Below are 109,900 nucleotides of genomic sequence, written 5' to 3'. Positions count from 1 at the left end.
TGACGCCGTCGATCGGCACCGGAGGCATGTAGCCCCGCAGCTCGCTCATCCAGATGCGGTTCGTCGGATCGACCGAGAGGCTGAGCGTGCGGACGAGGGCCTGCCCCTCGTCGATCTCGCCGATCGGCTCGGAGACGAGCTCGAGGTCGGCCGCCGTGACGAGCCCGTCGGGGCGTCGGCGAAGGCGGTAGCAGCGGTTCGTGCGGTCGCTCATGGGCCGACCGTAACCGCGCCCGCGGCGTCGTCGTCGGCCTCGCAGCCCATGTCCCGACCCGCGTCTTGTCCGCGCGCGACATCCTGCGGCGGGCGCTGCGCGCGCGGACGCCGCACGACGCGGGACGGGTCGAACCCGGGCGGGAGCAGCAGGTCGTGGCGGGCGAGGAGCGAGGCGTCGGCGAGGACGTCGTCGCACGGCGCATCGGCGACGATGCGGCCCCGGTCGATGACGACGGCGCGCTCGCACAGCTCGGCGGCGAGCGGCAGGTCGTGCGTCGCGACGAGGAGCGTGCGCGGGATCGCCGCGAGGACGTCGACGAGGTCGGCGCGGCTGCGGGGGTCGAGGTTGGCGGTCGGCTCGTCGAGCGCGAGGAGCGAGGGGCGCGAGGCGAGGACCGTCGCGATCGCGACGCGCCGGCGCTCGCCCATCGAGAGGTGGTGCGGCGGGCGGCCGGCCGCCTCCTCCATCCGCACGGCGGCGAGGGCCTCGGCGACGCGCCGCGGGATCTCGTCGCGCGGGACGCCCAGGTTGAGGGGTCCGAAGGCGACGTCCTCGCCGACCGTCGGCATGAAGAGCTGGTCGTCGGGGTCCTGGAAGACGAGGCCGACGCGCGCCCGCAGCTCCCGGAGCGAGCGGTCCTCCACCCGGAGCCCTGCGACCTCGGCCTCGCCGGCGCCGCGCAGGAGGCCGTTGAGGTGGTGGAGGAGCGTCGTCTTCCCGGCCCCGTTCGGCCCGAGGAGCGCGACGCGCTCACCCTCCTCGACGCTGAGCTCCACCCCGTCCAGCGCGGGACGGCCGTCGGGATAGCGGTACGAGAGGCCGGTGAGGGAGATCGCTCTCACGGGGTGCCGAGCAGGACGCGCAGCGGGACGAGGGCGATGGCGATCGCCGCGACGAACGCGAGGTCGGCGCCGCCGACCGCGAGCGGCTCGGCCCGGGGCAGCGTGCCGGCGTACCCCCGCGCGAGCATGGCCCGGTGGACGCGCTCGCCGCGGCCGAAGCTGCGCAGGAACACCGTCGCGACGAGCCGGCCGAGGATCCCGGAGCGCAGGAGGGACCGGGGACGCCCCGCCCGGGCGGCGAGGGCGACGGACGTGCGGCGGACCTCGTCGGCGACGACGAAGAGGTAGCGGTGCATGAGCGTCGCGACGACGACGAGGAGCCGCGGAGTCCGCAGCGCCTCGAGCCCGCGCACGAGCTCGGGGAACGCGGTCGTCGCCGTGAGCAGCACGGCGGCCCCGACGCCGATCGTCGTCTTCGCCGTCACCGCCCCGAGCGTCGCGAGGCCCGCCTCGTGGACGGTGAGCGGCCCGAGCGCCCACGCGGCGCCGCCGGAGCGCACGAACGGCACGACCGCCGCGACGGGGAGGACGAGGACGAGCGCGGCGGCGCCCCGGCCCCAGAGCGCGGAGACGGGGACGCGCGCCGTCGCCCCGATCGCGACGAGGACGGCGAGGCACGCGAGGTACACCGGCCAGGCGGAGAGGGGCGTCGTGAGCGCGACGGCGGTCACCGCGAGGAGCCCGACGAGCTTCGCGCGCGGGTCGAGGCCGTGCACGGCGCTGCCGGCGTCACCGGCGACGCCGGTCAGCTCGAGGCGGTGTGCGGCGAGCGCGCCCATCGGCGACGGCGGATGAGGAGTCCGAGTCCCGCTGCCACGGCGAAGACGCCGACGACGCCGGCGAGTCCCGCGAGGCCGGTCGTCGCCTTCTCGTCCTCGACCCCGGGGATCGCGTAGCCGGCCGCCGGCGCCCTCTCCTGGACGCCCGGCGTGACCGCGCGGTCCGCGAACCCCTTCTCCTCGGCGACCTTCTCGAGGCCGTCGGGCGACGAGGACGCCAGCGGGGCGACCGCGACCCCGAGCCCGACGGCGACGACGAGGCCGACGACGACGAGGAGCCGGGTGGAGACGCGGGGCGTCACGGCGCGCCTCCCGCCATGCGCGGCGCCGGGAGGGCGGCCGGGCGCGTCACCGCGAGCCGCTCCCCGCCGATCGCGACGAGATCCGGCCGCGTCGCGAGCACCGCGCTCACCGCCGTCGCCGTGATGAGCGCCTCGCCGATGCCGATGAGGGCGTGGACCCCGAGCATCGCCGGGAGCACCGTCCCGAGCGGCACGGTGTCCGAGAGCCCGAGCTGGAGGCTCGTCGCGGCGGCCGCCGCCATCACCGCCGTCCACGCGGCGGCGCCGACGAGCACGAGGTAGGCGGTGCGCCCCGGCCGCAGGAGACGGACGCCGCCGGCGACGAGCAGGCCGGCGAGGAGCGCGCCGAGGACGCCCATGTCGAGCACGTTCGCGCCGAACGCGCCGAGCCCGCCGTCCGCGAACGCGAGGGCCTGCACGCCGAGGACGACCGTCATGACGACGCAGGCGAGCCACGGCCCGAGCAGGACGGCGGCGAGCGTCGCTCCGAGGAAGTGCCCGCTCGTCCCGCCGGCGACGGGGAAGTTGACCATCTGCGCGGCGAAGACGAACGCGGCGACGACGCCGAGGAGCGGGACCTGGTGCTCCTGGATCGTGCGCTCGGCGATCCGCAGCGAGACCCCGACCGCGACGATCGCCACGAGCGCGCAGACGACCGCGACCTCGGCGCTGAGGAAGCCGTCGGGGATGTGGAGGCCGAGCGGCATCAGGCACCGGGCTTCGCTTCGCCGTCGTCGCGGGCCGCACGACAGCTCGCGCAGGTCCCCACGATCGGGAAGTGGCCGAACCGCGCCTCGAGGCCGAAGCGGTCGCGGATGAGCGCGCGCACCTTGTCGAGCTGGACGGGAACGACCTCGCGGACGCTGCCGCACGACTCGCACAGGAGGTACTCGCGCGGCTCGGGGGATGCGAGGGCGTAGAGCGCCGGCGCATGGCCGAGGTGGAAGTGCCGGACGAGCCCGGCGCGCTCGAGGACCTCGAGGTTGCGGTAGACGGACGCGAGGTCGGAGACCGGGAAGCGTCCCCCGAGCCCCGAGGCGATGCGGTCGGCCGTGAGCGGCCCGGCTGCGGCGAAGAGGACCTCGAGGAGGAGCCGGCGGGCCGCGGAGACCCGGAGGCCACGCTCGCGCATGATCGCGGCGGCCGACTCGACGTCCCGTGTCGGGACGGCGGCTCCCGGGTGCGCGATCGTCACGGGACCTCCTCCTCCCCGCCGCCGGAGCGACAGCGTTCGCAGGTGCGAGGACTTGCAGGAGTACCAGCGCGCCGCCGCGCCGGCAACATTTCAGCCGGATCAGTGCGAGCGCTCGATGAGCGCGCCGAGGTGCAGCCAGTTCTCGCGCGTCGCCGAGACGGCGCCGCCGACGTCGCCCGCCGCCGCGCGGGCGATGATCGCCTCGTGCTGGGCCGCCGAGCGCCGGCCGGGGAGCGCGCCGTCGCGCAGCCGCTCGAGCCGCCGGACCCGCGCGGTGAACCGCGTGAGGACCTTCGTGAGGTCGCCGTTGCCCGCCACGCGGACGAAGACGCCGTGGAAGGCCTCGTCCGCGTCGTAGGTCTCCTTCACCTTCGCGGCGTCCATGGCGGCGACGAAGGAGACGTTCGCCTTGCGGAGCTCGTCGACGTCGTCGTGGGTGAGGAGGGGCACCGCGAGCTCGACGGCGAGCGCGTGGAGCGCGGCGAGCACGGGGAAGGTGTCGTGCGCGTGGGCGGGCTCGAGCGGCGCGACGCGCGTGTAGCGCTGGGGGACGGTCTCGACGAGCCCCTCGTCCTCGAGGCGCGCGAGCGCCTCCCGGACCGGCGTGCGGCTGAGGCTCAGCCAGGTGCAGAGCTCGGCGTCGTGCAGACGCTCGCCCGGCGCGAGCGTGCCCGACACGATCGCGTCGCGGATCTGCTCGTAGGCCGTGTCCCGCAAGAGATGTCGCGCAACCGCCTGCCGATCGGACGGCACTGGCATATCGCATATGAGTAGACCAGTCGCCGCGAAAGCGCGCAAGACCGGACCCCGGGTGGTACGGATGGTGCGAAGGGGGACGCGGCGGACCTCACCCCCGCCGCGTCCTTTTCAGCCGACAGTGGGGAGCGCTGCATGTGCCTCGCGATCCCAGGACGGATCATCGAACTCGTCGACGAGGAGAAGCGGCTCGCCCGCGTCGACGTCGCGGGCGTCCACCGCACGATCAACGTCGGGCTCACCGACGAGGACGACCGCCCGACCGCCGTCGGCGACTGGGTGCTCATCCACGTCGGCTTCGCGCTCTCGCGCGTCGACGAGGAGGAGGCCCGGGCCACCCTCGAGCTCCTCCAGGGGATGGGCGAGGACTACGAGGCCGAGCTCGAGGAGCTGAGGGGGAGCGTGATCGAATGAGTGACGTCGAGCCGAGGGGCGAGCTTGCGAGCCCGGAGGGTCGAAACCTCGGTCACCACTGCATCACCTGCTCCGACGAAGGCCTCGAGATGCGGGTCCTGAAGCTCGACCCCGACCGCGCGATGGCCCTCTGCGAGGACGAGGCCGGTCGCCGCGAGTCCGTCGAGGTCGCGCTGGTGGACTGCGGGATCGGCGACACGCTCCTCGTCCACGCGGGGACCGCGCTCATGCTCCTCGCCGGCCGGGAGGAAGCACGGGCATGAGGTTCGTCGACGAGTTCCGCGACCCCGGGCTCGGCCGGACGCTCGCGCGCGAGATCGCCGAGGCGGTCGAGCCGGACCGCCGCTACAAGGTCATGGAGGTCTGCGGCGGCCACACCCACTCGATCTACAAGTACGGCCTCGACGACCTCCTGCCGTCGAACGTCGAGCTCGTCCACGGGCCGGGGTGCCCGGTCTGCGTCATCCCGATGGGACGCGTCGACGACGCGATCGCGATGGCCCACGAACCGGGCGTCATCTTCACGTGCTTCGGGGACATGATGCGCGTCCCGGGCTCGGACTCGACGCTCCAGGACGCGAAGGCGCGCGGGGCCGACATCCGCATGGTCTACTCGCCGCTCGACGCCCTGCGGATCGCCAAGCAGAACCCGGACCGCGAGGTCGTCTTCTTCGCGATCGGCTTCGAGACGACCGCGCCGTCGACCGCGCTCACGCTCATGCGCGCCCGCGCCGAGGGCATCGGCAACTTCACGTGCTTCTGCAACCACGTGACGATCGTCCCGCCGCTGCGGGCGCTCCTCGAGTCGCCCGACCTGCGGCTCGACGGCTTCATCGGCCCCGGCCACGTCTCGACCGTGGTCGGCGCGCGCCCGTTCGAGTTCCTCCCGCGCGACTACGACAAGCCGGTCGTCGTCTCGGGCTTCGAGCCCGTCGACATCCTGCAGTCGGTCCTCATGGTCCTCCGCCAGCTCGCCGACGGCCGGCGAGAGGTCGAGAACCAGTACAAGCGCGTCGTCCCCTACGAGGGCAACCTCAAGGCGCTCGAGGTCCTCGCCGACGTGTTCGAGCTGCGGCCGCACTTCGAGTGGCGCGGGCTCGGCTTCATCAGCCAGAGCGGCCTGCGGCTGTCGGAGCGCTACGCCGACCTCGACGCCGAGAAGCGGTTCGCCGTGCCCGGGGTCCGCGTCGCCGATCCGAAGGCGTGTCAGTGCGGCGAGGTCCTCAAGGGCGTCATCAAGCCGTTCGAGTGCAAGGTCTTCGGGACCGCCTGCACGCCCGAGCGGCCGATCGGGACGTGCATGGTCTCCTCGGAGGGGGCCTGCGCGGCCTACTACAACTACGGACGGTTCAGCCGCGACAAGGAGGCCGTCGCATGACGCTCTCGACGAACGGAGCGGCGGGGCGCGACGAGGTCGTCTCCCGCGAGGAGCGCGTCCTCGGCATCATCGAGACCGCCCGCGCGAAGCGCCCGAAGTTCCGCGACGAGCAGATCACGATGGCCCACGGCGCGGGCGGCAAGGCGACGGCCGCGCTCATCGAGGGGCTCCTCGTCCCGGCGTTCTCCTCACCGGCGCTCGACGTGCTCGCCGATGCCGGCACGGTGACCGCAGGCGGCGCGGGGATCGCGATGACGACCGACAGCTTCGTCGTCAAGCCGATCACCTTCCCGGGCGGCACGATCGGCGAGCTCGCGGTCAACGGGACGGTGAACGACGTCGCGATGGCCGGGGCCCGACCCCTCGCCCTCAGCCTCTCGCTCATCCTCGAGGAGGGCCTGCCGGCCGGCGTGCTGCGCACGCAGGTCGAGGCGATCGCCGAGGCGGCGCGCGTCGCGGGCGTCGAGATCATCACCGGCGACACGAAGGTCGTCGAGCGCGGCGCCTGCGACCAGATGTACGTCTGCACGACCGGCATCGGCCTCGTCGATCCCCGCGCGCGGCTCTCCCCCGATGCGCTGCGCCCCGGCGACCGGGTGCTCCTCAGCGGGCCGATCGGGGAGCACGGCACCGCGATCATGCTCGCGCGCGACGAGTTCGAGCTCGGCGCGGTCGTCGAGTCCGACACGCGGTCGCTGTGGCCGGCGGTCGATGCGCTCCTCGGGGCGGCCGGAGGCGAGCTGCGCTGCCTGCGGGATGCCACGCGCGGCGGGGTCGCCTCCGTCCTCAACGAGCTCGCCCGCGCCTCCGGCGTCGGGCTGACGGTCCGCGAGGCGGCCGTCCCCGTCGACCCGGCCGTCGTCGGCGCGTCGGAGCTGCTCGGCATCGATCCGATGCACGTCGCGAACGAGGGGGTCCTCGTCGCGATCGTCGACCCCGAGGGGGTGGACGCCGCGCTCGCGGCTCTCAGATCGGTCGACGGCTGCGGCGACGCGGTCGTGATCGGTGAGGTCACCGAGGAGCAGGGAGGGATGGTCCTCGTCGAGACCGCCTTCGGAGGAAGGCGGGTGATGGATCAACTCGTGGGAGATCCCCTCCCACGCATCTGCTGAGCGAAGGACGGAAGGGAGACGGACCATGGCGACCCAGACGGAGTTCGCCCCGAACCAGTCGACGACGGAGGCCGTCACGGCCCATGTCCTCTGGATGACCGTCGGCCTGTCCTGCGAGGGGGATTCCGTCGCGATGACATCGGCGACGAACCCGAGCCTCGAGGACATCATCACCGGCGCGATCCCCGGCATGCCGAAGGTGGTGGTCCACAACCAGGTCATCGCCTACGAGTACGGCGACGACTACTCGAAGGCGTGGTACGACGCGCAGAACGGGGCGCTCGACCCGTTCGTCCTCGTCATCGAGGGCTCCCTGGGGAACGAGAAGATCAGCGGCGAGGGCTACTGGACGGGCTTCGGCTACGACAAGACGACCAACCAGCCCATCACGACGAACGAGTGGATCGACCGGCTGAAGGACAAGGCCGCGGCGATCGTCGCCGTCGGGACCTGCGCCACCTACGGCGGCATCCCGGCGATGCGCAACAACCCGACGGGCGCGATGGGCGTCCGCGACTACCTCGGCTGGGACTGGAAGAGCAAGGCCGGCATCCCCATCGTGAACATCCCGGGCTGCCCGGCGCAGCCGGACAACATGACCGAGATGCTCGTGCACCTCGTCTTCGCGCTCGCGGGGATGGGACCGGTGCCCGAGCTCGACGAGGCGGGCCGGCCGACGTCGCTCTTCGGGCGCACCGCGCACGAGAGCTGCAACCGCGCCGCGTTCTACGAGCAGGGCAACTTCGCGACCGAGTACGGGTCCGACCACCGCTGCCTCGTGAAGCTCGGCTGCAAGGGCCCCGTCGTGAAGTGCAACGTCCCGCTGCGCGGCTGGCAGAGCGGGATGGGCGGATGCCCGAACGTCGGCGGCATCTGCATGGCCTGCACGATGCCGGGGTTCCCCGACAAGTACATGCCGTTCATGGACGAGACGAAGTCCGGCCGGGCGTCGTCCACGCTCGCGCGGTTCACGTACGGGCCGATCCTGCGCTGGGGCCGCAAGCAGTCGATGAAGCGCAACTACGACGTCGAGCCCGAGTGGCGGCACAACCGCGCCGAGCTCACGACCGGCTACGCGAAGAACTGGTGAGGGGGAGCGACACATGAGCACGCTCGAAGAGGCACCGACCGGCCAGAAGGTCGACGTCCGGCAGATGTCGTGGGACCCGATCACCCGCATCGTCGGGTCGCTCGGGATCCACACGGAGATCGACTTCACGAACCAGAAGGTGAACAAGTGCTACTCGACGTCGATGATCTTCCGGGGCTTCGACATCTTCATGAAGGGCATCGACCCGCGGGACGCGCACTTCATCACGAGTCGCATCTGCGGCATCTGCGGTGACAACCACTGCACCTGCAGCTGCCTCAACCAGAACATGGCCTACGGGGTGAAGCCGCCGAAGCTCGGCGACTACGCGTTCAACCTCGCGGAGAGCGCCGACTTCATGTTCGACCATGCGATCTACAACGACTGCATGGCGAACGTCGACTACTCCGAGCAGATGGTGAAGGAGACGAACCCGTCGGTTCTCGCGAAGGCGGAGAACACGCCGGCGCCGCACTCCGACATCCACGGCTACAAGACGATCGCCGACATCATGCGGGCGCTCAACGCGTTCACCGGCGAGTTCTACCTCGAGACCCTCCAGGTCGCCCGGTACACCCGCGAGATGTACTGCCTCTTCGGGGGCAGGCACACCCACCCGTCGACGATCCTCCCGGGCGGCTGCAGCGCCGACATCACGCAGCAGACGCTCACGGAGTACTACGTGCGCCTCATGAAGTACGTCGACTACTGCAAGCGCACGGTCCCGATGCACGACGACCTCTACGACTTCTTCTACGAGGCGCTGCCGGGCTACGAGCAGGTCGGCTACCGCGACACCGACATCATCTGCTGGGGCGCCTTCGACGACCCCGAGCACGTCGACTACTCCTACCGCGGCATGACCGACTGGGGCCGGCGCCGGTTCGTGACGCCCGGCCTCGTGTTCAAGGGCGAGCTCGTCACGACGGACCTCGTCGAGATCAACCTCGCGATCCGGATCCTCCTCGGGTCGTCGTACTTCGACGACTGGGCGGGGAAGACCGAGCAGTTCGTCACGAAGGACCCGCTCGGCAACCCGGTGGACCCGCGGCACCCGTGGAACAAGCAGACGCTCCCCAAGCCGCAGGCGCGCGACTTCGCCGACAAGTACTCGTGGGTCGCCTCGCCGCGGATGTACGACGCGCGCAACGACCGCTTCGTCGCCAGCGACACCGGCGGCGGGCCGTTCGCCCGCCAGTGGGTGACGGCGAAGGCGGGGCTCCTCGATCTCGGCTTCCTCAAGGCGACGGGCGAGTCGCTGCAGATGGTGCTCCCGAAGACGGGCTTCATGCCGGAGATGGAGCTCGAGTGGAAGATCCCGCAGTGGTCGAACGCGATCGAGCGTCAGCGCGCGCGGACCTACCACCAGGCCTACTCGGCGCTCGTCGCGCTGTACTGCCTCGAGCGCGCCTACGAGGAGGTCCGGGCGGGCCGGACGAAGAGCTGGCAGGAGTTCAAGGTCCCCGACGAGGCGGTGAGCGTGGGCTTCCACGAGGCGGCGCGTGGCGTCCTCTCGCACCACATGGTCATCCGGGACGGCAAGATCGCGAACTACCAGCCCTACCCGCCGACGCCTTGGAACGCGAACCCGCGCGACACGCACGGGACGCCAGGGCCCTACGAGGACGCGGTGCAGAACACGCCGATCTTCGAGGAGAACGGCCCTGAGAACTTCAAGGGCATCGACATCATGCGGGCGGTCCACAGCTTCGACCCGTGCCTGCCCTGCGGGGTGCACATGTACGGGAAGGGCAAGGTCCGCAAGGTCGTCCACACCCCGACGGGAATGGCCTAGGACCGAGGAGGACGCGGATGACCGATCTCGCCCGACCCACGGAGGAGGAGCTGGTCGAGCGGGTCCAGGGCCTCACAGCGCGCCTCGAGGAGATCGAGGATCCCGAGGCGCGCGCGGTGGGCGACGAGCTGGCCTCAGCGATCGTCCAGCTCTACGGAGAAGGCCTCGTGCGCATCCTCGACGCGCTCGCCGACGACGCGGCGGCGGTCGCGGACGTGCGCGAGCGCCTCGTCGCCGACGGGGTCGTCGGCAGCCTCCTGCTCATGCACGGCCTGCACCCCGTCGGGCTCGAGACCCGGGTGCAGGAGGCGCTCGACGGCGTCCGGCCCTACCTCGCGTCGCACGGCGGCGACGTCGAGCTCCTCGGCGTCGAGGACGACGTCGCGCGCCTGCGGCTCGTGGGGAGCTGCGACGGCTGCAACGCGTCGGCGGCGACCCTCGAGCACGCCATCGAGGAGGCGCTGCGCGAGCACGCGCCGGACCTCGCCGGCATCTCCGTCGAGGGGGTCGTCGAGGCCGTGCACGTCACCCCCGGCCAGGCGGCAGCGAGCGAGAAGACGTGGGTGGCGCTCGAGGGGGCCGACGCGATCGAGCGCGGCCACATGGTGACCGCCTCGCAGAACCTCCTCGTCGCGAACGTCGCCGGGACCCTGCTCGCCTACCGCGACGCGTGCGCCGGCTGCCCGGCGCCGCTCTCCCACGGGGTGCTCCTCGGCGGGACGCTCACGTGCGCCGCCTGCGGACGCTCCTACGACCTGCCTCGCGCCGGGCGCTGCCGCACCGAGGAGGGCCTCCAGCTGGAGCCCGTCCCGCTCCTGCGCGGCGCCGGCGGGGTGCGCGTCGCCGTCGAGCCCCCGGAGGAGGACGTCTCGGCGCACGGCCGCGACGGGACGTGCGACCTCTGCCCGTCGGGTCTGTCGGTCGACCACCGCCATCTCCTGCACCTCGACGAGCGCCGGATCCTCTGCGTCTGCGAGACCTGCTGGTCCTCGCGCTCCGGCGACCCGGAGCTGCGCCCGACCGGCGTCCGCACGCTGTGGCTCGACGACGCGACGGTGCCCGACGACCTGTGGGCGTCGCTCCAGATCCCGATCGGGCTCGCGTTCGTCATGCGCTCGGGCGCGACCGGCGGGGTCGCCGCCCTCTACCCGAGCCCGGCGGGTGCGACCGAGTGCGAGCTCGACCTCTCGGCGTGGGAGCGGCTCGTCGCGCTCAACCCCGTCCTCGGCCGGCTCGAGCCGGACGCCGAGGCGTTCATCGTCAACCGGCTCGCGCAGCCGCCGCAGTACGTCCTCGCGCCGATCGACCAGGCCTACGGGCTCGTCGGGCGCATCAAGGAGGCCTGGCAGGGGATCTCCGGCGGCAGCGGCGTCGAGGACGCGGTCGCGGCGTTCTTCGCCGAGATGCGGGCGCGCGCGGTGGTCGGATGACCGAGCCCGCCGTCACCGTCGGCGCGCGCACCGGCAGACCGGCTTCGCCGCCGCAGGAGGAGCCCGTCTTCACCGTGCTCGGCGTCGAGCCCGTGCGCGCCGCGCTCGCGCCGACGCTCCGCTTCCTGCTCCACGTCGATGACCCCTCCGGCTGCGAGACGCTCACGATCGCGCTCTCGACGCAGATCCAGGTCGAGCCCGCACGCCGCGCCTACGACGACGAGACGCGCCGCCGGCTCTCCGACCTCTTCGGGGCGCCCGAGCGCTGGGGCGCGACGACCCACGCCTTCCAGTGGGCGCGCGTCGAGGCGCTCGTGCCCGGATTCACCGGCGCGACGTCCTTCTCCGTCGAGGTCCCGTGCACCTACGACATGGAGGTCGCGGCGACGAAGTACTTCAGCGCCCTCCCGGACGGCGAGATCCCGCTCACCTTCCACTTCAGCGGCATGGCGCTCTATCGCGGCGAGGCCGACCGGCTCCAGGTCCGTCCCGTCCCCTGGAGCTGCCACGCCGAGTGGCGGATGCCGGTCGCGGCCTGGCGGCGGCTCATCGCCGAGGCCTATCCGGGCGGGGGCTGGATCGCGCTCGACGAGGAGACGCTCGCCGCGCTGCGGGACCGCGCGCTCCGCGACGGCGACCGGAGCCTCGGGGCGTGCGTCGCACGCCTCGTCGCCGCGGGGGAGGACGGGCGGTGACGCGCCTCGAGGAGCTCGTGCGCACCCTCCTCTTCGAGGGCTACGCGCTGTACCCGTACACGCCGGGCGCGACGAAGAACGCGACCCCGACGCCCTTCGGCATCGCCTATCCGCCCGCCTACGCCGCGGACAGCCCCACGACCTTCGACCACGCGCGCCTCCAGATCGTCGTCGAGACCGACCGGTCCGACGTCCTCGCGGCCGTCACCGCGAGCGCCCGCTTCCTCGAGCCGTCCGGCGACCGCCACGAGGCGGCGGAGAGGCGCGTCGACATCCCGCCGACGGCGCTCGGCGACCTCTCCGCAGGGCCCGTCGAGGCGCCGTTCACGGGGGACCGCGTCCGCGGTCGCCTGCGCCTCGCGGTGCAGCCGCTGCACGCCGGCCTCCACCGGCTCACCCTGAGCGTGCACAACGAGACCGAGGTCCCCGCCGGGCTCGGGCGTGCGGAGGCCCTGAGGTCGAGCCTCCTCTCGACGCACCTCGTCGCGACGCTCGAGAGCGACCCGCTCGGCGCCGCGCGGTTCATCTCGACGATCGACCCGCCCGAGCACGCCTCGACGGCGAACATGACGTGCACGAGCGTCAACACGTTCCCGGTGCTCGCGTCGCCCGCCGACGACGCCGTCCTCGGCGCGGCGATCGTCCTCCCCGACCATCCGCAGCTCGCGCCGGAGAGCAAGGGCGACCTCTTCGACGGCACGGAGATCGAGGAGGCGCTCCTCCTCCACGTGCTCGCGCTCTCCGACGGCGAGGTCGACGAGATCGCCCGGCAGGACCCGGCCATCCGCGAGATGGTCCGCCGCGCGGCGGCGACGACGCCCGAGGACTTCGAGCGACTCCGGGGGAGGGTGACGATCGGCGGGGCGGGTGGGGATCCCCTCTCCGGCATGCCGACCTACGGCGAGGAGCTCAAGGGCGAGCGCGAGCTCGCGGTCGGCGGCGTCCTCTACCGGCTCGGCGACCGGGTGCGCCTCCGCGTCGGGACGGGCGGGGCGGGCGGGGCCTCTCACGCGCAGGACCACCTGCTCGACGGGCGCACGGCGACGATCGAGCGCATCTACGTCGACTACGCGGACGAGGTCCACCTCTGCGTCACGGTCGACGACGACCCCGGCCAGGCGCTCATGCGCGACATCGGCCGCTATCTGTACTTCAAGCCCGCCGAGGTGGAGGTGCTCGCATGAACCACGAGGAGATGTTCGCCGGCGCGTCGCTGCGCGACCTCGAGCCCGATCCCGCGCCCCAGCGCCAGATCCTCGTCGCCGGGGTCGGCAACGCCTGGCTGCAGGACGACGCGTTCGGCGGAGAGGTGGCCCGGCGGCTCGAGGCGGCCGGGGTCCCCGACGGCGTCACGGTGCTCGACTTCGGGACGAGCGGGCTCGATCTCGCCTACGAGGTGATGCGCGGCTACGACGCGCTCGTCCTCATCGACGCCAGCCGGCAGGGCGGCGAGCCCGGGACGCTCTACGTCATCGAGCCCGACCGGTCGGAGTTCGCGTCCTCGATCGAGGACGGCGAGATGATCGACCCGCACCACATGGACCCGATGACCGTCCTGCGGTTCGTCGGGGCGACCGGCGGGTGGCCGGGCAAGGTGCTCGTCGTCGCGTGCGAGCCGGGCGCCGTCGACGACGTCGGCTACGGCCTCACCCCGGCCGTCGAGGCGGCGGTCGAGCGGGCGGTCGCGCTCGTCCTCGGCACGCTCGCCGAGCTGCAGACCGACGCGGCGTACCGCGAGGCCGCGGGATGAGGCCGCGATGCACGAGCTGAGCATCGCGAGCGCCGTCGCGGCGACCGCGGAGCGCCACGCGCGCGGGCGCCGGGTGCTGCGCGTCGACGTGCGGGTCGGGCACCTGCGCCAGGTCGTCGTCGAGTCGCTGCGCTTCTCCTTCGACCTCGTCGCGCGGGGCACCCTCTGCGAGGGGGCCGCGCTGCACGTCGAGGTCGTCCCCGCCAGGCTGCGCTGCCGCGGCTGCGGGAACGAGTGGGTCGCCGCGGTCCCGGCGTTCCGCTGCCCGTCCTGCGTCACGGGTGTCGTCGAGGTGCGCAGCGGGGAGGAGCTCGAGGTGGAGTCGATCGAGATCGAGGAGGAAGAGGAGCCGGCATGCACCGCGTGAAGGTGAAGGTCGTCGAGGACGCCCTCGATGCCAACAACACGATCGCCCGGGCCAACCGGGACGACTTCGACCGGCACGGCGTCACCGTCGTCAACCTCATGAGCGCCCCGGGGTCGGGGAAGACGTCGCTCCTCGAGCGCATCCTCGCCGACGGGCTCGGCGACCTCCGCCCCGGCGTCCTCGAGGGGGACGTCCAGGGGAGCCTCGACGCGGATCGGCTCGCGCACCTCCACGTGCCGGTGACCCAGCTCAACACCGACGAGGGCTTCGGCGGGGAGTGCCACCTCGACGCGAACATGGTGCGGTCGGCGATCCCGTCGCTCCCGCTCGCCGACATCGACCTCCTCATCGTCGAGAACGTCGGCAACCTCGTCTGCCCGGCCGAGTTCCGGATCGGGGAGGACGCCCGCATCATGGTCTCCTCGGTCGCGGAGGGCGCCGACAAGCCGCTCAAGTACCCGCTCATGTTCCGGGCGTGCGAGCTCGTCATCCTCAACAAGATCGATCTCCTCCCGCACGTCGACTTCGACGTCGAGGCGTTCCGTCACCACGTCGAGTCCGTCCACCCCGGTGCGACGGTGCTCGAGACGAGCGCGCGGACCGGGGAGGGCGTCGCGGAGGTCGGGGCATGGCTCGCCCGGCTGCCGGAGCGCACCGCGCTGCCGACGTGAGCGCAGCGCCGAGCGGCGCCGACGCCCCCACGCGGGAGTTCCTCGCCGCGCGCACGGACGCGGCCGAGCGCACCTTCCCGCCGCAGGCCGACCGCCTCGCGCGGCTGTGCCACGCGATGGCCGAGCGCTTCGCGCGCGGGGGGAGGCTCGTGAGCCTCGGCGCGAGCGACGTCGACCGCACCGACGTCGCGCACATCGTGGTCGAGTTCGTCCACCCGGTCATCGTCGGCAAGCGGGCTCTCCCCGCCCTCGCGACCGTGCCGCGCGACGCGCCGCTCCTCGTCGGCCCGGACGACATCCTCGTCGCCTTCGGCCCGGCGGATGCCGCCGACGTCCGCGAGGCCGTCGCCGGGGCGCGGGAGACGGGCGCGCTCACCCTCGCGTTCACCGGGCTCGGGGCCGAGCACGAGATCGAGGTCGCGACGGACGACCCGCTCGTCGCCCAGGAGATCACCGAGACCGCGTACCACGTGCTCTGGGAGCTCGTCCACGTCTTCTTCGAGCATCGCGGGCTGCTCGAGGGCCGGGACCGCGGCTCCGCGCACGACTCGGGGGCCTCGAGCTTCCTCTACCCGTTCCTCGGCGAGCGGGAGACCGACCTCGACGGCGTCCTGCGCGACGTCGCCGCGACGGTCGTCGCGAAGGCGCGCGAAGCCGACGGGCTGCGCGGGCAGACGGTGACCGACGGCGCGGGCGTGCTCGCGGAGGCCGCCGCGGCGGCGCGTGCGTCGTTCGACGCCGGCGGCCGGCTCCTCGCGCTCGGCAACGGCGGGTCGGCGACCGACGCCATGGACCTCGTCGCGGACCTCCTCGATCCGCCCGTCCTGCCGGCGGGCCCGCCTCTGCTCAGGCGCCCTGCGATCGACCTGACGGCGCAGTCGGCCGTCCTCACCGCGCTCGCGAACGACGTCGGCGTCGAGCCGATCTTCCAGCGTCAGGTCATCGCGGACGGCCGCGCGGGCGACGTCCTCGTCGCGCTCTCGACGAGCGGCGGGTCGGAGAACGTCCTCTCGGCGCTCCGCGCCGCGCGGACGGCGGGGCTCGTGACGGTCGCCTTCGTCGGCTACGACGGCGGCCGGATCGCCGCGGAGGGGCTCGCGGACCACGTCGTCGTCACGCGCTCGGAGCACGTCCCGCGGATCCAGGAGGCGCAGGCCTCCGCGCTGCACCGCCTGCGGATCCTCGTGGAGGAGGTGGGGCCGGCGTGAGCGCGGCCGAGGCACCGGAGGACGCGGGACCGGCGCGGCGGGTCGCGCTGCGGATCGACGGCGTCGTCCAGGGCGTCGGGTTCCGCCCGTTCGTCTTCCGCCTCGCCGAGGAGCACGGGCTGGCCGGCCACGTGCTCAACGACAGCCGCGGCGTCCTCTGCGAGGCCGAGGGGCCGGCGGACGTCGTGGAGACGTTCGTCGAGGAGCTGGCGACGCGCGCGCCGCCGCTCGCGCACGTCGAGGAGGTCCGGGTGCAGGAGCGCCCGCCGACCGGCGAGGAGGGCTTCGCGATCGTCGCGAGCGACAGGGTCGGCTCGCCCGACGCGCTCGTGAGCGCGGACAGCGCGACGTGCGAGGAGTGCCTGGCGGAGCTGCGCGACCCGGCCGATCGCCGCCACCGCTATCCGTTCATCAACTGCACGAACTGCGGGCCGCGCTTCACGATCGTGCGGGCGGTCCCCTACGACCGGCCGCTCACGACGATGGCCGGGTTCGAGATGTGCGACAGCTGCCGGGCCGAGTACGACGACCCTCGCGACCGCCGCTTCCATGCGCAGCCCAACGCGTGTCCCGAGTGCGGCCCGCGGGCGCGGCTCGTCGGCGCGCAGGAGGACGGCGATGCGGTCGCCGCCGCGGCGCGGCTGCTCCGCGACGGGGCGATCGTCGCCGTGAAGGGGCTCGGCGGCTACCACCTCGCGTGCCGCGCCGACGCGGAGGACGCCGTCGCCGCGCTGCGCTCCCGCAAGCGTCGTGAGGAGCGGCCGTTCGCGCTCATGGTCGAGGACCTCGCCGCCGCGCGGCGGCTCGTCGTGCTCGCCGAGGCCGAGGAGCGGCTCCTCGGCTCGCCGGTCCGCCCGATCGTCCTCGCGCCCCGCCGCGACGGCGCGGAGGAGCGCGTCGCCCCGTCGGTCGCGCCGCGTGCCCCCGACCTCGGCGTCCTCCTCCCGTACTCGCCGCTGCACCACCTCCTCCTCGACGACGCGGGGCTGCCGCTCGTCATGACGAGCGGCAACGTCTCGGACGAGCCGATCGCCCACGAGGACGACGACGCCGCCCGGCGGCTGAAGGGCATCGCCGACGCCCTCCTCGTCCACGACCGTCCCATCCACATGCGCACCGACGACTCGGTCGTGCGCAGCCGCAGAGGCGCGCCGGTCCTCCTGCGGCGCTCGCGCGGGCACGTGCCCGACGGCCTCACGCTGCCCGTCCCCGCCACCCGGGACGTCCTCGGCGTCGGCGCGGAGCTGAAGAGCACGTTCACCGTCGCGCGGGGCACGCGCGCCTGGGTCTCGCACCACATCGGCGACCTCTCGAACGTCGAGACGCTCGCGTCCTTCACCTCGGGCATCGCGCACTTCGAGCGGCTGTTCGCGGTCCGCCCGCGGATCGTCGCCCACGACCTCCACCCCGACTACCTCTCCACCCGCGAGGCCCTCGCCCTCGCCGATGTCGAGGCGATCGCGGTCCAGCACCACCACGCTCACCTCGCGGCGTGCCTCGCCGAGCACGGCGAGACGGGGCCCGCGGTGGGGGCGATCTACGACGGGACGGGGCTGGGGACCGACGAGACGGTGTGGGGCGGCGAGATCCTCGTGGGCGGGCTCGTCGCGTTCACGCGGATGGGCTCGCTCACGCCGGTCCGCCTGCCCGGCGGCGACCGGGCGGTGCAGGAGCCGTGGCGGATGGCCTGCGCCTGGCTCGCCGCTGCCGCGGAGGACGACGCCGACGTCCCCCGGCCCGCCGCGCTCGCCGACGCCGTCGAGGAGCCCGCCTGGCGCAACGTCCTGCGGCTCGCGCGCTCCGGCGTCGCCGCGCCGGTGACGACGAGCATGGGCCGCCTCTTCGACGCGGTCGCCGCCCTCTGCGGCCTGCGCACGCACGTCACCTACGAGGGTCAGGCGGCCGCGGAGCTGGAGGGGCTCGCGACGCGCGCCGGGCCGTCGGGCGCCTACGAGCTCCCGGTCACCGAGGACGGGACGCTCGACGCCCGGCCGCTCGTCCGCCGCGTCGAGGCGGACGTCGCGGACGGGGAGCCGGTCGCGGTGGTCGCGGCGCGGACGCACGCGGGGATCGCCGCGGCGACGGCGGAGGCCTGCGCGCGGGCCGCGAGCGACGCCGGGACCGATCGCGTCGTCCTCGCGGGCGGCGTCTTCCAGAACCGCCTCCTCCTCGACCTCGCCGTCGAGGCGCTCGAGGGGGCCGGGCTGCGCCCTCTCGTCCCCGAGCGCCTGCCGCCCAACGACGGGGCGATCAGCTTCGGTCAGGCGGCGGTCGCGGCGGCGCGGACGGCTGCGACGTGAGGCTCGAGGCGCGGGCACGTGGCGCGCTGTTGGGGGGCGACCGCAGAGCGCCCCAGGGTGCCGCCGGGATTTCCCGGATGCCGCCGGCGCGTCGCTGCGCGAGGATGTGCCCATGAGCGAGACGCCGCACGTCCTCGTCGTCTACAGCAGTCGCCACGGCGCGACCGCGGGCGTCGCCGAGCGGATCGCGGGTCGTCTGCGCGCCGCGGGCGAGCACGTCGACCTCCGGCACGTCGACGACGCCGGCGCGGTGCTCGGCGACTGCGACGCGGTCGTCATGGGCCACCCGGTCTACGACCAGCGCTGGCCGCCGGAGGCCGAGGAGTTCGTCCGCGACCGGGCGGAGGCGCTCGCCTCGCGGCCGCTCTGGCTCTTCAGCGTCGGCTCGTTCGGCGACACCGCCCACGTCCTCGGGCGACTCGCGACGAAGGAGCCGGCCGACATCGAGGAGGTCCGCGCGAGGATCCGGCCGCGGCAGTACCGCGTCTTCGCCGGCGTCGTCGACGGACGTCACTGGCCGCGGCTCGCGCGGATCTTCTTCCGGCTCGCGCGCTTCCGCTTCGGCGACAACCGGGACTGGCCCGAGATCGAGCGGTGGGCCGACGAGATCGCGACGGCGATGCGCGACCCCACCGCGGCGCCGGTGTCGGGCCGCGCCTGAGGTGCGTCGCGGCGCGCCCTCGCGCGGCGCGTCGGGCCTCGGCTACGCTCGGGGCATGTGCCGCAACATCCGGACGCTCCACAACTTCGAGCCGCCGGCGACGGAGGACGAGATCCGCGCGGCCGCGCTCCAGTACGTGCGCAAGCTGAGCGGGACGACGCAGCCGTCGCAGGCGAACGCCGACGTCTTCGAGCGGGCGGTCGACGAGGTCGCCGAGGCGTCGAGGCGCCTCCTCGACGGCCTCGTGACGAGCGCGCCGCCGAAGGACCGCGAGACCGAGGCCGCGAAGGCCCGCGAGCGCAGTGCGCGGCGGTTCGGCGGAGCCGCGGCGACCGCGGGCTGACCGCTCAGCGCCGCTTCGCCTCGAGCCGCGCCGCGCTCGGGCGCTTCACGTCCCACGCGAGGCCGGTCTTCTCGAGCGCCCGGATGACCAGGGCGGAGACGTCCACCTCACGGCGGCGCAGGCCGTGGAAGGCCGACGTCGGGAACGCGTGGTGGTTGTTGTGCCAGGACTCGCCGAAGGAGAGCAGCGAGAGCCACGACACGTTGCCGGACATGTCGCCGGTCTCGTAGTCGCGCCGGCCGAAGACGTGGCAGATCGAGTTGATCGAGTACGTCACGTGGTGCATGAGGAACATCCGCACCGCGCCGCCCCAGAGGAGGCCGGTGAGCGCCGTCTCGAGCGAGCCTCCGAGGAGCCAGCCGAGCGCGAACGCGAGGCCCAGCCCGCCGAGCGCCCAGACGATGAACGTGCGGTGGACCCACGCCATGACGGGATCGGCCTGGAGGTCGGGGGCGTAGCGGTCGTGGGCGGCCCGCTGGTCGTGCTTGAAGATCCAGCCGATGTGGGCGTGCACGAGGCCCGAGAGGAGGCCGCGCAGGCCCTCGCCGTGACCGTGGGGCGAGTGCGGATCGCCCTCCGCATCGGAGAAGGCGTGGTGCTTGCGGTGGTCGGCGACCCACGAGATGACGGGGCCCTCGATCGCCATCGATCCGAGGATGCCGAAGGTCCGGCGGACGCCGGGCGTCGTCTCGAAGCTGCGGTGCGTGAACAGGCGGTGGAAGCCGACCGTGATCCCGAGCACCGTGAGCGAGTACATGATCGCGAGGACGACGAGGTCGCTCGGATGCAGCAGCGAGTTCCAGAGCTGCCACCCCGCGATGCCGAGGCCGGCGATCGGCGCGGCCGTGACGACCGCGGTGATGATGCGGTCGCGCGTCTCGTGCTCGCAGTGCTGGACGTCCCCGGGGTCCGGCTCGTCGATCGAGCTGGAGGCAGGCGGGACGGGAAGCGTCGCGGACACGCCTCGAATCCTCGACGACCGAGCGCCCGATGGCAGTGGGGGGCGCCACCGAGCATGGTGGGGTCTACCCCCGGATCAGAGTGGTGACGCGCCATTCTGCGTCACGCCGCGCAGCCACGCGAGGACCGCGAGCACGCGGCGGTGCCCGTCCTCGGCGGAGGCGAGGTCGAGCTTCGAGAAGATGCTCGTCACGTGCTTCTCGATCGCGCCCGGCGTGACGACGAGCTCGCGCGCGATCGCCGCGTTCGACCGCCCCTCCGCCATGAGCGCGAGGACGTCGCGCTCACGGGGCGTCAGCACGGCCAGCCGTCCCTCCGCCGTCGACTCGGACGGGCGCACGAGGCGGGCGACGACCTCGCGGTCCAGGGCCGTCCCGCCCTCGGCGACGCGGTGGACCGCGTCGAGGAACTCGGCGACCTCGCCGACGCGCTCCTTGAGCAGGTAGCCGACGCCCGCCTCCCCGGCGGCCAGGAGGTCGGACGTGTAGACCTCCTCGACGGCCTGCGAGACGACGAGCACCCCCAGCTCCGGCCAGCGCCTGCGGGCCTCGATCGCGGCGCGCACGCCCTCGTCCGTGAACGTCGGCGGGAGCCGGACGTCGACGATCGCGAGGTCGGGGCGGTGGCCGGCGATGACGCGGAGCAGTCCCTCCGCGTCCTCGACCTGCGCGACGACGTCGATGTCGTGCTCGCGGAGGAGCGCGACGAGGCCTTCGCGGAGGAGGACGTGGTCCTCGGCGATCACGACGCGCACGGCAGCTCCGCGCGGATCGTCGTGCCGCGCTCCCCGGTCTCGACCGCGAGCGCGCCGTCGATCGCCTCGACGCGCGACCGGAGGCCGAGGAGGCCGGGGCCCGTGGGGTCGGCGCCTCCGGGCCCGTCGTCCGCGATCTCGAGGGTGAGCGTGCCGTCGGCCGCGACGACGGTCACCGTCGCGTGCGCGTGCGGCGCGTGCTTCGCGACGTTCGTGAGGGCCTCGGCGACGACGAAGTAGGCGGCCCGCTCGAGCAGCGGCGAGAGGCGCTCGGGCACGTCGGCGCGCACGGTGACGGGGACCGCCGCCCGGGTCGCGAGCGCCTCCACGGCGGCGGCGAGACCGCGCTCGATGAGGAGCGGCGGCGCGAGACCGCGGGCGAGGTCTCGGAGCTCCGCGATCGCCTCGCCCGCCTCCGCCCGGGCGGCGCGGACGAGGTCGCGAGCTGCCGGGTCGCCCGCGAGGCGCTGCTCGGCCCGGCCGAGCTGGAGGCTGAGCGCGACGAGCCGCGCCTGCGCGCCGTCGTGCAGGTCGCGCTCGAGGCGGCGCAGCTCGGAGGCCTCGACGTCGAGCGCGCCGCGGCGCGTCCGCACGAGCTCGTCGACGCGGGCCGAGAGGGCCTCCTCGCTGGGCCGGGGCGGGAGGCGGTCGGCGAAGGCGAGGAGCGCGTGGATCGCGAACGCGGTCCCGAGCCCGACGAGCACCCAGGCGAGCCAGTCGCCCTGGTCGGTGCGGAGCCAGACGACGGCGAGGAAGGCGGCGGCGACGAACGCGAGGACGGCGTGGACGGTCGCCCAGCGCGCCGGGCCGGCCGGGACCCGCCACGTGAGCCGCAGGAGCGCCGCGGTCGCGACGGGCGCACCCGCTCCGAGCCACACCCACGAGGGCCAGTAGCTCCCGGCGCCGGCGAGCCACCACACCGCGGTGGTGACGAGGCCGGCGACGAGCCAGGCCGCCGCGCTCGTCGTGATGAGCGACGCGATGGTCGCGTCGCGGATCGCGGTGAGGCGGACGCGACGCCGGCGCATGCGCGCGCGCGGCGGCGGAGGCGGCCCGGCGAGCTCTCCGGTGGCGCTCGACATCGTCCCCCGATCCTAGCCCGCCGTCGATGGGACCCTCGCGCGCCGGGGCTCGTACGATGCCCTGCGATGGCCGCCGTCCTCCCGGTCCGCGCCGCTGCGATCGGCAGCGCGGCGTTCTTCCTCGTCGGGCCGGGCCTCGAGGCGGGCCTCGGGCCCTACCTGCTCACGGGCGGGTGGGAACGCGGCGACGACCTTCCCGTCCAGCCCGTCGCGACGGCGCTGGGCGTCGCGCTCGTCGCCGCCGGGCTCGCCGTCGTCGTCGCGGCGTTCGTCCGCTTCGCGCGGGAGGGGCGCGGCACGCCGACGCCGGCGGCGCCGACCGGACGGCTCGTCGTCCACGGCCCGTACCGCCACGTCCGCAACCCGATGTACGTCGCGACCGCGGCGGTCATCGTCGGCGAGGGGCTCGTCCTCGCCCGCCCGGTCCTCTTCGCGGCGGCCGCCGCCTACGTCGCGACGCTCGTCGTCGTCACCCGGCGGTGGGAGGAGCCGGGGCTGCGGCGGCGGTTCGGCCCCGCCTTCGACGAGTACCGCGCGGCGGTCCCGGCGTGGTGGCCGCGCCTGCGGCCCTGGCGCGGCTGAGGCTCAGGCGGGGACGCGCCGCCCGGCGCGGCCGGCGACGACGCGGGGCGCGCGCTCACGCAGCTCGGTGAGGAGCCGGCCGGCGAACTCTCCGGGGCTCTCGCCCGACTGGAGGCCGCCGCCGGCGGGCTCGAAGAAGTCGACGGTGACGCGCGGTCGACGCGGGGGGCGGGGGAGGTCGACCGTTCCCGTGACCGTCGCGCAGACGACCCGCGCCTCGGGGACCTCCTGGGCGAGCCGGCCGATGCCGCTGCGCGCGCGCAGCTCGCGACCGAGCGAGCGCGTCCCCTCGGGGAAGACGCCGATGCACGCCCCGGCCTGCAGCTCCTCGATCGCGCGCCGGAGAGCCGCGAGGTCGCCGGCGCCGCGGTCGATCGGGATCTGGCCCATGCGGTCGAGCATCGGGCCCATGCCCGGCTTCCACAGCGACGACTTCGCGAGCGCGCGGATCTGCCGGTGCGGCAGGCCGGCGATCCCGATGGCGAGCGGGTCCCAGTAGCTGTCGTGGTTGGCGGCGACGAGCAGCGGGCCGTCGGTGAGGAGGTCGCGGCCGCTCACCTCGAGGCGGCCCCAGAGCCGGACCCACGGGGAGGCGGCGGCGAGCGTCGCGCGGTAGGTCTTCGGGATCCGCTCGGGCGTCGCGTGCATCGGCGGGCATCTTGCCACCGCGGCGGCCGGCGCGCGAACCCGCGCCGGCCGCGACGCCGTCACTTCTTGCGCGAGCGTGCGGCCTCCGCGTAGCGGCTCACCACGCGCTCGCAGCGCTTCGTCCTCGGACGCTTGCGCCCGATGTAGACCGTGTCCTTGCCGGACCCGCAGTCGATCGTCATGCGCCCGGAGCCGAACGCGTAGACGATGTCGTTCCCGGACCCCGCCTTCACGGTGTTGCGGCCCTTGCCGCGCAGCCGGATCTCGTCGTCGCCGGACCTGCCGTGGATGATGTTGCGACGGGCGCCGCCCTGGAGGTAGTCGTCGCCGCGGCCGCCGTCGATGCGGTTCTTGCCGCGGCCGCCGTAGATCGTGTCGTTGCCGTCGCCGCCCTTGAGACGGTCGTAGGAGCGCTTGCCGCGCTCGGCGGGGAGGCGGTCGCCCCAGATGACGTCGTCACCGGCGCCGGCGCTGATGCGGTCGGGGCCGTGGCCGCCGAGGAGGTTGTCGTCCTTGTCCGAGCCGGTGATGCGCTGGCCCCTCGTCTCGTGCGCGAGGCGCTTCACGCCGGCGTTCGGGTCCTTCACGACGGGTGCCGCGATGACCTGCTCGCAGTTCCGGATCGCGCCGCGCCGCAGCGCCTGGGCGTTGGAGACCCCGCCGGAGGCCCGGTAGGGGTTGATGACGATCGTGTCGTTGCCGGCGCCGCAGTCGACGCTCTTCACGGCAGTTCCGTTGTTGACGTAGACGATGTCGTCGCCGTTCCCGGCGTCGATGACGTCGGGCCCGGAGTCGGCGTAGATGACGTCGTTGCCATCGCCGCCGTGGACCTCATCACCGCCGGAGCCCGCGTGGATGAGGTCGTCGCCGGCGCCGCCGCGGACGTCGTCGGGCGCCGCGCCGCCGAAGAGCGCGTCGTTCCCGTCGCCGCCGCGGAGCGTGTCGTGGCCGAAGCCCCCGTAGAGCCAGTCATTGCCCCAGGCGCCGCTGAGGCGGTCGTCGCCGCTGCCGCCCTCGAGCACGTCGTCGCCGCTCTTGCCGTAGAGGCGATCCGGGCCGGTGCCGCCGAGGAGGTGGTCGTTCCCGGTGGCGCCGACGAGCTTGTCCTTGCCCTCGAGGCCGCGGAGCGTCATGCCCTTCGAGGTCCGGACCCGGAGCTTGTCGGACCCGGGGACCCCGAGGCGCGTGCCCCCGCGAGGCTTCTCGGGGGCGGTGAGGGCGGGGAAGGGCGGCAGGACCGGGACGGAGACCGGGTGCGACGTGACGGGGAGGCCGGGGACCTCGGGAAGGCTCTGGAGCGTCGGCTGGACGTTGTCGGTCACCTGGAGGACCTGCTGATGGACGCCCGGGATGCTCACGTTGCGCAGCAGGTCGAGCGCGTGTGCGGACGGGGCCGCGGCGGCGAGTCCTGCGGCGGCGAGGAGCGCGGCTCGGCGGGCGGAGCGGGGGGGAACGCGAAGGAGCGGCATACCCAGGCCGTCGGCAGGCCCGGCGAGACGCTGAGCTTCCCCCCGCCCGACCCTGGACGTTCGTCCCACTCGCCGTCCACGAAACCGCCGAACCGGATTCCTGCGGCGCCAGGGCGCCGCAGGAATCCGGTTCGGCGGTCAGGGGGTGCGCAGTGCCGCGGCGATCCGGGACCAGGAATCGAGGTCCGGGCGCTCGCCGACGAAGGCGACGCGGTCGGCGACGTCGCCCACCCTCGCGCGGATCTCGTCCGCGACGCCGGTCGGGTCCGTCCCGCGGACGGCGAAGAGCGCGAGGACGTCGTCGTCGACGAGGTCGGTCATCTGCGCCCAGTCACCGGACCGCGAGAGCGCGTGGAGACGCTCGAAGAGGTCCGAGAGCCCGTGGTGGTCGAGGACGTGCCGGTACGCCGGCGTCGATCCGTAGAACGCGACGCGCCGGCGGGTCGCCTCCCACTCGTCGTCGGAGGTCGCCACGAAGAGCCCGGCGGTCACCTCGACGTCCTCGCGGCCGCGTCCCGAGCGCTCGAGGCCGCGCTCGAGGGCCGGGATCGTGATGGCGCGCAGCGTCTCCGGTGTCTGGAACGCGTGACCGAGGAGCCCGTCGGCCACCTCGCCGCAGACCTCGAGCATGCGCTCGCGCACCGCGGCGAGGAGGACGGGTGGCGGGCCGGCGTCGAGAGGGGCCGGCCGGAAGTTCGGCGGCATGAGCGTGTGCGACGTGAACTCGCCCTCGAACCGCAGCTCGGTCCCCTCCTGCCAGGCGGCGAAGATCGCGCGCAAGGCGAGGACGTGCTCGCGCATCCGCGCGGCCGGGCGCTCCCAGGCCGCGCCGAAGCGCCGCTCGACGTGCGCGCGGACCTGGGAGCCGAGCCCGAGCGCGAAGCGCCCTGTGCTCAAGGCCTGGAGGTCCCACGCCGTGTAGGCGACGTCCATCGGGCTTCGCGGCAGCGCGAGCGCGATCGCCGTCGCGACGCGGACCTCGCGCGTCGCCGTCGCGGCGAGCGTCGCCGCGACGAAGGGGCTGCCCGTCGACTCGGTGAGGCCGACGCCGTCGAAGCCGAGGCGCTCGACCTCGGCGGCGGCCGCCGCGACCTCCGTGACGGGGAGCGCCCGCAGGGTGAGATCGACGTGCACGGCGGGGTCAGCCGTACTCGCGCCGCAGCGCTCGCCGGACCTGCGCGCGAACGAGGCTCGGCGCCCGGCGGCGCGAGCCCTCGAGCGCGTCGCGCAGCGCGGCGCGCGCCTCCTCGCCGTGGAGCGCCGGACCGTGGCCGAGGAGGAGGTGCTCGACCTCCCCGGTGAAGCGCCGCAGCGCCGTCGGCGGCACGAGTCGGCGCATGGGGTGGACGCCCGCGGTCTCCCCCGGAGCGGCGAAGAGCGGCGCGGCGACGATCGCCTCGGGCACCACGAGGACGCGCTCGGCGGGGAACCAGAGGGCGTCCTCCTTCCACACGGGGAGGTGCCAGAGGGGGACGACCTCGAACGGGACGCTCGGGTCGTGGCCGAGCGGCACGACGTGGAGCGGGACGCCGAGCTCGTCGGCGACCCGCGCGCAGTCGCGCGGGTGCCGGTCGAGGAGCTGCAGGACGGCGCGCGGCTCGCCGAGCCCGCGGATCCAGTCGAGGAGCCCCTCGCCGTGCGGCGGGTCGATCACCCAGACGCCGCCTCCCGAGAGGACCGCGTGCCCGGCGCGCTGCATCCACGCCGGTCGCGGGTGGATCCAGCTCATCGTCACCTCGGAGGGCGCGCTCAGCGTGATCTCGTCCACGGCGCGAGACGCTACCTCACCGCCGACGGGCGACCGGCGGAGCGCCAAGTCGAAGGAAGCGCGACCGCATCGACGTTCCTCCCCTACGGTTCGCAGGTCATGGGTCGAAATTTCCCCCGCGCGACGGTCGCGCTTCTCACCCTCCTCGCGGTCGCGGGGGGCATCACCTTCAGCGGCGTCCCGAGCGCGGTCGCCAAGTCGATCACCGGCGACAACCTCGCGGACACGCTGAGGGGGACGTCCGGCGATGACGTGATCCGCGGTCGGGGCTCCCGGGACGAGCTCCACGGGCGCGGCGGCGACGATCTGCTGTCCGGCGGCTCGGCGGCCGACAAGCTCTACGGCGGCGACGGCGACGACGATCTCGACGGCGGCTCGGGCAACGACCGGCTCGAAGGCGGCCCCGGGGACGACGAGCTCTACGGCTACACCGGCAACGACGTCCTCGAGGGCGGGCCGGGCAACGACGAGCTCGACGGCTTCGACGGCGACGACATCCTCCGAGGCGGCGAGGGCAACGACTTCCTCGGCGAGTCCCGCTTCGGCGACGACAAGCTCCTCGACGGCGGCTCCGGCGACGACGTCCTCATCGGGCTCGCGGGCAAGGACCGCGACATGCGCGGCGGCGAGGGCAACGACCTCCTCATGGGCGGGACGGGCAACGACGGGCTCGACGGCGGCCCTGGCAACGACGTCCTCTTCCCCGGCTCGGGGCAGTTCAAGGGCCGCCCGGCCGACGGCGGTCCGGGGAACGACATCATCGTCGACGAGGGCTCCGGCACGATCCGGGGCGGCGACGGCGACGACCGTCTCTGGTCGGCGGAGGACCGGCTCTCCACGACGATGGAGGCCGGGCCCGGCGACGACGTCCTCTACGTCGGCGAGTCACTCGTGAAGGCCGACTGCGGGGCGGGGAACGACACCGTCCTCCTCAGCCCGGCGGCGATGCGTCAGGGCACGCGGATGATTCCGCGTTTCCTCGGCTGCGAGACGTTCCTTCCGGCTCCCGGCGACGTGAAGATCCCTCAGCTCAGCGACTTCAAGGAGCTCTGGGTCGCGGTCGGCGTGCCGTGGAACGACGTCACCGTCGACAAGGCGATCGCCTACGAGGATCTCCCGAACTGCCAGCTCGAGAAGAAGAAGTGCCCGGGTCGCCGCGCGAGCGAGCGCATCATCGGGACCAACGGGGCGAACACGCTCCGCGGCCGCGGCGGCGACGACTTCCTCGAGGGCGCGGGCGGCGACGACAAGCTCTACGGCGGCTCGGGCAGCGACTCGATCTTCGGCCGCAAGGGGGACGACCGCCTCGTCGGCGGCGACGGCGACGACGAGATCGAGGGCGGCCGCGGGAAGGACACGATCTACGGCGGCCGCGGCGACGACCAGATCAACGGCGGCTTCGACCGCGACCGCATCTTCGCCGGACCCGGCGACGACACGATCCGCGCCGTCGGCGGGGGCCGCGACGTCATCGACTGCGGTCCCGGCCGCGACCGCATCGAGAAGGACTCGCGCGACCGCGTGAAGAACTGCGAGATCATCCTGTAGGCCGGGCGCGACGCCGCCCGGCCCTGCGGCGCCCGCGGCCTAGGCGGGCGCCGCCGCCGCGTCGGCGACGAGCGCGCGCAGCGCGCCGGTCACGTCGTCGGCGCGCTCGACCGGCCCCATGTGGCCGCCCGGGAGGACGAGGAGCTCGCGGCAGTCGGGCAGCTCGCGCGCGAGCCGCTCGGCGTGCTCGGGCGGCGTGAGCTTGTCGTCGCGGCCCGCGATGACCACGGTCGGGACGCGGAGCCTCTCGACGGCGGCGTGGAGGTCGAGCCGGGTGAGCGCCTTCCCGACGGCCCCGCGGACGTCCGGGCGGCAGTCGATGACGATGTCCTCGCAGAACCCCACCTGCGCCGGGGAGGCCGACGGCGACAGCGCGACGTAGCGGACGGCGCGGTGCGCGAGCGGCGTCGACCCCTTCGGGAGCGGGGCCGGGGCGCTGAGGATCGCCTGGCCGACGAGCTGCTCGAGCTTCTCGACGGGGGTCTTCACCGGGAGGACGAGCGCCTTCTGGATGAGGTCGCCCATGCCCGTGTTGACGAGCGCGGCCGCGCTCACCCGGTCCCCGATCTCCCCCGCGTGGAGGCCGGCGAACGACACGATGCTCATGCCCCCGAGCGAGTGGCCGGCGACGACGGCGCGCTCACCCTCGGGGACGCACGCCTCGAGCACGGCGGCGAGGTCGTGACCGAAGCGCTCGACGCGGTAGTCGCCCACCGCCCGGCCGCTGCGGCCGTGCCCGCGCTGGTCGTAGGCGATGACGCGATGGTCGCGCGAGAGGTCGTGGATCTGCCGCGTCCAGAAGCGGATCTGGCACGTCCAGCCGTGGGCGAGGACGATCGCCGGGCCGTCGGCGGGCCCGAACTCCTCGACGTGGATCTCGGTCCCGTCGCCGCTCGTCACCGTCCGCGAGCGGCCGCGGAGAGGGCGCTGCAGGAGCGCGTGCTCCGGGTCGGCCTCGATCGCGCGCTGATCGCGGCGGCGCTGCAGCTCCCACGCACCGGCCCCGGCGAGGGCGGTCGTGGCGGCGGCGAGTGCGGTGTGTCGGCGTCCCATGGGACGACGGTACACCGCGCCACCGCGAAGTTACAAGAGCGTAGGAATACGCTCAGGCGAGCTGGTCGATCTTCGCGAGGCCCTTGCCCACGTCGCGCTTCAGGGCCTTCGCGACGACGACGTCGAGCCCCGGGACGACCGCCCCGAACGCGATCTCGTAGCGGAGGTGCGAGCCGCCGCCGTCGCGCGAGGAGAACTCCATGCGGCCGATGTGACCGCGGAGGGGGCTGCCCTTCGTGATCCGGTACTCGATGAGCTCGTTCGGGACGACCTTCATGTTCGTCTCCTCGAACGCCGGGAGGGGCCCGATCTTCAGGGCGCGCACGGATCCCTCGCCGTTGCGCGTCCCGTCGGTGCCGTCCTTCACGCGGGTCACCTTCGCGGGGAAGAGGTGGTTGAGGTTCTCGTGCTCGGCGAGGAACGCGAAGACGCGCTCGACCGGAAGGGCGAAGTCCTGCTCCATGACGATCCGCTGCATGCCGCGCAACCTATCCGGTCTCTGCGTCCGGACGCCGTGAGGCGCGACCGGCGTCGCGACGGCGACCCCCGCGAGATGCAGGATCGTGACCCTGGGGGTGACGATCCTGCATCTCGCGGGGCGGACGGGCTACTCGGCCCGGTGGACCGGCTCGCCCTTCGCGTCGACGGCCTCCGCGGAGGGACGCTCGCGCAGCGCCGCGAACCACGCCGAGGCGGCGGGGAGGGCGTCGATGCGGTCGACGAGGTGCGGCGTCCACTGGGGGACGCGGACGGCGAGGGCGATCGCGCTGAGGTCGGCGTAGGTGAAGGTCTCGCCGCAGACGTACGGGCCGCCGCGCTCGGCGAGCGTCGGCTCGAACTTCTCGAGGCGCCGCAGGAACTTCTCGTGGAGCTGCTCGGTGATGTCCTCGGGGTCGCCGGGGTCCTTGCCGAACGCGAGCTTGCGCATCCCGAGGAAGTAGTTGCCGGTGAGGTGGTCGTCGATCCACTTCGACCACGCGCGGGCCCACGCGCGCTCGGTCGGGTCGGCGGGCCACAGCGGCGGCTCGGGGTAGGTCTCCTCGATCCACTCGCAGATGACCGACGACTCGAAGATGGGGCCGTTCTCGGTCTCGAGGATCGGGACGCGCCCGATCGGCGAGAGGTCCTTGATCTCGGGCGGGCGCTTCGCCGGGTGGATCTCGTGGAGCGTCATCTCGACGCCCTTCTCGGCGAACGCGGCGCGGGCCTTGCCGGCGAACGGCGAGGTCTGGAAGGTCCACAGGCGCGGCAGGGTCGTGGTCATGCCGACGATCGTATGCGAGCGCGGTCAGCCGTCGCGCGACACCGACACCGTCCACGGCTCGATGCGCCAGGAGGTGACGACCTGCGCGCCCATGTACGGGTCGCCGTTCACCCACGCCTCGACCTCGGGGCGGCCGCAGCGGAAGACGAACAGGGCGCCGTGCACGGGATCGCCGAGAGCGCCGCCGTAGAGCATCTGCCCGTGGGCGACGGCCTCGCGCGCGTGCATGAGGTGATCCTCGCGGAAGGGCTTGCGACGCTCGAGGACGTCGTGGGAGTACTCGTAGATGAGGGCGTGCAGGACGGGCGGGTCGTCGGCCATGGGCCCTGACGCTACCCGGCCTCGGGGAGGAGCTGCTGCGGCAGCGGCGAGCCGATCGCCCGCGCCGCGTCGGCCAGCTCGGCGTGCGGGACGAGCGGCACGTCGAGCCGCGCGGCGATCGTCTCGACCGCGGCCCGGCGCTCGGGTTCGTTGCGCGGGGGATGGGAGAGCAGCTCGATGCGGGCGTGCTCGGCCCGGAGGCCGTCGCGGTGCGCCTCGAGGCGCCCCCAGAGCGAGACGACGCCCTCGACCCACAGCCACTCGCCGTAGTAGCCCTGCGCCCCGGGCCGGTGGTAGGCGTACACGCCGCACTGGCAGTCCGGGTGCGGCGAGTCGTGCGACCCGGCGACCCAGCCCTCGCCGAGGAGGATCCGCTTGTAGGCCGGCCAGCACGTCGCGTGCATGACGCGGCCCTCCCAGGTGCAGGGGATGAAGGGGGAGAGGAGGCGCTCGCCGACGATGCGCCAGGCCCGGTAGCCGACGACCGCCTCGGCGAGGTCGGGGGCGGCGCTCACGCCGTGGCGGGCTCGCGGGGCTCTCGGGCGGGCTCGGCCGGGCCGGGCTCCCGCGGCGCGGGCGGGTCGGCGGCGGGACGCTCGCGCGGGGCCGGCCCGCGCTCCGGCGCGCGGAGCGGCTCGACGACGATCGTGCGGGAGGGTCCATCGAGCGACACGGTCCTTCGATGGTAGCCGCCGCCCGGGCCCGGCCCGCCGGGGGCGATGCGGTGTGGGCGCGTCAGAGCCAGGGGTTCTCGCGCGCGTACCGCTCGACGGCCTCCTTCGCCTCCTTGAGGCCGGCGCCGGTGCGCTCGCGGTAGGCCTTGATCGCCTCGATCTTCTTGCCGTCGCGGAGGGCGTCCACGGCCGCGGGCGGGAAGCCGTCGTCGGGCGAGGACGCCGCCGCGCCGGGGCGGAGGTCGAGCTCGCGGTAGAGGTCGTCGACGAGGCGCTCGAGTCGCCGGACGTCGGCGGTGAGCCGGCGGATCCGCTCGTCGTCGGGCGCGGCTGCGCGGCGGCGGCCGAACATCAGCGCCGGCCGTCCTTCCCGAGCTTCTCGACGACCCGCTCGGCGGCGCGGTCGACGGCGACCGTCATCGCCGGCTCGAACATGCCGAGAAGGGCCTCGCCCGCCATCGGGCGCAGGCGCTCGACGGCGTCGCGGACGCGCGGCCAGTCCTCGGGCGGCATCCCCTCGTCCTGGAAGGGCTTCCACACCTCGTCGAGGAAGAGGTCGACGAAGAGCTTCGCGATCGCGCGCCCGTGCCGGTCGAGCTTCTCGAGGAGGTCGAGGGCGACGTCCGGCGCGATCCCGAGGGCGCGGGCCTCCGCGGCGGCCGCGAGGAGCCGCGGGCTCATCTCGTAGCGCCCGTCGCCGACCGGCCGCACGACGCCCAGCTTCTCCGCGCGCGCGACCTGCTCGGCGTCGACGTCGACGCCGATGAGCGCGGCGACCTCGTCCGCGGTGACGATCTGCGCGCCGCCGGTCTCGAACGGCGTCGCGAGCGCGCGGCGGAAGCCGGCGAACTCCTCGCCGCCCGTCCCGACGAGCTTCGCGATCGCGGCGAGGTTGAGGCCGTCCGCCTGCAGCTCGCGGATGAGCTTGAGCCGCTCGACGTGCGCCGCGCCGTAGTAGCCGGTGCGCCCGCGGACGACCGGCCCCGGGACGAGGCCGCGCGACTGGTGCGCGCGGATGTTGCGGACGGTCATGCCCGTCTCGGCGGCGAGCTCCTCGATCGTGAGGTCGGCGGAGTCCGTGACGTCGCTCACAGGGCGAGGCTAGCAGCGCCTCATGTGACATAGATCGATGTAACATCAGCTCATGTCACTGCTTCAGACGACGCTGGCCGCCGCCGAGCCGGCCGGGGGAGCGGCCCTCGGCGAGGTGGCGATCGCCACCGGCGGCGCGACCGTCGCGACCCTCGCGCTCGGCGGCCTCGGCCTCGCCCACCGCCGCGGCCGCACGCAGGTCCTCGCCCGCGTCGCCGGCTTCGCGGAGAGGGTCGGCGGGCTGCCCGGCTGGGCCGCGCTTCCGGCGGGCCTCTCCGGCGGCGCCCTGCTCGTCGCGCTCCTCGGCATGTACTGGGACATCGCGCTCCACATCGACGACGGGCGCGACGCGGGGCCGCTCGCGAACCCCGCCCACTACCTCATCCTCGCGGGGCTCTTCGGCATCTTCGCCGCCGGCTTCCTCGCGATCGTCCTCGCTCCGCAGGGGCGGCGGCCGAGCCCCGCCGCCGTCCGCATCTCGCGCGGCTGGCACGCACCCCTCGGCGGCGTCCTCATCGTCGCCTGCGCGGCGTTCTCGCTCGTCGGCTTCCCGCTCGACGACGTCTGGCACAGGCTCTTCGGGCAGGACGTCACCCTCTGGGGCCCGACGCACCTCATGCTCATCGGCGGCGCCGGCATGACGCTCGTGGGCATGGGCGTCCTCCTCGTCGAGGGCATGCGCGCGGCCGAGCGGGAGGGCGACGGCGCGGCACCCCGCGGCCTCGCCGCCGCGGCGATGCGCCTCCGGCTCCTCGGCATCTCGGGCGGCTTCCTCATCGGCCTCTCGACGTTCCAGGCCGAGTTCGACTTCGGCGTCCCGCAGTTCGCCCTCATCCTCCAGCCCGCCCTCATCACCGTGGCGGCGACCGTCGCGCTCGTGAGCGCCCGCGTGTTCCTCGGGCCGGGGGCGGCGCTCGGCGCCGTCGCGTTCTTCCTCGCCGTCCGCGGCGGCCTCGCCGTCGTCGTGGGCCCGGTGCTCGGGGAGACGACGCCGCACTTCCCGATCTACCTCGCCTCCGCGCTTCTCGTCGAGGGGATCGCGCTCCTCGCCGTCACCCGGCGGGACCCGCGGCGGCTCGGCGCGATCGCGGGCGCCGCGGTCGGCACGGTCGGGCTCCTCGCCGAGCACGGCTGGACGCAGGTGTGGATGCCGATCCCGTGGCCGGGGGAGATGCTCCCCGAGGCGCTCGCGGTCGGTCTCGTCACCGGCGTCGCCGGCGGTCTGCTCGGCGCGTGGGTGGGCACGGCGCTGCGGGCGCCGCGTGACCGCGTCCTCGGGCGCCCCGTGCGCGGCATCGCCCCTGCGACCGCCACGTGGCCGCGCCGGCTCGCGCTCCCGTCCCTCGCCGCCGTCGCGATCGCGGCCGTCGTCGCCTCCGGCCTCGCGACGAGCGCCCCCGCGGACGTGCGCGCCGACGTGCGCCTCACGGACGTGGCCGGCGGGGAGGGCCGTCACGTCGCCGCCGAGATCAGCGTCTCGCCGGCCGCCGCTGTGCAGGACGCGCGGTGGCTCACCGTCACCGCCTGGCAGGGCGGCGACGAGCTCGTCGTCGACCACCTCGAGGAGGTGCGCCCCGGCGTCTACCGCACGACGGAGCCGATCCCCGTCCACGGCGAGTGGAAGGCGATCCTCCGCTACCACGGCGCCGGCGAGCTCGCGAGCGTGCCGATCTTCCTCCCGCTCGACGAGGCGATCCCGGCGCCCGAGGTCCCGGCGGCCTCGACCTTCTCCCGGCCTTTCGTCTCCGACAAGGAGGTCCTCCAGCGCGAGGCGAAGCCGGATGTCGCGGGCTGGCTCGTCGGCGCCGGGTACGCGGTCGTCCTCGCGATCGCGGCCGCGCTGCTCCTCACGCTCGCGTGGGGCCTCGCCCGGCTCGCCGCCCCGCCCGGCCGCACGCCTCGCGGCCCGCGCGACCGCTCGCCGCGCGCGGGCGAGCGCATCGACGACGGCGCGCTCACCCCGGCCTGATCCGCCACCCCGCCTGACGTTCCTCACGCTCGGCGTGAGGAACGTCAGGGCGGTCGCGTGGAGGTGGCGGTCGATACGGTGGAGGACATGAGCACCGACGCCTCCGCCGCGGCCGCCTCGACCCGCTGGGCGCCCGACCCGGCGCTGCTCGAGCGGTTCGCCGACCTCGTCGTCGGCTTCGGGGCGAACGTGCAGCCGGGCCAGATCGTCGGCATCGGCTCGGAGATCGGGAAGGAGGAGCTCACGCGGGCGCTCGCCGCGAGCGCGTACCGCCACGGCGCGAAGTTCGTCGACGTCACGTACTTCGACCTCCACGTGAAGCGCGCCCGCATCCTCCACGCCGACGAGGAGACCCTCGGCTTCGTGCCCGACTGGTACGGCGAGCGCATCCTCGCCCTCGGCGAGGCGCGCGCCGCCCGCATCGGGCTCACGGGGCCCGTCGCGCCCGGCCTCCTCGACGACCTCGATCCCGCGAGGGTCGGGCGCGACCCGCTCCCGTTCATCAAGGAGTCGGGCCAGGTCGTCAACGAGCGCACGACGAACTGGACCGCCACCCCCTGCCCGTCGCGGCCGTGGGCGCAGCTCGTCCACCCCGACCTCGACCCCGACGAGGCCCACGCGCGCCTGTGGGAGCAGATCGCCCACGTCTGCCGCCTCGACGCCGACGACCCCGTCGCCGCGTGGAAGGAGCGCGCGGACGTCCTCGTCTCCACCGCATCGCGGATGAGCGACGCGCGGTTCGACTCCCTCCACTTCGAGGGCCCCGGCACGGACCTCACGGTCGGCCTGCTGCCGACCTCGACGTGGATGGCGGCCCGCTTCGAGACCGTCGACGGGATCGTCCACATGCCGAACCTCCCGAGCGAGGAGATCTTCACGGCGCCGGATCCCGCGCGGGTCGAGGGCGTCGTGCGCTCGACGAAGCCGCTCGTCGTCGGCGGGGCCATCATCCGCGGCCTCGAGGTCGAGTTCCGCGACGGGAAGGCGGTGCGCATCGACGCCGACGAGGGCGCCGACGTGCTGCGCGGCTACGCGGAGCGCGACGAGGGCGCGAGCCGCCTCGGCGAGGTCGCGCTCGTCGACGGCGACGGCCGCATCGGCGCGCTCGACACCGTCTTCTTCGACACGCTCCTCGACGAGAACGCGGCGAGCCACATCGCGATCGGCTCGGCGTACCGCTTCACCGCCGGCGAGGAGGACCACGACCGCCTCAACGAGTCGCAGATCCACATCGACTTCATGATCGGCGGCCCCGGCGTCGACGTCCACGCGACGCCGCGCGGGGGAGGCGACCGCGTCCCGGTCCTCGTCGACGGGCGCTGGAAGGTGTGAGCGCGCGCCGCGCCGACCCGGCCGCGGTCGAGATCTGGGACGCCCACGCCGGGCGCTACGCCCGGCAGGAGCCGCTCGAGGCCGCTGCCGTCGCGGCCCTCGTGCGCCTCGCCGACCCCGGCCCGCGGGACGTCGTCGTCGACGTCGGGACGGGGACGGGCGTCGTGCCCGCCGCCCTCGCCGCGCTCGACGGGTCGCGGCGCCCCTCGCACGTCCTCGCGCTCGACCGCTCGGAGCGGATGCTCGCCTGCGTCCCCCCGCTCCCCGACGGCTACGAGGTCGAGCGTGCGGAGGCGACCGCGCTGCCGGTGCGCACCGGCTCGGCCGACATCGTCACGTGCGCCTACGTCCTCCAGCTCCTCGACCCGGCCGCACGCGCCGCCGCGCTCGCCGAGGTGCGGCGGGCGCTCGTGCCCGGAGGCCGCGCCGTCGTCTGCACGCCGTGGTCGCCGCGCGCACCGGTCCGCCGCGTGCTCGACGCGCTCGCCCGCGCGCACTCCGGGCGGCTCGGAGGGCTCCGCACGCTCGACCCCGAGCCGGACCTCCACGCCGCGGGCCTCGTCCCGCGACGCCGGGCCCTCGTGCGCCGGGGGTATCCGAGCGTCGTCGTCGAGGCGGTGGCGGAGGACCCCGCGGCGTCCATCGCGTAGCCTCGAAGGCGCGCATGTCCACGCCGACGACCACTTCGACGGCCGCGGTCCGCGAGGCCGCGCGCCGCCGCACCTTCGCGATCATCTCCCACCCCGACGCGGGCAAGACGACGCTCACCGAGAAGCTCCTCCTCTACGGCGGGGCGCTCCGGCAGGCCGGCCAGGTCCAGGCGCGCGGCGGTCGCAAGGCGGCGGTGTCGGACTGGATGGAGATGGAGAAGACCCGCGGCATCTCCGTCACCTCGACCGCGCTGCGCTTCGAGCACGCGGGGACGGTCCTCAACCTCCTCGACACCCCCGGGCACCGCGACTTCAGCGAGGACACGCTCCGCGTCCTCGCCGCCGCCGACAGCGTCGTCGTCCTGCTCGACGCGGCGCGCGGCGTGCAGGAGCAGACCCGCATGCTCTTCGACGTCGCGCGAGCGCGCCGGCTCCCGATGTTCACCTTCGTCAACAAGTTCGACCGGCCCGGCATGGAGCCGCTCGAGATGCTCGACCACATCGAGACCGAGCTCGGCATCACCCCCAGCGCGCTCACGTGGCCGGTCGGGATGGGGCAGGAGTTCGCGGGCATCATCGACCGCTCGGCGGACCGCTTCCTGCGCCTCGACCGCACGCCTCGAGGCGCCCACGAGGTCCCGGAGATCGAGGTCGACCCGGCGACCGCCGCCGAGGAGGAGGGCGAGGCCTGGGCGACCGCGACCGACGAGCTCGAGCTCCTCGAGGGGGCGGGCGCGGCGTTCGACGCCGACGCCTTCCTCTCCGGCGACCTCACGCCCGTCCTCTTCGGGTCGGCGATGTGGAACTTCGGCGTGCGCCAGCTCCTGGAGGCGGTCGTCGGCCGGGCCCCGGCGCCCTCGCCGCGGGCGGACCTCGACGGCGCGCCCGTCCCGCTGGACGGCCCGATGAGCGCGCAGGTCTTCAAGGTCCAGGCGAACACCGACCCCCGCCACCGCGACCGTCTCGCGTTCCTGCGCATCTGCGCGGGCACGTTCGAGCGCGGGATGAAGGTGACGAACCTGCGCAGCGGCCGGCCGCTGCAGCTCAACTTCGCCCACGACGTCTTCGGGCGCGAGCGCGACCAGCTCGACGAGGCGTTCCCCGGGGACGTCATCGGCATCTCCGGCGCGCAGGACGTCCGCGTCGGCGACACGCTGAGCGCCCAGACCGCCGGGACGCCGCTGCCGCCGATCCCGACGCTCGTCCCCGCGCGCTTCGTCACCGCGCGCCCGGTCGACACCGGCAAGCACAAGCAGTTCCGCCGTGGTCTCGACCAGCTCGACGAGGAGGGCGTCGTCCACCTCCTCTCGCGGCGCGGGGACCCCTCGCCGAGCCCCGTCCTCGGGGCGGTCGGCGACCTCCAGTTCGAGGTCTTCGCCCACCGCATGGACGCCGAGTTCGGCTCGCCCGTCCGCCTCGAGCCGCTCGATCTCACGGTCGCGCGGCGCGTCGACGCCGCCGGCGCGGACGCCGTCGTCGACTCGGGCCTGGGGTCGGTCCTCGAGCGCGGTGACGGCACCCTCCTCGCCGCCTTCCCGACGACGTTCCGCCTCGAGCGCTTCGCGCGGGAGCACCCCGACGTGCGCCTCGACAGCGTGCTCGCCGGCGACGTGCCGACGACGTGACGAGGGTCGCGCCGCCGTCGCCGTATCCTCCGAGCACGTGATTTCCATGAACTTCTCGCGCCGAGGCCCCGCATGAGCGGCCGCCGGCGCCGCCGGGGCGGCCAGCGCCCCCGCACCGGAGCCCCCGCCGACGGCCTCCGCGTCCTCCCGCTCGGCGGGCTCGGCGAGATCGGCAAGAACATGACGGTCGTCGAGCACGGCGGCCGCATCCTCGTCGTCGACGCGGGCGTCCGCTTCCCGACCGCCGAGATGCACGGGATCGACCTCGTCCTCCCGGACTTCTCCTACCTGCGCGAGCGCGCCGACAAGATCGACGCGTTCGTCATCACCCACGGCCACGAGGACCACCTCGGGGCGCTCCCGTGGATCCTGCGCGAGCTCGGCCTCGACGAGCCGCCGCCCGTGTACGGCCGCCGGCTCACGATGGCGATGGCGCAGTCGAAGCTCGACGAGCACAAGCTGAAGAACGTCGCCTGTCGCACGCTCGAGGGTCGTGACACCGCGACCGCCGGCCCGTTCGAGATCGAGCTCGTCCACATGACGCACTCGATCCCCGACGCGGCCGGAGCGCTCATCACGACCCCGACGGGGCCGATCTTCTTCTCCGGCGACTACCGCTTCGACCAGACCCCGGTCGACGGCCGGCCGGCCGACTTCGCCCGGCTCGTCGAGATCGGCGAGGCGGGGCTCCTCCTCCTCTGCGGCGACTCGACGAACGCCGACCGCCACGGGTACGCGCCGTCGGAGTCCGAGATCGGCCCGGCTCTCCACGCCGTCCTCTCCCGCTGCGAGGGGCGCATCATCGTCACGAGCTTCGCCTCGAACATCCACCGCGTCCAGCAGGTCATCAGCACCGCGGAGCGGCTCGACCGCCACGTCTGCCTCCTCGGACGGAGCATGGTGAAGAACGTGAAGATCGGCCGCTCGCTCGGGCTCGTCGACGCCTCGCCGTCGACGATCATCGAGCCGAAGGAGGTCGAGCAGCTCCCCGACGACCGCGTCATCATCATGACGACGGGCTCCCAGGGCGAGCCCCTGTCGGCCCTCACGCGGATGTCCGCCCAGGAGCACCGGCAGATCAGCCTCCGCCGGGGGGACACGGTCGTCTTCAGCGCGACGCCGATCCCCGGCAACGAGCGTGCGATCGAGGAGACGATCGACCGCCTCGTGCGGACGGGCTGCGACGTCATCACGGCGAAGGACGCGCCGATCCACACGAGCGGTCACGGCTACCGCGAGGAGATCAAGCTCCTCCTCAACCTCTGCAAGCCGCGGTACCTCATGCCGGTGCACGGGGACGCGAAGCGCCTCGAGCGCCACGCCGAGCTCGGCCGTGCGGTCGGCATCGCGGAGGACGACGTCTTCGTCGGTGAGAACGGGCTGCCGCTCGACATCGACGCCTCGGGCGCGCGCTTCGGCGACCGCGTCCAGGCGGGCATGGTGCTCGTCGACGGCGTCGAGCTCTCCGACCCGTCGTCCGCCGCGCTGCGCGACCGCTCCGACCTCTCGCGTGACGGCGTCATCTTCGTCGCCGTCACGGTCGCCGAGCAGGACGGCGAGACGCTCGCCCCGCCGGAGATCGTGCTCCGCGGCGTCCCGCTCACGGAGCCGGAGGACGACTTCGTCGAGGCGATGCGCGACGCGGTCGAGGACTCGCTCGACCGGGCCTTCGAGGAGGACGTCCACGAGATCGCGCAGCTCGAGGGGCTCCTCAAGGACGACCTCCAGGCCTTCGTCCACAAGCGCACGAAGCGCCGCCCGATGCTCCTGCCGGTCGTCGTGGAGGTCTGACCCCGCCGGGGCGGTGCCGAACCGGATTCCTCCGTTGGCATGGCCACGGAGGAATCCGGTTCGGCGGGGGAGGATCCTCAAGGCGAGCGCGGGGCCGGCCGATGGAGACCGTGACTCGTTCCCCGCAGGAGGTCCCGATGTCCGCGAGCAGCGTCCACGTCCCGGCCGGCCACGAGATCCACCGCCGTCGCGTCGCGTACCTCGTCGTCCCGCGCGAGCTCGCGCACCTGCGTGGCCCGCTCACGCGCTTCTTCGCGCAGCACGACTCCGTCGAGGTCGTCCTCGACCGCCGGCGCACGGACGGCGAGCGCCGGCGCCGCCGGGATGCGCTCCCCGGCGGCGTCGAGCGCCGCGCCGAGGACCGCCGCTCGGTGCTGCGCGGCATCCCCGTCGGCGCGACGGACCTCGAGCTGCCGCTGCGCGCCCGGCGGCACGCCGACCGGCTGCGGCTCGTCACGCGGGACGTCCCCGTCCACACGCGTGACGAGAGGGTCGACGACCGCGGGTTCGCCGAGGGGGTCCTCCACGGCGACGACCGCGCGGCGGACGAGCTGCGCCTGCGCCATCACGAGCACGTCCACGCGTGCGTCGAGATGCTCGCCGGCCGGCGGCACGCCGACGACCTCACCGACGCCGTCTTCGAGGCGGCGACCGCGGACCTCGCGATGCACCCGGACGAGCGCTACGCCGAGCTCCTCGGCGTCTGGACGGGACGCGTGGTCTTCGGTCGCTGCACCTGAGCTTCGGACGCTGAGACGCTTCCGATCCGTGGACCGTCGCGGCGCCGGGCCGGCGCCGCGACGGCTCACGCGCGAGCGAAGCATCGTCGTGATCCCGAGCAGGGAGGTCCCGATGCATCGCCGTCCGCAGATCCCGCGGCGCCGGCGGCCGGTGGCGCCGCGACCGCGCGTCACCCGTCCGGTCCCGCTCCGGCTGCCGCCGAAGCGCGGCGGTCGCTGAGCGATCTCAGGCCCACACGCCCGCCCGCGGAGGGCGGGCGTGCATGCCTGTCGAGCGGAGAGGGAGGGATTCGAACCCTCGGTACGCTTTCACGCACACACGATTTCCAGTCGTGCCCGTTCGACCGCTCCGGCACCTCTCCGTGGTTCCCGCGGTCGGGACCGGGAAGGGTAGCGGCCTCACTCCCCGAGCGACGCGAGCGACGTGTCCGCATCGTCGCCCGGGATCGCGAAGACGATGTGGTGACGGCTCACCGACACGACGGCGTGCGAGGTGACCGCTCCGCCGCTGAGCGGCTCGACGGTCGCGCCCGTGAGCGTGACGAAATCGCGCTCGGACGCGTTGAGGACGTCCGACGTGCGGCTCCTGTAGCCCTCGGCCGAGAGCGTGATCGTCCCCGAGATCCGATGGCTCGGGGTGATGAGGACGACCTCCTCGCGACGGTGCTGCATCAGCCGGCTCTGAGCGCCTCGAGCGCCTCGTCCCGCGAGGAGACGATGGTGAAGACCTCGTCGAGTCCGGTGATGGAGAAGGTCTTCGCGGTCGTCGGCTCGGTGTTGACGACCGCGACGTCGCCGCCCTCGGGACGCACGCGCTTCACGAGGCCGATGAGCACGCCGAGGGCCGTCGAGTCGAGGAAGCGGGTCGCGCTGAGGTCGACGATGAGACGGCGCGCTCCCCCGTCGACCGCCTTCTGGGCGGCGGCCTTCAGCTCGGGCGCCGTGAAGAGGTCGACCTCGCCCTGGACGGCGACGATCGCGATGCCGTCGTCCCCCTCTTCGACGTCGACCTGGAAGTCGAACGCGTTCGTGCTCACGATGCGGTCCCTCCTCTGGTCTCGTCGCCCACGGCGACGACCAGGTACTCGTTGCCACGACCGCTCGCGCGGACGCCGATGCGCCCGGCGAGCCTGTGAAGGACGTTACCGGCCTCGCCCGTGGACGCGCCGGAGATGAGGCGCTCGGCGCCTCCCGGTCGCAGCGGACCCACGCGGACGTGGAGGACGCCCGGCTCGGCGTCGAGCCGCAGCGCGAGCCGGCCGTCGACCGCCTCGAAGCCGGCGGCCGCGGACAGGGCGTCGGCGACCAGGATCGCGTCGTCGACGCGGTCGAGCGGGAGATCGGCGCGCGCGGCGTAGGCGCCGACCGCGCGCGCGAGGACGGTGGGGAGGAGGGGGCCGAGGGCCACGTCGAGGCGCGCGCCGTCGAGGCGCCGCGCCGCGAGGGCGTCGCCGCTCACGCGGCCACCGAGCCGTCCGAGGGCGAGCTGCTCTCGCGGTCGTCGAGGTCGAAGGTCATGTGGACCTCGGTCGAGCCGTCCTCGCCCGTCCCGAGCTCGAGGGCCGTGCTGAGCGCGGCGATGAGCGGCAGGCCGACGCCGAGCCCCGGCGAGTCGGGCCTCGGCTTCATCCCGCGGCCGTGATCGCGCACGAGGATCTCGAGCGTCCGGTCGTCGCCGACGCTGACCGCGATCTCCAGGGTGCCGTCGTGAGGAGCGTCGGCGTAGGCGTGGACGACGACGTTCGCGCACGCCTCGCTCACCGCGAGCCGGATGTCGTGGAGGACGTCGGGCGGGATCTCGATCGCGTCCGCGACGCCGCCGAGCAGATGGCGGATGACGGCGACGTTCTCCGCCCGCGCGGGCAGCGCGAGATGGAAGTCGCTGGTGTCGCTCGTCATGACCGCAGGGGAGTGGTCCGTCACGTCGGGGGTGTCATCGATCTGAGACACACGCGGCCTCTGATGCGTTCCCGCGCCCCTTGCCCCCGAAACGTGACGACCGGATCGTAATGCGGTCATCTTGCCTGCGGCGAGCGGCGACGCGACATGACCGGAGGTGTCCACCCCTGTTCAGGAGACAGACACTCGATCTGTGCGTCTTGCCCGCCTTTGACCGCCTTGCTGTTCCCTCACGGCCCGCGAAGGTGCTCCCACCGGAAACCGATCGGCGTCTCATGCGACCGAGGAGGGACCATCCAGTGACGAACGTACCGAGCCCCGTCAGCACGTCCGACCCGGCCGAGGCCGAGGCCGAGCTGCTGCGCCGCTACCACCACGACGGTGACCGTCGCGCGCGTGAGGAGCTCGTGGAGCGCATGGTCCCGCTGGTCCGGCACATCGCGCGCCGGTACGCCGATCGCGGGGAGCCGCTCGACGACCTGGTCCAGGTCGGTTGCGTCGGCCTCATCAACGCGATCGATCGCTTCGACCCGGAGCGCGGCGTCCGGCTCTCGACCTTCGCCGCTCCGACGATCGCCGGCGAGATCAAGCGGCACTTCCGCGACCGCGCCTGGAGCGTGCGGGTCCCCCGCGACCTCCAGGAGCTGAGCGCGAAGCTCACGAAGGCCACCGAGCGTCTCGCGGGCGAGAACGGCCGCGCCCCGAGCGTCGCCGAGCTCGCCGTCGCGGTCGAGCGCAGCGAGGAGGACGTGCTCGAGGCCCTCCAGGGCGCCCAGAGCTACACCGCCGCCTCCCTCGACGAGCCTCTCGGGGAGGAGCGGACCCCGCTCGACCTCCTCGGCGGAGAGGACGAGGGCTACGAGCAGGCTGACCGGCGTCTCCTCGTCCTCGACGGCCTAGAGGCCCTCGCCGAGCGCGAGCGCGAGATCGTGAAGCTGCGCTTCTGGGACGGTCTCACGCAGCGGGAGATCGCCGATCACGTGGGCGTCTCCCAGATGCACGTGTCGCGGCTGCTCCGGCGCTCCCTCGCGGAGATGCGGGGCGCCCTCGAGTCGCCGGGCTCGCTGCGACGGGCCGCCGGCGAGACCGGCTGACGACTTCCCCCACGCGACGCGGACGCCCTCCCCCCCGACTCCCCAGGCCGACGCGTCGCGCTCTCGGTGACCGGCCACCCCAGGGAAGGGGTGGCCTTCGCCGTTCTCGGGGCGGTGGGATGAGAAGTCCGTGTGAGACCTGCGTCGCTCCCGCCGGCGCCGGGCACCTTCTCCGAGAAGGACCCAATCCACTCAAGGAGGAAACGTCCATGCTCTCTGCGTTGCTCGCCGTTCTCGTCGCCGCGCTCGTCTACGCGCTGTGCCTCGCGCTCGGTCTTCCGAGCATCGTCGCGATCGTCGCGGCGATCCTCGTGCTCGTCGCGGGTGTCCCGACGGGCGTCTACGGCGGCCGCCGCAGCGTCTGACGCAGAGGGGCCGGCCCGCCGCCGTCTCGGCGGGGCAGCCCCGGGTCAGTCGCGCAGCTCCTCGAGGACGCGCTCACGGAGGAGCGTGAACCCGAGCACCGTCGACACGGACTCGAGGACCTCGGCGGGAACCCCGTCGAGGTCCTCGCGCTCGTCGGCGAGGAGGAGGAGCGCCCCCAGGGTCTCGCCGGCGGCGACGACCGGCACGAGATGCACGTGGAGGCCCTCGGGCGCGCCGACGGCGGCCGCCGCGCGGCCGCCGAGCCACGTCCTCTCGCCTGCTCGCAGCGCCGCGGCGAGCTCCTCGTAGGCGGACACGGTCACCATCGCGGGTCCGAGGAGGCCGCGGCTCGAGCGCCCGAGCACGAGCGCTCCCGTCATGTACGGCGCGATGCCGGCGTCGAGCGCGTCGGTGTGGCGGACGAGGCTGTCGGCCGCCGTGCCGAGCGCCTCGGAGCCGGCCAGGTCCCGCGCCGCGCGGACGACCGCACCGGCGGCCTCCGACCAGCGTCGCTGACGCTCGAGCGTCCCGCGGAGGACGAGGCGCTCCTCTTCGGCGCTGGCCAGCTCCCGGCGCGCACGTCGCTCCCGCGCGGTGTCGATCCCGACGAGCGCGACGAGCGGGGGCCTGCCGGCCTCCTGCGGGAGGCGGTAGGCGATCGCGTTCGCGGTCCCCTGCATGCCGGCCATCCAGTCCGGGTGCTCGCACGCGGCTCCGTACGAGTCACCCGAGAAGAGGCTGCGCAGCACCTCGACGCCGTCGTGCTCGGCGTACCACGGGGCGAGCTCGAGGAGGTCGTCGCCGGGGGACGGCGCACCGGGGCGGGCACGGACGACCGCGTTGACCTCCTGCACGACGAGCGGCTCCGGGCCCGACAGGACGACGATGGCGACCGGGGCGTGCTCCGCGAGCGCGGCGCGCGTCGCGTCGCTCACCCCGGTGGGCGCTGCGTCGCGCGCATCGTCGATCGCCGTCGCGACGGGAACGCCGCGCTCGACGGCGCGCCGGACGGCGACCACGCGCGGGGCGTCGTCGACGAGGTAGCGCCGCGCCCCGCTGCCGACCCGGTGGGGCTGCGGGAAGCCGTGCCGCCGCTCCCACGTCCGCAGCCGCTCCCGGGAGACCCCGGTGATCTGGGCGAACTCCGTCGCGCTGAGCGTGCGCCCGGCCTCCGGCACCGTGCGCCTCTCAGCCGGTCGGGCCGGGGACCCGGAGGACGAGGACGGCGACATCGTCCTGGAGCGCTCCTCCCGCGCGCCGGCGGGCGATCGCCTCGACCTCGGCGGCGACCTGCTCCGCGGACGACGCGCCACCGCCGAGGCCGCGCGCGAGCATCCCCGCGAGGGCCGTCGTCGTGATCGGCGCGCTGCGGTCCGCCTCGGTGACGCCGTCGGTCGCGAGGAGGAGGACGTCGCCCGCCCCCAGCTCGATCCTCGCCTCGGGCCACGTCCCCTCCGCGACGACTCCGAGAAGGGGCCCGTGCGCCCCGATCGCCTCGACGCCGCGGTCGGCGCGGATGACGACGGGAGCGGGGTGCCCCGCGCAGGCGATCTGCACCGTCGCCGGCCCGCCCGGCGCCGAAGGGGGGGTGATGTCCGCCTTCACGGCCGTGAGGAAGCGGTCCGGCTTCTCGGCGAGCAGCACGCCGTTGAGGACGGAGAGCCCGCGCGCCGGCGTGCTGCTGCCGGTCGCCGTCACGCCGCGCAGCGTGTACCGCGCGAGCGCGGTGACGGCGGCGGCCTCCGCGCCCTTCCCGCACACGTCGCCGACGGCGACCGACCAGCCCTTCCCGGAGCGGAACACGTCGTAGAAGTCGCCGCCGACGTCGAGGCTCGTGCCGGCGGGGATGTAGCGGGCCGCGACGTCGAGGTGCGGGATCACCGGAAGCTCGGGAGGGAGGAGGCCGGCCTGGAGGGTCTGCGCGACGTGCTCGCGGTCGGCGTAGAGGAGGGCGTTGTCGACCCAGAGCGCGAGCCGCTGCGCGACGTCGGCGAGATGGCGGGCGTCGTCGCCCTCGGGGCGCTCGTCGGGGGCGAGCCAGCCGAGGACGAGGGCCCCGACGTGCCGGCCGCGGGCGACGAGCGGGAGCGCTCGCGTCGACGGCGCGTCCTCCGGGCGCGGAGGGGCGCCGCTGACGCTCGCCTCGCCGAGCCGCAGGAAGCCGCGGCCGTCGCGCTGCACGACGTCGACCGCGACGGCGTCGGCGAGCTCGTCGCGGAGGAGGGCGACGACCTCCGCGAGCGTGTCCTCGAGGTGGAGCGTCCGCTCCAGCACGGACGAGAGCCGCGCGAGGAAGGACGCCCGCCCGTGGGCGGCCTCGAGCGCTCGGCGGGCGCGCTGCTCGGCGGCGAGGAGCCGCTCGCGCTCGAGGTCGGCCCGTCGCCGCTGCGTGATGTCCCGGGCGACGACGATGACGCGCTGCACGCCACGCGGCCCGCGGAGCGGCTTCGCGGCGACCTCGACCGGGACGTGGACGCCCGCCGAGTTGACGACGATCGTCTCGAACCCCGGTTCGACGTCGGGGAGGTCACCGGCCAGGAGTCGATCGCCGCGGATCTGGATGCGCTCGCGCTCGTCCGGCGGGAGGAGGTCGAGGAGCGAAGGGAGGGCGTAGAGCTCGGCGGCGTCGAGGCCGAGGACGGTCAGGGTCGCTTCATTGGCGTAGACCACCCGGCCGTCCTCGACGAGGATGAACGCCTCGCCGACCTCGCTCTGCGCGCGCAGCAGCGTCTCGTAGAGGTCGCGCTGGGCGCGGAGCGCCTCCTCGGCCTCGCGCCGCTCCGTCACGTCGTTGACGGTCGCCCCGATGCCGAACGGCTCCCCGTCGGCGAGCACCACCGGGAAGTAGCTCACGAGATAGTGCCGGGCCTCGCCGGGCGTGCGTCGGGTCGCGCCGGTGAGCTCGACGTCGACGAGCGACTCGCCGGTGTCGCGGACGCGGCGGAGATCCTGCGCGATCTCCTCGCCGAGCTCCGGGACGATCTCCTCGACGCTGCGGCCGATGTGCTCCTCGGCCGGGACGCCGTTGATCTCGGCGAGCGCGGCGTTCACGCGCACGTAGCGGAGGTCGTCGTCGTAGAAGGCGAGCCCCACGGGGGCGTCGCGGTAGACGGCGTCGAGGAGCGCCTCGGTCTCGGCGACGCGGCGCGCCCGCTCCTCGGCCTGCTTGCGCTCGTGGATGTCGACGCAGCCGCCGACGTAGCCCGCGAAGCGGCCGTCCCCGTCGGCGAGCGGGCGGCCGCGATCGAGGAACCACCGGTCGACGCCGTCGTGGCGGCGCATCCGGTACTCGACCTCGAACTCCGACTGGCGCTCGAGCGCCTGCGTGTAGGCGTCGACGACCCGCGCCCGGTCGTCGTCGTGGACGAGGCTGAGCCACCCGTCCGCGAGCTCCTCCTCGTAGCTGCGGCCGGAGAACGCGAGCCAGCTCTCGTTGACGAACGTGCAGCTGCCGTCCGGGGCGGAGACCCAGAGGAGGACGGGCGCGACGTTCGCGAGCCGGCGGAAGCGCTGCTCTGCGTCCTGGACCGCCGCGCGCGCCGCGACCTGGTCGTCGATGAGGCGTGCGACGCCGGCGAGCCGCACCGGCGTGCCTGCCGCATCGGTGAAGCACCGTCCCACGCCGTACATCCAGTGCACGCTGCCGTCCGGCCAGAGAGTGCGGAACTCGACCTCGTAGGACCCGCGGCGCTCGATCGCGTCGCGGATCATCCGGTCGAGGCGGTCGCGATCCTCGGGATGGACGGTCTCGAGGTAGTCCGCGTAGGAGGCCGGAGCGCCCTCGCCGCCGTGGCTCGCCTCGTGGCCGGACGACCAGCGGATCTCGTCCTCGGCGAGATCCCACTCCCACCAGCCCATGTCGGCGGCGCGGAGCGCGAGGGAGAGGTCGTCGCGACGGCGCGCCGCCTCGTCGGCGGCGATCGCTCCAGACGTGGCGGTCGGCGGTCGGTCGGTCACGGATGTCCGGGCAGACGATACGCGACCGCCGGACGGGCGGCCAAGCGAACGCGACCCGCTGTCGCGCTGCGGACGGATGTCGGCTACGGTCTCGCAAGGGACCTCGGCGACGGGAGGCGTGGGCGATGGGCATCTCGAGGAACGTGTGGGTCGCGACGGCGGCAGCAGCCGCGACGGTCGCTCTCGCGCCGGCGGCGGCGGCCGCGCCGCGGTGGGCGCCTGCGGACGAGGCGACGATCCACCCCGGGGTCCGCACGACGACGGACGGCGCGCGCTGCACCGCGAACTTCGTCTTCCACGGAGGCGGAAAGGTCTACATCGGCCAGGCGGCGCACTGCGCCGGCACCGGGGACGCCACGGACGTCGACGGCTGCGAGGCGGAGTCGCTCCCCGTGGGGACGCGGGTCGACATCGCGGGGGCGAGTCGCGCCGGGCGACTCGCGTACAGCTCCTGGCGCGAGATGAAGACGCGCGGGGAGAACGATCCCGACGCGTGCGCCTTCAACGACTTCGCGCTGGTGGAGATCCACCCCGACGACGTCGACGCCGTGAACCCGAGCGTGCCCTTCTGGGGTGGGCCCACGGGCCTCAACGCCTCCGGCACGCGTCCCACGCATCGCGTCTTCAGCTACGGCGACTCGCCGCTGCGTCAGGGCATCGAGCTGCTCAGGCCGAAGGACGGCGGAAGCCTCGGGACCTCGGGCGGCGGCTGGAACCACTCCGTCTACACCCTCACGCCGGGCGTGCCGGGGGATTCGGGCAGCGCGTTCCTCGACCGCTCGGGGCGGGCGCTCGGCGTCCTCTCGACGCTCGCGATCCTCCCGCTGCCGGCGAGCAACGGGGTGAGCGACCTCCGGCGCGCGCTCGCGTACATGCGCGAGGTCGGCGGTCCGGACGTCGAGCTCGCGCAGGGCACCGAGCGGTTCCGGCCGCGAACGGTCCTCGGGATCCTCTGACGAGCCGCCCGCTTCCGGCCGCCGACGGCCGGAAGCGGCTCGGCCGCCGCGCTCACGCAGAGGCGTGCCTCTGCCGTCGCTCGGCGACGGCAGCCCGCAGCGCGTCCCAGTCGACGTCGCGGAAGTTGTGCATCGGGCAGTACTTCGGCCCGCACATCGAGCAGAACTCGGCGGTCTTGAAGTAGTCGTCGGCCAGCGTCGCGTCGTGCATCGCGCGCGCCGTCTCGGGGTCGACGGCCAGCTCGAACTGGCGGTTCCAGTCGAATGCGAAGCGCGCCTCCGACAGCTCGCGGTCCCAGCTCGCGGCGCGGCGGCTCCCGCGTGCCAGGTCGGCGGCGTGCGCAGCGATGCGGTACGCGATCAGACCCTGCTGGACATCCTGCGCGTCCGGCAGCCCGAGGTGCTCCTTCGGCGTGACGTAGCAGAGCATCGAGGTCCCGTGCCAGCCGACGATCGCCGCGCCGATCGCCGAGGTGATGTGGTCGTAGCCCGGCGCGACGTCGGTCACCAGCGGACCGAGGGTGTAGAAGGGCGCCTCGTGGCAGACCTGCTGCTGGCGGCGGACGTTCATCTCGAGCTGATCCATCGGGACGTGCCCCGGGCCCTCGACCATGACCTGGACGTCGCGCGCCCATGCTCGCTGCGTCAGCTCGCCGAGCGTGTCGAGCTCGGCGAACTGCGCCGCGTCGGAGGCGTCAGCGATCGAGCCGGGCCGCAGGCCGTCGCCCAGCGAGAGGGACACGTCGTGGGCGCGGCAGATCTCCAAGACGTCGTCGAAGGCCTCGTACAGCGGGTTCTCGGCGCGGTGATGGACCATCCACCGCGCGAGCAGCCCGCCGCCGCGCGAGACGATCCCGGTGACCCGGTGCTGGCAGAGCGGGAGGTGCTCGAGGCGAAGTCCCGCGTGGATCGTCATGTAGTCGACGCCCTGGCGGGCCTGGTGCTCGATGACCTCCAGCAGCAGCTCGCCGCTGAGGTCCTCAGGGCGGTCGACGCGTTCGAGCGCCTGGTAGATCGGGACGGTGCCGATCGGCACCGTCGAGCGGGCGAGGATCGCCTCACGCGTCTCGTCGATGCCGCGGCCCGTCGACAGGTCCATCACCGTGTCGGCGCCCCAGCGCTCGGACAGCACGAGCTTGGCGACCTCGTCGTCCAGCGACGAGGTCGTGGGTGAGCTCCCGATGTTCGCGTTGATCTTCACGCGCGCCTTCAGCCCGATCGCCATCGGGTCGAGCGCCCGGTGGCGCACGTTCGCGGGGATGATCATCCTCCCCCGCGCCACCTCCTCGCGGATGAGCTCGGCGGTGAGGTGCTCGCGCTCGGCGACGCGCTCCATCTCCGGCGTGACGACGCCGTCGCGCGCGAGGCGCATCTGCGTGCGGCACTCGGCGTCGGCGGCGAACGGCGTGCGGTGCGGCATGTGGACTCCCTTCGCTGGCATGACCCAGATCAGGTTCGGCGGGTCGGCGCAAGGAAGCGCCCTCTCAGCCCCTCGTTCAGGGACCCCCCGGTGTGTGGTCGATGCCGCCGGACGCTACCGATGTCGCACGTGGTGCGCACGCCCCCGGGCCGCGCCCCGGGGCGCTCAGCGCCCGGTGAAGCGGATCGAGCGCAGGATGACGCGTGCCTCGGCGAGGCGCGCGAGCGAGGGCGATGCCTCGCTGAAGAGCGTCGCGACGTACGTCCGCTCGGGGCCCGATGCGGCGATGACGAGCACGCGGATCGGATCGCCGTCGTCGCTGCGCGCGGCGAGCTCGACGGAGCGCACGCGACGGTCGCCGAAGACCCCTGGCCGTTGCGCGACCTCCGTCGCGTCCTCGTAGGAGTCCTCGATCGCCGCGACGGCGTCCCGCCGCAGGTCAGCGGCGTCGACGACCTCCCCGGGAGAGGAGATCGCGAGGCTCACGTCGTCGCCGGGGCTCGTGAGGACGAGGGACCCCTCGCGGGTCTCGCTCGTCCAGGCCCGCGGGCGGAGGAAGCGGATGCCGAGGTCGTTGTCGACCTGGACGGGGGTCCCGCCCGGGGCGACGACGCTGGCGATCGAGTCCCGGATCCGCTGGTCGGCGGACTCGTCGTCGTCGTCGCCGTCGATGACCACCGACGCGATGAGGATGACGCCGACGGCGGCGAGGACGCCGGCGGGGAGGATCCACGCGAGCCGCCGCGCGAGAGGGCGGTCGCGGACGGCGGCGAGACGCTCGCGGAGCGAGCGCCCGCCGCCGCCGGACCTGCGGCTCACGACACGAGGACGCGGCGCCTCAGGACGAGGCCCGAGCCGACGAGCATGAGGCCGCCGAGGACGAGCGTGAGGAGGTCAGCGCCCGTGAACGCGAGCGAACCCGCCCGACCCTCGGAGTCATCGCTCGCCGACGAGCAGTCCGAGTCGTTCGGGAAGTCCGTCCGACCGTCGCCGTCGTTGTCGATGCCGTCGTCGCACTCGGGGGCGCCGCCGGTCGCGCCGGCGCCGGCCGTCCCGCCGGCCCCGTCGGACTCGGAGTCGTCGCTCGCCGACGTGCAGTCCGGGTCGTCGAGGTCGATGCGACCGTCGCCGTCGTTGTCGACGCCGTCGGAGCACTCGGTCTCGCCGGTGCCCTCGCCGCCGGCACCCGCGGTGCCGTCGCCGTCGTCGTCGCCCGCGCCGGAGGTGCCGTCGTCGCCTCCGTCATCGCCGCCGCCGTTCGTGGGCGGCGCCGGGGGCGTCGGCGGGGTCACCGGCGCCGGAGGCGCGGTCGAGAGCGCCTCGGAGTCGGCCGCGACCGTCTCGAGGAGCGACGTCGTGCCCGCGGCGACCGCGAAGACGGCGAGCGCCTCGCGGACGACCGCCGGCGAGCCGGCGATGAAGCCCGAGTCGAAGCGGTTGCAGACGATCGGGAGGAGCACCGGGATGCCGGTCTCCGTGTCCGGCGTGCCGTCCGCGCAGCCGGGGGCCGGGAGCGGCACGCCGGTGCCGGCGAGCCCGATGACGCTCGAGCTCGAGTCGGCGGCCGGGGGCCGGCCGTCGTTGCAGGCGGCGGTCGTGCTGCTCGCCGCGGCGACATCGGCGAGCGGGCCGTTCGCGACGTTCACGTCCGCCACGGTGCTCGTGCCGGACGAGGTCTGGCAGGTGCCGTCGCTCGCGATCGTGCCGGTCGACTCGGCGACGCCGGCCGTGAGGCCGCCCTCGCCACCGATCTGCGCGTTCGCGACCGAGAACCGGTTCGCGCTGCCGTTGGCCGTCGTCGCCGAGTCGGCAGTGACGAGGCTGAGGCAGATGTTGCGCCCGGAGGCGCTGCAGATCGGGTCGAGCAGCGCCGTCTGGAGCGCGTCGAGCGGGCCGTTCCGGGTCTCACCCGGGTTGGTCTCGACCGCGAGGATCTCCTGCCCGAGAAGGGCCGCGATCGTGATGTGGCCGCGGTAGCTGCCGTCGGCCTGCTGCTCGCCGCGCGACTCGCCGACCTTCACGATCTCGTTCGTCGTCGCCCCGCTGGGGTCGTAGGGCTGCGGGCGCTCGTTGGACGGGTTGATCTTGATGTTCGCGACGCCGCCCTGGCCGTGCGGGTTCGTGCCGTTGAGCGCGGGCGTCGTCTGCGGATCCGCGGTCGGGACGCGCGACTCGGCCTTCTCCTTCGTCGTCGCGCCCTTCACGCGCGAGCCGACGTCACCGAGCGCCTTGCCGACGGAGCTCTTGGGTCCGGCGACGCGCCGGAGCGCCTTGCCGACGGTGCTCTTCGGGCCGACGACCTTGTCCGCGGTCTGCTGCAGACCGTCCTGGAGGTCCTGCTCGACCTGGGCGGCGTCGCTCTGGAGGCCGCCACGCGACGTGTCGGGCGCCGCGACGATGAGGGTGATCGCGAGCAGGAAGATCGCGATCCCTGCGACGACGCCTGGTCGGCGTCGGAGTGCGAACGTCATGAGTGCTCCCCTGCGTAGCTGTCAAGTGCGTCCGGGTCCCGGCCGGACGACGAGGCACGCCCGCGAAGAGCGGCGCTCGTCGCGAGTCCCGTACCCGCCGTCTGCGAGCCTAAACGCCGAGGCGCCACGCTGCAGCCCGATTCGTTGCAAAACCCCCGGATCGGGCTGCGCGAGGCCGGATCAGAGGCCGTACGTCGTCGCGACGATCTCGCGCTGGATCTCGCTCGTCCCGCCGTAGATCGTCGACACGAGCGACTGGCGGACGAGACCTTCCATGTCGTACTCCGTGGCGTAGCCGTAGCCGCCCATCATCTGCATGCCCTCGAGCGCGGTCTTCTTCGCCGTCTCCGTCGCCTTGAGCTTCGCCATCGACGCCTCACGGGGGAACATGGCGCCCGGGTTGGCGTCGACCGCCTGCGCGACGTCGTAGACGAGGAGCCGCGTGCACTCGAGCTCGGTCGCGAGGTCCGCGATGCGGTGCTTGAGGGCCTGGAACGAGCCGATCGGGCGACCGAACTGCTCTCGCTCCTTCACGTAGTCGAGGACGTCGTCGAACGCCCGCTGCGCGATCCCGAGAGCGATCGCGCCGATGATGAGCCGCTCGACGTTGAGGCCGGCCATGAGCTGCATCCAGGCGCCGCCCTCGGTGCCGATGAGGTTCTCGGCGGGGACCTTCACGTCGGTGTAGAAGACGTCGTTGACGATCTCGCCGCCCATCGTCTCGATCGGCCGGATCTCGACGCCCTCGGCGGAGGTGGGGACGTTGAGCATCGTGAGGCCCTCGTGCTTCTTGCCGTCCGCCCCGGTGCGGCAGACGAGGAGGACGTTCTCGGCGAGGTGCGCCTCGCTGATCCAGGTCTTCTGGCCGTTGACGACGTAATGGCCGTTCTCGCGGCTCGCGCGGCACTTGAGGTTGCCGACGTCGGAGCCGGCCTCCGGCTCGCTCATCGCGATCGCCTCGACGTTGCCCTTGACGATGCCGCCGAGGATCTCCTGCTTCTGCTCCTCGCTGCCGAAGCGCTCGTAGGCGCCGGCGACGATCATCGTGACGCCGAAGCCGCCGATCGGCGCGAGGCCGCGCGTCGTCTCCTCGAGGAAGAGGCACATGTCGGTGAGCCCGCCGCCCGAGCCGCCGTACTCCTCGGGGATCGCGACGCTGAGCCAGCCGAGCTCGGCCATCTTCGAGTAGATCTCGGCGTTGTGGTGATGGCGGCCGCGGTCGGTGAGCGCGTCGCGCTGCTCGCGCGTCCCGCACTCGCGGGCGCAGAAGTCGCGGATCGCGGCGACGAAGTCCTGCTGCTCGCTCGTGAGCGTCAACGGCATGGCTCGGTGTCCTCCTGCTCGGGGTGGTCGGCCGGCGTCGGTGCCGAGCCGTCGGGACGCCGCTCCTCGAGGAGCGGCACGACTTCCGCGACGATGTGGAGCATCACGCGGGTGACGAGGGTGTGGGTCTGCTCCCGCGTGAGCCGCCCGCGGAGGAGCCACTCGCGGGTCGAAGCCTCGGCGAGGCTGATCGCGCTGCGGATCGACGCGCGCAGCTCGGGGGAATCGGGGTCGAGGCTGTCGCAGCGGGCGGTGACGAGCTGGGTGAAGCGGTCGCCGACCCCCTCACGGGCCTCCTCGAGGACGTCCTCGACGTCGGGATCGCGGCCGAGGCCCTCCGTGCCGAGCGCGGCGAACCACGTGCTGCGGTTGCGGCGCACCATCTCGAGCCAGCCGTCGATCGTCTCGTCGAGGACGTCCTCGACCGAGCGGCTCGCGAGGTCGCCCTCGGGGATCGGCGGGGGCAGCCGCACCATGGTGCGCACCACCTCGAGGTAGAGGTCCCGCTTCGTTCCGAAGTAGTGGTGGAGGAGCCCGCGCGCGACGCCCGCCTCGCGCGCGATCTCCGTGGTCGAGACGGCGCTGTAGTGGCGGTCGCTGAAGAGGCGTCGCGCGCAGGCGAGGATCTGCTCACGACGCTCGTCGTGCTCCAGGCGGGTCCATCGGGGCTCGGAGGCGGCGCTCGACACCGCGCGAGAAGCTAGCAGTCTTGTTGGCACGCTGCCAAGAAGGGTGGGCTGCGCCGCCGCCGGGCGTGACGGCCGCGCGTCCCGGGTAGCCGAGCGGGGAACCCCAGCTCAAGGAGGACGCCCGTGGGCGACCAGATCCGACAGGCAGAGGACCCCGAGCGGCTCGCCGAGCGCCGGCGCGAGGAGCAGCGCCCCGTGGAGGAAGCGGGCGGCGGCGTCGCCGAGGGCTTCGAGCAGGCCGAGGTCGAGCTCGAGGAGCACGCGAGCCACGGCGACCAGCACAACACGACTCCCATCCTCGGTGACGCGCGCGACGAGGAGGAGCAGTCCGACGCCGTCTACGGGGAGCCGGACGGCGAGACGCCCGCGACGGCGGACCGCCGCGAGCGCGCGCCGGAGGACTGACTACGCCGCCGCGAGGACGGCCGGTCGCGGCGCGACCTCGGCCGTCCGGCGGGCGACGTCGAGCCGGACCTCGCACGAGGACCCGTCGTGGAAGGCGACGGTCGCGTGCCAGAGGCGCCGGTCCGCGCCGAGGGGGGAGAGGTCGGCGACGATGCCGCCTCCGGCGGCCGCGAGAGCCGTCTCGGCGAGAACCTCCCGGGACGGGCCGGCCCGGTGCGGGAGCAGGATGAGCGGGGAACGCATGACGCGCATCCTCCTCTCCGATCCTCAACGGCCCGTACGCGTTCCCTCAAGATCTCCTGAGGACGTCGCGGCGCCTCGTCCTGCGGCGGCCGCCGGCCGCCGGGCACTAGCCTCAGTGGGAGATGCCGTCCGTCGCCCGCGCCGTCGCGATCGCCCTCCTCGCCGCGGCCGCGGGGCTCGCGGCGTGCGGCGGCGACGAGCGGGAGCAGGCGGCGGATCGCGTCGTCACGATCGTGCAGGACGACGCCGAGCTCCTCCACCGCTCGCCGGCCCGCATCGCCGCGACGCTCGACGACCTCCGCGACCTCGGCGTCGACTGGGTGCGCATCACCGCGGGCTGGTCGGTCATCGCGCCCGGGTCGGAAGCGGGGCGGAAGCCGGCCTTCGACGCCGCGGATCCCGCCGCCTATCCGGCCGGGGCGTGGGAGCCGCTCGACCGCGTCGCCCGCCTCACGGCCGACCGCGGGATGCGCCTCGCGATCGACATCGCGTTCTGGGCGCCCCGGTGGGGCGTCGCGCGGCCGGGTCCCCGGCCCGACCGCGAGCGCGACCGCGTCGATCCGGAGGCGTTCGCCGACTTCGCCGAGGCCGTCGCCCGCCGCTACGACGGTGCGGCGGCGTTCACCGTCTGGAACGAGCCGAACCACAACGTCTTCCTCATGCCGCAGTGGGAGCGCGACGCGGGCGGGAGCTGGCGGCCCGCGTCCCCCCACGTCTACCGCGCGATGCTCGAAGCCGCGGTCCCGCGCATCGAGCGTGCGGCTCCGCAGGCCCTCGTCCTCATCGGCGCGACCTCGTCGGTCGGGAGTCCCCGAGGCGACGACCGGGGCGACCGGATGGCTCCGATGACCTTCGTGCGCGAGCTCGCGTGCGTCGACGAGCGCCTCGCTCCGCTCGACCGACCGGAGTGCCGCGGGTTCCGCCCGCTGCCCGGGGACGGCTTCTCGCACCACCCGTACTCGCTCGAGCTCCCGCCCTGGGTCCCCGATCCCCGCCGGGAGAACGTGCGGATGGCCGATCTCGACCGGCTCGGCGTGCTCCTCTCCGAGCTGCACGAGCGCGGGCGCACGCGCCGCCGGCTCCCCCTGTACCTCACCGAGTACGGCTACCAGACGAACCCGCCCGATCCGACCTGGGAGGTCTCGGCCGCCGACCAGGCCCGCTGGCTCCCGGAGGCGGAGCGGATCGCCCGCGCGAGGCCCGACGTCCGGGCCGTCGCGCAGTTCCTCGTCCGCGACCTCCCCGAGCGGCCGGGCGACGATCTGCGGACGCGGTGGCGCGACTACCAGTCCGGGCTGAGGTTCGAGGACGGCCGGGCGAAGCCCGCGCACGCCGCCTTCGCCCTCGGGCTCACCGCGCGCCGGGTCCGGGGCGGCGTGCGCTTCGAGGGCCTCGTGCGGCCGGGTGCGGGACCGCGGGCCGCGCGCATCGCGATCCGCGACGGCGCCGGCGGCTGGCGGACGCTCCGCGACGTGCGCACGGCGCCCGACGGCACCTTCGCGCTCACGGTCGACGCCGATCCCGACCGCACCTACCGCCTCGAGGCGGTCGGCCGCGTGGGCCCGCCGCTCCGCGGCGCGCGAGGGACCGCCGAGGCGCCCACCCGGCTCGCCGAGGTGTCCGGCGCGCCGGCGCGTGGCACCGGTCGGCATGGCGAGTTATTCCGCGACCGTCCCCTCCCCCCGACCCGCCGACGAGGTCTTCAGCTACCTCGCGGACTTCCGCACCGTCGCCGAGTGGGATCCCTCGATCACCGAGTCCACGCGGCTCGACGACACCGGTGGGCCGGGGACCATCGGCGTCGGCGCGCGCTACCGCGTCGTCACGGAGATGGCGGGGCGCGAGCTGCCGATGGAGTACCGGACCGTCGAGCTCGAGCGTCCGGAGCGCATCGTGCTGCGCGGCGAGAACGACTCGGCGGTCTCGATCGACACGATCACGATCGCCGAGCGGGCCGACGGCGGCTGCGACGTCACCTACGAGGCGGACGTCGAGCTGAAGGGCGTGAGGAAGGTCGGCGAGCCGGCGATGCGCGTCGCGCTGCACCGCCTCGGCTCGAAGGCCGAGGAGGGCCTGCGCGAGAAGATCGGCTGACGGCTCACGAGCCCGCCAGTGCGCCCCCGTAGACCTGCCACGCCAGCGCGCTCTTCGCCGTCAGGCTGAGGAGGATGTAGGCGCGCTCGGTGTGGAGCGGGTCGGCCCACCGGCCGACGCGGCGGTAGTGGAGCCACATGTTCACCGCGAAGCCGTTGAAGAGGACGAAGAGCGAGACGAAGATCGCGATGACGAACGTCGGCGCGTCCGCCTCGACGTCGGCGACCGCGAGCTGGATCGCGATCGCGATCCACGGGACCGCGCCCGCGTAGCACCCGCGCCGGAACGACCGCCAGTCGACGGCGCGGCTCCCGGGCGGGTTGCGCTCCTCCATGTCCTTCCCGAACCAGATCATCGCGGCGCAGGCGCCGAAGATCGCGACGAGCGCCGGTGCCTCCGTCGTGCCGGCGAGCATCGCGATGAGGACGACCATGAGCGACGCGCTCACCGCGTACTCGTTCCAGCGCGCGGGGTTGCGGCCCTCGCGGAGCCACCCCTCGTAGCGCGTGCGCAGCGGTCCTCCGACGAGGAGGTGATCGATCGCGGCGAGGGCGAGGAAGGCGGCGACCGCGGGCGCGATCGGCAGGTCGAAGAGCTCGGCGGGGCCGCCTCGCTCCCCGGCGCCCGGAGGTCCCTCGAGGTAGGAGACCTCGACCGGGAGGTCGGCGCCCGAGGCGATGACGAGGAGGATCGCCGCCTGCGCGGCGTGCACGAGCCCGACGCCGAGGTTGAGCCGGCGCAGCCGGCGCGAGGCGTCGGCGCCGACGTCGGCGTGCGCGACGGCGGGCGCCGAAGCGGGGACGGACGACATGTCCCGCCTCCTACCCACGGAAACCCGCGTCGAGACTGACGTTCCTCACGCCAGGCGTGAGGAACGTCAGCGGGGTGGGGTCAGACGGCGGCCGTCGCGAACGACGCCGCGCCGTTGAGGCTGCCGTAGCTGGACGCGGGGGCCGAGACCGCCACGGGGCTCACGTGGCCGGTGATCGTCGGGTCGGCGACGAGTCCGAACGCGCGCAGCACGGCGAGGAGCTCCCGGTGGCCGAACGCCTGGCAGCCCGAGGCGAAGCCGACCTTGCGCGGCGTCCCGTGGACGCAGGCGTGGGCGGCGTAGGCCTGGAGGAGGCCCGTCTGCTTGTAGTTGCACGTGCCGTTGATGACGCAGTGGACCCGGCCGGCGGGACCGCTCGCGTACACCGAGTCGAGCGAGATGTTGATCCGCTGGTTCTCGCGCGGCGGCATCCCCGACTGGACCTCGGCGGCGGTCGCCGCGAGGAACTCCTCCTGCTCGTCGGGCGCCATCGTCGCCGCCTTCTCCGCGACCTGGCCCGCCATGTCGACGACGCCCTGCACGAGCGCGCGGTCGAAGAGGCCGCCCAGGGCGCGGACGTTCGCCACGCGCGGGTCGCGCTTGAACCACACCGGATGGGCGGTCCCGCCCCAGTCGAGCGCGATCGCGAGCTCGTGCTGGCCGGGCACGACGACCTCGTGCGGCTCCGGCGTCCACGGCTGGTACTGGTTCTGCTCGAGGTAGTACCGGGGGGAGAGGAGGTTCGCGAAGATCGTCGCGGTCGAGGCCGTCGTCGGGTAGCCCTTCCAGAGGACGAGCATGTCGAGCGTGTCGAGACCCGGGGTCTCGAGCGCGAGGTTCGCGGCGATCTCGCCCGTCGTGTACATCTGGGCGATGCCGGGCGCGAGCAGGAGCCCCTTCTCGGCGAAGCGCTCCCCCCACTGCTCGTCGCAGACGATGTTCCAGTCCTGCTCGCCCGTCGTGTCGGTGTAGTGGCAGCCCGCGTTGAGGCACGCCTCGACCGTCTGCGGGCCGAGCTTCGAGAACGGCCCCACCATGTTGAGGACGATCTTCGCGCCCGTGAAGAGCTCGGTGAGCGCGTCGACGTCGTGCTCGACGGCGGCGACCTCGTAGTCCGCGGTCTCGATGCCCGGGATCTTGCTCATCGCCTCCTCGAGGCGGCCCGCGTCGCGGCCGGCGGCGACGAAGGGCAGGTTGTACTCCCGGAGGTACTCGCAGACGAGTCGTCCGGTGTATCCGCTGGCGCCGTAGACGACGACCGGCTTCGTGGTGGCCAAGGCTCTCTCCTCCCCAAGGGGATCGTGGACGCGATCGACTCTACGAGCGGCCTCTCCGCGGGTGGGCGTGGGTTTCCCACAAAGCCGGAGCGCTGCGATCGGTGCGAGCGCACGGCGGCGGAGGACCCGAGCGTCCGTTCTCCCTGCGATCGTCGGGTCCGCCGGCGCGAAGGGTGGCGCGCGACCACGGAGGCCGCCTACGCTCGATGCATGAGCGCTGTGCGATCGGTCGGTGTCATCGGAGCGGGCTTCATGGGCTCGGGGATCGCGGAGTCCTGTGCTCGCGCGGGACTCGAGGTCGTCCTGCACGAACCCGACGGGGCTCCGCTCGCGCGCTCGCGCGACGCGATCGGGGCGTCGCTCGACAAGGCGGTCTCGCGCGGCAAGCTCGAGGCCGACGCGGCCGCCGGGGTCCTCGACCGCATCTCGTGGGAGTCCGACCTCGACGCGCTCGGGGGGAGCGAGATCGTCGTGGAGGCGATCATCGAGGAGCCGCGCGTGAAGGGGAAGCTCTTCAAGGAGCTCGACGCGCGGCTGCCCGAGGCGCGGTTCCTGGCGTCGAACACCTCGTCGATCCCGATCGCGGAAATCGCCTCGTGGACCGAGCGTCCGGAGCGCGTCCTCGGCCTCCACTTCTTCAGCCCCGTCCCGGTGATGAGCCTCGTCGAGATCGTCGTCGGCTTCGACACGCGCGAGGACCTCGTCGCGCTCGCCGAGGAGGTCGCGAAGGACATCGGGAAGCACCCGATCATCACGAAGGACCGCTCCGGCTTCATCGTGAACTTCCTCCTCGTCCCGTACCTCATGGCGGCGATCCGGATGTACCAGGACGGGTTCGCGACCCGTGAGGACATCGACGAGGGGATGAAGCGCGGCTGCGGTCACCCGATGGGCCCGCTCGCGCTCGCCGACTTCATCGGCCTCGACGTCCTCTACGCGATCGGCGACGCGCTCTTCGAGGAGTTCAAGGCCCCGCAGTACGCGCCCCCGCCGCTGCTCAAGCGCATGGTCGTCTCGGGCCACCACGGCCGCAAGACCGGCCGCGGGTTCTACGAGTACGCGCCGCAGCGCTCGCCCGCCGCGGCCTGACGTCCTCGCGCCGCGACGGCCCGCCGAGAGCGGGGCGGCGCTAACGTCCGGGCGTGAGCATCACCGCGCCCGGTCGCACCGAGGGGCCCGCCTCCCCGTCCGACGCGCCACCGGCGCATCGCCGGTGGGCCGACCGCCTGCGGCCGCTCGCACTGCCCGCCGCGGGCGGCGCGGTCGCCTCGCTCGTGCTCCCGCCCTTCGACGTCGTGCCCGCGCACTTCGTCGGCCTCGCGATGCTCGCGCTGTCGCTGGCGAGCGCGACCTCGGTCCGCGGCGCCGCGGCGCGCGGCCTCGCGTTCGGCTTCGTCGGCGATCTCATCGGCTTCCGCTTCGTCGTCGAGACGGTCGACCGCTTCGGGAACACCGGCCCGGTCGTCGGCGTCCTCGCGCTCGTCGTCCTCGCGCTCTTCCAGGGGCTCGCGTGGGCCGGCTGCGGCGCGCTCGCACACGCGCTCCGCGTGCGCCTCGCCGTGCCTCTGCCGCTCGCGTTCGCCTCCGGCGTCTTCGTCGCGGGCACGGCGCCCGGCGTGTTCGTCTGGACGCCCGCGAGCCTCGTCGCGCCGCTGCGCCCCGAGCTCGTGCAGCTCGCCGACCTCATCGGCGAGCGCGGGGTGTCGTTCGTCTTCGCGCTCGCCGTCGGGCTCGTCGTCCAGGCGGTCCTCGCCGCGCGCGCCGGACGGCCGCGCGGGCGGGATGCCCTGCGCCCGGTCGCCGTCCCCGTGCTCGCCGGGCTCCTCGTCCTCGTCGCCCTCGACGTCTCCGGGCGAGCGCGGATGGACGCGGTGGCCGACCGCGAGAACGCGGGCAGCGTCCGCCTCGCGCTCCTCGACTCGGCCGCGCCGCCGAAGCGCACGCCCGACGAAGCGGAGCAGCGCCGGCGCCTCGACGTGCTCCGCGGCCTGTCGACGCGTGCGGAGGCGATGGGCGCCGACCTCGTCGTCTGGCCCGAGGGGGCCTATCCGATCGCGGTCGACCGCGACGCGCGGCGCATCGACCCGCGCGAGGAGCAGCCCGTCGACGCGGGGACGCGCGTCCCGCGGCTCATCGGGCTGCGGACCGTCGACGAGGATCGCCGCCGCTACAACTCGGCGACGATCGTCTCGCCCGACGGCGTGCTCCAGGACCCGTACGACAAGATCCAGCTCATCTGGGTCGGGGAGACCGTCCCCGGCTCGTCCGTCTTCCCCTTCCTCAACGACGTCTTCGGGCGCACCGGTCTCATGACGGCGGGGGAGGAGCCGACGCCTCTCACCCTCGAGCGCGCGGGTGCCCCGGACGTCCGGCTCGCCACCCTCATCTGCTACGAGGACGTCGGGCCGTCGGTCGCCCGCCGCGCCGCCGAGGACCTCAACCCGCAGCTCCTCGTGAACATCACGAACGACGCGTGGTTCGTCGGCACCGACGCCCCCGAGCTCCAGGCCCGTCTCGCCGTCATGCGCGCCGTCGAGACCCGCACGGGCCTCGTCCGCGCCGTCAACGGCGGGAACAGCGGCTGGGTCGACGCGACCGGGCGGATCCGCGTCCGGCAGGCCGAGCCCGGACCGTCGATCACGATGGCGGAGCCGGTCCTGCGTACGGCGGGCGCCGGGCGCACGCCGTACGTCCGCTTCGGCGACGCGCCGATGTGGATCCTCCTCGGGGTGATCGCGCTCGGGTCGGCGGCGGTGCGCCGCCGGACCGTCAGCGATCGAGCGGCGCGCCGCTGAGGTCGCGCGACGCGCCCGGGCCGGACGCGTCGTCGTCGGCGGCTTCGTCGGCGAGGCGCGCGCGGAGCGCCTCGAGCGGCATCGGGTGCCCGAGGTGGTAGCCCTGGCCGAGGTGCACGCCGAGTGCCCGGATCTGCTCGACCGTCGCCTGCGACCCGACGTGCTCGGCGACCGTGAGGCTCCCTGCCCCGCGGGCGATCTCGACGATCGCCCGGACGATGTCGCGGTCGAGGGCGGCCGTCGTCGCCGACCGCACGAACTCGCCGTCGATCTTGAGGACGTCGAAGGGCAGGTGCTTCAGGTAGTAGAAAGATCCGAACCCCGCCCCGAAGTCGTCGAGCGCGAGGCGCCCGCCGAGCTCGCGCAGCCGCCGGGCGAAGGCCTGGGCCTGGGGGATGTCCCTCACCGCCGCGGTCTCGGTGAGCTCGACGAGGAGATGGCCCGGTGCCGCACCGTCGGCGGTGATGATCCGCTCCATGTCCGTGAGGAACGTCGGGTCCGCGATCGAGTGGGCGGAGACGTTCACGGACATGACGACGTCGCGCTCGTCGCCGTGAAGGGTCGCGAGGTCGAGGACCGCCCGCTCGAGCACCCAGCGGTCGAGCCGCGGGGCGAGCCCGTAGCGCTCGGCGATGGAGAGGAACGCGCTCGGGGCGACGAGGTCGCCGTCGGGCTGGCGGAGACGCACGAGGGCCTCGACGGCCGCGGTGCGCCCGGTGGCGAGGTCGACGATCGGCTGGTAGTGCAGCGTGAGCGAGCCGGTGTCGAGCGCCTCGTGGAGGCGCTGCATCCACGAGAGCCTGGCCTCCGTGCGGGCGGTCTCGTGCGGCCCCGGCGCATAGACGACCGCTCGGTCGCGGCCGGCGTCCTTCGCGTCGTAGAGGGCGAGGTCCGCGCGGACGAGGAGGTCCTCGCCGACGATCTCGTCCCCGCCGGTGACGAGCGCGAGCCCGATGCTCGCGGTGATCGGCCGCGACCGTGACCGGTGGGGGACGACGGTGCCGCGGACGACGTCGAGGAGGTCCTCCGCGACGCCCGCCGCCTCGTCGGCGTCGACCTCGGGCAGCAGCACCGCGAACTCGTCGCCTCCGAGGCGGGCGAGGACGTCCGAGTCGCGCAGCCGGGTCTTCAGCCGGTGGGCGACCTCGATGATGAGGCGGTCGCCGGCGCTGTGGCCGAGGGTGTCGTTCACGGCCTTGAAGTGGTCGAGGTCGAGCATGAGGACGGCGCCGCGGTCGCCGTAGCGAAGGACGCGGGCGGCCTGCCGGTCGAGCTCCTCGCCGAAGGCCCGCCGGTTGAGCAGCCCGGTGAGCGGGTCGTGGTTGGCGAGGTGCTGGAGGCGCTGCTCGTAGGCGCGGCGCTCCGTCACGTCCTGCACCTGGACGAGGAGCGCGGAGACGTCGTCCCCGCGTTCGTGCATCGCGGTGACCGTCGTCGCTGCCCAGCGCACCGTCCCGTCCGAGGTGAGGAGGCGCTGCTCGGCCTCCAGGCTGTGGTCGCCGAGGCCGTGCGCGAGCTGGAGCACGTCCGGCGCGTCCTCGGGGTGGACGACGTCGGAGAGGGGCCGGCCGACGAGGACGTCGCGGGGGTATCCCGTGAGAGCGCCGAGGGCTTCGTTGACGCGCACGACGCGCCCGTCGAGCCCGACGATCGCCATCCCGATCGGCGCCTGCTCGAACGCGGAGACGAACTGGGTCTCGGCGAGCGCGCGGCGGCGCGCCTCGTGCTCGCCGACGGCGACCGCGACCCGCTCCCGTCGCGAGGCGCCGAGGAGGAGGAGCGCGACGAGCATCGTCACCGTCGCGCCGCCCACCCCGATGAGGACGACGCCGGTGACGTCGGGCGACGCCCCGGTGACGGCGATCTCGAGTCGGCGTCCCGCGATCCGGACGCTGCGGATCACGGGGTCGTCGGGCGTCTCGGTGGCGGCGAAGACGTTCGACCCCTCGCGGACCGAGAACTCGACGTCCGGCCCGAGGATGCGCTCGACCTCGGCGACGATCGCCGCGGTCCGGTAGCTGCCGACCATGAAGCCGACGAGCCCCTCGGCGCGCTCGGCGGGGGTGCCCGGCGTCTCCGGCGTCGTGTACACGGGCGTGTAGGCGACGATCCCCCGGCCGCCTCTCCCGACGAGGTCGACGGGCTCGGTGAGCTGGGTCCGACCCATCCACACCGCGCGCGTGAGCGTGGCACGCCGTCGCGGCTCGGCGGCGAGGTCGACCCCGAGCCCTGCCGTCGAGCCGTCGCGGAAGGCGACGAGGACAGGCACGACGTACCGCTCCCGGCGGGGGGCCGGCCGGAGGTCGCCGGTCCGGGCGAGCTCGCGGAAGGTCGCCCCGAGGGCGCCCTCGACGTCGGCGCGCTCGGAGTCGCGGACGACGCGGGCGAACCCCGCGCCGTAGAGCGAGCGCTGGTCGAAGAGGCGCGCGCGGAGGTTGTCCCAGTTCTCGGCGCGGAGGGCCCTCGCGTTCTCCTCGCGCTCCACGCTGAGGATCGCGGCGGCGTCCTCGAGTCGGGTCGTCGTCGTCTCGATCGTCGACCGCATCGCGGCCACGGCCTGCGCCGCGCGCTGCGCGCCGATCTCGTCGGCGTCCTCGATGGCGTGATCGAGACTGAGCCCGGCGACGACGACCGTCGCGACGAGGAGGATCGCGACGACGGAAGCGGTGATGACGCCGCGGACGAACCCGCGTCGTCCGGACTCCTCGGGCCGCCGCATCCGAGAGACGGTACGCCACGGATGAGCGTCGCCGCCCGAACTCGACGGATGTCGGAGCGGCCGGGGCGCTCCGCCGCGAGGCCGAGCAGGCCGGCGGTCTTGCGGAGAACTACCGAGAGCTCGGCGGTGCTCGCCGGATGGCGTCGGCGGCGGCGGATGGGACCGTCGTCACACCCCGTTCCCCACCCGGAGCCGACGATGCCGACGACCGCCATCCCCGACGCGCCTGCCCGCCGCGGGGCCCCGACCCTCGCCGCCGACCTCGAGCGCCGTCGCCTCGTCGTCCGCGAGCGGCGGCTCGACCACGTCGTCAGGGCTCTGCGCGTCGAGCGGCGGGTCCGTCCGCGCCCGGGCGCCGCCCGGCCGGGACTCGAGCGGGCGCTCGACGACATGAGCCGCCAGCTCGACGAGACGCGGAGCCGCCTCGCGCACCTGCGGGCGCACACGCACCGCCGCACCATCGACACCGACTGACAGGAGAACCCCCGTGTCCACCGCCACGCTCCCCGAGCTCCGCACCGTCCTCGCGAAGGACGCGATGCACAGCCCGGTCGCCGCCGTCGGGCCTCAGACGGAGCTCACCGAGGTCGCCGCGATCATGGGCGCGCGCCGCATCCACTGCGTCGTCGTCGAGGGCATCCGCCCGACCTCCGCCGGAGAGCGCCTCGTGTGGGGGGTCGTCTCGGATCTCGACCTCGTCCGCGGCGCGCTCGAGCAGACGACGCCGACCGCCGGCTCGATGGCCTCGACCGAGGCGCTCTGCGTCGACGTGGGCGACGAGCTCGGTGACGTCGCGACGGCGCTCATCGCGCACGAGGTCACCCACGCGGTCGTCATCGACGACGACGAGCCGGTCGGCGTCATCTCGACGCTCGACATCGCCTCCGCGATCGGAGGCTGAGCCCGGGGCGGCGTGGGGGCCGGCGACCGGCCCCTCAATCGCCGTCGAGCAGCCCGTGGTCGAGCGCGTAGCGCACGAGCTCGGCCCGGGTGGAGCGGCCCAGCTTCTGCTGGACGTGCGCCCGGTGGGTCTCGACGGTCCGCACGGAGAGGTAGAGACGCTCCCCGATCTCGGCGTTCGTGTGCCCGAGCGCGATGAGCCGGAGCACCTCGACCTCCCGGGGTGAGAGGTCGTCCGGGGGACCGCTGGGCTCCTCGGGCGTCGCCGCCATCCGCGCCCCGAGCGCCGGGTTGAGGTAGGTGCCGCCCTCCGAGGCGCGTCGCACGGCCTCCACGAGCTCGTCGTCGGCGGCCTCCTTGAGGACGTAGCCGAGCGCGCCGGCCCGGAGCGCGCGACGCGCGTACTCGGGGTCGTCCTGCATCGTGAGGATGACCGTCCTCGTGTTCGGCGAGGTGTCCTTCGTCGACGGGAGGGCCTCGAGCGACGAGCGCTCGCCCGGCATGTTGAGGTCCAGCACGAGGACGTCGGGCTTGTGCCCGAGCACCGCGCGCATCGCGGAGTCGACGTCGGCGGCCTCGGCGACGACCTCGAAGTCCTCCTCGGCGTCGAGCAGCATCCGGAGGCCGGCGCGGACGACGCCGTGATCGTCGGCGAGCACGATGCGGATCGGGGTCACGGACGCGGAGCCTACGCGACGCCCCGGACGCGCGCACGGCGCTGGGGGCGCCGACCAGCCGTTTCGTGCGTCGCTTGCCGCGGACGAGCTCGTCGCGCAAGAATGGTGGGGTGAGCGACACGCCCACGCAATCCGCTCCGGACGACGCGGAGCGGCTCCGACACCTCGTCGACGTCGGTCGATCCCTCACGTCCGAGCTCGACCTCGACGTCCTCCTTCGTCGCATCCTCGAGACCGGCCGCTCGCTGACCGGCGCCCGCTTCGCCGCTCTCGGGGTGCTCGACGCGGAGCGCCGGTCGCTCGCCGAGTTCATCACGCTCGGCGAGGAGCCCGGGGTCCACGACGCGATCGGGCATCTCCCGCGCGGCCGGGGGATCCTCGGCCTCCTCATCGACGAGCCCGTCCCGATCCGGCTCCACGACGTCTCCCAGCACGCGCGCTCGTACGGATTCCCGCCGGGGCACCCGCCGATGAGCAACTTCCTCGGGGCGCCGATCGTCATCCGCGGCGAGGCGTGGGGCAACCTCTACCTCACCGAGAAGGAGGGCGCCGACGACTTCGACGACGGCGACCTCGAGTCGATCGTCGTCCTCGCCCAGTGGGCGGCGATCGCGATCGACAACGCCCGCCTGTTCCGCACCTCAGAGGGCCGCCGCGTGGAGCTCGAGCAGGCGGTTCGCGGGCTCGAGGCCTCGCGCGACATCGCGCTCGCGCTCGGCGGCGAGACCGATCTGAGCCGCGTCCTCGAGCTCATCACGAAGCGCGCCCGCGCGCTCGTCGACGCGGATGCCCTGCTCATCTGGCTCGAGGACGCGGGCATGCTCAAGCTCGCCGCCCACGCCGGCGCCGTCGTGCGGCCCATGGGCGCGGAGCTGCCCGCCGAAGCCTCGACGACCGGCGAGGCGCTGCGCACGGGGCGCTCCCTCCGCGTCGACGACGTCCCCGGCACCCTCATCGAGGACCCGCAGCGCTTCGGGCTCGCCGCCGCGCGGACGGCGCTCATGGTGCCGCTCATGTTCCGCGGCCGGGCGCTCGGCGTCCTCTCCGCGTTCGACCGCCTCGGGACCGAGCACGGCTTCACCGACGCCGACGAGCGCGACCTCCGCACCTTCGCGGCGAGCGCCGCGACGGCCGTCGCGACCGCACGCAGCGTCGAGGCGCAGCGCCTCCGCGACTCGATCGCCGCCGCGGAGGGCGAGCGCGCGCGCTGGGCCCGCGACCTCCACGACGAGACCCTCCAGGGGCTCGGCGCGATCAAGCTCGCGCTCTCCTCGGCTCTCAGGTCGCACGGCGGCACGGCGCGCGAGCCCGTCGAGGGCGCCGTGGAGCAGCTCGAGGCCGAGATCGCGTCGCTGCGGCGGATCATCGCGGACCTCCGCCCGCCCGCCCTCGACGAGCTCGGGCTCGAGCCCGCCCTGCGCTCTCTCGCCGAGCTCGTCGGCGCGCGCCACGAGCTCGACATCGAGCTCGACCTCCGCCATGGCGACAGCCGCCTCGATCCGGAGCTCGAGACGATCGCCTACCGGATCGCGCAGGAGGCGCTCACGAACGTCGTCAAGCACGCGGGAGCGAGCCGCGCCCGCGTGGGGCTGCGCTCGGAGGGCCGCGTGCTCGAGCTCGAGGTCCGCGACGACGGCCGCGGACTCGAGGACGTCGACCTCGCGAACGCCGGCGGCTACGGGGTCGCGGGCATGCGCGAGCGCGCCGACCTCGGCGGGGGCCGCCTGTCGCTGAGCGGCGCCCCCGGGGAGGGGACGCGGCTCGTCCTCACGCTCCCGCTCGAGGATCCGATCCCGGGCGCTCCGTAAGCTCCGTCGGGCAAGGGCGCCGTCCGCGCCGGCGCGACACCCGTCACACGAGAGGCACCATGACCGAGACCGACCGCATCGCACCGCGCCGCGTCGTCGTCGTGGGCGGGGGCATCGCCGCGCTCGAGGCGGTCCTCGCCCTCCACCGCCTCGCGGAGGGCCGGCTCGACCTCACGCTCGTCGCGCCGGACGACGAGGTCGTCCTGCGCCCGCTCACCGTCGCCCACCCGTTCGCGCGCGGCGGCGTGACGCCGCTCGGGCTCGCCGACGTCATGGCCGAGCACTCCGGGGCCTTCGTACGCGGGGCGGCTCGCGCGGTCGACGCCGACGCCCGCGAGCTCGTCCTCGACGACGGGTCGCGGCTCTCGTACGAGGCCCTCCTCCTCGCGCCCGGCGCGATCGCCGTCCCCGCCTTCGACCACGTGACGACGTTCGGCCACGACCCCGACGCGATGGGCGGCGTCCTCCGCGACCTCGAGGAGGGCTATTCGCGCTCGGTCGCCTTCGTCGTCCACCGCGGCACGGGATGGCCGCTGCCGATCTACGAGCTCGCCCTCATGACCGCCGAGCAGATCCGCGGCATGGGCATCGACCACGCGCAGCTCCACCTCGTCACGCCGGAGACGGCGCCGCTCGACGTGTTCGGGCGCGAGGCGAGCGTCGAGGTCGCCTCGCTGCTCGACGCGGCGGGGATCTCGCTCCACAGCGGCGTCAGCGTCCGCGTCCTTCCGGGCGGCAGGATCGAGACCGGGTTCTCGCCCGACCTCGTCGTCGACCGCGTCGTGGCGCTCCCCGAGCTGCACGGGCCCGAGATCGAGGGCCTCCCGACGAACGACCGCGGCTTCGTCGAAGTGGACGACGTCGGCCGGGTGAAGGGCCTCGACGGCGTCTACGCGGTCGGGGACGTCACGGCGCGCCCGGTGAAGCAGGGTGGGCTCGCCTGCCAGCAGGCCGACGTCGCCGCCGCGCACATCGCGGCGGCGGCCGGGGCGCAGGTCGAGGTGCCGCCGCTCCCCCAGGTGCTCCGGGGCCGGCTCCTCACCGGGGGAGAGGACCGCTTCCTGCGCCGGGAGCCCGGCGACCTGCGCGGCGAGGCGGCCGGTGAGCCGCTCTGGTGGCCGCCCGCGAAGGTGAGCGGCCGCCACCTCGCGCCCTACCTCGAGGAGAAGGGCATCATCCGGCTGCCGCTCCGCGCGCCCGCGACCCCTCCGGGCATCGACGTCGGCCTCCCCCTCGACGAGCGGTAGCGGCGCGGCGCCGGGGCCGCGGGCGATGGGCTCCGCGCGGCCGGCGCACTTCCGTAGGAATCCGCAGCGCCTCGCGCGTCGCTCCGCAGCAGGAGCACGGGGCGGGCCGGATTCCGGGCCCACGCGGCCGTCGTACCTTGGCCGCCATGGATGTCCTCGACCTCGCGCGGCTGCAGTTCAGCAGCACCACGCTCTTCCACTTCATCTTCGTCCCGCTCTCCATCGGGCTCGCGATGTGGGTCGCGATCTGCCAGACCGCGCACTACCGCACCGGCAAGGAGGAATGGGACCGGGCGGCCCGCTTCTGGGGGAAGCTCTTCCTCGTCTCGTTCGCCCTCGGCGTCGCGACCGGCATCGTCCAGGAGTTCCAGTTCGGCATGAACTGGTCGGGCTACTCGCGCTACGTCGGCGACGTCTTCGGCGCTCCGCTCGCGATGGAGGCGCTCGTCGCGTTCTTCCTCGAGTCGACGTTCCTCGGCCTCTGGATCTTCGGCCGCGGCCGGCTCTCCCCGAAGCTCCACCTCGGCGCGATCTGGATGGTCGCGATCGGCTCGATGATGTCCGCGTACTTCATCCTCGCCGCGAACTCCTGGATGCAGCGCCCGGTCGGCTACGAGATCAACGAGACGACCGGCCGCGCCGAGATGACCTCGATCTGGGAGGTCCTCACGAACACGACGACGCTCTGGGCCTTCCCGCACACGATCCTCGCGGCCTGGGCGACCGGGGCGATGGTCGTCGTCGCGGTCTCCGCGTGGCACCTGCGCAAGGGGACCCACGCGATGATGATGGGCAAGTCGCTGCGCATCGGCCTCGCCGTCGCGCTCGTCGCGACGACCGCGACCGCGGGCATCGGCCACTTCCAGGGGATGCACCTCGTCGACGAGCAGCCGATGAAGATGGCGGCCGCCGAGGCGCTCTTCGAGACGAAGGAGCCGGCGCCGTTCTCGATCTTCGCGACCGGCGACTGGACGCCGAACCCCGAGCGCACGAACGTCGACATCCAGATCCCGAAGCTCCTCTCGTTCCTCGCGCAGGGCAACTTCACCGAGGAGGTCCAGGGGATCAACGACCTCAACGAGCAGTACCGCGCGCAGTACGGCCCCGGTGACTACGCACCGGTCGTCGGCGCCACCTACTGGTCCTTCCGGATCATGATCGGCGCCGGCACGGTCATCATCCTCCTCGCCGGCTGGCTGCTGTGGCGGATGCGGAAGGTCGCGCCGGGCGGCATCGGCGCTCGCTGGCTCGCGCTTCTCGTCCCCGCCGCCGCGCTCCCGTTCGTCGCGAACTTCGCGGGCTGGATCTTCACGGAGATGGGTCGCCAGCCGTGGGTCGTCCAGGGGCTCCTCAAGACGGAGGACGCGATCTCGCCGTCGACGTCCGCGCTCGAGGTCGGCCTCACGCTCGTCGGCTTCACCCTCATCTACACGATCCTCGGGATCATCGGCTACCGGCTCTTCGCCCGCCTCGCCCGCAAGGGCCCGGACGAGCCCGGCAGCGCCGAGGACACCGAGGCCTCCTCCTCCGACCTCGCTCTCGCCTACTAGGAGCACCCTCGCATGACGACTCTCGAGATCATCTGGTTCCTGCTCATCTGCGTCCTCTGGTCGGGGTACTTCGTCCTCGAGGGCTTCGACTTCGGCGTCGGCGCGATGCTCCGCAAGCTCGGGCGCACGCGCGAGGAGCGCCGTGACCTGCTCCACACCTTCGGGCCCGTCTGGGACGGCAACGAGGTGTGGCTGCTCACCGCGGGCGGCGCGACGTTCGCCGCGTTCCCCGAGTGGTACGCGACGCTCTTCAGCGGCTTCTACCTCCCTCTCTTCCTCATCCTCCTCGGCCTCATCGTCCGCAACGTCGGGCTCGAGCTGTGGGCGAAGGACGACCGGCCCGAGTGGCGCGACCGCTGGGAGTGGGCGATCATCGCCGGCTCCGCGATCCCCGCCTTCCTCTGGGGCGTCGCCTGGGCGAACATCGTGAAGGGCGTCCCGCTCGACTCCAGCGGCGAGTACGTCGGCGGCTTCTTCGGGCTCCTCAACCCGTACGCGCTGCTCGGCGGCGCTGTCACGCTCGTCCTCTTCCTCGCGCACGGTGCGCTCTTCCTCCAGCTCCGCACGCAGGGCGTCCTCCACGAGCGGGCGCAGGCGGCCGCGAAGCGCCTCACGATCGGCGCCCTCGGCGTCGGCGCCGCGTTCGTCGTGTGGACCGCGCTGCGCCAGGCGGGCGCCGACGGCGTCGAGGTCGTCTCGGTGCTCCTCCTCGGCGCGGCCGTCGCGGCCCTCGCCGTCGGAGCCCGCAGCGCGTTCTCCCGCCCCGGGGTCGCCTTCGGCGTGAGCGCGGCCGGCATCGTGCTCCTCTTCGCCGGCCTCTGGTCCGAGCTCTACCCGGCGGCGATGGTCTCCTCGGGGCCCGGTCCCGATCTGGCGCTCGCCGAGGCGGCGTCGTCGGCCTACACGCTCAAGGTGATGACGGTCGTCGCGGTCCTCATGGTCCCGATCGTCCTCCTCTACCAGGGCTGGACGTACTGGGTCTTCCGCCGCCGCGTCGGCGGGCCGGAGGCGGTCACCGGCGACACGCCGCTCGACGCGCTGCCGGGATCCCACGGTCACGGCGAGGCCTCGACCCCGGCAGGCGGCTGACGTGCGGGCGACCGAGCGCCGCCTCCTGCGCGAGGGGCGCGCGGCGCGCGGCGCGGTCGCGACGATCGGAGGCCTCGGCGTCGTCGCCGCAGGCCTCATCGTCGCGCAGGCGCTGCTCCTCGCGCACCTCCTCGCCGAGGGCTTCCTCGGCGGCCGCGAGGTCGGGACGCTCGTGCCGACGATCGTGGCGCTCGCCGGCGTCGTCGCGGCCCGCGCGGTCGTCACCGGCGGCTTCGAGCTCGCGGGCCGCCTCGGTGCGCTGCGCGTGCTCTCCGAGCTGCGCGGGCGTCTCGGCGCCCATCTCCTCGGCGGCGCGCCGAACGCCGCCGCCGGGGAGCGCAGCGGCGAGCTCGCGACCGTCGCGGTGCAGGGCGTCGACGCGCTCGAAGCGTGGTTCGCGCGCTACCTGCCGCAGGTCGTCCTCAGCGCGACCGTGCCGCTCGCGATCCTCGCGTTCGTGCTCCCGCACAACCTCGCCGCCGGGCTCATCCTCCTCGTCACGATCCCGGTCCTCATCGTCTTCCTCGCGCTCGTCGGCCTCGCGGCGCGCGTGAAGGTCCGCGCTCGATGGGACGCCCTCCAGGTCCTGGGCGCGCACTTCGCCGACGTCGTGCGCGGCCTGCCGACCCTGCGGGCGCATCGCCGCGAGCACGCGCAGGAGGAGACGATCGCCGCGATCGGCGAGCGGTACCGGGCCGAGACGATGTCGACCCTGCGGGTCGCCTTCCTCTCCGCGTTCGTCCTCGAGCTCGGCGCGACGATCGGGACGGCGCTCGTCGCGGCGACCGTCGGGATCCAGCTCGTCCACGGCCACGTCGGGCTCGAGACGGGACTCGCGGTCCTCCTCCTCTGCCCCGAGCTCTACGCGCCCATCCGCGCGATGGGGCAGCAGCACCACGCGGCGGAAGAGGGCACAGCGGCCGCCGAGCGGCTCTACGAGGTCCTCGACCGGCCGACCGTCGTCACCCGGCCGCAGCGACCGGCGCCCGCGCCGTCGCCGCTCGCGGCTCCGGTCCGCCTCTGCGGCGTCCGCTACGCGCATCCGACGCGGGAGGGTGACGTCCTCCGCGGAGCCGACCTCGAGCTCGCGCCGCGCCGCCTCACCGCGCTCGTCGGCGCCTCCGGGGCCGGCAAGTCGACGGTCATCTCGCTGCTGCTGCGGTTCGCCGACCCGGACGCCGGCTCGGTCCGCTGCGGCGACGTCGACCTCCGGGACGTCGATCCCGAGGACTGGCGCGCGCTGGTGACCTGGGTCCCGCAGCGCCCCACGCTCTTCGCCGGGACCGTCGCCGAGAACGTCCGGCTCCTGCGCCCCGAGGCGAGCGACGACGAGGTCGCCGCCGCCGTCGCGTCCGCCGGCCTCGAGTCCGTCGTGCGCGCCCTCCCCGCGGGCGTCGAGACGCGGATCGGCGACGGGGGTCGCGTCCTCTCGGCGGGCCAGGCGCAGCGGGTCGCGCTCGCACGGGCCTTCCTCGCCGACCGTCCGCTCCTCATCCTCGACGAGCCGACCGCCCATCTCGACGCGGCGACCGCGGCGTCGATCGACGCGGCGATCGCCCGTCTCGCCGAGGGACGCACCGCCCTGCTCGTCGTCCATCGTCACGAGCTGGCCGCCCGCGCCGACGCGGTCGTCCGCCTCGCCGACGGGCGCTGCGAGCGCCTCGACCAGGAGATCACCGCATGAGCGCCGCCGTCGCCCGCGCCCGCACCCTCGCCCGCGTCGTCGCCCTCGCGCCGCCGGCCTGGAACCGCTTCGCGCTCGGCATCCTCCTCACCGCCCTCACGCTCCTCGCGGGTGTCGGGCTTCTCACGGTGTCCGGCGCGCTCATCTCGAAGGCAGCGCTCGAGCCGCCGATCCTCGCGCTCGGCACGCTCATCGTGGGCGTGCGGTTCTTCGGCTTCTCGCGGGCGTGCCTGCGCTACGCGGAGCGCCTCGCGACGCACGACGTCGCGTTCCGGGCGCTCGCGACGCTGCGCGAGCGGTTCTTCGCGCGGCTCGCGCCGCTCGTGCCGGGCGACGCGGGGATGCGCCAGGGCGAGCTGCTCGCGCGCTTCGTCGACGACGTCGACGCGCTCCAGCACCTCTACCTGCGCGCGGGTGGACCACCGCTCGCGGCGCTCGTCGCCTCGTTCGGCGCGATCGCCGTCGCGTGGATCATGCTCCCCGCTGCCGCAGCCGTCCTCGCCGTCGGCCTCGCGCTCGCGGGAGTGCTCCTGCCCGCCGCGACGGCGTGGATCGGCCGCGTCGCCGCACGGCGCCAGGCGGCCGCGCGCGCCGCGCTGACGACGGAGGTGCTCGAGGTCGTGCAGGGAGCCCCGGAGCTCGTCGCCGCCGGGCGCGGCGAGGAGCGCGTCGCTCGCCTGCGCGACGCCGACGCCGACCTGCGCCGCCTCGCCGTCCGCGACGCCGTCGCATCGGCCGTCGCCGTCGGCGCCGGCTCGTTCCTGCAAGGCGCGACGGCGCTCGCCGTCGCCGTCGTCGCGATCCCGGCGGTCGGCGCGGGCGAGCTCGACGGCATCCTCCTCGCGGCGCTCACGTTCCTCGCGCTCGCCTCGTTCGAGGCGGTCCAGCCGCTTCCGGCCTCCGCCCAGCACCTCGACGCGTGCGCCGCGAGCGCCGAGCGGCTCCTCGACGTCACCGACGTCGAGCCGGCCGTCCGCGACCCGGAGTCTCCGCGCCCCGCGGGCCCGGGCGCGGTCCTCGCCGTCGAGGACGCCGACCTCGCCTTCGAGGACGGCCGGCCCGTGCTCCGCGGAGTGCGGCTCCGGCTCGAGCGAGGGCGCAGCGTCGCGCTCCTCGGACCGTCCGGGACCGGCAAGACGACGCTCGCCTCGCTCCTCGTGCGCTTCCGCGACCCCGATGCCGGCCGCGTGACGCTCGACGGCGCCGACCTCCGCGAGCTCGCGCTCGACGACGTGCGCGCGCGGGTCTGCCTCATCGCCCAGGACGCCCGGCTCTTCACGACGACGGTCGCCGAGAACGTGCGGCTCGCTCGTCCGCAGGCGACGGACGCCGAGGTGCGGACCGCGCTCGAGCAGGCCGGGCTGGGCCCGTGGCTCGACACGCTCCCGCTGGGCCTGCGGACGATGGTCGGCGAGGACGGCGCCCAGGTGAGCGGCGGTCAGCGCCAGCGCATCGCGCTCGCCCGCGGGCTCCTCTCCGATGCGGCCTTCCTCGTCCTCGACGAGCCGACGACGCACGTCGACCCGGACGGCGCGGAGGCCCTCCTCCGCGACCTCCCGCGCCTCGCGACGGGGCGTGGCGTCGTCGCGATCGTCCACGACCGCGCGGGCCTCGAGTCCTTCGACGAGATCCTCGAGCTCCGCGAGGGCCGGATCATCCCGGCGCGCTGAGCGGCGCTGGTCCGGGCTCGGGAGTCACCGGCGTCCGGCCCGGGACCAAGGTCCCGTCCCGGGCTCGACCGAAGCGCCTGCTCAGCCCAGGCGCCCGGAGGCGAGGTGGCCGTCGAGCCAGCCCTCGACCGCGTCGACGAGCCGGCCCGCCTCGTCCTCGGAGTTCAGCCCGAGGCGGTCGGCGGGGACGATCTCGTCGAACGGCGTGAAGGACTCCGACAGGCGGCGGGCGACGTCGGCGTCGGCCTCGGAGCCGAAGGCGGTCTCGGCCGTGCGGGCGCGGGCACGCGCCTCGAGCGTCGCCGGGCGGGCGTGACACTCCACGGCGAGGACGCGGCGGCGGTGGTCCTTGTCGAGCTCGGCGAGGAACGCGCGTCGCAGCGCGGGCTCCCCGAAGGTGGCGTCCACGATGCAGCCTCCCTCGGCGCTCGCGCGGCGGCCGAGCTCCGCGTAGACGCGGGTGCGCGTCGCGAGGTCGTAGCCGGTCTCGCCGGTCGCCCGGCGCACGATGTCCGAGGAGAGGACGCGAAGGCCGGTCGCGGCCGACAGCGCATGCGCGAGCGTCGACTTCCCCGAGGCGGGCGGGCCGGTGACGAGGAGGACGTTGTCGCCCCTCGCACGCGCGGCGAGCCGCCGGGCGACGGCGAGGAGGCGCTGCGCCTCGTCGCGCTGCGCGTCGCTGCTCGTCGGCGCCTGGGCGGCGCGGATGAGCGCGACCTTCGCCCGGACGGTCGCCCGGTAGGCGCCGAAGTAGGCGACGAGCTCGCGTGGGGGCGGCTCGCCGCCGGCGGCCGTGTACCCCTCGAGCAGCTCGGCGGCAGCGTCGCTCGCTCCGAGGTGCTCGAGGTCCATGACGAGGAACGCGAGGTCGTCCGCGACGTCGACGACCCGCAGCGCGGGGATGTCGAGGCGGTCGACGATCGCGATGTCGCCGTCGGGGAGGACGAGGACGTGCTCGGCGCGCAGGTCGCCGTGGCCGTCGATGACGCGGCCCGTGGCGGCGCGGCCCGCGAGCACGTCCTCCCAGCCGAGCAGGAAGGCCTCGGTGAAGCGGCGGGCGGCGAAGATGTCGCGGGGGGCGACGACGCCGTGGGCGAGCGGGACGAGCCCCTCGAAGTTGCGGTCGGCGACCTCGCGCGGGTCGGGGGCGTCCTTCACCGGGCGCGCGGCGGCGTGGAACGCGGCGATGCGGCGTCCCACCTCGGCGGCGGCGCCGGCCGGGAGCGCACCGCGGGCGAGTCGCTCGGCCATCGTGTCGGCCGGGTCGAACCGGCGGCTCACGACGATCCACTCCTCGGCGGAGGGGTGGTCGGGCTGCGTGACGGTGTAGCCGCGCCCGACGGGGACGAGGGCGCGCAGCTCGTAGCCGAGCGCGCCGGCGAGGGCCCGGTTCGCCGTGACCTCCTCCTCGCACGCCCGGCGGCGGGCCGGGAGGGTGCGCTGATCGGCGAAGTCGAAGGCGAGCGGCTTCTTCACCTTGTAGGCGTGCTCGCGCCCGACGAAGACCCACGAGACGTGGGTCTCGTGGAGCTCGAGCGGAGGGTCCCCGGCGCGCTGGAGCGAGCGCCGGAGCGCCTCGATGTCGACGGCGCCGACGGTCGGGGCGGCACGCGCGGAGGACGGAGGAGTCACGCCGTCCACGGTACTCCCGAAGCGGGTGCCGACAATCCGGGCGGGACGCGCGCCGGCCTGCGGTCTTCCCGCAATCGAAGGGGGGCGCGTCCGGATGGCGCGCAGGCGCGCCGGTGGGAGTCTCCTGCCATGTTCGTCTCCCCCGCAGATCACGACTCTCCCGCCCAGCGCGTCCTCGTCGCCGGCGGCGGGGTCGCCGCGCTCGAGACGGCCGTCGCCCTCGAGTCCCTCGCGGGGGATCGCATCCGCATGCGGATCGTCGCCCCCAACACGCACTTCGCGTGGCGCGCACTCGGCGTCGGCGAGTCGCTCGGGACCGAGGTCGCCCACCGCCACCCGCTCGCCGACATCGTCCAGGAGCTCGGGGCCGATCTCGTCCACGACGAGGTCGTGGCCGTCGACGGCGAGCGCATGATCGCCCGCCTGCGCTCCGGGGCGGAGCTCCCCTACGACGTCCTCGTCATCGCGGTCGGCGCAAAGCCGGTCTCGGTCGTCGACGCGGGCGGCACGTTCGACCGCGTCTCCGCGGCCGACGTCATCGACGAGACGATCGACGCGCTGCGAGGCGGTTTCGCCGACTCCCTCCTCGTCGTCGTCCCCGAGGGCGTCGCCTGGACCCTTCCGGCCTACGAGCTCGCGATGCTGAGCGCGGATGCGACCGGCGCGCGCGTGACGATCGCGACCCACGAGTCGGGCCCGATGCGCGAGCTCTTCGGCGAGCGCGCGAGCCGCGTGGTCGCGAAGACCCTCGACGCCGCCGGGATCGAGCTGCGTGCCGGCGTCCGCGCCGACGTCGTCTCCGACAGCGCCGCGCGCCTCGACGGGCAGTGGGTGACCGCCGACCGGATCGTCGCCCTCCCGGGCTTCGACGGCCCGGGGCTGGAGGGCATCCCGGCCGACGAGCGCGGCTTCATCGTCACCGATGCCCAGCACCGCGTCGCCGGGCTCGAGGGCACCGTCTACGCCGTCGGCGACGGGACCGCCCATCCGATCAAGCACGGCGGCCTCGCCGCGCGCGCGGCCGACCGGGTCGCCGCCCGCATCGCCGTCGATCTCGGCTCGCCCGTCCGCGAGGACGCCGGCCCGCCCGTCGTGCGCGGTCTCCTCTCGACCCCTCTCGGTCCCCTCTTCCTCACCGCAGACCTCCGTGATCCGGACACCTCTGGGCTCGCGTCGACGCGAGCGCTCTGGTGGCCGCCGACGAAGGTCGCCGCGCCGTGGCTCGGCTCCTTCCTCACCGATCTCGAAGGCCGCCGACTGGCCGCCACCGCCTGACCACCCGCCCGACCAGGAGACACATCCGCATGATCCACCGCATCGTCGTCGGCGTCGACGGCTCCGAGGGCGGCGAGGATGCCCTCGAGCTCGCACGACGCCTCGCCGGGGACCGCACCGACGTCATCGCCGTCTGCGTCTCCCCGACGATCCTCGGCTCACCGCGGATGCCGGGGACGGCGGACAGCTGGAGGGTGGCGCAGCCCAGGGAGCGCCGAGCCACCCGGCAGGCGGCGGCGCGCGGCGTGCGCAGCGAGGTCATCCTCGCTCCGACGGTCGCGGGCGGTCTCCAGACCTCGGCGATGCGGCACGACGCGGATCTCCTCGTCATCGGCTCGAGCCGTCGAGGTGCCGTCGGCCGGATCCTCGAGGGCGACGACACGCGCGCGACGCTGCGCGAAGCTCCGTGCCCGGTCGGGATCGCCCCGCGCGACCTCGCCCTCACCGAAGGCCGGCTCGCCGAGGTCGGCGTCGGCTGGGACGGCGGCGAGGAGTCCGAGGCGGCGGTCGCCTTCGCCTGCGACCTCGCGCGCGACGTCGGCGCGCGCGTCCATGCGCTCACCGTCGTCGGCCCGCTCGGCTGGCCCGGCGAGTCGGTTCCGCCCACCGTCCGCGACGTGGACCCCGACGAGACCGGCCCGCTCCCCGACGGCGTCCGTGCGACGAAGGCGAAGGGCCTCGCATCCGAGGAGCTCGCGCGGTTCGCCGCCGAGGTCGACGTCCTCGTCATCGGCTCGCGGCGCCGAGGGCCGATCGCCCGGATCGTCGTCGGCAGCACGGCGGAGGCCGTCGTGCGGCGCAGCGTGCGGCCCGTCGTCGTCGTCCCGCGCCCGGTGCGCCGGGGCAGCAGCGTCGGCGCCGGCGAGACGGCCGACGGCATGAGCGTGCGCTGAGCGTCCCGGGCCGACCCGCTCCACGCATGGCGGTTCCCGTCGCCCGCGGTCGTCGCCAGTCACAATGGACGACGTGAGCGACCACGAGCACAGCCCGGTCAGCACGATCGTCGTCGGCGTCGACGGCGCGAAGGGCGGCGAGGACGCCCTCGCTCTCGCCCTCCGGCTCGCGCCGCCAGGGGCGGAGGTCGTCGCGGTCGGGGTCTCCCCGACCGCGTCCGGCGACCCGCACCCGCCGTCGGAGGACCCCTACGGCCGCGACGACCCGGCGCGTGAGGAGGCGGTGCGCGCGCAGGCCGCCGCGCACGACCTCCCGGTGGAGTTCCTCCTCGCCGGCTCGGTCGCCGACGGCCTCCACGACGCCGCCCAGCGTCGCTCCGCCGACCTCATCGTCATCGGCACGAGCCGCCGCAGCGGCATCGGCCGCGTCCTCGACGGCGACGACACCCGCGCGACGCTGCGTCACGCGCCGTGCGCCGTCGCGGTCGCGCCCCGGCGGGACTGAGCCCGACGCGCCGCTCCTCGCGGCGCCGGGTCGCCGCGCCGGACGCCGGGTAGGCTCACGGCGAACCCCGTCCCGCTGGAGGAGAACGCCGTGGATCTCACGTTCTCGGAGGAGGAGCTCGCGTTCCGCGACGAGCTGCGCTCCTGGTTGAAGGACAACGACGCCGGGCCCCGCCCGCACGGCGACGAGGACGCCGAGCACGCGTGGCGACGCGCCTGGCAGCGGCGACTCTACGAGGGCGGCTGGGCCGCCGTGCACTGGCCGTCGGCCTACGGCGGCCGCGACGCGACGCTCATGCAGTCCGCGATCTTCTTCGAGGAGATGGGGCGTGCGGGCGCGCCGCTGCCGGCGAACGTCCTCGGGCTGCTCCTCGCCGGCCCGACGATCATGGCCTGGGGGACCGACGAGCAGAAGGAGCGCTACCTCACGCCGATCCTCTCCGCCGAGGAGATCTGGTGCCAGGGCTTCAGCGAGCCCGACGCGGGCTCGGACCTCGCCGCGCTGAAGACGCGCGCCGAACGCGACGGCGACGACTGGGTCGTCACGGGCCAGAAGGTGTGGACGTCGGGCGCGCAGCACTCGAAGTGGTGCATGCTCGTCGCGCGCACCGACCGCGACGCGCCGAAGCACAAGGGCCTCTCCTACTTCCTCATGGACATGGAGCAGGACGCCGTCCAGATCCGCCCGCTCGTGCAGATCACGGGCGAGGCCGAGTTCAACGAGCTCTTCATCGAGGAGGCGCGCATCCCGCACGCGAACCTCCTCGGCGGCGAAGGCAACGGCTGGAAGGTCGCCCTCACGACGCTCATGAACGAGCGCGCGGGCCTCGGGTTCTTCCTGCAGGTCCGGCTCCGTCAGCTCCTCGACGACCTCATCGCGCACGCCGTGGAGAACGGCGCGATCGAGGACCCGGTCGTCGCCGACCGCCTCGGCGACCTCCATGCGCGCACCGAGGTGCTGCGCCTCACGGCCTACCGGGGGCTGTCGACGATCGAGAAGTACGGGCAGCCGGGCCCCGAGGGGTCGCTCACGAAGTGGCTGTGGTCGGAGACGAACCAGATGCTCACGCAGCTCGCCGCCGACGTCGTCGGGCCGGACGCCCTCACGCGCGGGACGCCGTGGGCGTACGAGCTGCTCCGCGCCCGCGGCAACTCGATCGAGGGCGGGACGACCGAGATCCTCAAGAACATCGTCGCCGAGCGGGTGCTCGGCCTCCCGCGTCGCTAGCTCGAGGAGAGGACGCCATGCAGTTCGACTTCACCGACGACCAGCACGAGATCAAGCGGACCGCCCGGGCCATGCTCGCCGAGCGGTCCTCGATGGCGCGCGTCCGCGAGGCGGCCGAGGCGCGCACCTACGACGAGGCGCTCTGGCAGGAGGTGAGCGACCTCGGGTGGCCCGGGATCGCGGTCCCCGAGACGCACGGCGGGTCGGGCCTCGGCAGCATCGAGGCGGCGCTGCTCTGCGAGGAGCTCGGCTACGCCGTGACGCCGTCGCCGTTCCTCGCGACCGTCCTCGCGGCGACGGTCATCGGCCATGCCGGCGACGACGACCAGCGTACGCGCTGGCTCTCCGGCCTCGCCACCGGCGAGATCGCGGGGGCGCTCGGGGTGCTGCGCGCGGGGACGGCGGAGCTCGTCCCGGACGCGGATCGCGCCGAGGTGATCGTGGTCCTCGACGGCGCGGGCGGCGGGACGGTCCTGCGCGCCGACGAGGCGGAGGTCGAGACGGTCGAGGCGATCGACCCGACGCGATCGTACGCCCGGGTGACGCCGGTGCCCGGTGGCGGCACGCCGCTCACGGGAGACGTCGCCGGCGCGACGGACCGCGCCGCCGTCCTCGTCGCCGCGGAGCTGACGGGGCTCGCGCAGCGCGCGCTCGAGATGTCCGTCGACTACGCGAAGGAGCGCACGCAGTTCGACACGCCCGTCGGGGCGTTCCAAGCGGTGCAGCACCGCTGCGCGCAGATGCTCCTCCACGCGGAGAGCGCCCGGTCGGCGACGTACTTCGCCGCGTGGGCGGCCGACGCGGAGCCGGGCCGGCTGCCGGAGGCCGCGGCGCTCGCGAAGGCGACGGCCTCCGAGGCGGGTCGCGAGACGACGGCATCGGCGATCCAGGTCCACGGCGGCATCGGGTTCACGTGGGAGGCCGACGTCCACTGGCTCTACAAGCGCGCCCAGCTCGACGCGCAGATGCTCGGCGGACCCGGCGCGCACCGCGCGCGCCTCGCGCGGCTCGCGGCGGAGCGGGTCGCGGCCGACCGGGCGCAGGCGCGGCGCGCGGCATGAGCGATCGACCCCTGCACGAGCTCGTCCGGCGCGAGGTGTCGGACCGCGTGATGACGATCCGGTTCGACCGGCCCGAGCGCCTCAACGCGTTCACCGTCCCGATGCTCCAGGAGCTCGGCCGCGCCTTCGACGAGGCGGACGCCGACGACGAGGTCCGCGCGATCGTCGTCACGGGCGAGGGGCGGGGCTTCTGCGCCGGATCCGACCTCGCGGCCGGGGGCGAGTCGTTCGTCCTCGAGGAGGTCGGCGGCCGGGCGCCGCGCGACGAGGGCGGCGTGCTCACGCTGCGGATCTTCCGCTGCCTCAAGCCGGTCATCGCGGCGGTGAACGGGCCCGCCGTCGGGATCGGCGCGACCATGACCCTGCCGATGGACGTCCGGCTCGCGAGCGAGGACGCGCGCTTCGGGTTCGTCTTCGCGCAGCGCGGCATCGTGCCGGAGGCGGCGTCGACGTGGTTCCTGCCGCGCGTCGTGGGCGTCTCGCGCGCCATGGAGTGGGTCGCGAGCGGCCGCGTGTTCGACGCACGGGAGGCCCACGAGGCCGGGCTCGTCCGCGACGTCGTCGCAGCCGACGACCTCCTTCCCCGCGCGTACGAGATCGCCGCGACGTTCACCCGCTCCGCGCCGGTGTCCGTCGCGGTCTCGCGGCAGATGATCTGGCGCATGCTCGGCGCCTCGCACCCCATGGACGCCCACCGGGCGGAGTCGCTCGGCCTCCTGCACAGGGGCCGCTCCGCCGACGCCCGCGAGGGCGTCACCTCGTTCCTCGAGAAGCGCGACCCGGAGTTCACCGACCGCGTGTCGTCCGACCTCCCGGACGTCTTCCCCGACTGGGTCGACCCCGAGTACTGACCGCCCGTCCTGACGTTCCTCACGCCAGGCGTGAGGAACGTCAGGACGGATGGATCGAGCGCGCGGCTCGGGCCGCCATCCTCAGGCGGCGTCCGCCGAGGGCGCGGCGAGCGCGAGCACGTCGGCGAAGCCGTCGCGCAGGCAGCGCTCGAGGCCACGGACGTCGTCCACCGCGGACCCGTCGACGGTGACGCCGACGCAGCAGGTCTCCTCGTGGGAGATGAGGGTCGCGACGATCGCGCACCCCAGGGCGGGGGAGAACGGGTACATCCGCGTGACGCGGCTCCCCGCGATGTAGGCCGGGCGGTCGAGGCCGCGCAGGTTGCCGGCCTGGAGGTCGACCGTCGTCGTGGCCCGCGCGACGATCGGGCCGAGGACGGGCCGCGGCAGCCGGCTGACGAGCGGTGACATCGCGCCCATGACGTCGAGCGCCTCCTCGTGACGGGCCTCGAGGACGCGCCAGCGGATGATCTGGAACGCGTGATGCGGGTCAGGCTCGTCGAGGGGCAGCGCGATCCGCGCCATCGCGAAGCGGCTGCCGCTCGTCTCGGAGTCGCGGAAGAGGCGGACCGGCACGGCGACCGCGAGGTCCTGCACCTCGACGCCGTGCTCGAGGTGGAAGCGCCGCAGCCCGGCCGCGAGCGCGGTGAGGAACGCATCGTTGAGCGTCCCGCCCGCCGCCCGACCCGCAGCGCGGAGATCGGTGAGCGGCACGTCGATCGCGAGGAGCCGCCGGTCGGTGAGTCCGCGGCCGGCGAGAAGGGGCGACGGGGGTGCCGGCGTCGCCGCGACCCGGCGCACCGACGTCGACCAGCGCCAGGACGTCGCCGCGCTGTCCACCGGGCGCAGCGCGATGCGGCCCGTCGCCCTCGCGGCACCGTGCAGCGTCCGCGCGACGAGTCGCGGTGCGGTCCGCGCGAGTCTCGCCGCCCGCGCGGCCGTGAGCCCGACAGGTGAGACGAACGCCGGCGTCGACGTCTCCTCGACCGGCTTGGCGGGCGTCGGCTCGCGCCGGTCGGAGTGGACGAGGTCGAACATCTCGACGAACGCCGTGCCGCCGCCGAGGGCGTCGTGGAGCTTGAGGAGGTACGCGCAGCCGCCGTCGTCGAGGCCCTCCACGAGCATCGCCTGCCACAGCGGACGCGCCGGGTCGAGCGGGGCGGCGTGGAAGGCGCCCGCGACCTCGAGGACCTCTTGCAGGCCGGCGCCCGCGTCGAGTCGCACGCGCGTGAAGTGGTGGTCGATGTCGACCGACGTGTGCGACCACACGGGCGGGCCGATGCGCAGCGGGTCGTCGACGACCCGCTGGGCGAGTCGCGGGATGCGCTTCGTCGCCCACTCGTGCGCGGCACGGAGCCGGTCGAAGTCGGGGACCGCGTCGAGGATGTCGACGAACACCCCCGCCGGCAGGAGGTCCGGGTCGGATGCGGAGCGCCACAAGGTCGCTTCGAAGTCCGACATCTCCTCCTCGTCGCTCCAGCGCGCCGCGCTCCGCTCGTAGGGACGCTGCGCGCTCATGACGCGGCCTCCTGCACCGCCGCCGGGGCGGTGACCTCGAGGATCGTCCTCGCGACGAGGTCGGGATCGTCGAACGTCGGCAGGTGCCCGACCCCGGGCAGCATGACGAGCTCCGCCTGGGGGATCCGCACGAGGAGCGACGCGCCGTGGCGCTCGAAGGGGATCGTCCGGTCGTCCTGCGCCCAGGCGATCCGGACCGGGCACGTGACGTGGCTCATGTCGGCCACGAACGGGTCGCCCTCGCCGGCGACGTCGCTGAGCGCGCGCAGCACGTTGCAGCCGAGCATGTCCTCGACCATGCCGCGCAGCGCCCCGGGTGGGAGCCGGTCGCCGCGGGCCATGGTGCTCGCGAGGGCGAGCCGGCGGACGTGACCGAAGCGCAGCGGCGTGAAACGCAGGGCGGGCGCGAGGACCGGTCCGGCGAAGGACCCGAGCCGCGCGGCCCGCATGATCACCTTCACCGTCTCCTGGAGGTCCTCCGGCGCTCGCCAGCCGCCCGCCGGTGAGAGCGCGACGACCGACCGGGCGCGTCCGCGCCGGGCGAGCTCGAGGGTGATCCAGCCGCCGAGGGAGTTGCCCGCGATGTGCGCGGTGCCGATGCCGGCCTCGTCGAGCGTCCGCTCCACGCCGTCCGCGAGGAGCGCGACGGAGACCTCGGCGTCCTCGGGGACGGCGGGCCCCGCGTGATGGCCGGGGAGGGTCGGCGCGAAGACGTCGTGGTGCTCGGCGAGCGCCGGGATGACGGGTTTGAAGATCCGCCACGTGCACGTCATGCCGTGCAGCAGGACGAGGGGCTCCCCGGCGCCCTCGCGATGGTGCGGGGCGGGTGTGCGAGCCATCCGCACACAGTGTACGGGGCACCCCGGCACGCGGCCACGGACGAGCCCGAGCGCTCGCCCGTGGCCGACGATCGTGACCCGGTCAGAGGATCTCGTCGTGGAACGGGTTGGCGAGCACGCCGCTCGGGTCGAGCGCGCGCAGACGCACTCGTGCGTCGTCGAAGCGCGCCCCCGCGGCGCGGCCGCGGTCGACGATCTGGGGGAGGGTCCGCGTGAGGATCTCGCGGTCGGCGCAGCCGCCGCCCTCGGTGAACGCCCACTGCTTCGACCACTCGGGCCGGAGCGTCGCCCGGTCGTCGTCGAACGTCCGCAGGAGCAGCCGCTCGAACTCGCGGCAGAAGGCGAACGCGCCGGCCGTTCCCGGCAGCCACAGCAGGTTGATCCAGACGATCGTGTCCCATCCGGGCCGGTCGGGGCGGGGCGCGGACGGGCTGAGGATGCCGGCGCGGGCCCGCCGGACGCCCGAGTCGCCGGGGTCGTCGACACCCGAGCAGCGCAGCTCGACCGGGCCGTTCATCGGGTAGCTCCCCCGCGTCCGGTGCTCCTCGACGAGCCCTCTGTACCCGTCGGCGACGAGCGACAGGACGCGCTGGACGTCGGCGCGGCGGGTGAGGATCCCGTAGCCGAGCTCGTCGACGCGCAGCGTCGAGGCGCGGATGTAGAGCTGGAGGTCCTTCGCGTCCCCCCAGAGGTCGGCGGAGTCGGTCGCGGCGAGACCGGCCCGGGTCGCCTCCCAGATGAGCGCGCCGAAGGCCGGCCCCGACGCGGGGGAGCCGCCGACGATCTCCTCGGTGAGCCGGCTGACGGGACGCGGGATCGTGTCGGAGAACGGATAGTTGTAGGGGCCGCTCACCGCCCGGGACCGCGCCGGCCGCCGCGGGGCGGGGGTCCACACCTTGAGCCACTGCCCGTCGGTGAACGGGTACCAGATCGTCTCGACCCGGCCGCTGCGCTCGAGGAAGCTCTCGAACGTCCGCCCGCCGGAGCCGGGCGGCGCCAGCAGCTCGCTCGCCGGGATGTCGACGAAGCTCTCGCAGCGCAGCCGCTCGGCGGGCGCGACCCGCAGGACGACCTCGGTGACGAACGCGCGGCCCAGATGGACGAGCAGCGCGGCGGTCGCCGCGTGCGCGCGCCCGAAGGTCCGCAGGCCGTAGCGGCCTGCGTCGTCGTCCCAGGCGACGACGGTGATCTCGGTGACGAGGTTGCTGAGCGAGCCGTACGAGGCGCCTCCCGCGTCCTCGCTCTCGCCGGATGGGAGCGCCGCCCCGTGGGCGCCGATCGCGAGCGCCCCGCCCACGGTCGGCTCGCCGGTCGCCGGGACCGATCGCAGCCCGAGTCCCCGTTCGGCGAGAAAGGTGAGGAGCTGCTCCATCGTCGCGCCCGCCTCGACGCGGACGGCGGCGGGGTCGCGCGCGACGAGGCTCATCGCCGAGAGACGCGAGGTGTCGACGAGCAGGGTGCGCGCGCGAGGGCCCGTGCCCGGCGTGACGACGAGAGGCGACCACCCGTGCATCGCGCCGCGCGGCCTCACCCTCCAGCCCTTCTGCTCGGCCCACCGCACGAGGCGCACGACGTCTCGCTGGGTCCGGGGACGCGCCGTGAGCAGGCCGTCGGCGCGGATCGTCCCGGCCCAGTTCTCGTAGCGGCGCCGTCCGGCGGCGATCCCACCCGGGATCGGCCGGGGACGCGCCGCGGCGGAGCCCGGGCCGAAGGCGCCGCCGGGGAGGAGCGCGGCCGCCGCTCCCGCCTGGAGAAGGCGTCGGCGTGACATCCCCTGCACGCCAGGATCTGGCATCAGGGCGATCTTGGCACGCGTTCCGCGCGCTGTCACCTCCGCGATGCCCGCGCGGGCGCGCGCGTGGGCGTGGCCCGTCGTCGGGGCATCTCGAGAGGCCTGGCCGCGTGAGGCCGTCCGAGGCTCAGGTGCGTCCGCCCCCGCCCGCGATGCGCGCCGCCTCGTCGTGATCGGCGACCGTCGCCGACATGTTCGAGGCCATCATCTCCAGCGCCGCGTCGGCGAGATGGGGCGCGATGTGCGCCACCGCGCCCCGGGGGACGACGACGTCGAACTCGCGGACGTAGGCGTCGAGCGCCGAGTAGAGGATGCACTGCTCGGTCACCTGTCCGAGGAGCATCACGCGACCCACGTCCTCCGCGCGCAGCAGGTGCTCGAGCTGCGTGGCGTAGAACGCGGAGTGCCGCGCCTTGACGAGGAACGGCGCGTCATGCGCGGGCGCGAGCGGCGTGACGAGGTCCGGGGCGGCGCCGCGCCCGGCGCGGTCCAGGATCGTCTCCCGCGTCGCGGCCCAGTCGCCGTGATGGTCGTTGACGTAGACGCAGAGCGTGCCGGCCTCGCGCGCCGCCGCGACGAGCCGACGCATCGCGGGCAGCGTCTCCCGGGCCGAGCGGGCGAGCGCGTCGGCGTCCTCGTGCTCGTAGTGGTTGAGGACGTCGACGACGACGAGGGCGGTGCGGTCGCCTGCGGGCATCCGATCGCACCGTGCCCGGACCGCGCCGTGCCCACGCGTGCGTCTCCTGTGAGCCGCGTCTCATATCGGCCGAACTTGCGGGGGAACGGCCGCAGTCGTGTGCGGTCTTCTACTGAGGTCGGCGAGGACCGCGCATCGCACTGTGTGTGTCCGACATGAAGGTCAACGCTCACTCCTGCGGCAGCTGCCGGGAGCCGATCGGAAAGTGGGAGCCCGCCGTCTGGACGACCGCGGGCGGCCGCGTCCGTCTCGAATCGCCGCTCTCCCTCGTCGAGGATCTCGACCCCGACGACCCGATCGTCCGGGTCGTCCACGAGCGCTGCGCGGGCGTCCCCACCGACGCGCCGACGACCGCCTGAGCGCTCGTCAGCGAGGCGATGCCTCCGCGCCGGAGCGGCGCGCCGCGAGCGACTCGATCGCGGCGGCGGCAGCCGGCGCGCCTCCCGCCGCCGCGTAGCCCGCCGCCACCGCGGCGGCCCCGTCGGCCATGGTGCTCGCGCGGCGCACCGCGTCGGCGAGTCGCTCGGGCGTGAGGCGCTTGCGCGGCACCCGCACGCCGCAGGAGGCCTCCTCGACGCGCACGGCGACGTCGAGCTGGTCACGTGCCCAGGGGACGACGACGACCGGGACGCCGCGGGTGAGCGCCCGCTGCGTGATGCCCATTCCGCCGTGGCAGACGACGACGCTCGCGCGGTCGAGCAGCGGCCCGTGGGGGAGGAACCGCCGCACGACGGCATCGCCTCTCGGCGTGAGGGTCGCGGGGTCGACGCCCGCCGAGGTGACGACGACCTGGGCCTCGCCGGGCAGCCCGGCGAGGGCGGCCTCGGCGATCGCGGCGTCGTCCTGGTACTCCGAGGAGCAGGCGACGAGGACGAGCGGCCTCGCGCCGTCGAGCGGGACCTCGAGCTCGGCCGCCTCCTGCGGGTCCCACGAGCACGGCCCGACGTGCATGACGTCGTCGCGATGCGGCCGGGGCGCGTCGAACGGGGGCGACGTGAAGGAGAGCGTGAGCGGGGCGCGGAACGAGCCCTCGTGGGCCGCGCGGAGCGGCGGAAGGCCGGCGGCAGCGCGGCCGGCGTTGATCGTCGGGAGCTTCGCGGTCGCCGCCATCCGCGACGCGACCCGGCGGAGAACGCCGTCCCGGACCCGTCCGACGACATCGTCGCGGGGCGCGAGGCCGAGACCGAACGGAGGGACCCCCGGGGCAGGCTCGTCGAAGAGGAACGGCCGCGACTCGACCCACGGGAGCTCGCCGGCCTCGGCGGCGGCGCGGGCGCCGAAGGTCGTCGTGTCGACGAGGACGACGTCGGGGCGGACGTCGGCGATCGCGGCGCGGATGTCCTCGACCTCGAGCGGCGCGCGTCGGGCCCACGTCGCGAAGCAGCGCTTCACCGCGGCGGGCTGCGACCGGGCCGCATGGTCGTCGAGCGTGAGGGCCTCGATGCGAGGGTCGATCGGCGCCGCGTGGACGCCCGCTTCCGATGCGGCGTCGACGCACGACGAGAGCGTCCGCAGGTGGGCTTCGGCCCCGCGCTCGCGCAGCTCGGCGAGCACGCCCATCATCGGCTGGAAGTGGCCTCGCGCGGGCGAGGTGTAGGCGAGGACCTTCATGGCGTCTCCTTCGCGTGGTCGACGAGACCGCGGATCGCCGCCTCGGCGGCACCCCGGTCGAGGTCGTGGCGCCGCCGCAGCAGCGCCCAGGTCTGCAGGTCGGTGAGCGAGGCGAGCACGGCGAGTCGCGTCCTCCTCGCCTCGGGGGCGAGCCCGGTGAGGAACGGCGCGAACGCCTCCTCGGCCCAGGCGAGATGGAGGGCGGTGCCCGCCTCGGCGACCTCGCGGGCCGCCGGGTTGCGCTCCGCCTCCGCGAGGAGGCGGAGGGTCGCGTCGCCCCACTCCTCGTAGTGGTCGACGAGCCGGCGCACGCTCTCGCGCACGTCCCCGGGCGCCGCGGCCCGCTGCGCGCTGATGCGCTGCGTGCCCTCGCGGACGCTCGCCGCGACGAGATCGTCCTTCGTGCCGAAGTGGCGCAGGACGGTCCGGACGCTCGTCCCCGCCCGCTCGGCGACGCGCTCGAGCGGCGGATCGAAGAGGCCCTCGTCGTGGAAGAGCGCGATCGCGGCGTCGACGATCGCGCGGCGCGTGCGCTCGGTCGCGGCGGCCCGCGCGGTCTGGGTGTACGTGCGGCTCGACATTCGTGTCACTCAGCGTGACACCGATATTCTCCGCCGTCAACGGACACCGAGAGACATCACCCCGGGACGCGAGGAACTTCCCCCTCGGAGACCGTCGCGCTGCGGGTTCGTACCGATGCTGCGGTGCGACGCGCGTTGCGAGTCTGCGACCACGGCGGGGCGCCCGTCTCGCCGGGTTCCCCATCCGGACAGGAGGAGACGCCATGCGTCGTCCCATCCGAGCCCTCGCGCTCGCCACCCTCGGGGTCGCGGCACTCGCCGTCGCTCCCGCCCTCGCCGGCCCCGGTCCCGGGGTCGTGGTCGTCCAGGAGGACGGCGACGGCGACTGGCTCTTCAACCGCGACGCGAGCACCTCGTCGCCCTACCAGTTCTCGCTCGCCGAGCGGAGCATCGGGGGCGGCAGCCTCTACGTCGAGCCGATCGACGGCTCGCAGCCCGCCGACAAGTTCGTCGCCGAGCAGTTCTCCGGCGGACTCGTCTCGGACCTCTCGTCGATCTCGTACGACTTCCTCATCGCCGGCAGCGGCGACGCGAGCGACGCGGGCCAGTTCTACCTCAACGTCTACACCCGGCTCCCGGGCTCGGAGACCTTCTACGACTGCCGCTTCGACGACGTGCCGTCGACGGGGTCGACGACCGCGTTCACGACGGCGACCTTCGCGGCGACGGACACGCCGACGAACGTCCGCTCTCGAGGCGGGGCGACGTGTCCGGCGACGCTCGCGGGCATGCCCGCCGGGTCGACGGTCCACTTCTTCTCGCTCAACGTGGGTGACACGTCGAGCAGCGACGCGGGCCTCGCGGGCTACCTCGACAACGTCGTGGTGACACGGCCGGGCGACTCGACGACGTACGACTTCGACCCGCACAAGGACGCGTGCAAGGACGGCGGCTACACGGCCGGCGGCTACGCGAACCAGGGGGAGTGCGTCGCGGCGATCCAGTCGGCTCGGTAGCGGCATCCCGCACGTGATGCGGCAGGGTCCCGGGCGAGAGTCCCGGTGACCCCGCCGCGTCCGGCGGCTACCCTGGTCCAATGGCCGAGGAGGGATACGTCGACGTGCGGTGGGAGGGCGGCCCCTACGACGGGTCGGAGCAGCCGCTGCCGGCGCTCTACCTCCAGGCAGCGTGCGTCGACATGCCCGACCCGGCGACGGCGGCCGCCGACGCCGCGGACGAGCCCGCGATCTTCAGCGGGCCGATGCACCGCTACGCGCTCGCGCGCGACGGGAGCGGGCTCGTCGCGACGTACGCCGGCTAGGCCGCCCGCGCCGCGCCCGGCGGCGGCGCCTCGCGAGCCGTCGCTCAGCCGCCGCCGATGCCCGTGATGATCCGGCCGGTGCCGCCGCAGAAGGCGCAGTCCTGGCCGCCGACGGCGCCCTCGCCCTCGCAGCGCGGGCAGACGTCCTCGCCCGTGTCCGGGGCGCCCGGCGGTGCCTCGTCGCCCGGCGCTTCCATGCTCTCGTCGCGGTCGGAGAAGCTCATGAGACGACGGTGCCCGGCCCGTCGGCGCTCGATGCGCGCGGATGGCGCGCCCGGGGTCGCGCGCCGGGTATGAGGAACCCATGTCCCCCGTGCAGCGAGATCGACCGCAAGATGGCCTCGGCGCTCCCGTCGCGGCCCCGCCGCGCAGCGCGCGGCGCCGCCTGCGTGAGAACCCCGCCACGCGGCTTCCCTATCGCCTCGGGGTCTTCGCGCTCGGCCTCGCCTTCGTCGCGCTCGGCCTGGCGCTCGCCGTGCTTCCCGGTCCGCTCACGATCCCGCCCATGCTCCTCGGCGTGTGGATCTGGTCGACGGAGTTCCGCTGGGCGGAGCGCTTCTTCGAGCTCGTTCGCGCGAAGGCGCGCGAGGCGTGGGCACACGCGAAGAGCCATCCGCGCTCCTCGGTGACCGCGACGGCGGGCGGGCTCGTCATCGCCGCCGTCGCCGTCTGGGCCGTCGGCGAGCTCGGCCTCGTCGAGGAGGCGCGCGCGACGTTCGGCGTGTGAGCAACCCGCCGGGCCCGGCGGGCCCGGCGTGCCGCTCTACGACCCGTGGAGCGACGGCTGCGCCTGCGCCGCCGCGGCGACCGCGCGCTCGACCGCGTTGACGTCGCGGACCGCCCCCGTGTCGGCGGAGGTCGCCATCGCGGCGTACGCGCGCAGCGCGGGGGAGACGACCCGGTCGCGTGCCGCCGGGACGTAGCCGGCACCCGACTCGAGACGCTCGCGGCGCTCGGCGAGGACCTCCTCGCTCACCTCGAGGGTGATCGCGCGGCTCGGGATGTCGATCGAGATCTCGTCGCCGTTCTCGACGAGCGCGATCGCGCCGCCCGCCGCCGCCTCGGGGGAGACGTGGCCGATCGAGAGACCCGACGTCCCGCCGGAGAAGCGCCCGTCGGTGATGAGCGCGCACGCCTTCCCGAGCCCCTTGCCCTTGAGGTAGGAGGTCGGGTAGAGCATCTCCTGCATGCCGGGTCCGCCGCGCGGGCCCTCGTAGCGGATGACGACGACGTCGCCCTCCTTCACGCCGCCGGAGAGGATGAGGTCGACGGCGTCCTCCTGGGACTCGACGACGACGGCCGGCCCGCGGAAGGTGAGGATGGACTCGTCGACCCCCGCGGTCTTCACGACGCAGCCGCGGACGGCGAGGTTGCCGTGGAGGATCGCGAGGCCGCCGTCCTTCGAGTGGGCGTGCGCGACGTCGTGGATGCAGCCGTCCTCGGCGTCGGTGTCGAGCGACTCCCAGCGCTCGGACTGCGAGAAGGCGGACGCCGAGCGCCGGCAGCCGGGGGCGGCGTGGAAGACCTCGAGCGCCTCGTCGGAGGCCTTGCCGCTGCGGATGTCCCAGGCGTCGAGCCACTCGTCCATCGTCCGGGCGTGGACCGTCGTGACGTCCTCGTGGAGGAGCCCGCCGCGGCGCAGCTCGCCGAGGATCGCGGGGATGCCGCCCGCGCGGTGGACGTCCTCCATGAGGTAGGTGCCGTTGGGGGCGACCTTCGTGAGGCAGGGGACGCGGCGCGAGATCTCGTCGATGTCGGACATCGTGAAGTCGAGCTCGGCCTCCTGGGCCGCGGCGAGGACGTGGAGGACGGTGTTCGTCGAGCCGCCCATCGCGACGTCGAGCGCCATCGCGTTCTCGAAGGCCTTGCGCGACGCGACCGCGCGGGGGAGGACCGACTCGTCCTCCTCGTCGTAGTGGCGGTGGGCGATGTCGACGACGCAGCGCCCCGCCGCCTCGTAGAGCTCCTTGCGCGCGGTGTGCGTCGCGAGGATCGAGCCGTTGCCCGGGAGCGCGAGGCCGAGCGCCTCGGTGAGGCAGTTCATCGAGTTCGCCGTGAACATCCCGGAGCACGAGCCGCACGTCGGGCAGGCGGCTTCCTCGATGCGCGCGATGTCCTCGTCGGAGACCTCGTCGGCGACGGCGTCCGCGATCGCCGAGATGAGGTTGACCCGCTTGCGCACGGTGCCGTCGACGAGGACCGCGGTCCCGCCCTCCATCGGCCCGCCGCTCACGAAGACCGTCGGGATGTTCAGCCGCAGCGCCGCGTTGAGCATCCCGGGCGTGATCTTGTCGCAGTTCGAGATGCAGATGAGCGCATCGGCGCAGTGCGCGTTCACCATGTACTCGACGCTGTCGGCGATGAGGTCGCGCGAGGGCAGCGAGTAGAGCATGCCGCCGTGGCCCATCGCGATCCCGTCGTCGACGGCGATGGTGTTGAACTCGCGCGGGACGCCGCCGGCCTCCTTGATCGCGTCGGAGACGATCTCCCCCACAGGCTTGAGGTGCGTGTGCCCGGGGACGAACTGCGTGTAGGAGTTCGCGACCGCGACGATCGGCTTCCCGAAGTCCTCGCGCTCGACGCCGGCGGCGCGCAGGAGCGCCCTGGCGCCGGCCATGTTGCGGCCGTGGGTGACGGTGCGGGAGCAAAGCGGGGGCATGGTCGGCTAGGCTAGCGGAATGGCCATTCCGCCGCCACCGGAGCCGTGGGCCTCGCTCTCCGCCGAGGAGAAGCGCCAGCGCACGCTCGCGGTCGCCGACGAGCTCTTCGCCCGCGAGGGGACGGACGTCGCCATGCCGGTCCTCGCCGAGGCGCTCGGCGTGGGGGTCGGGAGCATCTACCGGCAGGTCGGCTCGAAGGACGACGTCATCGCGGCGCTCGTCACCACCCGCGCGGAGATCCTCCGCGAGCGCTTCCGGTCCGCGCTGTCGGCGCCCGATCCGTGGGAGGCGCTCGTCACGGCGACCCACGCGACCGTCGACGACTGCATCGACGACGCGCTGTCGCAGACCGCGTGGGACGCGGCCGCCGGGGCCTCCGAGGAGGTCCGAGCCGCGCGCGAGGAGGCGACGGCGGCTCTCGCGGCGCTCGTCGACCGTGCTCGCGACGCAGGCACGCTGCGCGACGACGCGACGCACGAGGACCTCCGCATCGTCTTCTGCGCGCTCCGCGACCTCGCCGGCATCGGGCCGCAGGCCGCCCACCGCCTCGCCGAGCTCGCGCTGCGCGGCATGCACGCGGCCTGAGCGGCGGCGTCCCCCGCCGGCCGGGCTGCGGTCCGGCCGGGCCGGCGAGGAGTAACGTGACCCGGATGGTGACCGCCGCCAGGCGACGGTCACGCCGATCCGAGACAGCGAGCGGTCGACCCGCTCGGGAGGTCACCGTCATGCGCCACGAGAGCGAAGACGTCCCGCCCACTCCGCCCGAGGAGACCGAGGGGACGGACGACGCCGCCATCCGCGGGCTGGTCACCCGCCTCGGCCGCCCCGACCGCCACGGCGGACTGGTGGTCGAGCGCGCCGCCATCGTCGCCGCGGGCGCCGACTCCGCGGCGATCGTCAGATGGATCCTCGCTCACGGGGGCGAGGCCGAGGCTGCTGTCGCGGTCGCGAGCCGAGGCGGTGGCCTCCACCGTCGCGAGGACGGCCCGGGCACCGCGCCACCGCGGCGGTACGTCCTGCCTCCGGGAAGCCTGGACTGACGGGTTCTCGCGGGGAGGTGTGACGGGTGAGCCTCGGATTGCGAGGTTCACCCGTCACACCTCGTCGTCCCGCTGCTCCTGGGCCGAGGTGGGCGGCGACCGGGGTCGAGATCGGCGGCGTCCGAACCGGCGCGCCGCTCGTCGCGGTTCGGCATCGTGCCGACGATGCTGCTGGGGAGACGGCTCGCTCGCCGCGCGACCGCGGTCGCCGCCGCACTCGGGCCCCTGCTCCTCCCCGGGGCCGAGGCACCCTGCCCGGGTGCCGATCCCTGTCCGTACGAGTCGGTCTCGGTGACGGGCCAGCGCGACGGCGGCGTGCTCCGGCTGCCGCAGGCGGTCGCCGTCGCCCAGGACGGCGGGCTCGTCGTCGCCGACCAGTACACGCGCGCCGTCCAGCGCTTCGACCCCGCCGGCGCCTTCGTCCAGCAGTTCGGCACCTTCGGCGCCTTCTCCGGCGCCCACGACCAGCTCGGCGCCGTCGGCGGCATCGCGCTCGGGCCGGACGGCGACGTCTACGTCGTCGATGCGCACGCTCGACGCGTGAAGCGCTACGACCCCGACGGCCGCCTCGTCGCGACCTTCGGCGGCCGGGGCACGGAGCCGGGACGGTTCCGCTTCGGCTCCGGTCGTCTCGTCGACCAGCCCGCGGGTGGCGGGATCGCCGTGAGCGACGACGCCGTCTGGGTCGTCGACACCCTCAACCACCGGGTCCAGCGGTTCACCCTCGACGGGAAGGATCCGCTCGTCGTCGGCGGCCGCGGCGACGGGCCCGGCGAGTTCGACACGCCGCAGGGCATCGCCGTCCGCGCCGACGGCGCCGTCTACGTCGCGGACAACCGCAACCACCGGGTCGTCGTGCTCGCGCCCGACGGTCGCTTCCTCCGCCAGATCGGCGGCGAGAAGGGCACGGGTCCCGGGGAGCTGTACCACCCCTACGACGTCGCGATCGACCCGGCGGGGACCGCGTACGTGGCGGACAACCTCAACCACCGCATCAGCAAGTTCACGTCCGGCGGGCGCTTCGTGCGCTGGATCGGGTCGGGCTTCGGGCGTGCCCCCGGCCGGCTCGCCTACGTCCGCGCGCTCGCCGCGGGACCGGACGGCCGGCTCTACGTCGCCGACTCGGCGAACGGCCGCATCTCGGTGTTCGGGCCGACAGGCGGCTTCGAGCGCAGCGTCGGGGCGGACGGCCGCGGCCTCGGGCAGTTCATCCGGCCGACCGGGATCGCGGCGCTGCCCGACGGCGGCTTCGCCGTCGCCGACTCGATGAACAGCCGGGTGCAGATCCTCGAACCCGGCGGCCGGGCGGTGACGGCCTTCGGTCGCGTCGGACGCGGCGAGCGACGACTCGACCTCGCCGACGGCGTCGCCTCGACCCTCGCCGGCAACGTCTGGATCGCCGACACCGGCAACGGGCGCCTCGTGCGGCGGGGCGACGACGGCGGCGTCCTCGGGACGGTCGGGCGGTTCGGCGTCGCGCCGGGCCGGTTCGCCGGGCCCGAGGACGTCGTCGTCGACGCGGAGGGGCTCCTCTACGTCGCCGACACGCGCAACAACCGCATCCAGCGCGTGCGCCCGGACGGGACGCCCGTCGCCGTCCTCGGGCCGGCGGTTCCGGACGGGCCGCCGCTCCACCGGCCGGGGGCCGTCGAGCTCGGGCCCGCCGGCCAGGTCTACGTCGTGGACACGTTCAACGACCGCATCGTCGAGTTCACGCCCGCCGGCGAGGTCGTCCGCACGTTCGGCTCGACGGGGGACGGGCCCGGCGAGCTGCGGCGGCCGCGCGCCGCCGCGGTCGACGGGGCGGGCCGCGTCGTCGTCGCCGACACGAAGAACGACCGCGTCGTCGTCTTCGCTCCCGACGGATCGTTCGCGTTCGCCTGGGGACGGTCGGGCACCGCCCCCGGTGAGCTCTACCGGCCCTCGGGCGTCGCGGTCGCGTGCAACGGCGCGATCGCGGTGAGCGACCGCGAGAACCACCGGGTCCAGCGCTTCGTGCCGCGCGACCCCGTCACGTGGCCGTGCGCGCCGACGCCGACCGACCGTCCGCCGGCCTCGCTCGCGCCGCTGCGCCCCTCACCGCCGCTCGCACCGCAGATGGCGGTCGAGCTCACGCGCGAGTCGAAGGTCCTCGCGCGCCGGGGAGCGCCGGTCCGCGTCGACTGCGACCGCACGTGCCGCTTCCGCGTGACGGCGACGCTCACGCCGCGCGGGGGTGGCCCCACCGTCCGGCTGCGCGGCCGCGAGGACGTGCGGTTCACCGGGCGCCCGCGGACCGTCCGCCTCGCGCTCCGCGAGCGCGACGTCCGGCGCCTCGCCCGGCGCCTCGAGCGCACGGACCGCAACACGCTGCGGCTGAAGGTGACCGTGCGCGCGACCTCGGGGCCGGAGGGCCGCACCGCGACCGAGACCCTTCGTCGCACCTTCGTCGTGCGCCGCTGAAGATCGGGGGCGCTAGCCGGCCGGCGCGAGCGCGTCGAGGACCTCGAGGTCGGGCGTCGGGCGACCCTCGACCGACACGGGCTGGATGCAGACGTGGGTCGCCCCGGCCTCGTAGTGCGCGTCGATGCGTGAGCGGAGCGCATCGGCGTCTCCCCACGCGACGAGGTCGTCGACGAGCGCAGGGTCGCCGTCGGCGATCTGGTCCTCGGTGTAGCCGAGGCGCTTCCAGCTGTTGCGGTAGTTGGGGAGGGCGCCGTAGCGGGCCACCTGGGCTTCGGCGGCCTTCCGCGCCGCGCCTTCGTCCGTCGAGAGGATCACCTTCTGCTCGACGCAGAGGAGCTTGTCGGGACCGAGGATCTCGCGCGCCCGGCGGGTGTGCTCCGGCGTCGTGAAGTACGGATGCGCTCCGGCGCTCCGCTCGCGGGCGAGCTCGAGCATCTTCGGGCCGAGCGCGGCGAGCACCACCGGCGGCGGCTCGTCGGGAGAGGGACCGTCGTACGGCGAGGCCTCCATCCCGTCGAGGTAGGTCCGCATCGTCGCGACGGGCTTCCCGTACGTCAGCCCGCGGAGGCCCTCGACGAGCGGCGCGTGCGAGACGCCGATCCCGCCGATGAACCGGCCGCCGGACTGCTCGGCCAGCGTCATCTGCGCCTGCTTCATCGCGCCGGGGTGGCGGTGATGGACGTTCGCGATCCCCGTCGCGAGGACGAGCGTGGACGTCGCATCGGCGAGGTGCGCGAGGAGGACGAGGGGGTCGCGGCCGACCGTCTCGGGGTGCCAGAGGGCCGAGTAGCCGAGCCGCTCGACGCGGCGGGCGGCGTCCGTCGCCTCGGCGGACGTGAGGCGGTCGAGGAACAGCCACACGCCCGGCGGGCGCAGGCGGTCGGCGAGGGAGGGCGACATCACCCGGACGCTATCGCCCGGCGCGGCGCGCCCGAGAGAGCCGAGACGCGGTCCGCACGAGGACGATCGTGCCCGCGATGCCGCCGACGAGGACGATGAGGATCGCGCCGACGACGGCCGTCACGACCTTGCCGCCCACGCCTTCGCCGACCGCGAGCTCGGCGTCCGGGGCCGCACCCGCGGGCGCCGCGACCGTCACCCGGTACGCGCCGTCCCGTGGGACGTCGAGCCCGGCGACGGACTGCCCGGAGTGCCCGCCGAACGAGTAGGAGACCTCGCCGGAATGCGGGCCGACCTCCACCTGCGGCGCGTCCCGCGGCGCGTCGACGCGGATCTCGAGCGGCGGGATGGGCACGTCCTCGCCGAGATCCGTCTCGTAGTACGCGGCGGCGCGGCCCTCGTCGAGCTGGACCGTCCCGCTCCCGGGGATCGGGACCCGGTCGAGCTCGTCGACCGCGTCCGCCATCCCGAGGAGCCCGACGACGAACCAGGCGATCGCGGCGGCGATCGCGAGCGCGATGAGAGCCGCTCCGACGGCGAAGCCCCGTCGTGAAGGCGGCCGGTCCGTCCTCCCGGGCCGCTCGGGAGCGCCGAAGGCGGCCTCGGCCTGGGCGCGCAGGGGGTCGGTCACGCGCGGATCGTCCCATGCGCCTCGCATAATCACGCCCGATGGCCGCACGTCCCCTGCACGAGATCGTCGACCCCGGATGGGCGCAGGCGCTCACCGGCGTCGAGGGCGCGATCACCGAGATGGGTCGCTTCCTCCGCGAGGAGGTCGCCGCCGGCCGCGGCTACCTGCCGAAGGGCGATCACATCCTCCGCGCCTTCACGCAGCCCCTCGCCGAGGCGCGCGTCCTCATCGTCGGGCAGGACCCGTACCCGACCCCCGGCCACGCGGTCGGCCTGTGCTTCAGCGTCGCCCCCGAGGTCCGCCCGCTCCCCAAGAGCCTCGTGAACATCTTCCGCGAGTACTGCGAGGACCTCGGGCACCCGATGCCGTCGTGCGGCGACCTCAGCCCGTGGACCGAGCAGGGCGTCCTCCTCCTGAACCGCTCTCTCACCGTGCAGCCCGGCAAGCCCAACAGCCACCAGGGTCGCGGGTGGGAGGCGGTGACCGAGGCGGCGATCCGCGCGCTCGCCGGGCGCGGAGGCCCGCTCGTCGCGATCCTGTGGGGGCGCAACGCACGCAACCTGCGGCCGCTCCTCGGCGAGGTGCCGTGCATCGAGTCGGCCCACCCGAGCCCGCTCTCGGCGCACAACGGCTTCTTCGGCTCACGGCCCTTCAGCCGCGCGAACGAGCTGCTCGTCGCGCAAGGCGGCGAGCCGGTGGACTGGCGGCTGCCGTAGGACGGCGTGACGCGGCGCCCTCGGGCGCCGCGTCACCCGATGCGCCTCAGCAGAGGACCTGGACCATGAACTCGTCGCGACGTCCACGCCGGCGTCGTCCTCGGTGCGGACGACGACGGTGTCCGTCGTCCCGGTGTTCTCGTTCACGCCGGTCTGCTGGGGATCGACCCCGACGTTGTCCGGCGCGGCGCTCGTCGCCGTGTACGAGCACGTCGAGATGTCGCGCGGGAACACGACGACGTAGTTCCCGATCGAGATGCGGCTCGACGTCACGTCGCCGGAGCTGCGGATCAGCGCGCCCGCGGCGGAGACGAACGCCCACATGATGTCGTTCTTCCTCGCGAACGCCGACGAGTCGACGCCGTCGAGCGTGTTCGCGTCGTCGGCGGTCGCGGCCGCGAGCCCGGCCTTCGCCCGCGCCGTGCTCACGATCTCCGAGGCGTGGAGGCCGTCGAGGCGGTCGGCGTTGAGGCCGGTCGCGACACCTGTCGCGTTCGTCGTGAACGGCCGCTTCGTGTCGCCGCCGGCGCCTGCGGTGATCGCGCCGACCATGTTGCCGTTGCAGCTGTTGAACTCGAAGGCGCCTTCGGGCCCCGTCGACCTCGCGAATCTGATCACGGCCTTCCATCCCTGGGGCCGTGCGACGTCGTGCCCGCGATGCGGGCTCGACGTCGCACGGTCTCCCTGAACGCGGCGCATCGCGACGGCTGCGCGGCGACCGCCGACCGCTGCAGCTGGAGCGCCCGCGCGCGCAGCAGCGCGACCTCGGCGGCCGTCGGGCGGAACGGATCGGCGACGTGCGCGTGTGGCGGGTCGACGGCGACGGCCGCGACGACCTCGCCGTCCACCTCGGCGAGGAGGAGGTCGCCGGCCGGGGCGCGGCGGCTGTCGAGCGCGGCGAGGCGCGCCACCGCCTGCCCGTCCTCCGGACGCGCACGGCGGATCGTGATGGCGGCGGCGGGACGCGGGCGGGACATGGCTCCACGGTGGCGGCGCCGACCCGCGACGACGAGGGCCAATGCCGCCGCGCTGGCCTCTCGCCCCGGCGTGAGCGGTCCAGCCGTCGCCGACTGGACCGCCGGTGGAGGCGTAGGCTCATCGCATGCCGCACCCCGCCCGACTCGCCGCGCAGCTCGGGGCGTGGCGCGACGGCGACGGACCGCAGTTCGAGCGCCTCGCCGCGGCGATGACGGCGGTCATCGAGCAGGGCGCGCTCGACGGCGCGCGGCTGCCGTCCGAGCGGCGCCTCGCGGAGGAGCTCGGCGTGAGCCGCAGCACCGTCGTGCGCGCCTACGACGCCCTGCGCCGGACCGGCCTCGTCGTCTCGCGCGAGCGCTCGGGCACCGTCGTGCGGGCCGTCGGCCGCCGGCGCGCGACCGAGGCCCAGATGCCGCAGCTCCAGACGCTGCTGCGCCCGCCCGCCGACGGCGTCGATCTCACGCTCGCCTCGCCCGAGCTCGACGAGGCGATCGGCGACATCTCCGTGTCCGTGGCCGACGCCGAGGGTCTCGTCCCCCGGCACGGCTACGCCCCCCAGGGGGTCCCGGCGCTGCGGGAGGAGATCGCGCGGCGCCTGTGCGACGAGGGGACGCCCGCGACCCCGGACGAGATCCTCGTGACGAACGGCGCCCACGAGGCGATCTCGCTCGTGTGCGAGCTGCTCGCCGCGCGCGGTCAGCCGGTCGCCGTCGACGAGCTCACCTACCCCGGGGTCCTCGAGCTGCTCGAGCGCGTCGGCGCCGTGCCGTGCGCGGTGCCCGCCGATCCCGCCGGGATGCGCCCCGACGAGCTGCGTCGGCTCCTCTCGCGCTCGGTCGTCGGCCTCGTCTACCTCATGCCGACCTGCAGCAACCCGCTCGGCCGGTCGATCGCCGCCGACCGCCGGCGCGAGCTGCTCTCGATCGCCGCGGAGCACGGCGCGCTCGTCGTCGAGGACGGGACACTCGACGACGTCCGCTACGCCGGGGCGCTCCCGACGCTGCGCGCGGCAGCGCCGTCGATCGTCCTGCGGATCGGATCGGTGAGCAAGGTCGCCTGGGGAGGCCTTCGCGTCGGCTGGGTGTGCGGGCCGCGCGAGATCGTCGGCAGGCTCGCCCGGCTCAAGGGCGCCCGCGACCTCGGCGCGAGCGCGATGGCCCAGCTCGCCGCGCTCCAGGTGCTGCGCGAGCTCGACCGCCTGCGCGGCGACCGGCGTGACCGCGCGCGGCGGCGCATGACGCTCATGCGGGCGGAGCTCGTCCGCCGCATCCCCGAGTGGCGCGTCTCGGCGCCGGACGGAGGGTGGTCGCTGTGGGCCGAGACGCCGGGGGTCGACGGCGACGTCCTCGCGGCGGCGGCCGCGCGGCACGGCGTGCTCCTCACGCCCGGCCGGCCGTTCCGGCCCGGCGGCCCGCCCACCGAGGCGGTGCGCCTCTGCGTGAGCGCGCCGGAGCCCGTGCTCGTGAAGGGGGCGGAGCGCATCGCGGCCGCGTGGGGAGAGGTCCGCGAGACCGCCACGCGCCGCGCGGCGCCGCCCGGTCCCGCCACGAGGCAGCCAGGCGTCCTGACCTGAGAGCCCCACTCCGGCCGGCCGATCCGGCCCGGGCGCGAGCCGTGCACGCGAAGCGACCGTGACCCCGCAGGGGGTTCCGTCGTCCCCCGAGCGAGTGACTTGCAATCAGATTCATTACTGAATGTCTTTACAAATAGCTCGCCATCTGGGACGGTGCGGACCGTCCAACCGAGAGCGAGGTCCCGTCGTGTCCCACCCCGATCCCCACACGCGCGAGAACGTCGACGTCGTCGTCGTCGGCTCCCGGGTCGCGGGCTGCGCGGCCGCCGTCGCGCTCGCCCGCGGCGGCCGCTCGGTCATCACGCTCGACCGCGCGCGCTTCCCGTCGGACACCCTCTCGACGCACCTCCTCTTCCCGTCCGGCGTCGCGGAGATCGCGCGCGTCGGCGCACTCGACCGCGTGCTCGCCCACGACCCGCCGGAGTGCCGCGAGATCCTCCTCACGGTCGACGGCGACGTCGAGGTGCGCGAGCGCTTCAGGCCGGTGGACGGCATCCGCTACGGGCTGTGCGTCCCGCGTCCCGAGCTCGATCTCGCGATGGTCGAGACGGCGCGCGATCACGGGGTCGACGTCCGCGAGCGCTGCGGCGTCACGTCGATCGTGTGGGACCGCGGGCGCGCGGCCGGCGTGCGCTACACGGACGCCGACGGCGAGGAGCGCGAGCTGCGCGCGAAGCTCGTCATCGGCGCCGACGGCCGCCGCTCGAGCGTCGCGGGGATGGTCGGCGCCGATCGCCCGTACCGGGGCTCGCGCAACGGTCGCGGCCTCGTCTTCCGCTACATGGACGACCCCGCGGCGGGAACGGACTGGCGCAACGTCATGACGCAGTTCCGCGCCGACGACACCCACGGCATGGTGTTTCCCTGTCCCGGCGACCGCATGCTCGTCCTCTTCATGGGTCCGGCCGAGCAGGTCTCCGCGTTCCGCTCCGACCCGGAGGGGGAGTGGGCCCGCCAGGTCGCGCGCAACCCGACGCTCGCCAGGCGCATCGAGGGGGCGACGAACCTCTCGAAGATCCGCAGCACGGGGGACGTCCCCGCGTACTTCCGCGTCTCGAGCGGGCCCGGCTGGGCGCTCACCGGCGACGCCGGCCACTTCAAGGACCCGGTCATCGCGCAGGGCATCCGCGACGCCGTCCGCTTCGCCCGGCTCCTCGGCGAGGCGGCCGCTCCCCATCTCGACGATCCCGTCGCCCTCGACCGCGCGCTGGCCGCGGCGGAACGCCGGCGCGACCGCGAGTGCCTCTCGACCTACCACTGGGGCAACCGCGAGTCGCGGCCCGTCGCGAGCTCGCCGCTCGTCGTGGCGGCGCTGCGCGGCTTCGCCGGCTCGATGGACCCCGCGCTCAGCGACGCCTTCAACCGCACGCGCGTCCCGGAGCGCGTCCTCGATCTCGCCGTCGGCGCCCGCGCGCTCGCACGGGCTGCGGCGACTCCCGGCGCGGACCGTCGCACCCTCGCCCGCGAGGCCGTCGAGGAGGTCCGGCTCGACCTCGCCGTGCGGCTCGACCGCCTCCGCGGAGGCTTCCGGGCGCGGCGCGTGACGCCGACCGAGCGGACGGACTACACGTGGCCGCCGTCCGCGGCGTCCCGACCCGCGGCGCCGGCGCCGCGGCCGGTCCCGGACGGGCCGCCGGCGCCTCCGGTCGCGGCGTGAACGCCGGGTTCGCGCGAGCGACTCCCGTCGCGGTAGTGTCACCCGGCACGAGGTCCGGTCGTGGCGGGATGCGGGGGCGCCCACGGAGGGGCGGCCGGGCCGCCGGGACACCGGTCCAGCCGAGTCGCGCCTCCGGCTCTCCCCAGGAGGGGTCACATGAAGGGTCTCATCGCAGCAACCGGCGTCGCCGCCCTGCTCGTCGCCAGCGCGGTCGCGTGGGCGGCGCCGGGTCCGAAGGCGACGGGCGACTTCGTCAACGAGTCCCCGGGCGGCGAGCTCCACATCGCCTTCGCGGCGATGCCCGACAAGAACGGCGGCGCGAAGGGTGAGTTCCTCGTCGAGAACACGTTCGGCCTGCACTGGAGCGGCGATGTCGACTGCTTCGTCCAGTTCGGGCACCGCGCCGTGCTCGCGGGGCAGGCGGACGAGGACGGCACGTACATCCGGCTCATCGTCGAGGACAACGGCGAGGGGGCGAACGCGCCCGGTGACGAGTACGTCCTCGCGGCCCAGAGCGAGAGCAGCGGCCCGTTCGCGTGCACCGGCGGTGACCCGGGCGTCGACGTCGACCGCGGCAACATCCAGGTCCACCCGATCGGATGACCGTCGGCGGTGGTGACCGGGCGCATGGCCCGGTCACCACCCCGCCGCAGCTCTCAGCCGCTCAGCAGCTGATCCCCGTGCACTGCGCCAGGTTGCCGTTGCCGCTCGCCTCGTTGCCGCCGCCGTCGGTGACGCCCGGCGCGATCTCGAACCCGAGGTCGCCGTTGCCGGTCGCGACGTTGCGCGTGAGCACGCCGCTCGACGCGTTGACGTCGATGCCGTCGTCGCCGTTGTCGTGCGTCTCGTTGCGGACGAGCTGCGTGCCGGAGACGTCCGCCTCGACGCGGATGCCGTCGACGACGTTGCCGCTCGAGACGTTGCGGTCGACGAGGTTGTCCGCCCCGCCGCCGAAGAGCGCGATCCCCTCGCGGTTGCCGGTCACCTCGTTGCGGTTGATCCGATTGTCCGTCGAGCCGCTCGTGACGGAGATCGAGAAGACGTTCCCCTCGACCTCGTTGCGCGTGACGACGTTGCCGGCCGAGAGGCCGAGCCGAATCGCGTCGAGCGCGCTCCCGGTGATCGTGTTGCGGTCGACCATGTTCCCGTCGGCCCCGGCGAGCTCGATCCCGCGGACGTTGTCCTCGAGCGTCAGCCGGCTCACCTTCGAGTCGGTCGTCTCGTCGAGGACGACGCCCTGCGTGAAGCCGCGGATCGTCCCGTCCCGGATCTCGACGTCGTCGCGTCCGGCGGCACGCACGCCCGCCTGGGCGCCCGCCCCCCCGGAGATCGTGTGGCCGCCGAGGTGGAGGGTGACGCCGTCGGCGGCGATGACGAGCGCGTCGCCGCTGCAGCCGACGAGATCGGAGTCGAGCTTCGTGTCCTGCGTGATGACGTCTCCGCACGAGACGTGGGCGGCGCCGGCCGGGGCCGCGAGCCCCAGGACGGCCGCTCCCGCGATGATCGGGACGGCCGCGAGGGCCCTGCTGGACCTGCTGCGCATGAGGTGCTCCTCTGCTCGAAGTGCGGCCCCCCGGCGCGAGTGTAGTCGCAGTTGAGGTCCTGCGAAAAGGAGGCCGGGGCGGCCTCGGGTCGGGCCCGAGGCCCGGCCCGACGACTGGGCCGGCCGATCCGGGCGCAGAGCCTCGCTCGACGGTCCGTGCCTTTCCCGGATGGCGGCCGCCCGCCGGCGGCGTACCGTCGTCCCATGAACGGCGTCACCCCCTCGGAGCCGGTCGGGACAGACTCGACGACGCGCGAGCCGACGGGCCGTCCCGACGACGCGCCCCGCGTCCTTCTCGCACGTCGCCGACACGACGACGAAAAGCTCGACGAGGCGCTCGACGAGACCTTCCCGTGCAGTGATCCCGCCGCCTCGTGGGCGGGGGACTGAGCCCGACGGACCCTGCTCACGCGTCCGGTGGACGGCCCTGCGCCTCACGGAGGTGGGCCGCACGTCGCATCGCCGCCCAGAGGTGGTCGGCGCCCGCCCACGCCGCGAAGCCGAGGCCGCCGACCGTGCCGGTCACGGTGAGGAGGACGCCCGCGGCCGCCGCCGCCGCGACCCCCTCGCTGCCGAGGATGAGCACCGCCGCGGCCGCCCCGACGCTCGGGCCGATCGGCAGCTGGCTCAGCGTCACGAGCGCGATGAGGACCGCGATCGCGTCGAAGAACGACGCGTCGACGCCGACCGCGTGCAGCAGCATCCAGTTGCGGAAGATCTGGGCGAAGACGGCCACGAGGACGAACGCGAAGACGCGACCGCCTCCGCGCAGGCTGCGCAGGACCGTGAGGCCGCTCCACAGCTCGCGGGTCGTCCTCGCGGCGAGGTGCCGCAGGCCGGCGCTGAGGACCGCGATGACGACGATCGCGACGACCGGCAGCCACCACGGCAGGCCGAGCGGGCCGACGAGCGTGAACGACGCGGCGGCCGCGAGTGCCGCCTCCACCGCGAGGATCGGGAACTCCGCGGCGATGAGCGTCGGCACCTGGGGGCTCACCTCGGGTGACGACCGGCGGAGCGCTGCGATCCGGACGGCGACGCCGAGGTGGCCGTTGAGCACCCCTCCGAGGACCTGCATGCTCGACGCCCGGTAGAGGATGCGGCGCGAGACGGTCCCTCCCGCGGCCTCGATCGTCAGGTGCCACGCCTCGCTGCGCGAGACGAGCGCGACGACCTGGAGGAGCGCCGCCGCGAGGAGGACGAGCACCTCGGCCCGGTCGAGCGCCTCGGTGAACTCCTCCTTCCGATCGGCGAGGAGCGCGACGAGGACGGCCGCCGTCGCGAGAGAGCCGACGATCGTGATCGGCGTCCGCCGGCGCGCGCCGAAATCACGCATCCGCCACGCGAGCCGCGCGATGCCCCGCCGCGGAGGAGGCTCCGCCCTCGATCTGAGCTCGGTCACCCCCGGCGTCGAGCCTTCGTGCGCCACGGGTGCGACGGTACAGGGCCGGCGAGGTCCCGCCGCGATCGATGCGTCTCGTCACGCGGAATGCGACGACGGTCGCAATCGCACTTGACGCGGTGTCGAGCGTGGGAGATGCTCGGTCGGGAGCGAGAGAGAGAGGATCCACCATGTCGCAGGGCAGGACGACCGACGTCGACGCCGTCGTCATCGGCGCAGGGTTCGCAGGGCTGTACGGGGTCCACAGGCTCCGGAACGAGCTCGGCCTCACCGTGCAGGCGTTCGACGCCGCCAGCGGCCCCGGCGGGACCTGGTACTGGAACCGCTATCCGGGCGCGCGGTGCGACATCGAGTCGATCCACTACTCCTACAGCTTCGACGAGGACCTCCAGCGCGAGTGGCGCTGGTCGGAGCGCTTCGCCGCCCAGCCGGAGATCCTCGCCTACCTCGAGCACGTCGCCGACCGCTTCGACCTGCGGCGCAGCTACCGGTTCGAGACGCGCGTCACCTCGGTCGTCTGGGACGACGACGGGGAGCTCTGGACGGTCGGGACCGACGACGGCGCGACGACGACGGCCCGCTTCGTCATGTCCTGCGCCGGGAACGTCTCGCAGGCGAAGACGCCCGAGTTCGACGGCCTCGAGAGCTTCCGCGGCGAGATCTACCGCACGTACGACTGGCCCCACGAGGGCGTCGACCTCACCGGCAAGCGCGTCGGCGTCATCGGCACCGGCTCGACCGGCATCCAGGTCATCCCCATGGTCGCCGAGGAGGCGGAGCACCTCACGGTCTTCCAGCGCACCCCGAACTACGCGGCGCCGCTCCACAACCGGCCGGCGGACCCGCGCGAGGTCGAGGAGGTCATCGCCCGCTACCCCGAGCTGCGCCGGGAGGCGCGCTCCCAGTACCTCGGCGCCGTCTACGAGCCGTCGAAGCCCTCGGCGCTCGCCGACAGCCCCGAGGAGCGCAGGGAGCGCTACGAGCACTTCTGGAACGCGGGCGGCTTCCGTCTCGTCCTCTCCACCTACGGCGATCTCCTCTTCAACAAGGAGGCCAACGACACCGCGGTGGAGTTCATCCACGAGAAGATCCGCGAGCGCGTGGAGGATCCCGCGGTCGCTGACCTCCTGTGCCCGACGGACCATCCGTACGCGACGAAGCGCGCGGCGTTCGAGACGGACTACTACGAGACGTTCAACCGCGACGACGTCGACCTCGTCGACGTCCGCTCCGCCCCGATCGAGGAGATCACCCCGACCGGGCTGCGCACCTCCGAGGCCGAGTACGAGCTCGACGTCATCGTCCTCGCGACCGGGTTCGACGCCTTCACGGGCGCCCTCCTGCAGCTCGGGTACGTCGGGCGGGGCGGCCGCCGGCTCGAGGACGCGTTCGCCGAGGGACCCCGGACCTATCTCGGGATCGGCGTCCACGACTTCCCGAACCTCTTCACGATCACCGGCCCGCAGAGCGCGGTCGGCCTGTACAACAACCCGCTCGCGATCGAGGACCACGTCGAGCTCGCCTCGCGGATGATCGCCCACGTCCTCGAGGAGGGCGCGTCGACGATCGAGCCCTCGCCGGAGTCGCAGGTCGTCTGGAACGACCTCGTCAACGGCGTCGCCGACCAGACGCTCCTCCCGCTCGCGAACTCGTGGTACATGGGCGCCAACATCCCGGGGAAGGCCCGGCAGATCCTCTTCTTCCCCGGTGGCGCGCCGCTCTACCGCGCGATCTGCGACGACGTCGAGCGCACCGGCTACGGCGGCTTCCTCGTCGACGGGCGGGGGAGCGACGTCCCGCCGATGGTGAAGCTCGACCCGGCGGTCCTGCTCGTCATCGGAGCGATGCTCATGCAGGGCGCGAAGCCCCTCGAGGAGCAGTCGGTCGAGGAGATCCGCGAGACCTTGGAGGGCTTCACGGCGCTCCAGGGGCCGAAGGCGGAGGTCGCCGAGGTCGTCGACGCGACGTACCCCGGCCCGTCCGGGGATCGTCCCGCGCGCCTCTTCGTCCCGGCCGGAGAGGGCCCGTTCCCCGTCGTCGTCTTCCTGCACCCCGGCGGCTGGGTCGGCGGCTCGATCGAGGTCGCCGACGGACCGTGTCGACGGATCGCCGCGGAGTCGGGGGCGATCGTCGTCGCGCCGAGCTACCGGCTCGCGCCCGAGGACCCCTTCCCGGCGGCGCCCGACGACTGCCTCGCCGCGGTGCGCTGGGTCGCCGAGACGATCGCCGAGCGCGGCGGCGACCCTGAGCGGATCGTCGTCGCGGGCGAGAGCGCGGGCGGCAACCTCGCGGCGATCACCGCGCAGCGCGCGCGGGACGAGGGCGGCCCGGCGCTCGCCGGGCAGATCCTCGTCTACCCGCCGATCGACCCGGAGGCCTCGACGGCCTCGCGCGAGGAGTTCGCCGCGGGCCCGCTGCTCAGCGTGAAGGCCGCCGAGGGCATGTGGGCCGCGTACCTGTCGGGAGCGCCCGCCGACGCGGCGGCGCCGTCGCGCGCGGCGACCCTCGAGGGTCTGCCCCCGGCGCTCGTCATCACGGCCGAGTGCGATCCCATGCGCGACGAGGCCGAGGACTACGGTCGCGCGATGTCCGCCGCCGGGGTCGACGTCGAGGTCGTCCGTGCCGACGGCATGGTGCACGCCGCCCTCGACCTCGCCGGGGTCGTCCCGAACGCCGGCCGGCTCTTCGAGGCGATCGCCGGCTACCTACGGACCCGCGTGGGCGCCACGCCGGCGGCCGGCGAGGCCGGCGAGCGCGAGGGAGCCACCGCCTGAGCGGTCGCGACAGCTAGGTGTAAGTCCCGAGCAGGTTGTTCAGCCGTTGGACGGGTGGTTGTCGGCC

General features: G+C 74.3%; 111 protein-coding genes, 1 tRNA gene and 1 riboswitch (1 of these 113 cut by a window edge). Of the genes, 58 read left to right on the top strand and 54 right to left on the bottom strand.

Features of this window, described 5'->3' with window-relative positions; genetic code table 11:
- From ACME2J_RS02025 to ACME2J_RS01995, 7 genes are all read right to left on the bottom strand, one after another.
- Positions 1-214, bottom strand: partial view of an NADP-dependent oxidoreductase gene (locus ACME2J_RS02025; RefSeq protein WP_495543193.1) — the 5' portion only. The gene continues 854 nt to the left of window position 1, outside the view; only the first 214 of its 1,068 coding nucleotides appear in the window; it begins with the start codon at positions 212-214; its stop codon lies off the left edge, out of view.
- A complete protein-coding gene (locus ACME2J_RS02020) occupies positions 211-1,059 on the bottom strand; it encodes an energy-coupling factor ABC transporter ATP-binding protein (protein ID WP_495543192.1) in 849 nt (282 codons plus the stop codon). Before ACME2J_RS02020 ends, ACME2J_RS02025 begins: the two co-directional genes overlap by 4 nt.
- A complete protein-coding gene (gene cbiQ, locus ACME2J_RS02015) occupies positions 1,056-1,838 on the bottom strand; it encodes a cobalt ECF transporter T component CbiQ (RefSeq protein WP_495543191.1) in 783 nt (260 codons plus the stop codon). Before cbiQ ends, ACME2J_RS02020 begins: the two co-directional genes overlap by 4 nt.
- Complete coding sequence (locus ACME2J_RS02010; RefSeq protein ID WP_495543190.1) at positions 1,805-2,140, bottom strand: PDGLE domain-containing protein; 336 nt, start codon at positions 2,138-2,140, stop codon at positions 1,805-1,807. The genes cbiQ and ACME2J_RS02010 overlap by 34 nt, the downstream gene beginning before the upstream one ends.
- Positions 2,137-2,847, bottom strand: coding sequence for an energy-coupling factor ABC transporter permease (locus ACME2J_RS02005; protein WP_495543189.1), 711 nt, complete (start codon positions 2,845-2,847; stop codon positions 2,137-2,139). Before ACME2J_RS02005 ends, ACME2J_RS02010 begins: the two co-directional genes overlap by 4 nt.
- Complete coding sequence (locus ACME2J_RS02000; protein WP_495543188.1) at positions 2,847-3,335, bottom strand: Fur family transcriptional regulator; 489 nt, start codon at positions 3,333-3,335, stop codon at positions 2,847-2,849. Before ACME2J_RS02000 ends, ACME2J_RS02005 begins: the two co-directional genes overlap by 1 nt.
- A gap of 99 nt (positions 3,336-3,434) precedes the next feature.
- Complete coding sequence (locus ACME2J_RS01995) at positions 3,435-4,052, bottom strand: GntR family transcriptional regulator (protein WP_495543187.1); 618 nt, start codon at positions 4,050-4,052, stop codon at positions 3,435-3,437.
- 174 nt (positions 4,053-4,226) lie between these two features.
- On the opposite strand from ACME2J_RS01995, the gene ACME2J_RS01990 reads away from it, so the two are divergent.
- The 16 genes from ACME2J_RS01990 (at position 4,227) to ACME2J_RS01915 (ending at position 19,305) form a co-directional block, all read left to right on the top strand.
- Positions 4,227-4,505, top strand: a complete 279-nt coding sequence (locus tag ACME2J_RS01990; RefSeq protein WP_495543186.1) for a HypC/HybG/HupF family hydrogenase formation chaperone — start codon at positions 4,227-4,229, stop codon at positions 4,503-4,505.
- Complete coding sequence (locus tag ACME2J_RS01985) at positions 4,502-4,768, top strand: HypC/HybG/HupF family hydrogenase formation chaperone (protein ID WP_495543185.1); 267 nt, start codon at positions 4,502-4,504, stop codon at positions 4,766-4,768. Before ACME2J_RS01990 ends, ACME2J_RS01985 begins: the two co-directional genes overlap by 4 nt.
- Positions 4,765-5,883, top strand: a complete 1,119-nt coding sequence (gene hypD / locus ACME2J_RS01980) for a hydrogenase formation protein HypD (protein WP_495543184.1) — start codon at positions 4,765-4,767, stop codon at positions 5,881-5,883. The genes ACME2J_RS01985 and hypD overlap by 4 nt, the downstream gene beginning before the upstream one ends.
- Complete coding sequence (gene hypE / locus ACME2J_RS01975) at positions 5,880-6,995, top strand: hydrogenase expression/formation protein HypE (RefSeq protein WP_495543183.1); 1,116 nt, start codon at positions 5,880-5,882, stop codon at positions 6,993-6,995. The genes hypD and hypE overlap by 4 nt, the downstream gene beginning before the upstream one ends.
- Positions 6,996-7,020: 25 nt before the next feature.
- Positions 7,021-8,085 carry an NADH-quinone oxidoreductase subunit B family protein gene (locus tag ACME2J_RS01970; RefSeq protein WP_495543182.1) on the top strand — a complete coding sequence of 355 codons (1,065 nt, stop codon included), beginning with the start codon at positions 7,021-7,023 and terminating at the stop codon, positions 8,083-8,085.
- A 13-nt stretch (positions 8,086-8,098) separates the two neighbouring features.
- Positions 8,099-9,880 (top strand): nickel-dependent hydrogenase large subunit, encoded by a 1,782-nt coding sequence (locus tag ACME2J_RS01965; RefSeq protein WP_495543181.1) that lies wholly within the window; start codon positions 8,099-8,101, stop codon positions 9,878-9,880.
- Between the two features lie 17 nt (positions 9,881-9,897).
- Entirely contained in the window at positions 9,898-11,310 is a 1,413-nt protein-coding gene (locus ACME2J_RS01960) for a DUF5947 family protein (protein ID WP_495543180.1), read from the top strand.
- A complete protein-coding gene (locus ACME2J_RS01955; RefSeq protein ID WP_495543179.1) occupies positions 11,307-12,005 on the top strand; it encodes a DUF6084 family protein in 699 nt (232 codons plus the stop codon). The genes ACME2J_RS01960 and ACME2J_RS01955 overlap by 4 nt, the downstream gene beginning before the upstream one ends.
- A complete protein-coding gene (locus tag ACME2J_RS01950) occupies positions 12,002-13,189 on the top strand; it encodes a hypothetical protein (RefSeq protein WP_495543178.1) in 1,188 nt (395 codons plus the stop codon). Before ACME2J_RS01955 ends, ACME2J_RS01950 begins: the two co-directional genes overlap by 4 nt.
- The gene (locus tag ACME2J_RS01945) at positions 13,186-13,755 is read left to right on the top strand and encodes a hydrogenase maturation protease (RefSeq protein ID WP_495543177.1); all 570 of its coding nucleotides are present in this window, start codon (positions 13,186-13,188) and stop codon (positions 13,753-13,755) included. The genes ACME2J_RS01950 and ACME2J_RS01945 overlap by 4 nt, the downstream gene beginning before the upstream one ends.
- Positions 13,756-13,762: 7 nt before the next feature.
- The gene (hypA, locus tag ACME2J_RS01940; protein ID WP_495543176.1) at positions 13,763-14,122 is read left to right on the top strand and encodes a hydrogenase maturation nickel metallochaperone HypA; all 360 of its coding nucleotides are present in this window, start codon (positions 13,763-13,765) and stop codon (positions 14,120-14,122) included.
- Positions 14,110-14,793 carry a hydrogenase nickel incorporation protein HypB gene (gene hypB, locus ACME2J_RS01935; RefSeq protein ID WP_495543175.1) on the top strand — a complete coding sequence of 228 codons (684 nt, stop codon included), beginning with the start codon at positions 14,110-14,112 and terminating at the stop codon, positions 14,791-14,793. The genes hypA and hypB overlap by 13 nt, the downstream gene beginning before the upstream one ends.
- Positions 14,751-16,001 (top strand): SIS domain-containing protein, encoded by a 1,251-nt coding sequence (locus ACME2J_RS01930; protein WP_495543174.1) that lies wholly within the window; start codon positions 14,751-14,753, stop codon positions 15,999-16,001. The genes hypB and ACME2J_RS01930 overlap by 43 nt, the downstream gene beginning before the upstream one ends.
- On the top strand, positions 15,998-18,301 hold the full coding sequence (gene hypF, locus ACME2J_RS01925; RefSeq protein WP_495543173.1) for a carbamoyltransferase HypF: 2,304 nt from the start codon (positions 15,998-16,000) through the stop codon (positions 18,299-18,301). Before ACME2J_RS01930 ends, hypF begins: the two co-directional genes overlap by 4 nt.
- A gap of 112 nt (positions 18,302-18,413) precedes the next feature.
- Positions 18,414-18,962: a flavodoxin domain-containing protein gene (locus ACME2J_RS01920; RefSeq protein ID WP_495543172.1), complete on the top strand. Its 549-nt coding sequence runs from the start codon at positions 18,414-18,416 to the stop codon at positions 18,960-18,962.
- A 55-nt stretch (positions 18,963-19,017) separates the two neighbouring features.
- Positions 19,018-19,305, top strand: a complete 288-nt coding sequence (locus ACME2J_RS01915; protein ID WP_495543171.1) for a DUF2277 domain-containing protein — start codon at positions 19,018-19,020, stop codon at positions 19,303-19,305.
- A gap of 4 nt (positions 19,306-19,309) precedes the next feature.
- Here ACME2J_RS01915 and ACME2J_RS01910 read toward each other — a convergent pair whose 3' ends face one another.
- The 3 genes from ACME2J_RS01910 to ACME2J_RS01900 form a co-directional block, all read right to left on the bottom strand.
- Positions 19,310-20,266, bottom strand: coding sequence for an acyl-CoA desaturase (locus tag ACME2J_RS01910; protein ID WP_495543170.1), 957 nt, complete (start codon positions 20,264-20,266; stop codon positions 19,310-19,312).
- Between the two features lie 75 nt (positions 20,267-20,341).
- Positions 20,342-21,019, bottom strand: a complete 678-nt coding sequence (locus tag ACME2J_RS01905) for a response regulator (protein ID WP_495543169.1) — start codon at positions 21,017-21,019, stop codon at positions 20,342-20,344.
- Positions 21,007-22,101: a sensor histidine kinase gene (locus tag ACME2J_RS01900; RefSeq protein WP_495543168.1), complete on the bottom strand. Its 1,095-nt coding sequence runs from the start codon at positions 22,099-22,101 to the stop codon at positions 21,007-21,009. Before ACME2J_RS01900 ends, ACME2J_RS01905 begins: the two co-directional genes overlap by 13 nt.
- Positions 22,102-22,167: 66 nt before the next feature.
- Between ACME2J_RS01900 and ACME2J_RS01895 the strand changes: the two genes are divergently transcribed.
- Entirely contained in the window at positions 22,168-22,683 is a 516-nt protein-coding gene (locus ACME2J_RS01895) for a methyltransferase family protein (RefSeq protein ID WP_495543167.1), read from the top strand.
- Between the two features lie 3 nt (positions 22,684-22,686).
- Here ACME2J_RS01895 and ACME2J_RS01890 read toward each other — a convergent pair whose 3' ends face one another.
- The 4 genes from ACME2J_RS01890 to ACME2J_RS01875 form a co-directional block, all read right to left on the bottom strand.
- Positions 22,687-23,331, bottom strand: a complete 645-nt coding sequence (locus ACME2J_RS01890) for a lysophospholipid acyltransferase family protein (protein ID WP_495543166.1) — start codon at positions 23,329-23,331, stop codon at positions 22,687-22,689.
- A gap of 59 nt (positions 23,332-23,390) precedes the next feature.
- Positions 23,391-24,800, bottom strand: coding sequence for a calcium-binding protein (locus tag ACME2J_RS01885; RefSeq protein WP_495543165.1), 1,410 nt, complete (start codon positions 24,798-24,800; stop codon positions 23,391-23,393).
- A 138-nt stretch (positions 24,801-24,938) separates the two neighbouring features.
- Positions 24,939-25,934 (bottom strand): TIGR03617 family F420-dependent LLM class oxidoreductase, encoded by a 996-nt coding sequence (locus tag ACME2J_RS01880; protein ID WP_495543164.1) that lies wholly within the window; start codon positions 25,932-25,934, stop codon positions 24,939-24,941.
- Positions 25,935-25,941: 7 nt separating this feature from the next.
- On the bottom strand, positions 25,942-26,568 hold the full coding sequence (locus ACME2J_RS01875) for a hypothetical protein (RefSeq protein ID WP_495543163.1): 627 nt from the start codon (positions 26,566-26,568) through the stop codon (positions 25,942-25,944).
- Positions 26,569-26,667: 99 nt separating this feature from the next.
- On the opposite strand from ACME2J_RS01875, the gene ACME2J_RS01870 reads away from it, so the two are divergent.
- Positions 26,668-28,116 carry a calcium-binding protein gene (locus ACME2J_RS01870; RefSeq protein ID WP_495543162.1) on the top strand — a complete coding sequence of 483 codons (1,449 nt, stop codon included), beginning with the start codon at positions 26,668-26,670 and terminating at the stop codon, positions 28,114-28,116.
- 39 nt (positions 28,117-28,155) lie between these two features.
- Here ACME2J_RS01870 and ACME2J_RS01865 read toward each other — a convergent pair whose 3' ends face one another.
- The 8 genes from ACME2J_RS01865 to ACME2J_RS01830 all read right to left on the bottom strand — a co-directional run bounded on the left by ACME2J_RS01865 (position 28,156) and on the right by ACME2J_RS01830 (position 32,520).
- The gene (locus tag ACME2J_RS01865) at positions 28,156-29,169 is read right to left on the bottom strand and encodes an alpha/beta fold hydrolase (protein WP_495543161.1); all 1,014 of its coding nucleotides are present in this window, start codon (positions 29,167-29,169) and stop codon (positions 28,156-28,158) included.
- A gap of 52 nt (positions 29,170-29,221) precedes the next feature.
- On the bottom strand, positions 29,222-29,647 hold the full coding sequence (locus ACME2J_RS01860) for an SRPBCC family protein (RefSeq protein ID WP_495543160.1): 426 nt from the start codon (positions 29,645-29,647) through the stop codon (positions 29,222-29,224).
- Positions 29,648-29,776: 129 nt separating this feature from the next.
- Complete coding sequence (locus tag ACME2J_RS01855; protein ID WP_495543159.1) at positions 29,777-30,433, bottom strand: glutathione S-transferase family protein; 657 nt, start codon at positions 30,431-30,433, stop codon at positions 29,777-29,779.
- A 24-nt stretch (positions 30,434-30,457) separates the two neighbouring features.
- Positions 30,458-30,754 (bottom strand): YciI family protein, encoded by a 297-nt coding sequence (locus tag ACME2J_RS01850; protein WP_495543158.1) that lies wholly within the window; start codon positions 30,752-30,754, stop codon positions 30,458-30,460.
- Positions 30,755-30,765: 11 nt separating this feature from the next.
- Positions 30,766-31,269, bottom strand: a complete 504-nt coding sequence (locus ACME2J_RS01845) for a hypothetical protein (RefSeq protein ID WP_495543157.1) — start codon at positions 31,267-31,269, stop codon at positions 30,766-30,768.
- On the bottom strand, positions 31,266-31,427 hold the full coding sequence (locus tag ACME2J_RS01840) for a hypothetical protein (protein WP_495543156.1): 162 nt from the start codon (positions 31,425-31,427) through the stop codon (positions 31,266-31,268). Before ACME2J_RS01840 ends, ACME2J_RS01845 begins: the two co-directional genes overlap by 4 nt.
- A gap of 62 nt (positions 31,428-31,489) precedes the next feature.
- Positions 31,490-31,780 carry a ribosomal protein L7/L12 gene (locus ACME2J_RS01835; protein WP_495543155.1) on the bottom strand — a complete coding sequence of 97 codons (291 nt, stop codon included), beginning with the start codon at positions 31,778-31,780 and terminating at the stop codon, positions 31,490-31,492.
- On the bottom strand, positions 31,780-32,520 hold the full coding sequence (locus ACME2J_RS01830; protein ID WP_495543154.1) for a MerR family transcriptional regulator: 741 nt from the start codon (positions 32,518-32,520) through the stop codon (positions 31,780-31,782). The genes ACME2J_RS01835 and ACME2J_RS01830 overlap by 1 nt, the downstream gene beginning before the upstream one ends.
- Positions 32,521-32,572: 52 nt before the next feature.
- Here ACME2J_RS01830 and ACME2J_RS01825 point away from each other — a divergent pair, with 52 nt between their 5' ends.
- The 6 genes from ACME2J_RS01825 to ACME2J_RS01800 all read left to right on the top strand — a co-directional run bounded on the left by ACME2J_RS01825 (position 32,573) and on the right by ACME2J_RS01800 (position 40,627).
- Entirely contained in the window at positions 32,573-34,489 is a 1,917-nt protein-coding gene (locus tag ACME2J_RS01825; RefSeq protein WP_495543153.1) for a hypothetical protein, read from the top strand.
- A gap of 87 nt (positions 34,490-34,576) precedes the next feature.
- On the top strand, positions 34,577-35,821 hold the full coding sequence (locus ACME2J_RS01820) for an aminopeptidase (RefSeq protein ID WP_495543152.1): 1,245 nt from the start codon (positions 34,577-34,579) through the stop codon (positions 35,819-35,821).
- Positions 35,818-36,471 carry a class I SAM-dependent methyltransferase gene (locus ACME2J_RS01815; RefSeq protein WP_495543151.1) on the top strand — a complete coding sequence of 218 codons (654 nt, stop codon included), beginning with the start codon at positions 35,818-35,820 and terminating at the stop codon, positions 36,469-36,471. Before ACME2J_RS01820 ends, ACME2J_RS01815 begins: the two co-directional genes overlap by 4 nt.
- 14 nt (positions 36,472-36,485) lie before the next feature.
- Positions 36,486-38,096 carry a peptide chain release factor 3 gene (locus tag ACME2J_RS01810; RefSeq protein WP_495543150.1) on the top strand — a complete coding sequence of 537 codons (1,611 nt, stop codon included), beginning with the start codon at positions 36,486-36,488 and terminating at the stop codon, positions 38,094-38,096.
- Between the two features lie 72 nt (positions 38,097-38,168).
- Entirely contained in the window at positions 38,169-39,887 is a 1,719-nt protein-coding gene (locus ACME2J_RS01805; protein ID WP_495543149.1) for a ribonuclease J, read from the top strand.
- A gap of 137 nt (positions 39,888-40,024) precedes the next feature.
- Positions 40,025-40,627, top strand: a complete 603-nt coding sequence (locus tag ACME2J_RS01800) for a hypothetical protein (protein WP_495543148.1) — start codon at positions 40,025-40,027, stop codon at positions 40,625-40,627.
- Positions 40,628-40,902: 275 nt separating this feature from the next.
- On the opposite strand, the gene ACME2J_RS01795 is transcribed toward ACME2J_RS01800, so the two are convergent.
- From ACME2J_RS01795 to ACME2J_RS01775, 5 genes are all read right to left on the bottom strand, one after another.
- Positions 40,903-40,989 (bottom strand) — tRNA-Ser (locus ACME2J_RS01795).
- Between the two features lie 37 nt (positions 40,990-41,026).
- A complete protein-coding gene (locus ACME2J_RS01790; protein ID WP_495543147.1) occupies positions 41,027-41,299 on the bottom strand; it encodes a DUF6812 domain-containing protein in 273 nt (90 codons plus the stop codon).
- Entirely contained in the window at positions 41,299-41,664 is a 366-nt protein-coding gene (locus ACME2J_RS01785; RefSeq protein ID WP_495543146.1) for an STAS domain-containing protein, read from the bottom strand. Before ACME2J_RS01785 ends, ACME2J_RS01790 begins: the two co-directional genes overlap by 1 nt.
- The gene (locus ACME2J_RS01780) at positions 41,661-42,086 is read right to left on the bottom strand and encodes a hypothetical protein (protein WP_495543145.1); all 426 of its coding nucleotides are present in this window, start codon (positions 42,084-42,086) and stop codon (positions 41,661-41,663) included. Before ACME2J_RS01780 ends, ACME2J_RS01785 begins: the two co-directional genes overlap by 4 nt.
- Positions 42,083-42,526, bottom strand: coding sequence for an ATP-binding protein (locus ACME2J_RS01775; RefSeq protein ID WP_495543144.1), 444 nt, complete (start codon positions 42,524-42,526; stop codon positions 42,083-42,085). The genes ACME2J_RS01780 and ACME2J_RS01775 overlap by 4 nt, the downstream gene beginning before the upstream one ends.
- A 299-nt stretch (positions 42,527-42,825) precedes the next feature.
- Between ACME2J_RS01775 and ACME2J_RS01770 the strand changes: the two genes are divergently transcribed.
- Both ACME2J_RS01770 and ACME2J_RS01765 read left to right on the top strand, forming a co-directional pair.
- The gene (locus tag ACME2J_RS01770; RefSeq protein WP_495543143.1) at positions 42,826-43,620 is read left to right on the top strand and encodes a SigB/SigF/SigG family RNA polymerase sigma factor; all 795 of its coding nucleotides are present in this window, start codon (positions 42,826-42,828) and stop codon (positions 43,618-43,620) included.
- 209 nt (positions 43,621-43,829) lie between these two features.
- Positions 43,830-43,985: a hypothetical protein gene (locus ACME2J_RS01765; protein ID WP_495543142.1), complete on the top strand. Its 156-nt coding sequence runs from the start codon at positions 43,830-43,832 to the stop codon at positions 43,983-43,985.
- A gap of 45 nt (positions 43,986-44,030) precedes the next feature.
- On the opposite strand, the gene ACME2J_RS01760 is transcribed toward ACME2J_RS01765, so the two are convergent.
- Complete coding sequence (locus ACME2J_RS01760; protein WP_495543141.1) at positions 44,031-45,164, bottom strand: MerR family transcriptional regulator; 1,134 nt, start codon at positions 45,162-45,164, stop codon at positions 44,031-44,033.
- A gap of 10 nt (positions 45,165-45,174) precedes the next feature.
- On the bottom strand, positions 45,175-47,943 hold the full coding sequence (locus ACME2J_RS01755) for a PAS domain S-box protein (protein ID WP_495543140.1): 2,769 nt from the start codon (positions 47,941-47,943) through the stop codon (positions 45,175-45,177).
- Positions 47,944-48,068: 125 nt separating this feature from the next.
- Here ACME2J_RS01755 and ACME2J_RS01750 point away from each other — a divergent pair, with 125 nt between their 5' ends.
- The gene (locus tag ACME2J_RS01750) at positions 48,069-48,899 is read left to right on the top strand and encodes a serine protease (RefSeq protein WP_495543139.1); all 831 of its coding nucleotides are present in this window, start codon (positions 48,069-48,071) and stop codon (positions 48,897-48,899) included.
- 52 nt (positions 48,900-48,951) lie between these two features.
- Here ACME2J_RS01750 and thiC read toward each other — a convergent pair whose 3' ends face one another.
- The 5 genes from thiC to ACME2J_RS01725 form a co-directional block, all read right to left on the bottom strand.
- Entirely contained in the window at positions 48,952-50,319 is a 1,368-nt protein-coding gene (gene thiC, locus ACME2J_RS01745) for a phosphomethylpyrimidine synthase ThiC (protein ID WP_495543221.1), read from the bottom strand.
- A riboswitch (TPP riboswitch) is annotated at positions 50,309-50,419 on the bottom strand. Its footprint overlaps the gene before it by 11 nt.
- Positions 50,420-50,484: 65 nt before the next feature.
- Complete coding sequence (locus tag ACME2J_RS01740; RefSeq protein ID WP_495543138.1) at positions 50,485-51,138, bottom strand: hypothetical protein; 654 nt, start codon at positions 51,136-51,138, stop codon at positions 50,485-50,487.
- Positions 51,135-52,790: a hypothetical protein gene (locus tag ACME2J_RS01735; protein ID WP_495543137.1), complete on the bottom strand. Its 1,656-nt coding sequence runs from the start codon at positions 52,788-52,790 to the stop codon at positions 51,135-51,137. The genes ACME2J_RS01740 and ACME2J_RS01735 overlap by 4 nt, the downstream gene beginning before the upstream one ends.
- Positions 52,791-52,970: 180 nt before the next feature.
- The gene (locus tag ACME2J_RS01730; RefSeq protein WP_495543136.1) at positions 52,971-54,113 is read right to left on the bottom strand and encodes an acyl-CoA dehydrogenase family protein; all 1,143 of its coding nucleotides are present in this window, start codon (positions 54,111-54,113) and stop codon (positions 52,971-52,973) included.
- Positions 54,104-54,802 carry a TetR/AcrR family transcriptional regulator gene (locus tag ACME2J_RS01725; protein WP_495543135.1) on the bottom strand — a complete coding sequence of 233 codons (699 nt, stop codon included), beginning with the start codon at positions 54,800-54,802 and terminating at the stop codon, positions 54,104-54,106. The genes ACME2J_RS01730 and ACME2J_RS01725 overlap by 10 nt, the downstream gene beginning before the upstream one ends.
- Before the next feature lie 123 nt (positions 54,803-54,925).
- Between ACME2J_RS01725 and ACME2J_RS01720 the strand changes: the two genes are divergently transcribed.
- Positions 54,926-55,207, top strand: coding sequence for a hypothetical protein (locus ACME2J_RS01720; RefSeq protein ID WP_495543134.1), 282 nt, complete (start codon positions 54,926-54,928; stop codon positions 55,205-55,207).
- Here the strand turns inward: ACME2J_RS01720 and ACME2J_RS01715 are convergent, their stop codons facing one another.
- Positions 55,208-55,450 (bottom strand): hypothetical protein, encoded by a 243-nt coding sequence (locus tag ACME2J_RS01715; RefSeq protein ID WP_495543133.1) that lies wholly within the window; start codon positions 55,448-55,450, stop codon positions 55,208-55,210.
- A 1,650-nt stretch (positions 55,451-57,100) separates the two neighbouring features.
- Here ACME2J_RS01715 and ACME2J_RS01710 point away from each other — a divergent pair.
- The gene (locus tag ACME2J_RS01710; protein ID WP_495543132.1) at positions 57,101-57,544 is read left to right on the top strand and encodes an SRPBCC family protein; all 444 of its coding nucleotides are present in this window, start codon (positions 57,101-57,103) and stop codon (positions 57,542-57,544) included.
- Positions 57,545-57,548: 4 nt separating this feature from the next.
- On the opposite strand, the gene heR is transcribed toward ACME2J_RS01710, so the two are convergent.
- Together heR and ACME2J_RS01700 are read right to left on the bottom strand one after the other, a co-directional pair.
- A complete protein-coding gene (heR, locus tag ACME2J_RS01705) occupies positions 57,549-58,355 on the bottom strand; it encodes a heliorhodopsin HeR (RefSeq protein WP_495543131.1) in 807 nt (268 codons plus the stop codon).
- Positions 58,356-58,435: 80 nt separating this feature from the next.
- Positions 58,436-59,632, bottom strand: coding sequence for a DUF5938 domain-containing protein (locus ACME2J_RS01700; RefSeq protein ID WP_495543130.1), 1,197 nt, complete (start codon positions 59,630-59,632; stop codon positions 58,436-58,438).
- Positions 59,633-59,842: 210 nt separating this feature from the next.
- Here ACME2J_RS01700 and ACME2J_RS01695 point away from each other — a divergent pair, with 210 nt between their 5' ends.
- The gene (locus ACME2J_RS01695; protein ID WP_495543129.1) at positions 59,843-60,721 is read left to right on the top strand and encodes a 3-hydroxybutyryl-CoA dehydrogenase; all 879 of its coding nucleotides are present in this window, start codon (positions 59,843-59,845) and stop codon (positions 60,719-60,721) included.
- Between the two features lie 53 nt (positions 60,722-60,774).
- On the top strand, positions 60,775-62,427 hold the full coding sequence (gene lnt, locus ACME2J_RS01690) for an apolipoprotein N-acyltransferase (protein ID WP_495543128.1): 1,653 nt from the start codon (positions 60,775-60,777) through the stop codon (positions 62,425-62,427).
- Here the strand turns inward: lnt and ACME2J_RS01685 are convergent.
- The gene (locus ACME2J_RS01685) at positions 62,402-65,146 is read right to left on the bottom strand and encodes a bifunctional diguanylate cyclase/phosphodiesterase (protein ID WP_495543127.1); all 2,745 of its coding nucleotides are present in this window, start codon (positions 65,144-65,146) and stop codon (positions 62,402-62,404) included. The genes lnt and ACME2J_RS01685 overlap by 26 nt on opposite strands.
- 198 nt (positions 65,147-65,344) lie before the next feature.
- Here ACME2J_RS01685 and ACME2J_RS01680 point away from each other — a divergent pair, with 198 nt between their 5' ends.
- Positions 65,345-65,620, top strand: a complete 276-nt coding sequence (locus tag ACME2J_RS01680; protein WP_495543126.1) for a hypothetical protein — start codon at positions 65,345-65,347, stop codon at positions 65,618-65,620.
- A 13-nt stretch (positions 65,621-65,633) separates the two neighbouring features.
- Positions 65,634-66,047 carry a CBS domain-containing protein gene (locus tag ACME2J_RS01675; protein ID WP_495543125.1) on the top strand — a complete coding sequence of 138 codons (414 nt, stop codon included), beginning with the start codon at positions 65,634-65,636 and terminating at the stop codon, positions 66,045-66,047.
- A gap of 34 nt (positions 66,048-66,081) precedes the next feature.
- Here ACME2J_RS01675 and ACME2J_RS01670 read toward each other — a convergent pair whose 3' ends face one another.
- Entirely contained in the window at positions 66,082-66,723 is a 642-nt protein-coding gene (locus tag ACME2J_RS01670) for a response regulator (RefSeq protein WP_495543124.1), read from the bottom strand.
- A 110-nt stretch (positions 66,724-66,833) separates the two neighbouring features.
- Between ACME2J_RS01670 and ACME2J_RS01665 the strand changes: the two genes are divergently transcribed.
- From ACME2J_RS01665 to cydC, 6 genes are all read left to right on the top strand, one after another.
- On the top strand, positions 66,834-68,531 hold the full coding sequence (locus ACME2J_RS01665) for a sensor histidine kinase (RefSeq protein WP_495543123.1): 1,698 nt from the start codon (positions 66,834-66,836) through the stop codon (positions 68,529-68,531).
- A gap of 59 nt (positions 68,532-68,590) precedes the next feature.
- A complete protein-coding gene (locus ACME2J_RS01660) occupies positions 68,591-69,778 on the top strand; it encodes an FAD-dependent oxidoreductase (protein ID WP_495543122.1) in 1,188 nt (395 codons plus the stop codon).
- A gap of 146 nt (positions 69,779-69,924) precedes the next feature.
- Entirely contained in the window at positions 69,925-71,328 is a 1,404-nt protein-coding gene (locus tag ACME2J_RS01655; RefSeq protein ID WP_495543121.1) for a cytochrome ubiquinol oxidase subunit I, read from the top strand.
- Between the two features lie 12 nt (positions 71,329-71,340).
- Positions 71,341-72,417 (top strand): cytochrome d ubiquinol oxidase subunit II, encoded by a 1,077-nt coding sequence (cydB, locus tag ACME2J_RS01650; RefSeq protein ID WP_495543120.1) that lies wholly within the window; start codon positions 71,341-71,343, stop codon positions 72,415-72,417.
- A gap of 1 nt (position 72,418) precedes the next feature.
- On the top strand, positions 72,419-74,101 hold the full coding sequence (gene cydD / locus ACME2J_RS01645; RefSeq protein ID WP_495543119.1) for a thiol reductant ABC exporter subunit CydD: 1,683 nt from the start codon (positions 72,419-72,421) through the stop codon (positions 74,099-74,101).
- The gene (gene cydC / locus ACME2J_RS01640; RefSeq protein ID WP_495543118.1) at positions 74,098-75,771 is read left to right on the top strand and encodes a thiol reductant ABC exporter subunit CydC; all 1,674 of its coding nucleotides are present in this window, start codon (positions 74,098-74,100) and stop codon (positions 75,769-75,771) included. Before cydD ends, cydC begins: the two co-directional genes overlap by 4 nt.
- Positions 75,772-75,852: 81 nt before the next feature.
- On the opposite strand, the gene ACME2J_RS01635 is transcribed toward cydC, so the two are convergent.
- Positions 75,853-77,403, bottom strand: coding sequence for a bifunctional aminoglycoside phosphotransferase/ATP-binding protein (locus tag ACME2J_RS01635; RefSeq protein ID WP_495543117.1), 1,551 nt, complete (start codon positions 77,401-77,403; stop codon positions 75,853-75,855).
- Positions 77,404-77,532: 129 nt separating this feature from the next.
- Here ACME2J_RS01635 and ACME2J_RS01630 point away from each other — a divergent pair, with 129 nt between their 5' ends.
- The 6 genes from ACME2J_RS01630 (at position 77,533) to ACME2J_RS01605 (ending at position 83,215) form a co-directional block, all read left to right on the top strand.
- Entirely contained in the window at positions 77,533-78,678 is a 1,146-nt protein-coding gene (locus ACME2J_RS01630) for an FAD-dependent oxidoreductase (protein ID WP_495543116.1), read from the top strand.
- A 29-nt stretch (positions 78,679-78,707) separates the two neighbouring features.
- Complete coding sequence (locus tag ACME2J_RS01625) at positions 78,708-79,571, top strand: universal stress protein (protein ID WP_495543115.1); 864 nt, start codon at positions 78,708-78,710, stop codon at positions 79,569-79,571.
- A 73-nt stretch (positions 79,572-79,644) separates the two neighbouring features.
- The gene (locus tag ACME2J_RS01620; protein WP_495543114.1) at positions 79,645-80,076 is read left to right on the top strand and encodes a universal stress protein; all 432 of its coding nucleotides are present in this window, start codon (positions 79,645-79,647) and stop codon (positions 80,074-80,076) included.
- 90 nt (positions 80,077-80,166) lie between these two features.
- Entirely contained in the window at positions 80,167-81,303 is a 1,137-nt protein-coding gene (locus ACME2J_RS01615) for an acyl-CoA dehydrogenase family protein (RefSeq protein WP_495543113.1), read from the top strand.
- A 17-nt stretch (positions 81,304-81,320) separates the two neighbouring features.
- Positions 81,321-82,364 (top strand): acyl-CoA dehydrogenase family protein, encoded by a 1,044-nt coding sequence (locus tag ACME2J_RS01610; RefSeq protein WP_495543112.1) that lies wholly within the window; start codon positions 81,321-81,323, stop codon positions 82,362-82,364.
- Positions 82,361-83,215 (top strand): crotonase/enoyl-CoA hydratase family protein, encoded by an 855-nt coding sequence (locus ACME2J_RS01605; RefSeq protein ID WP_495543111.1) that lies wholly within the window; start codon positions 82,361-82,363, stop codon positions 83,213-83,215. The genes ACME2J_RS01610 and ACME2J_RS01605 overlap by 4 nt, the downstream gene beginning before the upstream one ends.
- Before the next feature lie 81 nt (positions 83,216-83,296).
- On the opposite strand, the gene ACME2J_RS01600 is transcribed toward ACME2J_RS01605, so the two are convergent.
- The 4 genes from ACME2J_RS01600 to ACME2J_RS01585 all read right to left on the bottom strand — a co-directional run bounded on the left by ACME2J_RS01600 (position 83,297) and on the right by ACME2J_RS01585 (position 88,061).
- Positions 83,297-84,733, bottom strand: coding sequence for a wax ester/triacylglycerol synthase domain-containing protein (locus ACME2J_RS01600; protein WP_495543110.1), 1,437 nt, complete (start codon positions 84,731-84,733; stop codon positions 83,297-83,299).
- A complete protein-coding gene (locus tag ACME2J_RS01595) occupies positions 84,730-85,572 on the bottom strand; it encodes an alpha/beta fold hydrolase (protein WP_495543109.1) in 843 nt (280 codons plus the stop codon). The genes ACME2J_RS01600 and ACME2J_RS01595 overlap by 4 nt, the downstream gene beginning before the upstream one ends.
- A gap of 82 nt (positions 85,573-85,654) precedes the next feature.
- The gene (locus tag ACME2J_RS01590) at positions 85,655-87,343 is read right to left on the bottom strand and encodes a cholesterol oxidase substrate-binding domain-containing protein (RefSeq protein ID WP_495543108.1); all 1,689 of its coding nucleotides are present in this window, start codon (positions 87,341-87,343) and stop codon (positions 85,655-85,657) included.
- 148 nt (positions 87,344-87,491) lie between these two features.
- Positions 87,492-88,061 carry a cysteine hydrolase family protein gene (locus ACME2J_RS01585; protein WP_495543107.1) on the bottom strand — a complete coding sequence of 190 codons (570 nt, stop codon included), beginning with the start codon at positions 88,059-88,061 and terminating at the stop codon, positions 87,492-87,494.
- Positions 88,062-88,216: 155 nt separating this feature from the next.
- Between ACME2J_RS01585 and ACME2J_RS01580 the strand changes: the two genes are divergently transcribed.
- Positions 88,217-88,420, top strand: coding sequence for a hypothetical protein (locus tag ACME2J_RS01580; protein ID WP_495543106.1), 204 nt, complete (start codon positions 88,217-88,219; stop codon positions 88,418-88,420).
- A gap of 7 nt (positions 88,421-88,427) precedes the next feature.
- On the opposite strand, the gene ACME2J_RS01575 is transcribed toward ACME2J_RS01580, so the two are convergent.
- Both ACME2J_RS01575 and ACME2J_RS01570 read right to left on the bottom strand, forming a co-directional pair.
- Positions 88,428-89,672 carry a glycosyltransferase gene (locus ACME2J_RS01575; protein ID WP_495543105.1) on the bottom strand — a complete coding sequence of 415 codons (1,245 nt, stop codon included), beginning with the start codon at positions 89,670-89,672 and terminating at the stop codon, positions 88,428-88,430.
- Positions 89,669-90,253: a TetR/AcrR family transcriptional regulator gene (locus ACME2J_RS01570; RefSeq protein ID WP_495543104.1), complete on the bottom strand. Its 585-nt coding sequence runs from the start codon at positions 90,251-90,253 to the stop codon at positions 89,669-89,671. The genes ACME2J_RS01575 and ACME2J_RS01570 overlap by 4 nt, the downstream gene beginning before the upstream one ends.
- A 203-nt stretch (positions 90,254-90,456) precedes the next feature.
- Here ACME2J_RS01570 and ACME2J_RS01565 point away from each other — a divergent pair, with 203 nt between their 5' ends.
- Together ACME2J_RS01565 and ACME2J_RS01560 are read left to right on the top strand one after the other, a co-directional pair.
- Positions 90,457-91,209: a hypothetical protein gene (locus ACME2J_RS01565; protein ID WP_495543103.1), complete on the top strand. Its 753-nt coding sequence runs from the start codon at positions 90,457-90,459 to the stop codon at positions 91,207-91,209.
- Between the two features lie 80 nt (positions 91,210-91,289).
- The gene (locus ACME2J_RS01560; protein WP_495543102.1) at positions 91,290-91,514 is read left to right on the top strand and encodes a hypothetical protein; all 225 of its coding nucleotides are present in this window, start codon (positions 91,290-91,292) and stop codon (positions 91,512-91,514) included.
- A gap of 44 nt (positions 91,515-91,558) precedes the next feature.
- On the opposite strand, the gene ACME2J_RS01555 is transcribed toward ACME2J_RS01560, so the two are convergent.
- Positions 91,559-91,738, bottom strand: a complete 180-nt coding sequence (locus tag ACME2J_RS01555) for a hypothetical protein (RefSeq protein WP_495543101.1) — start codon at positions 91,736-91,738, stop codon at positions 91,559-91,561.
- 80 nt (positions 91,739-91,818) lie between these two features.
- Between ACME2J_RS01555 and ACME2J_RS01550 the strand changes: the two genes are divergently transcribed.
- The gene (locus ACME2J_RS01550; RefSeq protein ID WP_495543100.1) at positions 91,819-92,241 is read left to right on the top strand and encodes a PGPGW domain-containing protein; all 423 of its coding nucleotides are present in this window, start codon (positions 91,819-91,821) and stop codon (positions 92,239-92,241) included.
- Positions 92,242-92,277: 36 nt separating this feature from the next.
- Here ACME2J_RS01550 and ilvD read toward each other — a convergent pair whose 3' ends face one another.
- Positions 92,278-94,173 (bottom strand): dihydroxy-acid dehydratase, encoded by a 1,896-nt coding sequence (gene ilvD, locus ACME2J_RS01545; protein ID WP_495543099.1) that lies wholly within the window; start codon positions 94,171-94,173, stop codon positions 92,278-92,280.
- 19 nt (positions 94,174-94,192) lie between these two features.
- On the opposite strand from ilvD, the gene ACME2J_RS01540 reads away from it, so the two are divergent.
- From ACME2J_RS01540 to ACME2J_RS01530, 3 genes are all read left to right on the top strand, one after another.
- Positions 94,193-94,759 carry a TetR/AcrR family transcriptional regulator gene (locus tag ACME2J_RS01540; RefSeq protein WP_495543098.1) on the top strand — a complete coding sequence of 189 codons (567 nt, stop codon included), beginning with the start codon at positions 94,193-94,195 and terminating at the stop codon, positions 94,757-94,759.
- A 140-nt stretch (positions 94,760-94,899) separates the two neighbouring features.
- Positions 94,900-95,214: a hypothetical protein gene (locus ACME2J_RS01535; RefSeq protein ID WP_495543097.1), complete on the top strand. Its 315-nt coding sequence runs from the start codon at positions 94,900-94,902 to the stop codon at positions 95,212-95,214.
- 165 nt (positions 95,215-95,379) lie between these two features.
- The gene (locus tag ACME2J_RS01530) at positions 95,380-97,656 is read left to right on the top strand and encodes an NHL repeat-containing protein (protein ID WP_495543096.1); all 2,277 of its coding nucleotides are present in this window, start codon (positions 95,380-95,382) and stop codon (positions 97,654-97,656) included.
- Positions 97,657-97,668: 12 nt separating this feature from the next.
- On the opposite strand, the gene ACME2J_RS01525 is transcribed toward ACME2J_RS01530, so the two are convergent.
- Positions 97,669-98,559: a TIGR03620 family F420-dependent LLM class oxidoreductase gene (locus tag ACME2J_RS01525; RefSeq protein WP_495543095.1), complete on the bottom strand. Its 891-nt coding sequence runs from the start codon at positions 98,557-98,559 to the stop codon at positions 97,669-97,671.
- Positions 98,560-98,569: 10 nt separating this feature from the next.
- Complete coding sequence (locus tag ACME2J_RS01520; protein ID WP_495543094.1) at positions 98,570-99,190, bottom strand: hypothetical protein; 621 nt, start codon at positions 99,188-99,190, stop codon at positions 98,570-98,572.
- Positions 99,191-99,228: 38 nt separating this feature from the next.
- Here ACME2J_RS01520 and ACME2J_RS01515 point away from each other — a divergent pair, with 38 nt between their 5' ends.
- The gene (locus ACME2J_RS01515) at positions 99,229-99,906 is read left to right on the top strand and encodes a uracil-DNA glycosylase (RefSeq protein WP_495543093.1); all 678 of its coding nucleotides are present in this window, start codon (positions 99,229-99,231) and stop codon (positions 99,904-99,906) included.
- On the opposite strand, the gene ACME2J_RS01510 is transcribed toward ACME2J_RS01515, so the two are convergent.
- The gene (locus ACME2J_RS01510; RefSeq protein WP_495543092.1) at positions 99,832-100,524 is read right to left on the bottom strand and encodes a hypothetical protein; all 693 of its coding nucleotides are present in this window, start codon (positions 100,522-100,524) and stop codon (positions 99,832-99,834) included. The two genes, ACME2J_RS01515 and ACME2J_RS01510, sit on opposite strands and share 75 nt — an antisense overlap.
- Positions 100,521-100,883 carry a GNAT family N-acetyltransferase gene (locus ACME2J_RS01505; protein ID WP_495543091.1) on the bottom strand — a complete coding sequence of 121 codons (363 nt, stop codon included), beginning with the start codon at positions 100,881-100,883 and terminating at the stop codon, positions 100,521-100,523. Before ACME2J_RS01505 ends, ACME2J_RS01510 begins: the two co-directional genes overlap by 4 nt.
- A 125-nt stretch (positions 100,884-101,008) precedes the next feature.
- Between ACME2J_RS01505 and ACME2J_RS01500 the strand changes: the two genes are divergently transcribed.
- The 3 genes from ACME2J_RS01500 (at position 101,009) to ACME2J_RS01490 (ending at position 104,717) form a co-directional block, all read left to right on the top strand.
- A complete protein-coding gene (locus ACME2J_RS01500) occupies positions 101,009-102,457 on the top strand; it encodes an aminotransferase-like domain-containing protein (protein WP_495543090.1) in 1,449 nt (482 codons plus the stop codon).
- Between the two features lie 187 nt (positions 102,458-102,644).
- Positions 102,645-104,114 carry an NAD(P)/FAD-dependent oxidoreductase gene (locus ACME2J_RS01495; protein ID WP_495543089.1) on the top strand — a complete coding sequence of 490 codons (1,470 nt, stop codon included), beginning with the start codon at positions 102,645-102,647 and terminating at the stop codon, positions 104,112-104,114.
- A gap of 156 nt (positions 104,115-104,270) precedes the next feature.
- Positions 104,271-104,717, top strand: coding sequence for a hypothetical protein (locus tag ACME2J_RS01490; RefSeq protein WP_495543088.1), 447 nt, complete (start codon positions 104,271-104,273; stop codon positions 104,715-104,717).
- Positions 104,718-104,778: 61 nt separating this feature from the next.
- Here the strand turns inward: ACME2J_RS01490 and ACME2J_RS01485 are convergent, their stop codons facing one another.
- Positions 104,779-105,657, bottom strand: a complete 879-nt coding sequence (locus ACME2J_RS01485; protein ID WP_495543087.1) for a right-handed parallel beta-helix repeat-containing protein — start codon at positions 105,655-105,657, stop codon at positions 104,779-104,781.
- A 204-nt stretch (positions 105,658-105,861) separates the two neighbouring features.
- Between ACME2J_RS01485 and ACME2J_RS01480 the strand changes: the two genes are divergently transcribed.
- On the top strand, positions 105,862-106,047 hold the full coding sequence (locus ACME2J_RS01480; protein ID WP_495543086.1) for a hypothetical protein: 186 nt from the start codon (positions 105,862-105,864) through the stop codon (positions 106,045-106,047).
- Positions 106,048-106,063: 16 nt separating this feature from the next.
- On the opposite strand, the gene ACME2J_RS01475 is transcribed toward ACME2J_RS01480, so the two are convergent.
- Positions 106,064-107,086: a lysylphosphatidylglycerol synthase domain-containing protein gene (locus tag ACME2J_RS01475; RefSeq protein ID WP_495543085.1), complete on the bottom strand. Its 1,023-nt coding sequence runs from the start codon at positions 107,084-107,086 to the stop codon at positions 106,064-106,066.
- A 143-nt stretch (positions 107,087-107,229) separates the two neighbouring features.
- On the opposite strand from ACME2J_RS01475, the gene ACME2J_RS01470 reads away from it, so the two are divergent.
- Entirely contained in the window at positions 107,230-109,833 is a 2,604-nt protein-coding gene (locus ACME2J_RS01470) for a flavin-containing monooxygenase (protein WP_495543084.1), read from the top strand.
- Positions 109,834-109,900 lie beyond the last annotated feature (67 nt).

Source organism: Paraconexibacter sp. (genome assembly GCF_059438195.1).
This window is presented reverse-complemented; position numbering and strand designations above follow the sequence as displayed.

What these genes read in the sequence shown, in the direction of transcription:
- cbiQ (WP_495543191.1), bottom strand. Translation starts at nt 1,838, where the DNA reads ATGGGCGCGCTCGCCGCACACCGCCTCGAGCTGACCGGCGTCGCCGGT.
- ACME2J_RS02005 (WP_495543189.1), bottom strand. Translation starts at nt 2,847, where the DNA reads ATGCCGCTCGGCCTCCACATCCCCGACGGCTTCCTCAGCGCCGAGGTC.
- ACME2J_RS01990 (WP_495543186.1), top strand. Translation starts at nt 4,227, where the DNA reads ATGTGCCTCGCGATCCCAGGACGGATCATCGAACTCGTCGACGAGGAG.
- ACME2J_RS01985 (WP_495543185.1), top strand. Translation starts at nt 4,502, where the DNA reads ATGAGTGACGTCGAGCCGAGGGGCGAGCTTGCGAGCCCGGAGGGTCGA.
- hypD (WP_495543184.1), top strand. Translation starts at nt 4,765, where the DNA reads ATGAGGTTCGTCGACGAGTTCCGCGACCCCGGGCTCGGCCGGACGCTC.
- hypE (WP_495543183.1), top strand. Translation starts at nt 5,880, where the DNA reads ATGACGCTCTCGACGAACGGAGCGGCGGGGCGCGACGAGGTCGTCTCC.
- ACME2J_RS01970 (WP_495543182.1), top strand. Translation starts at nt 7,021, where the DNA reads ATGGCGACCCAGACGGAGTTCGCCCCGAACCAGTCGACGACGGAGGCC.
- ACME2J_RS01965 (WP_495543181.1), top strand. Translation starts at nt 8,099, where the DNA reads ATGAGCACGCTCGAAGAGGCACCGACCGGCCAGAAGGTCGACGTCCGG.
- ACME2J_RS01960 (WP_495543180.1), top strand. Translation starts at nt 9,898, where the DNA reads ATGACCGATCTCGCCCGACCCACGGAGGAGGAGCTGGTCGAGCGGGTC.
- ACME2J_RS01955 (WP_495543179.1), top strand. Translation starts at nt 11,307, where the DNA reads ATGACCGAGCCCGCCGTCACCGTCGGCGCGCGCACCGGCAGACCGGCT.
- ACME2J_RS01945 (WP_495543177.1), top strand. Translation starts at nt 13,186, where the DNA reads ATGAACCACGAGGAGATGTTCGCCGGCGCGTCGCTGCGCGACCTCGAG.
- hypA (WP_495543176.1), top strand. Translation starts at nt 13,763, where the DNA reads ATGCACGAGCTGAGCATCGCGAGCGCCGTCGCGGCGACCGCGGAGCGC.
- hypB (WP_495543175.1), top strand. Translation starts at nt 14,110, where the DNA reads ATGCACCGCGTGAAGGTGAAGGTCGTCGAGGACGCCCTCGATGCCAAC.
- ACME2J_RS01930 (WP_495543174.1), top strand. Translation starts at nt 14,751, where the DNA reads ATGGCTCGCCCGGCTGCCGGAGCGCACCGCGCTGCCGACGTGAGCGCA.
- ACME2J_RS01920 (WP_495543172.1), top strand. Translation starts at nt 18,414, where the DNA reads ATGAGCGAGACGCCGCACGTCCTCGTCGTCTACAGCAGTCGCCACGGC.
- ACME2J_RS01915 (WP_495543171.1), top strand. Translation starts at nt 19,018, where the DNA reads ATGTGCCGCAACATCCGGACGCTCCACAACTTCGAGCCGCCGGCGACG.
- ACME2J_RS01900 (WP_495543168.1), bottom strand. Translation starts at nt 22,101, where the DNA reads ATGTCGAGCGCCACCGGAGAGCTCGCCGGGCCGCCTCCGCCGCCGCGC.
- ACME2J_RS01895 (WP_495543167.1), top strand. Translation starts at nt 22,168, where the DNA reads ATGGCCGCCGTCCTCCCGGTCCGCGCCGCTGCGATCGGCAGCGCGGCG.
- ACME2J_RS01890 (WP_495543166.1), bottom strand. Translation starts at nt 23,331, where the DNA reads ATGCACGCGACGCCCGAGCGGATCCCGAAGACCTACCGCGCGACGCTC.
- ACME2J_RS01885 (WP_495543165.1), bottom strand. Translation starts at nt 24,800, where the DNA reads ATGCCGCTCCTTCGCGTTCCCCCCCGCTCCGCCCGCCGAGCCGCGCTC.
- ACME2J_RS01870 (WP_495543162.1), top strand. Translation starts at nt 26,668, where the DNA reads ATGGGTCGAAATTTCCCCCGCGCGACGGTCGCGCTTCTCACCCTCCTC.
- ACME2J_RS01865 (WP_495543161.1), bottom strand. Translation starts at nt 29,169, where the DNA reads ATGGGACGCCGACACACCGCACTCGCCGCCGCCACGACCGCCCTCGCC.
- ACME2J_RS01860 (WP_495543160.1), bottom strand. Translation starts at nt 29,647, where the DNA reads ATGCAGCGGATCGTCATGGAGCAGGACTTCGCCCTTCCGGTCGAGCGC.
- ACME2J_RS01855 (WP_495543159.1), bottom strand. Translation starts at nt 30,433, where the DNA reads ATGACCACGACCCTGCCGCGCCTGTGGACCTTCCAGACCTCGCCGTTC.
- ACME2J_RS01850 (WP_495543158.1), bottom strand. Translation starts at nt 30,754, where the DNA reads ATGGCCGACGACCCGCCCGTCCTGCACGCCCTCATCTACGAGTACTCC.
- ACME2J_RS01835 (WP_495543155.1), bottom strand. Translation starts at nt 31,780, where the DNA reads ATGTTCGGCCGCCGCCGCGCAGCCGCGCCCGACGACGAGCGGATCCGC.
- ACME2J_RS01825 (WP_495543153.1), top strand. Translation starts at nt 32,573, where the DNA reads ATGTCACTGCTTCAGACGACGCTGGCCGCCGCCGAGCCGGCCGGGGGA.
- ACME2J_RS01820 (WP_495543152.1), top strand. Translation starts at nt 34,577, where the DNA reads ATGAGCACCGACGCCTCCGCCGCGGCCGCCTCGACCCGCTGGGCGCCC.
- ACME2J_RS01810 (WP_495543150.1), top strand. Translation starts at nt 36,486, where the DNA reads ATGTCCACGCCGACGACCACTTCGACGGCCGCGGTCCGCGAGGCCGCG.
- ACME2J_RS01805 (WP_495543149.1), top strand. Translation starts at nt 38,169, where the DNA reads ATGAGCGGCCGCCGGCGCCGCCGGGGCGGCCAGCGCCCCCGCACCGGA.
- ACME2J_RS01800 (WP_495543148.1), top strand. Translation starts at nt 40,025, where the DNA reads ATGTCCGCGAGCAGCGTCCACGTCCCGGCCGGCCACGAGATCCACCGC.
- ACME2J_RS01790 (WP_495543147.1), bottom strand. Translation starts at nt 41,299, where the DNA reads ATGCAGCACCGTCGCGAGGAGGTCGTCCTCATCACCCCGAGCCATCGG.
- ACME2J_RS01775 (WP_495543144.1), bottom strand. Translation starts at nt 42,526, where the DNA reads ATGACGAGCGACACCAGCGACTTCCATCTCGCGCTGCCCGCGCGGGCG.
- ACME2J_RS01765 (WP_495543142.1), top strand. Translation starts at nt 43,830, where the DNA reads ATGCTCTCTGCGTTGCTCGCCGTTCTCGTCGCCGCGCTCGTCTACGCG.
- ACME2J_RS01750 (WP_495543139.1), top strand. Translation starts at nt 48,069, where the DNA reads ATGGGCATCTCGAGGAACGTGTGGGTCGCGACGGCGGCAGCAGCCGCG.
- thiC (WP_495543221.1), bottom strand. Translation starts at nt 50,319, where the DNA reads ATGCCGCACCGCACGCCGTTCGCCGCCGACGCCGAGTGCCGCACGCAG.
- ACME2J_RS01735 (WP_495543137.1), bottom strand. Translation starts at nt 52,790, where the DNA reads ATGACGTTCGCACTCCGACGCCGACCAGGCGTCGTCGCAGGGATCGCG.
- ACME2J_RS01730 (WP_495543136.1), bottom strand. Translation starts at nt 54,113, where the DNA reads ATGCCGTTGACGCTCACGAGCGAGCAGCAGGACTTCGTCGCCGCGATC.
- ACME2J_RS01715 (WP_495543133.1), bottom strand. Translation starts at nt 55,450, where the DNA reads ATGCGTTCCCCGCTCATCCTGCTCCCGCACCGGGCCGGCCCGTCCCGG.
- ACME2J_RS01710 (WP_495543132.1), top strand. Translation starts at nt 57,101, where the DNA reads ATGGCGAGTTATTCCGCGACCGTCCCCTCCCCCCGACCCGCCGACGAG.
- heR (WP_495543131.1), bottom strand. Translation starts at nt 58,355, where the DNA reads ATGTCGTCCGTCCCCGCTTCGGCGCCCGCCGTCGCGCACGCCGACGTC.
- ACME2J_RS01695 (WP_495543129.1), top strand. Translation starts at nt 59,843, where the DNA reads ATGAGCGCTGTGCGATCGGTCGGTGTCATCGGAGCGGGCTTCATGGGC.
- ACME2J_RS01685 (WP_495543127.1), bottom strand. Translation starts at nt 65,146, where the DNA reads ATGCGGCGGCCCGAGGAGTCCGGACGACGCGGGTTCGTCCGCGGCGTC.
- ACME2J_RS01680 (WP_495543126.1), top strand. Translation starts at nt 65,345, where the DNA reads ATGCCGACGACCGCCATCCCCGACGCGCCTGCCCGCCGCGGGGCCCCG.
- ACME2J_RS01660 (WP_495543122.1), top strand. Translation starts at nt 68,591, where the DNA reads ATGACCGAGACCGACCGCATCGCACCGCGCCGCGTCGTCGTCGTGGGC.
- ACME2J_RS01655 (WP_495543121.1), top strand. Translation starts at nt 69,925, where the DNA reads ATGGATGTCCTCGACCTCGCGCGGCTGCAGTTCAGCAGCACCACGCTC.
- cydB (WP_495543120.1), top strand. Translation starts at nt 71,341, where the DNA reads ATGACGACTCTCGAGATCATCTGGTTCCTGCTCATCTGCGTCCTCTGG.
- cydC (WP_495543118.1), top strand. Translation starts at nt 74,098, where the DNA reads ATGAGCGCCGCCGTCGCCCGCGCCCGCACCCTCGCCCGCGTCGTCGCC.
- ACME2J_RS01630 (WP_495543116.1), top strand. Translation starts at nt 77,533, where the DNA reads ATGTTCGTCTCCCCCGCAGATCACGACTCTCCCGCCCAGCGCGTCCTC.
- ACME2J_RS01625 (WP_495543115.1), top strand. Translation starts at nt 78,708, where the DNA reads ATGATCCACCGCATCGTCGTCGGCGTCGACGGCTCCGAGGGCGGCGAG.
- ACME2J_RS01610 (WP_495543112.1), top strand. Translation starts at nt 81,321, where the DNA reads ATGCAGTTCGACTTCACCGACGACCAGCACGAGATCAAGCGGACCGCC.
- ACME2J_RS01605 (WP_495543111.1), top strand. Translation starts at nt 82,361, where the DNA reads ATGAGCGATCGACCCCTGCACGAGCTCGTCCGGCGCGAGGTGTCGGAC.
- ACME2J_RS01600 (WP_495543110.1), bottom strand. Translation starts at nt 84,733, where the DNA reads ATGAGCGCGCAGCGTCCCTACGAGCGGAGCGCGGCGCGCTGGAGCGAC.
- ACME2J_RS01595 (WP_495543109.1), bottom strand. Translation starts at nt 85,572, where the DNA reads ATGGCTCGCACACCCGCCCCGCACCATCGCGAGGGCGCCGGGGAGCCC.
- ACME2J_RS01590 (WP_495543108.1), bottom strand. Translation starts at nt 87,343, where the DNA reads ATGTCACGCCGACGCCTTCTCCAGGCGGGAGCGGCGGCCGCGCTCCTC.
- ACME2J_RS01585 (WP_495543107.1), bottom strand. Translation starts at nt 88,061, where the DNA reads ATGCCCGCAGGCGACCGCACCGCCCTCGTCGTCGTCGACGTCCTCAAC.
- ACME2J_RS01580 (WP_495543106.1), top strand. Translation starts at nt 88,217, where the DNA reads ATGAAGGTCAACGCTCACTCCTGCGGCAGCTGCCGGGAGCCGATCGGA.
- ACME2J_RS01575 (WP_495543105.1), bottom strand. Translation starts at nt 89,672, where the DNA reads ATGAAGGTCCTCGCCTACACCTCGCCCGCGCGAGGCCACTTCCAGCCG.
- ACME2J_RS01570 (WP_495543104.1), bottom strand. Translation starts at nt 90,253, where the DNA reads ATGTCGAGCCGCACGTACACCCAGACCGCGCGGGCCGCCGCGACCGAG.
- ACME2J_RS01565 (WP_495543103.1), top strand. Translation starts at nt 90,457, where the DNA reads ATGCGTCGTCCCATCCGAGCCCTCGCGCTCGCCACCCTCGGGGTCGCG.
- ACME2J_RS01560 (WP_495543102.1), top strand. Translation starts at nt 91,290, where the DNA reads ATGGCCGAGGAGGGATACGTCGACGTGCGGTGGGAGGGCGGCCCCTAC.
- ACME2J_RS01555 (WP_495543101.1), bottom strand. Translation starts at nt 91,738, where the DNA reads ATGAGCTTCTCCGACCGCGACGAGAGCATGGAAGCGCCGGGCGACGAG.
- ACME2J_RS01550 (WP_495543100.1), top strand. Translation starts at nt 91,819, where the DNA reads ATGTCCCCCGTGCAGCGAGATCGACCGCAAGATGGCCTCGGCGCTCCC.
- ilvD (WP_495543099.1), bottom strand. Translation starts at nt 94,173, where the DNA reads ATGCCCCCGCTTTGCTCCCGCACCGTCACCCACGGCCGCAACATGGCC.
- ACME2J_RS01540 (WP_495543098.1), top strand. Translation starts at nt 94,193, where the DNA reads ATGGCCATTCCGCCGCCACCGGAGCCGTGGGCCTCGCTCTCCGCCGAG.
- ACME2J_RS01535 (WP_495543097.1), top strand. Translation starts at nt 94,900, where the DNA reads ATGCGCCACGAGAGCGAAGACGTCCCGCCCACTCCGCCCGAGGAGACC.
- ACME2J_RS01530 (WP_495543096.1), top strand. Translation starts at nt 95,380, where the DNA reads ATGCTGCTGGGGAGACGGCTCGCTCGCCGCGCGACCGCGGTCGCCGCC.
- ACME2J_RS01525 (WP_495543095.1), bottom strand. Translation starts at nt 98,559, where the DNA reads ATGTCGCCCTCCCTCGCCGACCGCCTGCGCCCGCCGGGCGTGTGGCTG.
- ACME2J_RS01515 (WP_495543093.1), top strand. Translation starts at nt 99,229, where the DNA reads ATGGCCGCACGTCCCCTGCACGAGATCGTCGACCCCGGATGGGCGCAG.
- ACME2J_RS01505 (WP_495543091.1), bottom strand. Translation starts at nt 100,883, where the DNA reads ATGTCCCGCCCGCGTCCCGCCGCCGCCATCACGATCCGCCGTGCGCGT.
- ACME2J_RS01500 (WP_495543090.1), top strand. Translation starts at nt 101,009, where the DNA reads ATGCCGCACCCCGCCCGACTCGCCGCGCAGCTCGGGGCGTGGCGCGAC.
- ACME2J_RS01490 (WP_495543088.1), top strand. Translation starts at nt 104,271, where the DNA reads ATGAAGGGTCTCATCGCAGCAACCGGCGTCGCCGCCCTGCTCGTCGCC.
- ACME2J_RS01485 (WP_495543087.1), bottom strand. Translation starts at nt 105,657, where the DNA reads ATGCGCAGCAGGTCCAGCAGGGCCCTCGCGGCCGTCCCGATCATCGCG.
- ACME2J_RS01480 (WP_495543086.1), top strand. Translation starts at nt 105,862, where the DNA reads ATGAACGGCGTCACCCCCTCGGAGCCGGTCGGGACAGACTCGACGACG.
- ACME2J_RS01470 (WP_495543084.1), top strand. Translation starts at nt 107,230, where the DNA reads ATGTCGCAGGGCAGGACGACCGACGTCGACGCCGTCGTCATCGGCGCA.